Here is a 115,343-nt window from a genome sequence, read left to right on the forward strand (position 1 = left end):
GCGGGCCGAAGTGCTCCAGCGAAACGCCGGTATAGCGCGGCAGCCAGTTGGTGACGATTTCGTGTTTGGTCTTCATGGGAACTCTTGAGCAGAGCGCAGCGAGTGCTCGCTGCGTAAACCGGCGACGCCACGCCGGCAGGATGCCAGAACGAGCGCCGCCATCTTAGGGCCTGTCAGCGTCATTTTCGCGGCACGCGAACGCGGCCCTGGCGCGCGTCTGCGGGCTTGCTGTTGGCAACAAGGGGAAAACCCACTCGGCATTCACGCGTGCTATGGTCAGCATGCCATTGAGTTGAGGGGGTGGCGAGATGCGAATGGGCCTGGCTATCGATGCTTCCTGCGATTTGCCGCAGGACTTTCTGCTACAGAACAACATCGCCGTCATGCCGATTGCCGTACGGGTCGACAGCTCGACCTTCAAGGACAATCGCGACCCCGCCGAAATCGAGCGCTTCCTCGGCCTGAAGCTCGGCAGCCGCAGCCATTCGGCAGAGACCGAGCCGTGCTCGGTGGAAGACGTGCAGAAGCTGTTCCTGGAAAAGCTGGTGCTGGAGAACGATTGCGTGTTCTGCCTCACCATCACCGCCACGCGCAGTCCCATCTATGACAACGTGGTCAAGGCCAGTTTTGCCGTGCTCAAGCACTACCGTCAGGTACGCGAGCCGGCGGGCATCACCGGTCCGTTCCTGATGCGCGTGCTGGACACGCGCAGCCTGTTCACCGGCTCCGCCCCTTGCGTGGTGGAAGCGGTGCGCTTGATGCAGGCCAACGAGACGCCCGCGGCGATCCGCGAACGCCTCGCCTATATCGCCGAGAACTCCTACGGCTACATGCTGCCGCGCGATCTTTATTACTTGCGCGCGCGCGCGAAGAAGAAGGGCGATCGCAGTGTCGGCCTGTTCAGCGCCGTGCTCGGCTCCACGCTCGACATCAAGCCGCTGCTGCGCGGCTACCGCGGCGAAACCAGCCCTGTCGGCAAGGTGCGCGGTTGGGAACACGGCTGCGAAACGCTGTTCCACTACGCCGCCGATCGCGTGCGCGCCGGGTTGCTGGTGCCGGTGATGTGCACGGCCTACGGCGGCGATCTGGCCGAACTGCCCAAGCTGCCCGGCTTCGCCAAGCTGGCCCAGGCTTGCGATGAATGCGGCGTGACGCTGATGCAGGCGCCGATGAGCATTACCGGCATGGTCAACGTGGGCGAAGGCGCGGTCACGATCGGCTTCGCTGCCGAAGAGCACGCCGTCGACTTTTGACCGCGCGCCGCGTAGTCGCTGGGGCCTGTTAGCACTAGCTCAAAAGCCGTAGCTGAGGAATCCCCCATCCACCGCCAGGATCTGGCCGGTGACGTAGCTGGCCGCGGGCAGGCACAGGAAGGCGATGGCGGCGGCCACTTCTTCCGGCTCGCCGATGCGCCGCAGCGGCGTGTGGTCGAGCACTTCGTCGAGATAGTCCGCATCGGCGAGGGCAGGCTCGGAACGCTGGGTGCGGATGTACCAGGGCGCTACTGCGTTTACGCGGATGCCGTCGATCGCCCATTCCACGGCGAGGTTGCGGGTGAGCTGGTGCAGGGCGGCCTTGGTCATGCCATAGGGCGATCCGGTACGCACGTGCGTTTGGCCGGACACCGAACCGACGTTGACGATCGCCGCATTGGCGTGCTGCGCCAGATGCGGATGCGCAAGGCGGCACATTTCGTAGGCGGAAAAAAGATTGCGCTCGAAAATCTCGCGATACTCCGCTGCCTGATAATCGAGCGTCGCCATGGGGCGATTGCCGCCGGCATTGTTGATCAGGAGCGACAGCGGCGTTTGCAGATCGGCGATCCAGTCGAACACCGCCATGCGATCTTCCGCTTCGCTGACGTCGGCCGCGAACGACAAGACATCGATGCCGGGAAAGTCATCGGTGAGTTCCACGCAGACCTGGTCCAGATAATCCTCGTCGCGCGCCACCAGCAGCAGATTGGCGCCAAGGCCCGCCAGTTCGCGCGCAGTGGCGTAGCCGATGCCCTTGCTGGCGCCGGTGATCAAGGCGGAGTGGCCGTGCAGTTGCCAGGCGTCGATGCGGGTGTTCATGTACGAAGCTTACATTAATGAGTTATCCATCATGGGCAACTCGTGACTCAATGCCTTGTCTGTGCGCCCTTGCGGCGAGACACTGCCCGGGTCGCCATACGAGGCCATCATCATGAAAGCCATCCCTGCCCTGCTATGCCTGCTCAGCCTTGCCGCCTGCACCGGCAAGCCGCCGACGCCTCAATCAGACCCCAGCGCGGCCACATCCTCGTCCGCACCCTGGAGTGCCATGAAGCAGGACGAACAACGTGCCAAGGACGTGCAGAAGCAAGCCAATCAGCACGCGGCGGACGAGGCCAAGCAGATCGACCAGCAGACGCAATGATGCATCGGCAAGTGCGCCAACGTTTGGACGTCCGTACATTGACGCCTTGCCACGCTCGATCGATACGGGCATGGTTCGGGCATGAGCCCCGATACCACCCATCCGCAGAATGCCGACATCCCGCTGCTTGAAATCCGCGAAGCCAGCGTGTTGCGCGGCGATCGCCTGATTCTCGACCGCTTCAGCCTCAAGCTCGCCGTCGGCCAGCACGTCGCCATACTTGGCGCCAACGGTTCGGGCAAATCCACCTTGATTCGTCTGATCGCGCGCCAGCTCTATCCGCTGGCGCGCAACGACGGCGTGCCGACGATTCGCGTGTTCGGCCGCGATCGCTGGAGCGTGAGCGAATTGCGCAGCCTGATCGGCATCGTTTCGCCGGCGCTGCAACTGGACTACACCAGCGACACGCCGCTGGAAGTGTTCGACGCGGTGGTGTCGGGTTTCTTTGCCGCACGCGGACTGGGGTTGGATCATCAGGTCGCGCCATGGATGCGCGAACGCGCCAGCGAAGCGCTGCAACAGGTGGAAGCCACATCACTGATCGGCCGCGAGATGGCCAGCCTCTCCACCGGCGAGGCGCGCAGAGTGCTGATTGCCCGCGCGCTGGTGCATCGTCCGCGCGCCCTGTTGCTGGATGAACCCTGCGCCGGCCTGGATCCGGCCAGCCGGCGGCGCTTTTTACAGACGCTGCGCCAACTCGCCGGGCACGGCACGACCTTGCTGCTGGTGACGCATCACGTGGAAGAGATCCTGCCGGAGATCGATCACGTCGTGGTGCTGCGCGAAGGCCAGCTGCTGCGCGAAGGCGACAAGGCCAGCGTATTGACTGGTGCCGTGCTCAGCGCGGCGTTCGACATGCCCATGCGGGTGGAGCGCCAAGGCGAGTATTACGGCGCCGACGTAATGTAAAAGTGTTACGGCAACCACCCCATCGATGGATGGGGTGGTGAGCCGGCTCAATGCCGATCAGTGCGGCGAGCAGAAGCAATACGAATACACGTTCGGCTGCCCCGCCTGTGCCGAGCGCAGCATCTGCAGCTCCGGCGCCAGCGCCGGCAATTGCGCGAACCAGCTGGGCAGGCGAATGCCGTAGCTTTGCAGGCCCGACACCATCGCGCTCTGGTTGAGGCTGACGACGAAGCGCTCGAACGTGTTCAGCGGACGCTCCTGGTAGTGCACCGCGTAATCCTTGCCCAGGTGTGCCAGGTCTGCCGCTTCCTTGACGGCGCTTTGCAGGCCGCCGAGCTGATCGACCAGGCCGCGCTGCATCGCCTGGTCGCCGGTCCACACGCGCCCCTGCGCGATCGCATCGATCGTATCGAAACTCTTGCCGCGCGCCTTGGCCACGCCGCCGACGAAATCGCGATAGCCCTTGTCGATGACCGACTGGATCACCGCGCCGACCTTCGGATCCAGCGGCCGGCTGACGTTGAAGGCTCCGGCCAACGGCGTGGTGCCTACGCCGTCGCTGCTGATGCCGAGTTTGGCCAGCGTGTTGGGAATGGTGTAGTACATGCCGAAGATGCCGATCGAACCGGTGATGGTGTTCGGCTCGGCGTAGATCTTGTCGGCATTCATCGAGATCCAGTAGCCGCCGCTGGCGGCGACGTCGCCCATGGAAACCACGACCGGAATGCCCGCTTCGCGCGTCTGTTCCACTTCGCGCCGGATCTGCTCGGCGGCATACACTTCGCCGCCCGGCGAGTTGACGCGCAATACCAGCGCCTTGGTGCGCTTGTCTTCGCGCGCACTGCGAATCAGCGCGGCGGTGGAGTCGCCACCGATCGAACCCGGCGGCTGGTCGCCCGCGGTGATCTCGCCCTCGGCCACCACCACGGTCACGCCCGAACCGGCGAGGTTGTCGTTGACGTTAATCGTAGTGGTGTAGCGATCCAGGTCCACCCCGCGAAAACCGTGGCCGTCCTTGCCCGCTGGCACGCCTTGCGAATGCAGCATCTTGATCAGCTCCTCGCGCGTGGCGAGGCCGTCGATCAGGTGTTCGTTGAGTGCGAGCTGGGCCAGGTCGCCGTTGGTGCTGGCAATGCGGTCGGGCAATTGATCGATATCGTCGCGCACCTGCGCCGGATCCAGCTTGCGCAGCTTGGCAACGGTGTTGACGTAGCCGTCCCACAAGCCGCCCATCCAGTAGCTGTCGGCTTCCTTGGATTCCGGCGAGGCGTGGTTGAGCACGAACGGCTCGGCCGCGCTCTTGAACTGGCCGTGGCGGAACAGGTAGACGGTGACACCCAGCTTGTCGAGCAAGTCCTTGTAGAACAGCCGGTAGTTGGCCAGGCCGGTGATCATCAGGCTGCCTTGCGGATCGAGCAGGATGCGATCGGCATGCGCGGCCAGCAAATACTGGTATTGATCCAGGCTCGGCGCCCACACCAGCACCGGCTTGCCCGCCGCGCGGAAGCGGTCGAGCGCCGCACCGACTTCGGTCAGCGCGGCAAAGCCGCCGCTCTGCAGCTGGGCGGGGTCCAGCACGATGCGCGTGATGCGCGAGTCTTTCGCGGCGGCATCGATCGCACTGGTCAGGTCGCGCAGCTGCACTTCCTTGAGTCCGTTGCCGGAGAGTTTGGCAATGGCACGCTGCGCCGTGTTGATGCTGTATTGCTCTACCAGCCGCCCTTCCGGCTTGAGCACCAGCACGCTGCTGTCCTGGATGACGGTGCCGTGCTTGAGCGCACCGATACCGAAGATCAGCAGCACAAACAAAATAAAGAAGAAGAAGAACACTACGTTGATCAGGGTGAGCCTGACGATGTTGAGGCCGCGCCCGAATACGCGCAGGAAGATCCAGAATCCGTTCGGCTGCCGCAGGGGCGGTGGTGTGCTCATAAATCCATCGATTCCTTAAAGATGCGCTCAGGGTAACCGCTGGCACGTTTCAGGTCATGAGGGGATCGTGGCATCCGTCGTGGGCGACGCGACAGGGCCAAACGTACCGGGCCGGTGCCGGCGCGAGCTTCGCCAGAAACGCGCGAACAATAAGATGGCCGCCATGCTCAAGCCGGCGATCAGCCCCATCCAGATGCCGCGCGCGCCCAGGCCGAAGTGGAAGGCCAGCCACCAGCCCACCGGCATGCCGACAAGCCAATAGGCGAACAAGGTGATCGCCATCGGGATGCGGGTGTCTTTCAGGCCGCGCAGCGCGCCGTTGGAGGCCACCTGGATGCCATCGGAAAACTGGAACAGGCCGGCCAGCAGCAGCAATTGCGAGGCCAGCTTGATCACCGTGTCGTCGCGGGTATAGAGCGAGGCGATGAAATGCGGAAAGCCCAGCATCAGGCTGGCCGACAGCAACTGGGTGACCAGGGTCAGGCCGATGCCGCAGAAACCGGCGTAGCGCACGCCGGACGCATCGCCCCGCCCCACGGCGTTGCCCACCCGCACCGTGATGGCCATGGCCAACCCCAGCGGGATCATGAAAAACAGCGAGGCGATATTGAGCGCCACCTGATGGCTGGCGACGACGTCTTCGCCCATGGTGCCGATCAACAATGCGGCCGCCACGAACAGGCCACCCTCGGCCAGCAAGGTGATCGCCATGGGCAGGCCGACGTGCACCAGCGCGCCGATGCGCCGCGGACTGGGCCACTCGAAGTGATCGAAGATCCCCAGTCCGCGGTAGTTGCGGTGACTGGCGATATAGATGGCGAAGGCAATCATCTCGATCCACAGCACGGTCGCCGTGGCGATGCCGCAACCGCGCGCGCCTTGCGGCGGCAAGCCCAGCTTGCCGAACATGAAGGTGTAGCCCAGCGGCACCAGCAGCACCAGGCCGCCCAGGCTGAAGTACATCGAAGGACGGGTCATCGAGAGGCCTTCGGACAGGCCGCGCAGGGCGAAATAGCAGGTCAGCGCCGGCGCGCCCCAACTGATTGCCCGCAGAAATTCGCCCACGTCGGTATAAAGACCTGGCGTCACGCCGATCAGCTTGATCAGCGGTTCGGCATGGCGCACCGCGAACCACAGCAGCGCGCCCATGCCGAGCGCGAGCCAGATCGCCTGGCGAAATACCGCGCCGGCCTCGTGCCGACGGCCGGCGCCGTCCAACTGGGAGACGGACGGCGGCACCGACATCATCATGCCGATACCCAGCACGATCGCCAGCGACCAGATGCTGGCCCCGATCGCCACCGCACCCAGCACGTGCGCGCCCACGTGACCGGCCAGCACGGCATCGATCACGTTGCTGCCGATGGCAGCCAATTGAGCAAGGATCAGCGGCAGGGCGAGGCGCACGGTGGCGCCAATCTCCCGCGACACTCGAGCACGGTCGAGCTGGAACGAGGACATGAATGGATTCTCCGAAGGCCGCCATTGTACATCCCGCCTGTCTGCCTCTCTGGAAAGCGCACGGTTGTGTGCCAAGATCGCAGGCTGCACCGCAGGGGAACGGCCATGAAGGAATTGACCTCATTCGAGGGAGTCCAATGCACCAACTGCACGACGCCGTTGGAGGGCGAGTATTGCCACCATTGCGGCCAGTCGATGCACAGCGTGCTGCGGCCGGTACACGGGCTGGTGGAGGAATTCTTTGAGACCGTCCTGCACGTCGACGGGCGCATCCTGCACACGCTGCCGGCGCTGTTTCTCAAGCCGGGCTTTCTGACCCTGGAATATTTCAGCGGCCGCCGCGTGCGCTACATCGCGCCGTTCCGGCTGATGTTCGTGCTGTGCGTGCTGTCGTTCTTCACCTTGCACCTGGCGGCGGACACGATCGCCAATCGCGCCAACGAGCGCCATCAGCAGTCGCTGATTGCCGGATCCACGAGCGCCTTTGAGGACGACGACACCATCCAAGGCGTGCAAAAGGACCTGGACCGGAAACTGGGCGACCTGGAAGCCGCGCGCGCCGAGAACGCCAAGAACGGCGCCAACGCGGCCATCGCTGCGCAAATCGAGCACAGCGAAAAGCAGTACCGCGACGACGCCAGGCAGCGCCTGGGCAAACTGGGCTCGCCGGCAGCGGCCGCATCCACCGCCACCAGCCCCCAGGCACTGGCCGCGTCCACCGCGTCCGACGAAAGCAAGATGGACATGAACCCGGTGAACATCTCCTGGCTGCCGGCCTTTGCCAACGAGCGCCTGACCGTACTGGGCAAGTCGGCGCTAAAGAACATGCGCACCATGCTCCACGGCAACCCCGCCGAGCGCCAGGAAGCCCGCGAGCGGTTGATCACCAACATCTTCGGCACCCTGCCCGGAACCATGCTGGTGCTGATACCGACCTTCGCCTTGCTGCTGACGCTTTTCTATATCTTCAAGCGCCGGCTTTACATGGAACACCTGATCGTGGCCCTGCACAGCCACGCCTTCATCTTCCTCAGCCTGCTGCTGATCACCGTGGCAGGCATGCTGTCGGGATGGGTGCGGCCGCACGCGGCATGGGCGGGCAGCATCCTGGGAGCGGTCGAGTTCGGCCTGGCCCTTTGGGTGCCGATCTACCTGCTGGTGATGCAGAAGCGGATCTATCGCCAGGGCTGGGCGATGACCGCCGTGAAATTCTGGGTCATCGGGTGGTGCTATTTCTGGCTGCTGGTCAATGTACTGGCCATCGCAGCCATACTCGGCCTGGCTCGCTAGGGCTGACAAAGAGCGGTTTTACACAGCGTCAAGGTATTGACACGTGGCCGCGCCTGAGCGTCGATCAGAACTAGGACCAAATCGATACCATCTTTCAAACTATTGATATAGATGATATTTTTTTGCTGATCAAAAGTTGAACAGCGTGTCACAAGCTGCGTTCTGATGCGCGATTAGGCCTCCTCTCAACGGCACATCCACAGACTTATCCACAGCTCTTGTGGATAACAGAAAAACCGTGTTCCGCTGAGCCACTTAGCCCCGGTTCCTAGATGACAGAGCAGCTATCGCAGCCAAGCCCGCCCCGGCGCATTCTTCGCGGGTTTTGATCCGGACCGCTTGGCGCTCGCGATACACTCGAACCGGTACCGAGCCATCTCCTGCCCATGCCATCTGTCCTTCGTATCGCTCTGCCGGTACCTCTTCCCACCCTCTTCGACTATCTGCCGCCGACTGCCGGCGAGGCGGATGTCGGCAGCCGCGTGCTGGTGCCGTTCGGCCGCGGCAAGGCGGTGGGTGTGGTGGTGGAAACCGAGGCCGCGGCCAACGTCGACAGCAAGCGACTCAAGCGCGCTTTGCGGGTGCTCGATCCTTCGCCCTTGCTCGACGCCGAGCTGATGGCCACGCTGGCCTGGGCCGCCGACTACTGGCTTGGCGCACCGGGCGAGGCTTATGCCAACGCCTTGCCGCTGCTGTTGCGCGAAGACAAACCCTTGCCGGAAACCCAGGAGCCCGTCTGGCAGTTGACGCACGCCGGCCGCAGCGCACTGGATGCAGGCAGCCGCCGGGGTGGCAGTCGGGCGTTGCTGCAAACGCTATCGGAGGGGCCGTTGTCGGTCACCGATCTGGACACTGCGGCCTTAGGCGACTGGCGCGCGGCAGCGCGACGGTTGAGCGAAGCCGGCCTGATCGAACGCGGCGAGCAGGCACCGCCGACCGCAACGCATCCTTCCATGCCTGCGCCCGCACTGCATCCGGAGCAGCAAGCCGCCGTACACGCGGTAAGCGAAGCCTTCGACCGCTTTCAGGCGTTCCTGCTCGACGGCGTCACCGGCAGCGGCAAGACCGAGGTCTACCTCGCGCTGATCGAACGCGCGCTAGCGCAGGGCAAGCAGGCGCTGCTGCTGGTACCGGAAATCGGACTGGCACCGCAAACCGTGCGACGCCTGCGCGACCGGCTCGGTGTGCCGATCGAGGTGTTGCATTCCAATCTCGCCGAAGGTGAGCGCGCGCGCGCCTGGCTGCGCATGCGCTCAGGCGAGTCCAAGGTGGTGCTGGGCACGCGCTCGGCGGTGTTTACGCCGCTGCCCCAGGCTGGCGTGATCATCGTGGACGAAGAGCACGACAGTGCCTACAAGCAGCAAGAGGGCTTTCGTTATCACGCGCGCGACCTGGCACTGGTGCGCGCGCGCAGTTTGAACGTACCGGTGCTGCTGGGCTCGGCCACGCCATCCCTGGAAAGCCTGGCCAATGTCGAAGCCGGTCGCTACCAGGCGCTGCACCTGCGTTCGCGTCCGGCCGCGTCGCGTCCGCCGCAGGTGCAGATCATCGACATGCGTGCGCAACGGCTGGAACACGGACTGTCGCCCGCGCTGTTGCACACCGTGAGCGAAACGATTGCGCGCGGCGAACAGGTGCTGGTCTTCCGCAATCGCCGCGGCTATGCGCCGGTCCTGCTTTGTCACGGTTGCGGTTGGCACGCGGATTGCCCGCGCTGCGAGCGTCCGATGACCTTGCACGCCGCGTGGCGGCGGCTGATCTGCCATCACTGCGATCACACTTCTCCCTTGCCGGCCAGTTGTCCTGCCTGCGGCAGCCAGGAACTGAAACCCCAGGGCCAAGGCACCGAACGCCTGGAAGAGGCGCTGACGGCGCATTTTCCGCAAACACCCGTGCTGCGCATCGACCGCGAAACTACGCGCCGCCGCGACGCCTTCGAACAATTGCTGGGCCGCCTGCACGCCGACGCACCGGCGATCCTGGTGGGAACGCAGATGCTGGCCAAAGGGCACGACCTGCCCAACCTCACCCTGGTCGCCATCGTCGGCGTGGACGAAGGCTTGCTGAGCGTGGATTTCCGCGCGGGCGAGCGATTGGCGCAGTTGGTCGTGCAAGTGGCCGGCCGCGCCGGCCGCGCGCAGAAGCCGGGACGCGTTTTGCTGCAGACCCATCATCCCGATCATCCGCTCTTGCGCAGCTTGCTTTCGCAGGGTTATGCCGCCGCCGCGAAGGACCTGTTGAGCGAACGCCGCCAAGCCCTGTTGCCACCTTACGCCCATCAGGTGCTGCTGCGTTGCGACGCGCACCAGCGCGACACGGTTGATGCGTTCCTCGGCGAAGCACGCGCGGCGTTGCCGGATACGGACACGCTGCAGATCGCAGGCCCCATGCCGGCACCGATGCCGCTGCGTGCGGGACGCCACCGCGGCCAGCTCCTGATCGAATCCGACCACCGCCGTCACCTGCATGCCGCTGTACGCCCCTGGGCGATGCGGCTTGCACAGCTCCCCGGCGCGCGCAAAGTGCGCTGGTCGCTGGATGTGGATCCGATCGATCTGTATTGATGCCGCCGCGATCGCTCACGCGGCGCCAGGCAACCCGCTCTCCGGCGCCAGCTTGCCCACGTGCTGCTCGCGTCCGTGAACGATGCTGAAGACCACCGGCACGAACAACAACGTCGCGCAGGTGGCGAACAGCAGGCCGCCGATCACGGCTCGACCCAGCGGCGAGTTTTGTTCCTGGGTGATTGCCATCGGCAGCATGCCCAGGATCATCGCCAACGCCGTCATGCACACGGGACGGAAGCGCGTGAAGCCTGCTTCGAGCGCGGCCTTCATCGCGTCGCCGTGTTCTTCCAGGCGCTCGCGCGCAAAACTCACCACGAGAATCGAGTTGGCCGTCGCCACGCCCATGCACATGATGGCGCCGGTGAGTGCGGGCACCGACAAGGTCGTGTGCGTGATGAACAACATCCATACAATGCCCGCCAGCGCTGCCGGCAAAGCGGTGATGATCACAAACGGGTCCAGCCACGACTGGAAGTTCACCACGATCAGCATGTAAATCAGCACGATCGCGCCGAGCAGTCCGAACAGCAATCCGGAGAACGCGGTGTTCATCGCCGTCACCTGCCCCAGCAGGCGGATGATCGAACCCTTGGGACGGTCTTTTGCCGCGGCATCCAGCACGCGCTGGATGTCGTCCGACACGCCGCCCAGATCCCGCCCTTGCACCGCCGCGTAAATATCGAACGACGGTGCGATGTTGTAGTGAGTCACCACCGCCGGACTGGCCGTGCGCGTGATGGAGGCCAGTGCACCCAGGATCTGCTTCGCACCGGTGGCCGATGACGTGATCGGCAGGCTTTCCAGCTCTGCCAGGGTATCCATGCGATATTGCGGCGTCTGCGCGACCACGGCGTAGGAAACGCCATTGGCGTGATTGAGCCAGAACGTGGGAGCAACCTGCAGGCTTCCGGCCAGCGAAGCCACCATGCTGTTGGTGACATCGTGCTCGGTGATGCCCAGTTCGTCGGCCCTGACACGGTCGACGTCGACGTTGAGTTGCGGCGTGCCGGTCGATTGCTGCAGGCGTACGTCGGCAATGCCCGGTATGACACTCATCGCACGCAACAAGCGGATGGCGTAGGCCTGATTGGCCTGGTTGTTCTCACCCGATATTTTTACGTCCAGCGGCGCCGGCGCACCGAAATTGAGAATCTGGCTGACCATGTCCGCCGGAAGGAAGGCGAAGGTGGTGCCGGGAAATTCGCGCGGCAACTTGGTGCGCAAGGTTTTCACGTAAGCGGCGCTCGGGTCGTGATCCGGCCGCAGCAGGACCTGGATATCGCCATCCTGCGGCCCGATCGTGCCGCTGTTGTTGTAGACCATGTTGGTGCCGCTGAGCGGCAGACCGATATTGTCGATGATGCCTTCGAGCTGGTCCGGCGGTATCACCCGGCGGATGGCCGCTTCGATGCCGTCGAATTCAGCGGACGTGTCTTCGATGCGCGTGCCTACCGGAGCGCGTACGTGGATGGCGATGGCGCCTTCGTCGGTGGTGGGGAAAAAGTCGCGACCCAAAAAGGGCACGAGCGCAAATGACACGACTACAAAGCCGAGAAAACCCAGTACGAATCGACGCCGCGACCCCAGCGCCATCGACAATGTGCCGTAGTAGCTGTCGCGAACCTGCGTAAAGCGGCGCTCGAAGCCTTGCTGAAACGCCACCAGCGCGCGGCGAAGATTTCCGCGCCTCATCGGCGGATGCTGATCGCCTTCGTGATGATTGATGTACGCGTCTTCGGGATGATCGCCGCGACCGCCCTCGAGGTTGTGCGGCTTGAGCAGATACATGGCCATCGTCGGCACCAGGGTGCGCGACAGTACGAACGACGACATCATCGCGAAGATCACCGCCAACGCCATCGGCCGGAACAGGAAGCCGGCGATGCCGTCGAGCATGAACATCGGCACAAACACGATGCAGATGCACAGCAAGGAAACGAAGGCCGGCGTGACGATCTGCTTGGCGCCATCCATGATGGCGTCGCGCACGCCCTTGCCCTGCTCCAGATGCCAGTTGATGTTCTCGATGGTCACGGTGGCGTCGTCCACGAGAATGCCCACCGCCAACGCAAGACCTCCCAGCGTCATCACATTCAACGTCTGCTTGAACGCGGAAAGCAACGCGATCGCCGACAGTACGGCCAATGGAATGGAGATGGCGATGATGACCGTGGAACGCCAGCTGCCCAGAAAGATCAGGATCATCACCGAAGTCAGGCAGGCGGCAATGATGCCCTCGCGCGCCACCGAACCGATCGCGCTGCGCACGAAGATCGACTGGTCGCCCATCAAGGTCACTTTCAAGCTGCGCGGCAGGGTTTCTTTCGCCAGCGGCAGGAGTTTCTTGATGCCCGCCACCACGGCGAGCGTGGATACGTCGCCGCCTTTCAGCATCGGCATCAATACGGCACGGCGCCCATCCACACGCACGACGTTTTCCTGCGGCGGCGAACCATCGCGCACGTGGGCCACTTCGCCGATGGTGATGGTGGCGCCGTCGACGGTCTTGATCGGAAGGCGGTTGAGTTCGTCGATGGCGCGCGGGCTGTCGTTGAGTTCGACGGTGTATTCGTCGTGGCCGATCTTCATGGTGCCGACCGGCACGATCTGGTTTTGTGCGGCCAGCGCATTGCTCACGTCCTGCGCCGACAGGCCCTTGGCGGCCAGCGCCTGCGGATCCAGATCCATCATGATCTGCCGCTGCTTGCCGCCATAAGGCGTGGGAATGGCGACGCCGGCTACCGATACCAGCGTGGGGCGCAGGAAATTCTGCGCGACGTCGCGAATCTTCTGTTCCGACAGCGTGGGACTGGACAACGCCATCTGCAGGATCGGAACAGTGGATGCGTTGTAGTTGATGATCTGCGGCGGCGTGATGCCCGGAGGCATCTGCTTGAGCACCGTCTGCGAGATCGAGGTGACCTGTGCGGTGGCGGTGCGGATATCCACGCCGGGCTGGAAGAAAATCTTCACCACGCCGATACCCGGCAACGATTGCGACTCGATGTGCTCGATGTCGGTCACCGTGGATGTCAGTTGCCGCTCGTAGTAATAGACCACGCGACCGGACATGGCGCTGGGCGACAGGCCGTTATACGTCCACACCACGCTGATCACCGGAATGCCGATGTTCGGAAAAATGTCCGTAGGAGTCCGCAAGGCGGACAGCGGCCCGACCAGGAGGATGAACAGCGCCAACACGACGAAGGTGTAAGGCCGTGCCAGCGCGATGCGAACTAGACCCAACATGGGAAGGGTTCCAGCGACCACGGTTGTAATGGAGTATCACGCAATTGCAGACCGAGCGTCATGCTTGAAAGCCACGACGCTCAACCCGCGCTTGCACCCAACGCCCGCCTATCCGGTATCGACCGGCTCAGCGAGCGTTCTTGCTGCTCTTTGTTTCGTCGGCCTGCGCCGTGGAGGCGGCATCGATGCCCGCCGCATTGCGATCCCATCCGCCGCCGAGCGCGCGGACCAGGTCCACGCTGGCTTGCAAGCGGCGGGTGCGGATCGTTTCGGCACGCTGCTGGGCGGACAGTGCCGCCGTCTGCGCGGTCACCACGTCCAGGTAATTGACGATGCCTTCGCGGTAGCGATTGGTGGCGATGTTCATGGTCTGCTGGGCGGCGGCGAATGCCTGGTCTTCCTGCTCGGCCTCGGTACCCAGGTCGTTCAACAGCACCAGATCGTCTTCCACTTCGCGGAAGGCATCGAGCACGGTCTGCCGATAGTCCGCCGACGCTTCGGCGAATTCGGCATGCGCCTCGCGCAACTTCGCGCGGCGCAAGCCGCCATCGAAAATATCCAGGGTGGCAAGCGGCCCAAGCGCCCAGAAGCGGTTGCCCATGGACAGCAGGCTGCCCAGCCCGGTGTTCTGGAATCCGTAACTGCCGGACAGGCTCAGATCGGGAAAGAATGCCGCGCGCGCCACACCGATGCCCGCGTTCGCCGAATACACGCGGCGCTCGGCCGCGGCAATGTCGGGGCGACGCTCCAGCAAGGTGGACGGCACGCCGACCGGCGTCACCGGCACGTTGAGCTGTTCGCGCTCGGGCGCAATCGAGAAACTCGACGCGGGTACGCCCACCAGGGCGGCAATGGCATGTTCGGTAAGCGCACGTTGCGCCGTCACATCCATGACCTGGGCCTGCGCGTCGTGCAGCTGCGTTTGCGCACGCGAGACATCCAGGCCCGATGCCACGCCGCCGCTGTGGCGGTTTTCGGTAAGCACCAGCGCGCGCTGGTAGGCGTTGAGCGTGTCTTGCAGAATGCCGACCTGGATGTCGTAACCGCGCAAACGCGCATAGTCGTCGGCCAGCTTCGCTTCCAGGCTCAGCTTGGCCGAAGCAAGGTCTGCCTTCGACGCTTGCGCCTGCGCATGACCCTGGCTGACTTCGTTGCGGACGCGGCCCCACAGATCCAGATCGTAGTCGGCTTCCAGGCCCACCGTATTGCTGTCGTACTCATCGGGCTGGTTGTTGCCGCGCAGCGGACGGTTGTCGGACTGACGATCTCGTTGCGGGTTGGCAATGGCGCCCAACTGCGGAAACAGGCCTGAGCTGAGCTGGCTTTCGAACGCGCGCGCGGTGTCGTAGCGGGCCAGGGCTGCGGCGAGGCTGGGGTTGTTGGCATCCAGCCTGGTTTCAAGCTTGGACAAGGTGTCGTCGTGGTAGATCGACCACCAGTCGCCGCGCGAAAATTCATCGGCTGGCGCCGCCGCTTTCCACGCCGTGCCGCCTTCCTTGTAACTGGCAGGCATCGGCGGCAGATTCGGCGCGTGATACGTGGGCGCGAGCGAACAGCCGCCCAGCAGGAACGCGGCAGCCAGTGCGGCAAGACGCCACTCAGCGTGCCGAGTCACGACTTTTCTCCGAGGAGCCATCCTGCGCGGCCAGATTCTGGTCGGTGTTGTCGGCATCGACACGCACCTTGTCGCCGTCCATCAGCGAATCCGGCGGGTTCTCGATCACTTCATCGGTCGCCTTCAATCCCTGATCGATTTGCAGTGTCGTGCCAAGGTCCACCGCAATGTGCACCTCGTGCAAATGGGCGCGCCCATCCGGACCCAGCACGGCGACCTGCGCGCCACGTGAGCGGAAAATCAGCGCACTGGCCGGTACGCTCACCAGATTGGGATTCACCGGCAGATTGAGTTGCACATCGGCGTAATCGCCGGGCTTGAGCGCGCCGTCGTCGTTGGTCGCAACGAACTGCGCGAGCAGGCTGCCCGAGGTCTGGTTGATGGCATCGGAGCTGCCGACCAGGGTTGCCTGGAACGTACGGCCCGGCAATTCGGGCACGCTCAAGGTCACCTTCATGCCCGGCTTGATGCTGTCGGCATTGACCTCCGGTACCGACACGTACAGGCGCATGCGGTTGGTATCGGCCACGGTGAACAGCTCCGGCCCGCTTTCGCTGTTGGCGGTAATCAGGTCGCCCACGTCGGTGCGGCGTGCGGTAACGGTGCCGTCGAACGGCGCAACGATCTTCTTGAATGCTTCCAGTGCGTTCAACCGATCCACGTCGGCCTTGGCCGCCAGTACGGTGGCCTGGGCCGCTTCGGCCTCACCGCTTTTCTCGTCGGCTTCCTGCTTGGATACCGAATCGGAAGACAGCAGGTGCTGCCAGCGCCTGGAAGTAATGTTGGCGAGGTTCGCATCCGCCTGTGCCTTGGCGAGCACGGCCTTGGCCTGCTCCAGCTGCTGGTCCAGTTCCGGCGTGTCGATCGTGGCCAGCACGTCGCCGGCTTTGACCTTGTCGCCGATGTCCTTGTACCAGGCCTTGAGGTAGCCGCCCACGCGCGCGTGAATCGGGGCGCTATCCCAGGCTTCCAGATGGCCCGGCAAGGTGATGGCGTGATCCTTGGCCGGATCCATCGACGGAGCCAGGCGCACACTGGGAATCAATTGCGCGTCGGTCCATTGCACCAGCTCGTGGTGCTCGTGGTAGCGAAGCGCAAGGCCGAAGATGACGGCGAACACGGCGAGCACGCCGCCGCCGATACCGACGGCCTTCAGGTGTGCCGGCTTCTGCGCGACTTGCACGGTGACGGGATTATGCGACATGGGGAAGTCCTGCAAGAGAATCCAGATTCGTAGCCGGCTGCTCGCGGCCGTGGACCATGCTGAAGACCACCGGCACGAACAACAGCGTTGCGCAGGTGGCGAACAACAGGCCGCCGATCACCGCACGGCCCAGCGGCGAGTTTTGCTCGTGCGCCAGCGCCATCGGCAGCATGCCGATGATCATGGCCAGGGCCGTCATACATACCGGACGGAAGCGGGTGAAGCCGGCTTCCAGCGCCGCCTTTACCGCATCGCCGTGTTCTTCGAGGCGTTCGCGCGCAAAGCTCACGACGAGAATCGAGTTGGCCGTTGCCACGCCCATGCACATGATGGCGCCGGTGAGCGCTGGCACCGACAAGGTCGTGTGCGTGATGAACAAGATCCACACGATGCCGGCAAGCGCTGCCGGCAGCGCGGTGATGATCACGAACGGATCCAGCCACGACTGGAAGTTCACCACGATCAGCATGTAGATCAACACGATCGCGCCTAGCAAGCCGAACAGCAGGCCGGAGAACGCCGTATTCATCGCCGTCACCTGGCCGAACAAGCCCACGGTGGAACCCTTCGGGCGATCCTTGGCAGCCTGGTTGAGCACGTTCTGGATGGCGCTGGCCACCGAACCCAGGTCACGCCCCTGCACCGCCGCGTAAATATCGAACGAAGGCGCAATGTTGTAATGCGTAACCACCGCCGGCGTGGAGGTGCGCTTCACCCTGGCCACCGCGCCGAGGATCTGCTGTGCGCCGGTACCCGAGGAGGTGATCGGCATGCTGTCGAGGTCGGCCATGGTGTCGGAGCGATACTGCGGCGTCTGCGCCACGATCGGATACGACACGCCATTGGAAGGATTGAGCCAGAACGCCGGCGCAACCTGTGAACTGCCCGCGAGCGTGGATACCATGCTGTTGGTGACGTCGCGTTCGGTAATGCCCAGCTCGTCGGCACGCACGCGATCGACATTCACATTCAACTGAGGCGCGCCGTTCGATTGCTGCATGCGCACGTCCGCAATGCCGGGAATGCTGCGCATCTTGCGCATCAGTTCGATGGCGTAGGCTTCGTTGGCGGCGGCATTGCGACCGGACACCTTCACATCCAGCGGCGCCGGTGCGCCGAAATTGAGAATCTGGCTGGCCATGTCGGCCGGCAGGAAAGCAAACGTGGTACCCGGGAATTGGCGCGGCAACACCTCGCGCAGCTTCCTGACGTACCCATCGACCGAATCGTGATCGGGCTTGAGCAGCACCTGGATGTCGCCATCCTGCGGCCCGATCGTGCCGGTGTTGCTGTAGACCATGTTGGTACCGCTGAGCGGCAGGCCGATGTTGTCGATGATGTTGTCGAGCTGATCCGGCGGCACCACCTGGCGAATGGCCGCTTCGATGCGGTCGAACTGCGCCGCGGTGTCCTCGATGCGCGTACCTACCGGTGCACGCACGTGGATGGCAATGGCGCCGGCCTCGGTTTCCGGGAAGAAATCGCGTCCCAGGAACGGTACCAGCACGAAGGAAACGAGCACCACGGCGAGAAAGCCCAGCACGAAGCGGCGGCGATGATCCAGCGCCAGCGACAAAGTGCCGTAATACGCTTCGCGAATGCGCGAAAACCGATGCTCAAAGCCCTGCTGGAATGACACCAGCGCACCGCGCACGACACCGCGCTTCACGGACGGATGCTGGTCGCCGACGTGATGATTGATGTACGCGTCTTCCGGATGGTCACCCGGCTCGCCCTCCGCAAAGTGCGGCTTGAGCAGATACATCGCCATGGTCGGCACCAGGGTGCGCGACAGGATGAACGATGAAATCATGGCGAAGATCACCGCCAACGCCATCGGCCGGAACAGGAAGCCTGCGATGCCGTCGAGCAGGAACATCGGCACGAACACGATGCAGATGCACAGCAGCGATACGAAAGCCGGCGTGACGATCTGCTTGGCGCCGTCCATGATCGCCGTCTCCACGTCCTTGCGTTGCTCCAAGTGCCAGTTGATGTTTTCGATCGTGACCGTGGCATCGTCGACGAGGATGCCGACGGCCAGCGCGAGGCCGCCCAGCGTCATCACGTTGAGCGTCTGCCCGAATACCGACAGCAGCGCGATGGCCGACAGCACGGCGAGGGGAATGGAGACCGCAATGATCACGGTCGAGCGCCAGCTGCCCAGGAACACCAGGATCATCACCGAGGTCAGGCAGGCCGCGATGATGCCTTCGCGTGCCACCGAAGAGATGGCGCTGCGCACGAACACCGACTGGTCGCCCATCAGCTTCAGTTTCAGCGAGGGCGGCAAGGTTTCCTTGGCCAGGGGCAGCAGCTTCTTGATGCCGGCCACGATCGCCAGCGTCGATACGTCGCCACCCTTGAGCATGGACATCAACACGGCGCGATGGCCGTCCACGCGCACTTCATTGGTCTGCGGCGGCGAGCCGTCGCGCACGTGGGCCACTTCGCCGATGGTGATGGTGGCGCCGTTCACGGTCTTGATCGGCAGGTTGTTCAACGCTTCGACGGCGCTGGGGCTGTCGTTGAGATTGACCGTGTATTCGTCGTGCCCCATCTTGATGGTGCCGACCGGAATGATCTGGTTCTGCGCCGCCAGCGCATTGCCCACGTCCTGCGCGGACAAGCCTTTGGCCGCCAGCGCCTGCGGATCGAGATCGAGCATCACCTCACGGTTCTTGCCACCGTACGGAGTGGGAATGGCCACGCCCGCCACCGACACCAGCATGGGACGCAGGAAGTTCTGCGCCACGTCGAGAATCTTCTGTTCCGACAGCTTGGAGCTGGACAGCGCCATCTGCAGAATCGGCACCGTGGAGGCGTTGTAGTTGATGATCTGCGGCGGCGTGATGCCCGGGGGCATCTGCTTGAGCACCGTCTGGGAAATCGAGGTGACCTGCGCGGTGGCAGTGCGAATGTCCACGCCCGGCTGGAAGAAGATCTTCACCACGCCGATGCCGGGCAGCGACTGCGACTCGATGTGCTCGATGTCGCTGACGGTCGAGGTGAGCGAGCGCTCGTAGTAGTAAATCACGCGGCCGGACATGGCCGCCGGCGACAGACCGTTGTAGGTCCACACCACGCTGATCACCGGGATGCCGATATTCGGAAAGATATCGGTCGGCGTGCGCAAAGCCGCCAGCGGCCCCACGATCAGAATGAACAACGCGAGGACGATAAAGGTATAAGGGCGCGCAAGCGCAATTCGAACCAGACCCAACATGCAGCCGCTTCCAGCATATGTGGACAATGGCGCGATTATCCGGATTGCCGCACCGCAGCACCTTTCGCAGGCATGAAGATTGTTTAATGAAAGTCCGACGGTGTTCCCGCCAGACCTGCGCGGATGCCGTCAGCTGGCGGCCTGCAGCGGGCAATCCATGCCCATGCGGGTGCCGGTGCCACCGCCATCGATGCTCAGCTCAAAGTCATGCAGCTTGGCTATCGCGGCCACGATGCTCAGGCCCAGGCCGTGACCGGAGCCGTCCCGGCTGCTGTCCCCGCGATAAAACCGCTGCCAGACGGCGTGACGGAGCTCTTCCGGAATGCCCGGTCCGCTGTCGGCCACCTCGATGTGGGCTCGGCCGGCGTCGCCCAATGCTGCCGACAGGGTTACCGTTCCGCCCGCCGGGGTGAACTTGATCGCATTGCCGACCAGGTTGCCCAGCGCCTCGAACAGCAGGTCCGGGTCGGCCTGTACGACCAGGCCGGGCTCGGCGTGAAGGTCGAATTGCAGTTGCTGGTCTTCGGCGAGCGGCGCGTACAGCTCGTAGACGCGCTCCAGGGTTTCGCCGAGATCCACGGCGACGAAACCTTCGCGCCGGCGGCGATCCTCCAGTTCGGAAATACGCAGCAGCGCACGAAAGCGCGCCAGCACCTCGTCGACGTCGGACGCGCAGCGCTCGATCAGCGAGGCGTGCGGATTGTCCTCGCTCAACTCCTGCTGCACGCGATAAAGCTGGGAGCGCAGGCGGGTGAGCGGCGTGCGCAGATCGTGCGCGATGTTGTCGCAGACGCCTTTCACTTCGCCCATCAGCCGCTCGATCTGGTCGAGCATGTCGTTGACGATGGCGGCGAGCCGGTCCAGCTCGTCGCCGCGGTTGCTGACCGGAAGGCGCTGGCGCAGGTCGCCGCGCATGATCGGCTGGGTAGCCGACTCGATCTGCCGTATGCGCCGGCGCGGGCCGCGGTTGAGGATCAGGCCGCCGATGAGACCCGGCACCAGGGTGAAGGAGAAGCCCCACCACAAGGCATGCAAAATGATCCCGCCGACGCGCGCGGCGATGCGCGTGGTATGCGCCAGGACCAGGACTTCGCCATTGCCCAGGCGCGTGGCGATCACCGAGAGCATGGGCGTCGGCGGCGCAAACGGTCCGCTGATCACCTGCTCGGTAGGCATGCGCACCGAATCCGAATCGATGGCCAACCCCGAGGGAAACTGCAAGACGTCGCCATAGAGCCATTTCTTGTGGCTATCGAACAAGCCCCAGGCGTTGTAGTTGGTGCGCTCGAGAATCACGTAATCGTGCAGCGCGAGCAGCATGTGGTCTTCGTCCAGGCTGCGCAGGTAGGTAATCTGCTGCTTGAGCTGCAGGTCCGTGCGCGTTTCCAGGTAATGCCGCGTTTCCCAGTAGATATAGCCCAGCAGCACCATGCCCCAGATGACGAAGAACACGCCATAGGCCAGCAACAGACGCGAGGTCGTGGCGCGCCAATGGATCGACAGGTTTCTCGCGGCAGGACTAGCCAAGACGGTACCCCGATCCACGCATGGTGCGGATCAACGAGGCCTCGCCATCGTTATCCACTTTGCGGCGCAGGCGCGCGATGTGCACGTCGATCAGGTTGGTGCCGGGATCGAAACGCAGGCCCCACACGCTTTCGAAAATCATCGCGCGAGTCAGCACCTGTCCCGGATAGCGCATGAGGAATTCCAGCAGGCGATATTCGGTGGGCAGCAACGTGAGCTCGCGGTTGCCGCGGCGGGCCGTGCGGGAAATCATGTCTAGTTCGAGGTCGGCCACGCGAAGCTTGGTTTGCGCGGGCTGCTCCTGGCGGTGCCGGCGCAGCAGCACTTCGATGCGCGCCGCCATTTCGTCCGGCGCGAAAGGCTTGGTGAGGTAATCGTCGCCGCCGGCGCGCAGCCCACGCACGCGCTCGTCGACGTCGCCCAGCGCGCTGATCATCAGCACGGGCGTGGTCACGCCGCGTTCGCGCAGTTGCTTGACCAGGGTAAGCCCGTCCATCCCGGGCAGCATCAGGTCCAGGGTGATCGCGTCGAAGTGCGGCTCCAGCGCCCGCTCGAAACCCCGCTCGCCATCGTGCACGCGTTCGGCGCTGATGCCGTGCGCAGCCAGCTCCAGCACGATCTCGCGCGCGGTGATTTCGTCGTCTTCGATGACCAGGATGTGGGGCACGTTCCGTCCGGCTATGACTTCTCCAGCCGGGACTTAAACACAAAACGGCCTCCACGAGGGAGGCCGTTGCAAACGCTGCGTTGGAGCGACTTCAGGCGGCGAACAGGCCGCGCATCTTCTTCATGGCGTTGGCTTCGACCTGGCGAATGCGCTCGGCCGATACGCCGTACTCGTCGGCCAGATCCTGCAGCGTGGCCTTTTCTTCATTGAGCCAACGGCGCTGGATGATGTCGCGCGAACGCTGATCCAGCTTTTTCAACGCGCTGGAAAGCGTTTCCAGCTGGTTGTCGGTCTGGTCGGCATCGGCCACGTTCTCGTACGGGTCGGCACCTTCGTCGATCAGGAAGGCTTCCGGTGCGGGCTTGGCATCCTCGTCGGCATCGGCGGGAGCTTCGAAGCCGATGTCGCGGCCGGAGAGACGGGATTCCATCTCGCGCACCGTGGCTTCGGGCACGCCCAGATCCTGGGCAACCACGCGCACTTCCTCGGCGTTCATCCAGCCCAGGCGCTTCTTGCTCTTGCGCAGGTTGAAGAACAGCTTGCGCTGCGCCTTGGTGGTGGCCACCTTGACGATGCGCCAGTTGCGCAGGATGAACTCGTGCATTTCGGCACGGATCCAGTGCACGGCAAAACTGACCAGGCGAACGCCCTGGTCGGGATCGAAACGCTTTACCGCCTTCATCAGGCCGATGTTGCCTTCCTGGATGAGGTCGGACAGCTGCAGGCCATAACCGTTATAACCGCGCGCCACGTGGACCACGAAACGCAGATGCGACATAACCAGCCTGCGGGCGGAGGCAAGGTCTTCCTCCGACTGGTAGCGGCGGGAAAGATCTTGCTCTTCTTCCTGGCTCAACACCGGAATGCGGTGAACAGCCGAGATGTAGGCATCCAGACTGCCAACGACGCTGGGAACCGGCAGATTAGCCGTCGCCAAGGCTTGAGACATGTTGGAACCTCCTGATACTTGGGGTCAGCTTAGCACTCTGGTACTTGGAGTGCTAAAGGCGTCGAGAGTTCCGGCGCCTTTTGTGTACCGAATAGTACATGAATGCCCCGGCCTTGTCCATTCCCAGTGGTTGCCCAGGGGAAGGGTTTCAAGCATGACTTCGGGCAGGGAGGCCCTTGGGTTACACCCCAGGCTCAACCGGCGAGCTGCTCCCGGGGCGGCAGCGACCAGTCGATGGGCTGTTGCCGGTTCTGCTCCAGGTAACGGTTGGCCGCGGAAAAGTGCCCGCAGCCGATGAAACCGCGGTGGGCGGAAAGCGGCGAGGGATGGACGGATTTCAGCACGGCGTGGCGCCGGGTATCGATCAGCTGGCCTTTGCGCTGGGCATAGGAGCCCCAAAGCATGAAGACGATACCCTCGCGCTCACGGTTCAGGGCATCGATGGCCGCATCGGTGAAACCCTCCCAGCCTTTGCCTTGGTGCGAGGCAGCCTGGGCTTGCTCGACCGTGAGCACCGCATTGAGCAGCAGCACGCCCCGGTCCGCCCATGGCGTAAGACACCCGTGGCCGGGCGGCGAGATGCCGAGGTCGCGCTGGATCTCCTTGAAGATATTCACCAGCGAAGGCGGCGCCGGAACGCCCGGACGCACCGAAAAGCAAAGCCCGTGGGCCTGGCCCGGCCCGTGGTACGGATCCTGCCCCAGGATCACCACGCGCACCGACTCGAACGGCGTATGCGCAAAAGCGTTGAAGATCTCCGGCCCAGGCGGATAGATCACCTTGCCGTTGTGCTTCTCCGCACGCAGGAACTCCGACAGCGCCCGCATTTCGGGGCGTTGCAGGTAATCGCCGATGCGCTCCTTCCACGAGGATTCGAGCTTGATGCGTTCTTCGTCATTCATTCCGCCTGCCCTGCTTCTTCACGCGCACGCAGATGCTGCGCCACGCGCAATTGAAACAGAAGCTTGGTCACCAGCAAACGCTCCTCGACCGGCTTCTCGACCAGGTCGTTGGCCCCGGCGCGAATCAGCGCGGCCTGGTTGTCGGGGTTTTCGTCCCCCGTCATCACCAGCACCGGCAGCTTGCCCTTGCCGTAACGAAATTCGGTGCGGATGAACTTGAGCAGATCGCCACCCGTCAGCTCGCCTTTCAGGCTGACGTCGGTAAGCACGACGTCGGCGCCTACGGTGCCTTGCGCACGCTCCGCTTCCAGCATCGCCAGCGCATCTTCCACGCTGACCACGTGTCGCACGGTAAGGCCGATCTTTTCCAGCATGCGGCGGGTGGCCAGGGCCACCACGCGGCTGTCTTCCACGTAGAGCACCACGCCCTCGGCGGAGCTCTCCGGCCGCACGTAGCCGCGAATGAATTCGGCCAGAGCCTGGAACCCCAGCGACTTGTCGAAATAATCGGTAACGTGCTCGCCCAGGACGCGGCGATGCAGGCGATCGTCCACGTCGCCGGACACCACCACGATCGGCACATAGGCCTGCGAACCGGATTCGCGCACGTGGCGCGCCAGCTCAAGCCCGTCCACGTCGGGCAGGCGCAACGCCACGGTGATGAAGTCGAACACGCCTTCGCCGAGCAGTTGCTGCGCTTCGCTTCCCGTTCCGCATCCCACGACTTCGGCCTGCGGCAACTCAGTCTTCAGCACGCGCGTGATCAACTGGCGGACGACTTTGGAGCCGTCCACCACCAGCACGCGCGGCGCGGCGCTGAGGTCGCGGCTGCTGATGCTTGCACTCATCAAGAAAACCCCACCATCCCGGTCAAGCGTAGCTTCCGTGCCCACGCGTCGACGGGCACCCCCTGCGCCCGTTTGGCTCATCCATCATGCACCAGAGTAGCGGTGTTGGGTTGCGAACGACTTCACCACCCGCCGAATCCGCTCAAACGGCTTGCCGCAATTGCCAGGCACTGACCAGCCGCGCACCCAGCCAGCCCAGGCAGGCCGCGGCGAACGGCACCGCCAGCAGCAGCCACGGCGGCAATCCGCCCACCTGCAGCTTGCCGCCATAGGCCTGGCTGAGGCGCCCGACCGGTTCGGCCAGCGCGAACTCGATCGCCAGGGCCAGCCCCACCGCCAGCAGACCACTGAACAGGCCGTACCAGATACCCGCGTACAGATAAGGGCGGCGCACGAAGGCGCGACTGGCGCCAATCAACTTCAGCACCCCGATTTCATCGGCGCGACTGGTGATGTCCACGCGCACGGTGTTGCCGACCACCAGCAGCACCGCCAGCGCGAACAGTGTGGCCAGGATCAACACCGCGCGGTTGCCGACGCCCAGCAAGGCATCCAGGCGCTGCCGCCACGTGCCGCTGTCTTGCACCACGTCCACGCCCTGCATCGAACGCAGATCGTCGACGAGGTGACTGGCCGCATCGGCGGAGATGCCGTCCTGCGGCTGCACTTCCAATACATAAGGCAGCGGATTGTCGTCCAGCGCATGCAGCGAATCGGAGAAGCCCTGCATTTTGCTCAGCTCGTCCAGCCCCTGCTGCGGGGTCTTTACCGCGACACTCGCCACGCCGTCGTGTTGCTCCACCTGTTTGGCCAGCAATTGCGCATTGCCGGCGACCTGGTCGGACTTCAGAAACACGCTGATCACTTGGTTGCGACCCAGCGCATCGCCCAGCGATTGCACATTGGAAAGCAACAGATAGAAAGCCAGCGGCAAGGCCAGCGCCAAACCCATTACGGCGATGGTCAAGAGGCTGCCGACCGGCTTGACGGCAAGGCGGCGCAAACTTGCCGCGGCGCTCCAACCATGGTGCTCGCGCCAGCTCGACAACGGATGGCGATGGCTGCGCTCGCTGCGTACGGGAGCTTGAACTTCGTTGGGTGCGGTCACAGCACTTCCTCCGCTGACACATCCGCAACCAGGCGCCCGTGATCCAACACGACCACGCGTTTTCGCATGCGCTTGATCAACGGCAGGTCGTGGCTGGCGACCAGCACGGTGGTGCCAACCTGCTGGAACTCCGCGAACAACTCCATGATTTCCACTGCAAGCTGAGGATCGAGATTGCCGGTTGGTTCGTCGGCGATCAGCACGCTCGGCTTGGCGACGATGGCACGCGCAATGCCGACACGCTGCTGTTCGCCAGTGGAAAGGGACGCCGGCAACTGGCGCTCGTAATCGAGCAGGCCGACTTTCTCCAACGCGGCACGCACGCGCCGGCCGCGTTCCTGCGGCGCAATGCCACCGATCACCAGCGGCAACTCGACGTTGGCAAACACCGTGCGATCCATCAGCAGGCGATGATCCTGGAACACCATGCCGATACTGCGGCGCAACTTGGGGATGCCGGACTGGCCGATCTTGGCCAGGCTTTGCCCGTCCAGCGTGACGTGCCCGTGCGAAGGGCGTTCGATCAGCGCCAGCAACTTGAGCAAGGTGCTCTTGCCTGCGCCGGAGTGGCCGGTCACAAAAGCCATCTCGCCCTTGGCGACTTCGAACGTAAGCTGGGAGAGGGCTTCGTGCCCCCCTTCATAGCGCTTGCTGACTTGATCGAAGCGGATCACCGCGTCCCTCACCCTTGAACGTCAATGGCGGGAAGGATAAGGGATGGCTTGATGTTGTGCGCGCCTTTGCTCATCGCCTCGCCACTCGTTTCCGACGGCGAGGCGATCTCGATTCAGCGGCGGCTGAACAGTTTTACCAGGCGGCGGAAGAAACCCTGCTTTTTTGCCGCAGGCGACTCGCCGGAAGGCGATTGCGCCACAACCTGCCGCGACGGGCGGTTGCTGCCCGCGGCGGGAGTCGCTGCCTGGTTGGCGGCCACCTCCACACCGGGCGCTGCGTCCGGCCGGCGCCGGCCGCGTCCGCCGCGACGACGACGGCGCTTAGCCTCGCCGGCCACTTCGCCTTGCGGCTGTTCAGAAGGCGCAGGTGCGGACTGAGCCGGGCTGTTCACCGCATTTTGTTCGGCACGCGGCTTGCGCTGGCGATCCTCGCGGCGACGCTCTTGCGGTGCGCCGGAACGCTCCCCGCTACGACTGCGACTGCCACGGCCATTACGGTCACGCGAGCCACCCGACGGTTTGTCTCGCGACACGACCTTGTCGCCGAACGCAGCACTGTCGGCCGCCGCATCCGCCGCGAACTGCGCGTCGATCTGCTTGGGCTCCGGCATCGCCAGCAACTCCGGCCCGATGGCCGCAGTGGGAATCTTCTGCCCGATGTATTCCTCGATATCCGGCAGGGACATCGCATACAGGTCACAGGCGAAGCTGATCGCATCGCCTTCGGCGCCAAGGCGCGCGGTGCGACCGATGCGGTGCACGTAGTCTTCGGCATCCTGCGGCAGGTCGTAGTTGAAGACGTGGCTGACCGCGGGAATGTGCAGGCCGCGCGCGGCGACATCCGTGCAGACGAGGATATCCAGCTGACCGTCCTGGAAGCGCTGCAGCAGCTTCTGGCGCTTCAGCTGCGGCACGTCGCCGGACAGCGCGCCGACACGATAGCCCTGGCGCTTTACCCGGTCGGTGATCTTCTCGGCCGCCGCCTTGGTATTGACGAAGATGATGCTGCGCTCGGCCTTGGTTTGATCCAGCAGGTTGAGCAACAGCGGCATCTTCTCTTCCTTGGCCGGGAAGTAGACCAGCTGGCGCACGCGGTCGGCGGTGACGTTGTCGGTTTCCACCACCAGCTTCTCGGCGTTGTGCATGTGCTCGTAGGCCAGCTCGAGCACGCGGTGCGAAAGCGTGGCAGAGAACAGCAACACCTGGCGCTGCTCGCGCGCCGGCAGCCGACGGAAGATGAAGCGCACGTCCTTGATGAAACCCAGATCGAACATGCGGTCGGCTTCGTCGACCACCATTACCTCGACGCCGTTGAAGCCGAATACGTTCTGCTTGTGGTAGTCGAGCAACCGGCCCGGCGTGGCGATGATGATGTCGCAGCCGTCCTTGAGGAGTTGGCGCTGCTTGTCGTAATCGACGCCGCCGTAGATCAGCGCGGTGCGCAGCCCGGCATAGCGGCCGATGTTCTTGGCATCCTTTTCGATCTGGATGGCCAGCTCGCGAGTCGGCGCGATCACCAGCGCGCGCGGATCGGAATCTTTCCGCTCGGCCACCGCCGGCTGGCTCAGCAGGCGATTCATCAGCGCGACCAGGAAGGCGCAGGTCTTGCCGGTGCCGGTCTGTGCCTGGCCGGCGACGTCGCGGCCGGTCAGCGCAACCGGCAGAGTCAGTGCCTGGATCGGCGTGCAGCGTGCAAAGCCGGCTTCGTCGAGGCCTTTTTGCAGCAGCGGGTGCAAGTCGAATTGGGTGAAGAAGGTTTCTGTGAGGACGGTTTGGGACATGAATGGGAGTCTGGTGCGGGCTGGCGCGGAACGCCCTGCCCGGTCCCGCGGTCAGTCTGGCAACCTTGGGACGGGTGGATGGATGCGGTGCGCTCTACAGCTGCACCGAAAGGCGCCACGTCCCGCCGGCATAGGTGAATGGGCTCGCGGAGCCACCTCACCTATGCCAGCCGGACCTGCCGCCCTGCCCTTGAATCGCTTGAATCGCGTCCCGACTTACGCTGGAATGGAACCCTGCCGCAACGGCACCGCTTCCATTCCCGGACCGACCCGCGCCTCATGGGCATTTCTATAGTGTAGCTGATGATCGGCACGCGGTCCTAAATCCCCCCTACCCGCCTACCTCGGAGACCACGGTGAGCGAACTTATCAGTCACGTGAGCGACGACGCCTTCGACCAGGAAGTGCTGAAGTCCGATACCCCCGTTCTGCTGGATTTCTGGGCCGAATGGTGCGGCCCCTGCAAGGCCATCGCCCCGACCCTGGAAGACCTTGCCAAGCAGTACGAGGGCAAGTTGCGCGTGGTCAAGCTGAACATTGACCACAACCAGAAAACCCCCCGCACCTATGGCGTGCGCGGCATCCCGACCCTGATGGTGTTCAAGAACGGCAAGGTGGAAGCCACCCAGATCGGTGCCGTCAGCAAAGGTCAGCTGGTGCAGATGATCGACAAGGCGCTCTGAGCGCCATCGCAGTTCGCCTCGCTGCGCATGCCCTTTACGGAGCTGCGCGGCGAGTGCTAGATTCGTCAAGTCGGGGCTGTCCTGCCCCCTCGCGCGCTCCGCGCAACGCTCGTCCTCCCTCCTGTCATCAACGGCGCCCCGTGAGGTTTGCCCGTGTCCGATATCGAAAGCAAAGTTCCGTCCGACGCCAATAGCGCCGAAGCCAAACCCGTGAGTGAAGCACCTACCCGCACACGTTCACCGCGACGCTCTGCCGCCAATGCCGGTTCGGCCGCTGAAAAACAGCAGCCGCCGGCGGAAGTGTCGGCGCCGCCCGTAGATCGCCCGGCGCCCGAACGCACCGAGTCGGCGCTGCCTCCGTTGCCGCCGCCTCCTGCCCAGGAGTCGCTGCGCTACGGCAATGGCAATGGCAATGGCAATAACGGCAACAGCCAGAACACAGAGTCCCAGGAGCCACGCGAAAACGCGCAAGGCGGCCAGAATGGGCAAAACAATGGCGGCCAGAACCCCTATCAGGGTCAAGGCAACAACGGCCGCAACGATCGCAATGACCGCAACCGCCGCCGCCGCCACGAACGCGGCGGCCAGCGCCCGCAGGGTGGTCCGGGTGGCGGCGGCCAGCCGCGCAACCCGCACGGTTTGCCGGTGGACGACGAGAACGCGGATATCGGCAGCAACGACCGCGTCATCAATCTCACCGAGCTGAAGCGCAAGAACCCGGTTCAGCTGCTGGAGTTCGCCGAGTCGCTCGGCATCCAGGAAGGCGTCGCCCGCCAGCGTCGCCAGGATGTGATCTTCAATATCCTCAAGGCCCACGCCCGCTCCGGCGGCGGTATCTGGGCCGAGGGCGTGCTGGAAATCCTGCAGGACGGCTTCGGCTTCCTGCGTTCGGCCGACGAGTCCTACCTGGCCGGCCCGGACGACATCTACGTGTCGCCCAGCCAGATCCGCCGCTTCAACCTGCGCACCGGCGACTACATCACCGGACGCGTGCGTCACCCGAAGGAAGGCGAGCGCTACTTCGCGCTGCTGAAGGTCGACGACATCAATGGCGATCCGCCGGAAGCATCGAAGAACAAGATGCTGTTCGAAAACCTCACGCCGCTGTTCCCGCGCAAGGCTTTCAGGCTCGAACGCGGCAATGGTTCGAGCGAGGACATCACGGGACGTATCCTGGACCTGGTTGCGCCGATCGGCCGCGGCCAGCGTGGCCTGATCGTGTCGCAGCCGAAATCCGGTAAGACGATGATGCTGCAGAACATCGCGCAAGCCATCACGTACAACCATCCGGATGCGCATCTGATCATGCTGCTGATCGATGAACGTCCGGAAGAAGTGACGGAAATCGCCCGCACGGTTCGCGCCGAAGTGATCAGCTCCACCTTCGATGAACCCGCCGTGCGCCACGTGCAGGTGGCCGAAATGGTGATCGAGCGCGCCAAGCGCCTGGTCGAGCACAAGAAGGACGTGGTGATCCTGCTCGATTCGATCACCCGCCTGGCCCGTGCCTACAACACCGTGGTGCCCAGCTCCGGCAAGGTGCTTACCGGTGGTGTGGATGCGAACGCGCTGCAACGCCCGAAGCGTTTCTTCGGCGCCGCGCGCAACGTGGAAGAAGGCGGTTCTCTGACCATCATCGCCACCGCGCTGATCGATACCGGCAGCAAGATGGACGAGGTGATCTACGAAGAGTTCAAGGGCACCGGCAACATGGAAGTGCACCTGTCTCGCCGCATCTCCGAAAAGCGCGTGTATCCGGCCATCGACATCAACCGTTCCGGCACGCGCCGCGAGGATCTGCTGATCGAACCGGACTTGCTGGCGAAGATCTGGATCCTGCGCAAGCTGCTGCATCCGATGGACGAATTGGCAGCGATGGAATTCATGCTCGACAAGATGAAGAACACCAAGTCCAACGACGAGTTCTTCAATTCGATGAAGCGTTGATTTCCTGCAGCGCGTAAACGACAAAAGGCCGCCCGGCAGAATCGGGCGGCCTTTTTGCTAGGGCCTGTTAGCACTATTTTCGTAGCTCGCGTTGTCGTTGAGCGGCCGTCAGGTGGTAGTGCGCGGCACTGACTTGGCTGGCGCGCAAACAGCTCCCGGCGCGGGCCACGAAAATAGTGCTAACAGGCCCTAGTCGCATCACAATCGGGCGAGATAGGGGCCAGGATCCACGCGTTCGCCGCTGCGGTGAATTTCAAAATGCAGATGCGGCCCGGTGGAACGCCCGGTCGATCCGACCTTGGCAATCTGTTGCCCTGCCTTCACGTTCTGCCCTGCTTTTACCAGCAACTTTGAGTTGTGCGCATAGAGCGTTTCGAAGCCGTTGTGATGGTTGATCACCACGACGTTGCCATACGAGCGATCACCCGAGGATCGAACGACGGTACCCGCAGCGACCGCATACACCGGCGTACCCGCGGGAGCCGCCAGGTCGATGCCTCGATGAAAAACGTGTCCCTTGCCGAGCGGATTGCGGCGACGGCCGTATTCCGACGAGATGCGGGCCAGCGCCACCGGAACGTGGGTTTCCATCCGGTGAAACTTCGCCACTTCGTCCTCCGGCATCGGCTCTTCCGTATCCGAAGTGATCTGTTCGCCCTGGGCTGGTACGTGAAGGTCGGTCGATGCGCCGTAGAGGCGCGTGAGCGTACGGAAATAGCCTCCCGGCTCCATCGTCGCAGGATCGGCGTCGTGGGCTGCTGTCGCGTAGGTGCGCCTGGAAACATTGGCTTGCGAAAGCCACGACTTCTTCGGCACCTGCAGAAAATCGGGCTTGCCTTCCGCGCCGAGCGCGCCTGCGCCTGCCTGCGGTGCACTCGCTTGCGCCGCCAGAACGGTGCCCGCCGCGAGCCATACTGCCAATGCGCTGCCGGCCATGGCTGGCCATCGAAGCGTAGATAGGCCTTTTTGGATGGAAGAAAGACTGACCATCGACATCGGTTTCCAACGGCGCAAAAGCTCCGAACCCTTCGTTCAGGGGGAAAGCAACTGCGGGGGAGGTTTGAGCGAGGGCATCCGTCGTCTCGCCTGCGATGCACCGCCGTCCTTGCAAGGACGGCGGGTGCCGATCGCCATTGGGCCAAAATTCGCTCTCGACGAATATCGGACCGGCCCCAAAACGCGCCCAAAAAAAGCGTAAAAGCATTGATTTAGCTGAATAAACGCCCAATTTAATGCACTGGTGATGCCGCAATAACCCTCCGCTCACTTCATTCATCTAGGACATCGCTGTCAGCAAGTGTCACGAAACCACCAGGTCATCCGCCACTCTGTGTCGTCGGCGCGTCAACTGCTAGGATCTTGCGACCCCTCTTTCTGTTGGCCGTAATGCGCATCCTGCTAGTTGAAGATGATCCCCTGGTATCCGATGCCATCGTGCGGGGCTTGGCCACCGCCGGGTACGTAGTCGATGCCGTGACCGATGCCGAATCCGTCCAAGGCCGCCTGGACACCGCCCACTACGATCTCGCCATCGTGGACCTGGGGCTGCCCGGCGAAGACGGATTTTCCCTGGTTCGCCGGCTCCGGCGCGACGGCAGCCCGTTGCCGCTGTTGATCGTGACCGCCCGCGACGGGCTGGACGATCGCGTCAATGCGCTGGATCTTGGCGCCGACGATTACCTGGTCAAGCCGTTCGCCCTGCCTGAGCTTGCTGCACGCTGCCGCGCCCTGATTCGCCGCGCCACCGCAGCAGCAGCCAACGAGATGGTGGTCGGGCAGTTGCGCATCGACCTGGCCGGCCGCCGCGCCATCGACAACAACGGCCGCGTGCTGGAGCTGACTCGCCGCGAGTGGTCGATCCTCGAATGCCTCGCCCACCACAGCGGTCGCGTGGTAAGCAAGGAACGGCTGATCCAGGCGATCGTCAGCTGGGACGAGGAAATCTCGGGCAACGCGATCGAGGTCCACGTTTCCCGCCTGCGCGCGAAGCTTGGCGAAGCCGCCACCGTGCGCGGCATCCGCGGCCTCGGCTATCGCCTGGATGACGCCTGAGCAGCGTAAAACGGTTTGATACAGGCGGCACGATGTCCTCCAACCCAACTCGCGCACCAAGCATCCGCGGCCGCTTGCTCGGCTATTTGCTGCTGCCACTGGTACTGCTGCTGATCGCCAGCATCTGGGCGGACCATCGCACCTACGTCACGCCGATGTACGACATGTTCGACCGCGCGCTTTCGCATGCGGCCGTGTCGATCGCGTCGCACGTGCAAAAAGCCCCGGACGGACATCTTTACGTCGAACGGCAGGACCCCGGCCCGCCACTGCTGCACGGCCCCGGTCACGGGCCTCTGCCGCCGCCGCCCGGCGACGAACCTTTTGCCAAGGACAGGCCTCCGGAGCGATTCGATCCCGAATACCGTCCAATGTCCTGGATGCGGCTTTATTCGGGTGCGCGCGAGAGCTTCGTCTACCGGGTCAGCATGGCTGACGGCAGTACGCTGGCCGGTGATGAAAGCCTCCCGATCGCCGTGGGCGAGATCATCGACAACCTCACTTACGGCGACGTGCACCATCGCGGGCTGCTCTTCCGCACGGCCAGCTATCACACGATCGTGGCCGGCGCGCCCATCATCGTGACCGTCGGCGAAACCGTACACCGTCGCGACACCGTCGTGCGCCGGCTGGATACCGTCGTGGGTCTCAGCGATGGCATCCAGTTGCTGCTGGTCTTTGGCGTGTGCATGTTCGGTATCACGGTGGCGCTGCGCCCGATCAACCGTCTGCGCGATCAGATCACGCGCCGCGAGCCGTCCTCGCTGCAGCCGTTGCCGTTGGAACCGGTACCTGGCGAAGTGCGCCCGCTGGTGAAGTCGCTCAACACCTTGCTGGTCACCGTGCGGGATTCGACCCTGGCGCAACAGCACTTCCTCACCAATGCCGCCCACCAGTTGCGCACGCCGCTGACCGGCTTGAAGGCGCAACTGGAGGTCCTGGCGAGTGAAACGCGCGACAGTGCCCAGCAGGAGCGCATCAGCCGCCTGCAGGGCAGCGTGGACCGCCTGGCCCACACCGCGAACCAATTGCTGGCGCTGGCACGTGCCGAGCCTTCCGCGCATGGCCCTGGAGACTCCGTCGAGATCCAGCTCGGTACGCTGATCGAAGCCGTCGTCGGCTCCATGCTCGATCGCGCATTGGCGCACGACATCGATCTGGGCGCCGAGTGCGAGGCGGCACAGGTGCACGGCGTGTATTGGCTGCTGCACGAATTGCTGATCAACCTGGTCGACAACGCCATTCGCCACACGCCACGCGGCGGCAACATCACCCTGCGTTGCGGGCTGCACCAGAACGCACCTTATCTCGAAGTCGAAGACAGCGGCCCAGGCATCCCGCCCGCCGAACGCGAGCGCGTGCGGGAACGCTTCTATCGCGCCGCCGGCAGCGACGGCCAGAGCAGCGGCCTGGGTTTGGCCATCGTGGAGGAAATCGCCCGCAGCCACCGTGCGCGCTTCGAGATCCTGGACGCCCGCGAGGGCACCGGCGCGCGCATGCGCATCACGTTTCCGGGACCTTGACGCCCGCATCCCAGACCAGGCGAGCGCACGCCGGATAAAGGTTTCGCGAGCGCTGCGCCCCTGGAAGCCGGGGGAATCCCGTAGCTGTACTGTCACGTACAATTTTTTTCTTCGCCCCCCTTTTCACGGCCGTAGGCAGCCTCCATAGTCGGAAGCTCTCCCCGTGAGGCATGCCCCGTGTCCATACCCAGTGCCGTCAAGGGCACCCCCATCCACGGCCGCCAGCAGCTGATCGACTACCTGGCTGCCGGCGAAAAACCGCGCGACGCCTGGCGCATCGGAACCGAACACGAAAAATTCGGCTTCCACGTGGACGACCTGCGTCCGCCCACGTTCGAGGGCGACCGCGGCATTCGTGCACTGCTGGAGGGCATCGCGTCGCGCTACGGGTGGGACATCGCCCGGGAAGGCGACACACCGGTCGCGCTGACCCAGGGCAAGGCCAACATCACGTTGGAGCCGGCCGGCCAACTGGAGCTCTCCGGCGCACCGCTGGAGACCATTCACCAGACCTGTCGAGAGGTGAATACGCATCTGGAGGAAGTGCGCTCGGTGGCCGATGGGCTCGGCCTGGGTTTCCTGGGCATGGGTTTCCAACCGAAGTGGCGCCGCGACGAAATGCCGTGGATGCCCAAGGGCCGCTACAAGATCATGCGCGAATACATGCCCAAGGTCGGCTCGCTCGGCCTGGACATGATGACGCGCACCTGCACCGTGCAGGTGAATCTCGACTTCGGAAACGAAGCCGACATGGTGCGCAAATTCCGCACCAGCCTCGCGCTGCAGCCGATCGCTACCGCCTTGTTCGCCGACTCGCCGTTTACCGATGGCAAGCCGAACGGCTATCTGTCGTACCGCTCGCACGTGTGGACGGACACCGATCCGCACCGCACCGGCATGCTCGACTTCGTGTTCGAAGACGGTTTCGGCTACGAACGCTACGTGGATTACATCCTCGACGTGCCGATGTATTTCAGCTACCAGGATGGCCGCTACATCGATTTGGCAGGACAGGACTTCAAGCGCTTCATGGCCGGTACGCTCGATGCGCTGCCCGGCACGCGCGCCACGATGAAGGACTGGGCCGATCACCTCACCACGGCTTTTCCGGAAGTGCGCCTCAAGCAATATCTGGAAATGCGCGGCGCCGACGGCGGTCCGTGGAACCGTTTGTGCGCACTGCCCGCGTTCTGGGTCGGGCTGCTCTATGACGACGATGCGTTGTACGCAGCCTGGGAGCTGGTAAAAGACTTCACCCGCGAAGAACGTCACGCCTTGCGCGACGGCGTACCCAAGCACGGCCTGAAGCTGCCCTTCCGCAACGGCACCGTGCGCGACCTGGCACGCGAGACCCTGCAGATTGCTGCCCATGGCTTGAAGCGCCGCAACCGGCTCAATCAGCATGGCGCCGACGAAAGCATCTTCCTGGAGCCGCTGATCGAAATCGTCGACGCCAACCAGACACCGGCCGAGCGCAAACTCGAACTCTTCCACGGCGAATGGAACGGCAGCGTGGACCCGGTATTCAAGGAGTTCGCGTATTGATCTCCGCCGGATCGGTGCACGCTCCCTATGTCGCCGGGCTGCTGCTCGGCGCATCGCTGATCGTGGCGATCGGTGCGCAGAACGCGTTCGTGCTGCGCCAAGGCTTGCTGCGGTCGCATCGATTTGCAGTCGCGCTGTTTTGCGCACTGTCGGATGCGTTGCTGATCGGTGCCGGCGTGGGCGGGCTTGGCGTAGCGGTAGGGAAGCATCCGCACCTGCTCGCGCTCATTGCCTGCGTGGGCGCCACCGTGTTGATGTGGTACGGCGTGCAGGCGCTTCGTCGCGCGTTTCATCCGCAAGTGCTGAAGGCCGATTCGCACGCTAACACCGCCAGCGCGTGGCGGGTGATCGCGACCTGCGCCGGCTTCACCTGGCTCAATCCGCACGTCTATCTTGATACGGTCTTGCTGATCGGCAGTCTCGCCTCGGCGTGGCCCGCACCCGGGCCACGCACCCTGTTCGCCATCGGAGCCGCCAGCGCATCGTTCATCTGGTTCTTTGCACTGTCCTATGGCGCACGACTGTTGGCACCTTTGTTCAACAAACCGGCCGCCTGGCGCGTACTGGACGTGCTGATCGCGCTGGTGATGTGGAGCATCGCGATCAAGCTGCTGTGGTCCTTCCTCGCGCACTGATCAGCCGCGGCTTCGAATACCCAACCAGCGTGCCACCAAGGTATCGAGACTGGCCTTGCCCGGCCCGGCGATCAGGAACCAGAAGAAGATCAGCGAGTAGACGATCTCGTCCGCTTCGACGTAGTCGTCCAATCCCATCAGATTGCTCGACACCACCAGCGTGACTGCCACGATCATGTTGATGATCATCGGAATGCTCACCAGGCGCGTAAAGAGACCCAGCATCAGCAGCAGTCCGCCGAGCAACTCCGTCCACGCGGACAGCCCCGCGCTGAATGCCGGAAACGGTATGCCCCAGCCGATGAAGCGCTGGGTAAATCCGTCCAGGTTGTGCACTTTGGCAATGCCCGTCTCCAGCCAGAAGTACCCGAACACCACTCGCACCACCAAAGGGCCCAGCCATTGGATGCCATGCAGGAAATCCAGCGCGCGCGACGCCTTTTCCGCGATAAATTGACGCATTGCACATATTCCTTTGAATGAAGTGGGCGCATGATGCGCGAGCCCCGTGCTCACCCACCATGTCCAGACGTCCAGGCTTTCTTGCCGAGCATCCGGCAATGGCGTTCGCCGGGACAGCCCGGACGATCGGGCATAAAAGCGGGATGTTCGGGAGCAGTCGTCGGTAGCACGCAACCGCACAATGACCTCGTCGAAACCCGCAGCAGCTTCCATGCGAAGGTCGAGACATTCCCACGAGCCGCAACGCGGCGAACAAAACATTCAGGAGCCATAGATATGAACATCAAGACAGTCAATGCCAGCGCCATGGCCGTGATGGTGGCGGGTCTGTTCGCCGCCGCTGCCGTGCATGCAGCCCCGGTCGGCGCCGCATCCGGCGACCAGGCCCCGGTGAAGTGCATGAACTCGTCGTCCTGTAAGGGTCACGGCGCGTGCAAGCAGGCTACCAATGCATGCAAAGGCCAGAACGCATGCAAGGGTCAGGGTTTCACCGAGCAGAAGACTCAGGCCGACTGTGCAGCCGCACAGGCCGCAGCGAAGAAGTAATGCCCAGGCGGGGCGGCGTAACGATCACGCGCGCCCCGCCTCCTTTCAGCTCGTCGACGGTGTGATGGCCATGACCTCCAACGAACGTCCCCATTCATTGCCTTACCTCGGTTACGGACTGGGCTTGCGCGTTGAGCATTACGAGGCGCTGCTGGCCGATCCAGGTCGCGTCGAATGGCTGGAGATCGTGTCGGAAAACTACATGGTCCAGGGCGGCCTGCCGCTGATTTGGCTGGATCGCTTCCGCGAGCGCTTTCCGCTGGTGATGCATGGCGTTTCGCTGTCGATCGGCAGCACCGATCCGCTGGACGAAGACTATCTCTCGCGATTGCAGGCCCTGGCTCAAAGAGTCGAACCGGCCTGGGTATCGGATCACCTGTGCTGGACCGGCGTGCAGGGTGTCAACCTGCATGACCTGATGCCATTGCCGTATACCGAAGAAGCACTCGAGCACGTCGTAAGCCGGGTCAAGCGGGTGCAGGACACGCTCAAGCGCCGCATCCTGCTGGAAAATGTCTCCAGCTACGTGACCTTCGCCGACTCGCAATTGACCGAATGGGAATTCCTGGGCGCCGTGGCGGAGCGCGCCGACTGCCTGATCTTGCTGGACATCAACAATGTGCACGTCAGTGCGATGAACCACGGGTTCTCATCGATGGATTACCTGCGCGGCATTCCGGCGGAACGCGTGCAGCAATTCCATCTCGCCGGCTATGAGCAAGGCGAACAGTTGATCATCGATACCCACGACGCCCCGGTTTCCAACGCGGTGTGGGATTTGTATGTAGAAGCGGTGCGCCATTTCGGCCGCGTCTCGACCATGATCGAACGCGACGACAATTTCCCGCCACTGGCCGAACTCAGGGCCGAATTGGAACACGCCCGCGCATTGGCCGAGCCGCTGCTGCAGGCCGCCGCATGAGTTCCCTGCAGGCCATCCAGCAGCAACTTCTCCACGCCGTGTTGGCCGCAGACTCCATTCCGCCGCCCGTCATCAGCGGCAACGCCATCGCCAGCGCCGGCGATCGATTGGCGATCTACCAGCATGGCTATCGGGTTCGGTTGCGCGATGCGCTGAAGATCGAGTTCGGCGGTTTGCAGTGCATGGCCGGAAAGGCATTCGAAAACCTGCTGGACAAATACGTCGCGGCGCATCCCTCGGAGCACTACAACATCCGCTGGTATGGAGCTGGCCTGGCGGCATTTCTCGATTACGCGCATCCCTGGCGCAACAAGCCGCAGCTGGCGGAGATGGCGCGCCTGGATTGGGCCATCTCCACCGCTTTCGATGCTGCCGACGAATCCAGCAAAGACATCGCCGAGCTGTCCGCCGTACCGCCCGAAGCATGGGCCGGGCTGCGGCTCTCCTTGCAAAAGAATCTGCAGATCGTGACCTGCCTGTTCAATGCGGCGGCTTATCGGCGTGCCGCGGACCGCGGCGATACACGGCCGCATCTTCGCCGCTTTGACACCCCGCGCCAGATCCTGGTGTGGCGCGACGCCACGACCGTTCATTACCGGACACTGGAAAACGACGAGTGGCAAGTGCTCGTGGCGGCCCTCAGGGGCGAGACCTTCGCCGCCCTCTGCGAACTTCTGGCCGCTCATCGCGGTGAAGCCGCTGCCATGCCGCGGATGGTGGCCCTGCTGCAGCACTGGCTTGCGGCTGGCATGGTCCAAGGCTGGACCCTGTAGGAACCCCCCGATTGTTTCGTGCGCGGGCTATCCCGCGTAACCGTGGCTGATTCCCGGCGAATACCAGACATAGCGCCAAGCCACGGAAGCCCAGCCCATGTATGCCGAACCCTCATCAAGTGCCGCAGGAATGCCGCGCTCGCAGCCGGTCCAACCGGCCCTGGAGTCGCTGCTCAATCAATCGATGCTTCGGGTCGACGTGATTGCCGAACAGCAGCACTGCGGCGAATGGTTCATGGACGAGCCTCGTTACGATTGCGGTTTGTTTCACCTGGTAGGCGCCGGCGAATGCCTTATCGAAAGCGCCGCACTCAGCGAAACCTTGCATCTGCAAGCGGGCGACCTGGTGGTGCTGCCCCACGGCGATCCCCATCGCCTTTGCGCGAGGAGCAGCCTGGCACAAATTCCCACCAGCCTGATCTGCGGCGAACTCCATTTCTCCAGCCACGGATCGCACCCACTCAGCCGCGCCCTGCCCGCTTGCTTCGTCGTGCGTGCGGAACATGCGACCGCGGTATTCCGGCACCTGTCGACGATGATGGTGGATGTTGCCAACTCGGAACTGCCAGGCCGCCAGGTATTGCTGAACAAACTCGCCGACACGCTCTTTACCCTGGCCGTCTGCGACTACGCCAACCGTCACGCCGATCATCAAGGCCTGTTCGCCGCGCTCGCCGATGGCCGCATCTGCAAGGTACTGCAGGCCGTGCACGAAGAGCCCGGGCGAGCCTGGACGATGCAATCGATGGCGACGCTTGCATGCATGTCGCGCTCCACCTTCGCCGAACGCTTTGCGCAACTCATGAAGGTGCCACCCATGCAGTATGTGACGCAATGGCGCGTCAGCGTGGCAGAGCGGATGTTGCGCGACCGAAGACTGTCCGTCGCATTGATTGCAGAACAACTGGGCTACAGCAGCGAAGCGGCGTTCCGGCGCCTGTTCAAGCGCATCAGCGGCGTCAGCCCGGGCCGGATCCGCCAGGGGCTTGCCCAACAGACGTTGAACTAGGGCCTGTTAGCACTATTTTCGTAGCCCGCGCCAATCTGCAGCAGCTCAAAAAAAACGGGCCAACATCGCTGTTGGCCCGTTTCCTTTTAACCGTTGCCTGAAGCTTATTTCGTACCGCCCTGTTTGAGACCGCGATCGATCAGCATGGGCTCGATGCTCGGATCCTGGCCGCGCCAATCCTTGTAAAGCTTGGACAGCTCCACCGTATTGCCGCGCGACAGAATCATGCTGCGGAAGCGATCGCCGTTTTCACGGGTAAGCCCGCCGTGTTGCTTGAAGCCTTCGAACGCATCGTCAGCCAGCATCTGCGTCCACAGGTAGGCGTAGTAGCCGGCCGAATAGCCGTTGCTCCAGATGTGCAGGAAGTAGCTGGACCGGTAGCGTGGCGGCACATAGGAAAGATCCACGCCGTCCTTCTTCAAGGCAGCCGCTTCAAAAGTATCCGCATCCTGCTTGGGCTGATCGGCGCTCAGCATGTGCCAGTTCATGTCGAGCATTGCCGCGGCAACCAGCTCGGTCATGTCATAGCCCTTGTTGAACATACCCGCCTTCTTGAGCTTGTCGACCAGCTCCTGCGGCATCGGCTTGCCGTCTTTGTAGTTCTTCGCGTAGTTGGCAAAGACCTTCGGATCGGTCGCCCAGTGCTCGTTGAACTGCGAGGGGAATTCGACGAAATCGCGCGCCGTGGATGTGCCCGACAAGGTCGGGTATTCCACGTCGGAGAACAAGCCGTGCAGGCCATGGCCGAATTCGTGGAACATGGTGACCACGTCGTCCATCGACAGCAGCGCAGGCTGGCCGTCGGCGGGCTTGGTGAAGTTCGCCACGTTGTAGATCACCGGCTTGGTGCCGAGCAACTTCGACTGGCCCACGAAGTTGTCCATCCACGCGCCGCCGTTCTTGTTGTCGCGCTTGAAGTAATCGAAATAGAACAGCGCCAGCGACTTGCCGTCCTTGTCGAACACTTCGAACACGCGCACATCCGGGTTGTAGACCGGAATGTCCTTGCGCTCTTTGAAGGTCAGGCCATAGAGCTGATTGGCAGCGTAAAACACGCCGTTCTGCAGCACGTTGTTCAACTCGAAGTACGGCTTGATCTGCGAATCGTCCAGATCGTACTTGGCCTTGCGCACTTCTTCGGCGTAATGCTCCCAATCCCACGGTTCGAGCTTGAAGGTGGGCTGGTGCAGCGCTGCCTGATCCTTGTCGATCTGCTTCTGGATGTCGGCGGCTTCAACCTTGGCGCGCGCCACCGCGGCCGGTGCGAGCTTGCCCATGAAGCTCATCACCGTATCGGGGTTCTCCGCCATCTGGTCTTCCAGCGTCCACGCGGCGTAGTTCGGGAAGCCGAGCAGCTTGGCTTCCTGCGCACGCAGCTGGGCAAGGCGCTCGATGATGTCCCGCGTATCGTTGGCGTCGCCCTTTTCGGCGCGCGTCCAGGAGGCTTCAAACAATGCCTGGCGCGTGGCGCGATCGGTCAGGTCCTGCAGCAGCGGCTGCTGCGTGGTGTTCTGCAGGGTCAGCACCCATTTGCCGTCGAGGTGGCGGTCTTTGGCGGCCTGGGCGGCCGCGGCGATGTCTTCGTCGGAAAGGCCGGCAAGCTTGCTCTTGTCGTCGACGACCAGTGCACCGTTCTTCGCGGCGGCAAGCAGCTTGTTGTTGAACTGCGCTTCGAGGCCGGCTTCTTCCTTGTTGTAGTCCTTGAGCTTGGACTTGTCGGCGTCCGAAAGCTTGGCACCGGCCATCACAAACTGGCGATAGACCACCTCAACCAGGCGCTGCGATTCCGGATCGAGCTTGAGCGAATCGCGCTGGTCGTAAACGGTCTGGATGCGCTGGAACAGCTTGTCATTGAGGTGGATCGCGTCGGCGTGCGCGGCCAGCTTCGGCGCTTCGTCTTCCTGCACCTTTTGCAGCGCATCGTCGGTGTTGGCGGCGGTCACGCCGTTGAACACCGCCATCACGCGGTTGAGCAGCAAGCCGGTTTTCTCCAGCGCGACATACGTGTTCTCGAACGTCGGCGCATCCGGGTTGTTGGCGATCTTGTCGACTTCGGCCAACTGCTGCTTCATGCCTTCTTCGATCGCCGGCTCGTAGTCGCCGTCCTTGATCTTGTCGAACGGCGGGGCCTGGTACGGCAAGGTGCTGGCGGTAAAGAACGGATTGCTGGCCGGTGCCTCGGCTGTCGCCGTCGTGGATGCCTTGGCTGGCGCGCTACCGGCAGACGCCGGTGCCGAGTTGCCGGCGGTGTTGGGCGACTGCGAACAGGCGGCTAACGCGATCGACGTTGCAATCGCAAGAATACGAAGACGAGGCATGAAAGCTCCCCAAGGTGGCGGCCCGGCCGGAAGCCGGGCGTGAATAGTCAGCCACTGACTGTAGCCACAGCGTCCCGATCTTCCAAGCCTGCCGGACGGCATGGGCTGAAAAACCCTACGTCAAGTGCTGTAGGTACGATCCTTCCAGCGCGAGCGCACCCCGCGCCAGTAGCGGATGGCCGAACTCCAGGTCATGCCCAGATAAAGCACGGCGCCAAAAGGCAGCAACAACGCCCAGGCCAGCCGCATCTGGTAGTAGCGCAGCATGGGGAGGTAGCTGAGCATCATCGCCACCAGCGCCAGCAAGCCCAGTCGCCAGGTAGCCGCGCCGGCCAGAAGCAGGAACGGCAGACCGTAGGCCAGCACGAACAAAACCGTCACCACCAGCAGCAGCACCGTGGAATAACCCAGCTGGGTGAAGGCCGAGCGCGCCACCATGTCGTGGATCGACCCCAGCGTGCCGTAAGGGCGCAGGCTCACCACACCGCGGCTCAGGCCCAGCCAGGTGCTATAACCGGCATTCTTCACCTGCCGTGCCAGCGTGCAATCGTCGATCAGCGCGTTGCGCAGACTGGCAAAGGCGCCAGCCCGCTGCAAAGCCTCGGTGTCGACCAGGATGCAGCCGCCCGCGGCGGCGGCAACCAGGCGCGAGGAGGAGTTGGAGACGGCGAAGGGATAGAGCAACTTGAAGTAGTAGACGAACGCCGGCAGCAGCAGGCGATCCCAAAAGCTGGTGCGGCGCAAGTCGGCCATCAGCGAAACGAACTGGCGGTTCTCGCGCCGCTTGTGCATCAGCAACGCGGCAAGCAGGCCCGGCTGCAGCTGGATGTCGGCATCCAGCAGCAAAGTGATCGGCGTGCGCACGTGCGACTTGCCCTGCTCCAGCGCCCACAGCTTTCCGGCCCAACCTTCCGGCAAAGGCTGGCCGCTGACGACCTGGGCATGGGGAAAAGATGCGGCGATTTGTGCGGTTCCGTCGCTGGACTGGTCGTCGACGACGATGACTTGCAAACCGCTGCCCTGCGACTGCAGGCCGGCCAGCGTGAGGCCGATGACATCGGCCTCATTACGTGCGGGGATCAGTACGGTGATCTCGCTGAGATCGACCGGCCCGACGTGCGGGCCGGCCTCAATGCGCTCGCGGGTACTCCAGGGCCGCCACGGTGCCAGCAGCAGCCCCACCCACATCACTACCGGCAGCAACGCGGCCACCCATCCCAACGTACTCATAGGTGGCCGTGTGCGAGGTCAGTGGTTTGCGTCGGCGCCAGTCGACGAATCGCGACGCTGGATCGAGCTGATCGGGATGTGGATGGCCGTGGCATCCGCGCGATTGCCGTACTTCACCGGCAGATCCGGTGCCATCGGGCCATCGGTACGGGGGCCGAACATCGATACCTTCAGCGCCTTCAGCGGGTGAGCGAACATGTCGTTCACGGCGGTGCCTTCGAAGCCGCAGTGCGCCATGCAGTTGTCGCACTTCGGATTGATGCCTACGCCGTACTTCTCCCACTCGGTGTCTTCCATCAACTCCTTGTAGGTCTTGGCGTAGCCTTCATCGACCAGCAGGTAGCACGGCTTCTGCCAACCGAAGATGTTGTAGGTCGGGTTGGACCACGGCGTGCACTGATAGGACTGGTTGCCCGCGATGAAGTCCACGAACATCGCCGACTGGTTGAACGCCCACTTGCGCTTGCGTTCCTTGCCGATCTTGAAGATGTCGCGGAACAGCTGCTTGCTCTCGGTGCGGCCCAGGAACACATCCTGGCGCGGCGCGTGCTGGTAGCTGTAGCCGGGCGACACGGTAATGCCTTCCACGCCCAGTTCCATCGCGTAGTCGAAGAAGTCGGCGACTTCTTCCGGCGGCTCGCTGTTGAACAGCGTGCAGTTCACCGTCACGCGGAAGCCCTTGGACAGCGCCAGCTTGATCGCTGCCACCGCCTTGTCGAACACGCCGTCCATGCACACGGACTTGTCGTGCTGCTTCTCCAGGCCGTCCAGATGCACCGACCAGGTGAAGTACGGCGACGGCTTGTATTCGTCGATGTGCTTGGGCATCAGGATGGCATTCGTGCACAAGTACACGAATTTCTTGCGTGCCACGATGCCTTCGACGATCTTGGGCAGATCCTTGTGGATCAGCGGCTCGCCGCCCGGAATGGACACCACCGGTGCATCGCATTCGTCCACGGCGGCCAGCGCCTGCTCCACGCTCATGCGCTTCTGCAGGATTTCCTTGGGCTGATCGATCTTGCCGCAGCCTGCACATGCCAGATTGCACTGGAACAGCGGCTCCAACATCATCGCCAACGGGTAACGCTTTTGACCGCTCAGCTTCTTGCTGACAATGTAACGCGCGATCGTGGTCTGCTGAATAAGTGGAATACCCAAAGGATTCTCCAGTACGTCAATGCCGCGAATGCCTTTCGATCACCATCTTGGTGATGCGCCGGCATCCTCCAGCTGTAAGTTCTTACACGAGTTTCAGTATAAGCCACCTGGGTGGCCGCCGTTATTACTGCCCTGCCTAACCCTTGGATACGGGGGCGAAGACGTGCGCGTGCTCGCGACGGATCCGCTCCCATTCGATCTTGAACCACGGGGTGAAGGCCTCCGGCTTGGCCGCCATCTCCGCATCGAGTGCGTCGGGCGAGATATAGCGCAAGCCGGAAATTTCGTTCACGTTGACCGTCGGCGCATCGTCGCTGCGACCGGCATAGACCCGGCACAGTTCGTGTTCGGCACCGTCGGCATCGAATTGCGCGTGGTATTCGAACTTGAACAGATACTCCAGCGGGCAAGCCAAGCCGAGTTCTTCTTTCAGCCGGCGATGAATCGCATTGTCCAAGGTCTCGCCGCGGCGCGGGTGGCTGCAACACGTGTTGGACCAGTAGCCCGGCCACAACCGCTTGCCCGGCGCGCGCTGCTGCAAGAGCAACTCACCGTTGGCATTGAACACGAAAATCGAAAAGGCGCGATGCAACGTACCTTTGCCTTCGTGCGCCGAAGCCTTGTCGAGAAAACCGACTTCCTGGTCATTGGAATCGACCAGCACCAGCGGCTCGTCGTCGAAAGAGACGATTTCGTTCGAGTCACGCCAGTTCTGGCGCTCGAGTTCTTGATTATCCAATGTCTACCTCCATCGCCTGGTAGCCGGCGTCACGTATCGCGGCCGCTACCTTTTCACGATTCTGCGGGCACAGCGCAACGATCGAACCGCCGCCGCCGCCGCCGGTGAGCTTGGCGCCGAGCGCGCCGTGTTCGCGCGCGATCTGCACCAGCTCTTCCACTTCCCAGCTCGACACGCGCAGTGCGTTGAGCAGGCCGTGGCAGATGTTCATCAGGTCGCCCAGGCGCTCCAGATCGTACTGCTGCATCGCCTCCATGCCCTGCAGGGTCAGACCGTCAATCTGCTGGAAGATGCCGTCATACAGCGCCGGATTGCGCTGCCACGCGGTACGTACCTTGCCAACCGTCACCGCGGTGAGGCTTTCCTTGCCGCTGATGCCGATCACGATCGGAATGCGCTTGGGCAGTTGCAGCTCGCGCACCATCGGCGCATCGCCCTTCTTGCTGGCACGCTTGTATAGCAGCGGCTTGCCGTAGGTGGCTACCGTATTGTCGATACCCGAAGCGGAGCCGTGCGCAACCTCTTCGCAGCGGAAAGCCAGCGCGTTGATTTCTTCATCGCTGAGGCCCAGCTCGTAATGCTGGTCGAGTGCGCGGATCACCGCCACCGCCATCGCGGCCGAGCCGCCAAGGCCCATGGCGCGAGGCACGTTCGGGAACACTTCGATGCGCATCGAGCGCTCGGTCAGTTCCAGCGTGTCGAAGATGATGCCGAGCGAACGCTGGAAGGAATCGCGATGCGCCGGATCGCGGTGCAGGCGATATTCCACGCCCCAGCGCGGGATGAACATGTCCACGCCGCCGGACTTGGTGTCCTGCGCCACGGCGCGCACGGCAAGCGGCACCGGCGCGGCAATCGCGTGACTGCCGTAAACCACCGCATGCTCGCCCAGCAGAATGATCTTGCCGTGGCCGCAAGCGCGATGATCAACGGCCGACTGGTCGGTGATATCCGGTACGCCGCGCGACTCCTTGCGCACCTGCTCGACGATTTCCTGGGCTTTCCATATCTTGATCTCGCCGCTTTCCACCAAACGCTCCACCACGGTGTCGAAGATCTCCGCCGTGGCACCGGCGGCAACGGCGACACTGCGCGCATGCAGCGTCATGTGACCTTGCTGGATGCCTTCGGTCACCAGCGCACGCAGCGCCGAGAAGTTCTGCGCCAGGCCGACCGCACCCATGATTTCCGCCAGTTCGCGCGCCGTTTTCACGCCGAGCAGGCGCAGGTTGAGCGCCACGGTGGCATTGGATTGCAGCGGACCGCCGACGGTACCGACTTTCATCGGGATATCGAGCTCGCCGATCAGCTCGCCCTTTTCACCCTTGTACCAGCGCGTGAGCGAGGTATAGCGGCCGCCGCGTGCAGCGTAGGCGTGCGCAGCCGATTCGATCGCGCGCCAGTCGTTGCCGGTAGCCAGCGCGACGGCGTCGACGCCGTTCATGATGCCCTTGTTGTGCGTTGCTGCACGGTAGGGATCGATGCTGGCGAATTCGTTCGCGAGCACGATGCCGTCGCGCACTTCTTCGCCCGTGAAACCCTTGCCGGTGAGGTTCTCGGCCGGAATCACGCAACGTGCGCGCACCATCGAGCGATCGGTAAGGTTGGAGAGAATGCGCAGGAAGACGCGTCCGCCGGTCATCGTCTCCACCAGCGAGGCAATGCCTTCGCACATGGTGTTGACCAGGTTGGCACCCATCGCATCGCGCGTATCCACCAGAAGGTGCACCACCAGCATGTCACCGCCTTCCGGCCGCGGATGCACGTGCACTTCCAGATCCTGCGCGCCGCCGCCGCGCGCCACCATCTGCGGATGCAGGCTGTTGGCGAGGTTGAGCAGTTCGTCCTTACGCTGCAGCAGCGCGGCCTTGGCGTGCGCCAAATGCGGCACGTCCACCACCTGCACCTGGCCGATCAGCACCGGCTCGGTGCTTTCGACGGTAAACCCGCCGTTTCCGCGCACGACCTTGGCCGCCGAGGACAGCGCCGCGACGATCGAGGGCTCTTCCACCACCAGCGGCACGATGTAGTCGCGGCCATTGACCAGGAAGTTCAAGCCCAGACCGACCGGCAGACCCATCACGCCGACGACGTTCTCGATCATCTTGTCGGCCTTGTGGATCTTCAGCGTGTGCTCGCCGGAGACCAGGGCCTGATAGTCCTCGGCCGACAACCAGCCGCGCTCGTGAATCACGCGAACACGGTCGGAAACCGAGAGTTTGTAGAAAGCGGGGAATCGGGACCGTTCGGCACTCGATGATTCGGCGCTCATACCGTAAGCACTCCGTATAGGTCGTAAGTCACATACCCCAACGTCTGGACGCGTTGCGAAACACGTCGGCCAGGACGCTCAAGAACATTTGCGATCACGTCAAAATCCTTGAGGGGGGAATATCTCGCGTCTGGCGCATATGGCTGCTGATCCCTTCGGAATCAAGTCCCAGGGGGACAACGTGCATGCCGGCCGAAACAATGGCGCCTTCAAATGTCGCCAACCTTTCTGCATCGTCGGCAAAAACCACGCCGAAGTCGCCGCCGGCACCGCAGGGCTTATAGCTGACGCCAGCTGCGGAAGCCATTTCCGCCAGTGCTTTTTGCGCCGGCGAATAGATATCCAGACCGCATGCATGGCCAAATTGCTGCAAAGCCGATGCATATTGTTTTGTAAGTCCAATGAAAGATTGGCCGTCGTGGCGCTGCAAGGCTTCGAGCGCCGCTTCGGCCAACGCACCCAGCTCGTGCATGTGCCCGGCGTAATCGGACGCACGCGTCGTTCGCCAGTGCGCAAGCCGCTGCAGGAAGTCGTTGGTGGATACCGACTGCCCCGACCAGACGAACAGGCAATGCACGCCTGCCATCGGCCACCCGAGCGACGTGAATGCGGGCTCGCGCGCCGACCCGACCAATTGATAGCGGATCAAGCCGCCCGCCACGCTGGCGCCGAGATCGACGCCACTGCCGCGCCCGCCCTGCCAGCGCCCATGCATGCGCAACAAGCGGCGCAGCCATTGCGTACGGTCGTCCAGCACGTCCGCGCGGCCGGCCATGGTCGCCAGGGCCGACGCCAACGCCACCGTCAGCGCCGCACTGGAGCCCAACCCGAGCTTGGCGCGGGTATCGCCTTCCACGTGGAAAAAACCCGCGGTATCCAGATGCAAGGTAAAACCTTCGCCAGCAATCGGCGCAAGCCCCTCCTGCATCAGGCCCTGCCAGATGTGTTCCACCAGCGACAATTTGGCGGCGACGGCCTGGTCGCACTGCCAGCGCAAGCTTCCTGCCTGGACCGTCACGGCCGCGCCGCTTACGCCCAGATCCGGTGCATTCACTTCGCATACACCGTCATCGCGTTGCTCGATGCGCACGTTTGCGCGCCGATCCACCGCCAGCACCAGTGCCGGCGCGCCTTCCAGCACGGCGTACTCACCCAGCAACACCAGCTTGCCGGGCGCGCTTGCGCTGAGCTGCATCATGTCTGGAGTGCACCTGCCGGCATGGCGCGAGCACCTTCGCCGAGGCCCGTGTCCAGCACGTCGAGCACGCCCGGAATGTCGCGCAATGCGTCTTTCACCTGCTCGATCGCCGCAGGCGCGCATACAGCTTTCAACTGAGGGCCGGCATCCACGGTGAAGAACACCGGCACGCCTTGCTGGCGCAGCGCACGCACGCGATGCATGCATTCCACCGTCGCGCCGTTCCAATACAGCAGGCCCGGCTGTGCCGCCATGGCGAGCGCATGCATTTTCAGGCAGCTGTATTCGGAAATCTGCGCCAGTGCATCGAAATCACGCGCAAGGATGGCGGCGCGCGCGGTATCCAGATCGGCTTCCTGGGTGTCGACCCAGGCCGACTGGTAAGGCGACGTCTGCGCCGTGCGGCGCATGCCTTCGCTGGATCCCACCTGCTTGGCGGCCTTCGACGTGATGGCCACCGCTACGCGCAGCGGCCATGCCTGTGCATCCAGCAGCGGGCTGGCCACGGAGTCGGTGCCGTCCGCCAGTTTGCCGTGCGCCCATTCCACATAGCCGCCAAAAATGGAGCGTGCGGCGGAACCGGAGCAACGGCGCGCCAGCACCGACTGCTCGGCAAGGCTCAATGTCAGGCCCAGGGCCTGCGCGCCGGCGTGCACCAGCGCTGCGAAGCCCGAAGCCGAGGAAGCCAAGCCGGCAGCGGTGGGAAAATTGTTCTGGCTGGACACTTCGGCGCCGTAGTCGACACCCGCCCGTTGGCGCAGCAGATCCAGGCATGCGGTGATGCGCCGCGATTCGGCTTCATCGCTACGCCCGTTGAGACTGACCTGGTCGTGCTTCTGCCCGGGTACGAAACGCACCTCGGTGCGGGTCCAGAGGCTGTCCAGGGTGATGGAGATCGAGCCGACGGCCGGCAGATTCAGCACCGTGTCGCGCTTGCCCCAATATTTGACCAGCGCGATGTTCGGCTGGGCTTGCGAGGCCGCATGGAGTGCTCCGGGTGCATCGGCGCGTCGTTCGAGGTTCATACGTCTCGCAGGGGAAGGGAAATAAAAAACACATGCCGGACAAAGGGTTACTTGTCTGGCGCAGCCATCACAAAGGGTAGGCCGCCATGGATGGGGACTCGCATGGTGACCCGGCTCCACACCGTATTTCCGCCAAACAGGCTGATACCGATGTAGCCACGCAATTGCAGTCGGTTCGGACCTAGCAACCTGACCTGGCAATTATACGTGCGTCCGTTCTCGGAATTATAAACGCGACCGCCGACCCACTTCCTGTTACCGACGTCATAGTGCAGCCCTTTGAGCAGACGCAATCCGGTCAAGGGCTGCGAACGCAAGGCAGGATCGGGGTTATTGCGGTCGACGACCACCTTGCCATTGAGGTCGGGGCCGTCCTCCGGCCCATAGGTATCGTGCAACTGCCAGAGGATGTAGCCCTGATACTCGCCATCGACTTGCTCGATGCGAATCACCGCATCGCGGCTTTCCACCAGCCAGTCGCCAGCGATCGCGGACGGGTCGCTAGGCACATAGCCATCGTCGGCCAGGGCGCGAGGAGCGCCAACCGACAGCGAAACGAAGGCAAGCAAACACCAGAGGAACCCGCGGGACAACGCGGCGTGCAGCATGATCTTCATCGCGCCCCCTTGCATGAGCGGCAATCGGACCCTATGTCCCGGCCCTTTGGAGCACAGCGTGTCGGTAGCATAAGCACCCATGTCTTTGAACGGGATCATCGCCATCATTATCCATGGACTCGGCATCGGGCTCGCCTTTGCCGCTGCCGGTTATGCATGCGTGGCGCTCTGGGCTACCCGCAAAGGCACCCGCGCGCGCCACGAGGCAGTCGCCGCAAAGCCCCAGCCGGCAACGATCCTCAAGCCGCTGCATGGCGCAGAACCGCGCCTGTTCGAAAATTTGCGCACGTTCTGCCTGCAGACGCATTCGGACTATCAACTGGTCTTCGGCGTACGCGAGGCAAACGATCCTGCCATCGCCGTGGTCCAGCGGCTTCGCGAAGCCTTTCCGCAGCGCTCGATCGACCTGGTGATCGATCCGCGCATCCACGGCGCGAATTTCAAAGTCAGCAACCTCATCAACATGCTGGCGAAGGCGCGACACGACTTGCTGGTGCTGGCCGATGCCGACATCAGCGTTCCCACCGATTACCTGGCGCGCGTCGTCGCCCCGCTGGCCGATCCGGGCGTGGGCATTGTCACCTGCCTGTATTACGGCGTTCCCGGGTCGTCGCTCTGGTCGCGCCTGGGCCGGCTATTCATCGATGACTGGTTTGCGCCTTCGGTGCGGCTCTCGCACGCCTTCGGCTCGACCCGCTTTGCCTTCGGCTCCACCATTGCCCTGCGGCGCGATGTCCTGCAGGCGATCGGCGGCTTCGAAGCCTTGCGCGATCTGCTCGCCGACGACTTCTGGCTGGGCGAACTCACGCGTCGCGCGGGACTGCGCACCGTTTTGTCGGAGGTCGTGGTGGGCACGGATGTAAACGAAAGCCAGCTGAAAGAATTGTGGGCGCATGAACTGCGTTGGCTGCGTACCATCCGCTCGATTGCCCCGGCGGGCTTTGCCATGACCTTCGTGTGCTTTACCTCACCGTTATTGCTGCTGGGACTGTGTGCAGCACCCGGCTTGGCCACCGCCGGTCTGGCGGCACTCGGTGGCGGGGCGCGGGTTTTGCTACACTTTTTGCAGCGGCGCAGCGGTGACCGAGCCTTTGCCTGGCACGAAGTCCTGCTGATCCCCCTCCGCGACACCTTATTGCTGATGGAATGGGCAGCAGCCCTCGCCGGTTGGCAGGTAAGATGGCGCGGTCAGGTCATGCATGCTCGAGGCGGCGGTTCAGCGCCCTAGACCTAAGCTTTTTGAAATATTCCTGAACTATCTGCTGTCCCTGGGCAGGGTAACTGCCTCCGCAGGAGTCACACGTAATGAAAACGCTTTTTCTGCAAGCTCCCTCCTTCGACGGCTTTGACGGCGGCGCCGGTTCGCGCTACCAGGCCAAACGCGAAATCAAGAGCTTCTGGTATCCCACCTGGCTGGCGCAACCTGCTGCGATGGTGCCCGATTCGCGCGTGCTCGATGCTCCCGCCGACGAAGTCTCGGTGGAAGACAGCCTGCGCATCGCCGAGGGCTACGAGCTGGTGATCATCCACACCAGCACGCCGTCGTTCCCCACCGACGCGAAGTTCGCGGAGCTGCTGAAAGAGCGCAACCCGAACGTGCTGATCGGCCTGGTGGGCGCGAAGGTCGCGGTAGACCCGACCAGCTCGCTCACCGCCTCGTCGGCGATCGATTTCGTCGCGCGCGAAGAATTCGACTACACCTGCAAGGAAGTCGCCGAAGGGCGTCCGTTCGAAAGCATCACCGGCATCAGCTATCGCCTGGCCGACGGCACCGTGCAGCACAATCCGCCGCGCGCGATGATCGAGAACATGGACGACCTGCCGTTCGTCGCTCCGATCTACAAGCGCGACCTGAAGATCAGCAACTACTTCATCGGCTACCTCAACTACCCGTATGTGTCGATCTACACGGGTCGCGGCTGCCGCTCCAAGTGCACCTTCTGCCTGTGGCCGCAGACCGTCGGTGGCCATCGCTATCGCACCCGTTCGGCCGCCAACGTGCTCGCCGAAGCGAAGTGGATCAAGGAGAACATGCCGGAAGTGAAGGAGCTGATGTTCGACGACGACACCTTCACCGACAGCTCCAACATGGATCGCGTGCACGAGATCGCACGCGGCCTGGGCGCGATGGGCTGGACCTGGTCCTGCAACGCCAAGGCAAACGTGCCGTACGAATCGCTGAAGATCATGAAGGAAAACGGCCTGCGCCTGCTGCTGGTCGGCTATGAATCGGGCGACGACCAGATCCTGCACAACATCAAGAAGGGCCTGCGTACCGACATCGCGCGCCGCTTCACCGAAGACTGCCGCAAGCTGGGCATCACCATCCACGGCACCTTCATCCTCGGCCTGCCGGGCGAAACCAAGGAAACGATCGACAAGACGATCCAGTTCGCCAAGGAAATCAACCCGCACACCATCCAGGTGTCGCTGGCTGCTCCTTACCCGGGCACCGCGCTGTACAAGCAGGCGGTCGAGAACAATTGGCTGAAGGAAAACGAAGCGGTCAACTTGGTCAACGACAAGGGCGTGCAGCTGGCCCTGATCGAGTACCCGCACCTGTCCAAGCAGGATATCTTCCACGGCGTCGAGAAGTTCTATAAGGCCTTCTATTTCCGCCCGTCGAAGATCTGGGAAATCGTCAAGGAAATGCTGACGAGCTGGGACATGATGAAGCGTCGTCTGCGCGAAGGTGTGGAGTTCTTCCGCTTCCTGCGCGCGCACGAGGCGTGAGCGAGCCAGCGCATGCGTTCCCTGCACGGTCGACTACCGTTTCTTGAGGTTTAGCGACCGTGCAGACCTCGCCCAACCCGACGATCCGTCCGCGCCTGATCGTCACCGCCGATGATTTCGGCCTCCACCAGGCTGTCAACGAAGCGGTCGAGCGCGGCTATCGCGACGGCGTGCTGCGCGCTGCCAGCCTGATGGTGGCAGCGCCCGCCGTGGCGGATGCCGTGGCCCGCGCCAAACAGAATCCCGGCCTAGCCGTGGGTCTGCACCTGGTGCTCGCCGACGGCCGCGCGATGCTGCCGCCGGCACGCATTCCCGACCTGGTCGACGCGCAGGGCATGTTCAATTCGGACATGGTGGGCAACGGCTTTCGCTTCTTCTTCCTGCCACACGTGCGTCGTCAGCTGGCGGATGAAATCCGTGCGCAGTTCGAGGCCTTCGCCGCGACCGGGCTGTCGCTCGATCACGTCAACGCCCACAAGCATTTCCATCTGCATCCCACCATCCTGTCGATGATGCTGAGCATCGGCCGCCAATACGGCATGCGCGCAATCCGCCTGCCGATCGAACCCGGCATGGGTCCGTGGCTCAAGCCCTGGCTGGCGCTGATGCGTTGGCGCATGGACAAGGCCGGCATCGCTCACAACGATCACGTGTTTGGACTGCGCCACAGCGGCGGCATGGATGAAGCGGTAATGCTGAACATCCTGCAGCAACTGCCGGAGGGTCTTTCGGAGGTGTATCTGCACCCCGCGTCGCACGGCCATCTCACTGAAAGCATGACTGATTACCGGCATGCCGACGAACTTGCGGCATTGCTGTCGACACGCGTACGCGAGGCCATCGCCCAGCGTTATCACCTGTGCAACGGCTTCTCCGATCCGGCGGCTGCATGAACATGAAGCTCTTCAGTTATATCGCCGGCTTCCTCGGCCTGGCCGTCGCCATCGCACTGGTGGCGCACCAGGGATGGGGCGAGATCGCCAGCGCCATCGATCACGCCGGCTGGGCGCTGTTGTGGCTGCTGCCCTTCCACGTGCTGCCCTTGCTGCTGGATGTGATTGGCTGGCGCGTACTGATCGCGCCGCGCGACCCGCATCGCCAGGCCACGCTGCCTTTCCTGTTCTGGGTGGCATCGGTACGCGAAGCGAGCAACCGCTTGTTGCCGGTGGCAAACATTGGTGGCGAGATCATCGGCATCCGCCTGGTGAAATGGCGCGGCATCGGCGGCGCCGCCGCCGCGGCCAGCATCATCATGGAAGTGCTGCTGACGCTGGTGAACCAGTATCTGTTCACCGCGCTCGGCATCATCCTGCTGATCGAGCTGACCAGCAACATCAGCGCCTTCAGCACGGTCATTTCCGCGCTGGCCGCGAGCCTGCCGCTGCCGATCTTCCTGATCATCATCCTGCGTCACGGCAAGGTGTTTGCGCGCCTGGAAACCTTTGCCGAAAAGTTGCTCGGCGGTCGCTCCAAGCTGACCGAACTTATCGATGGCGCTAACCTCGACCTGGAAATCCGCGCGCAATATTCGCGTCCGCTGCGCCTGATCGCCGCCTGCGGCTGGCAGTTCATCGGCTACATCGTGGGCAGTTTCGAAACCTGGCTGGCCCTGCACCTGCTCGGCTATCCGATCAGCGTATGGGATGCCATCGCAATCGAAGCGGTCACCCAGGCGCTGCGCCACATCATTTTCGTAGTGCCCGCCGGCCTTGGCGTACAGGAAGGCGGCCTGGTGCTGTTCGGCCACGTGATCGGCCTGCCACCCGAAGCCAGTGTTGCGCTGTCGCTGGTCAAGCGCATGCGTGAAGTGGGCTTTGGCGTGCCGGCCCTGATTTCCTGGCAGTGGGCCGAAGCGCGGCGGCTGTATGCGGATTCCTCCACACGCGCCGGCTCCAGCCAACCGCCTACCTGAAGAGAATTCGAGTATGACGCTCCAACACGAAGCCTTCGATACCGAAACCCTGGTACCCGGCTTTCACGAACCCGTGCTGCCGACCGACGAACCGGATGCGGCCACCATCTCGGCGTCCGAAGCGCGCACGCGGCATTGGTCGAGCGACAACCCGCAGCAACGCCTCAAGTACGGCTCGGACGCGCACAAGCAGATGATGTGCCGGATGTTCGCGGAAACCTTCAATCCCTATCGCCCGTCGGTGCTGAAATGGCCGACGCTGGATGAAGCAGCCCTGCATCGCATCACGTCGCTGCCGATCTGGGATATCGCAGTGCAGACCGAAGGCAAGGCGCGCCTGCGCATGGCCGCTTACGCACGCACGATTGCCGATCCGGAGATGCGCAATACCCTTGCGCAGAATGCGTGGGAAGAAAATCGCCACAAGCAAGTGCTGTCCAAGATGGTGCAGCACTACAACATCCCGCTGGTGCCGGAACCGGAGTACGAATACCCCAAGGATCCCGAGTGGGCGTACCTGGTCACCGGTTACAGCGAGTGCATCGACAGCTTCTTCGCCTTCGGTCTGTTCAAGGTCGCGCACGATTCGGGCCTGTTCCCGGCCGAACTGATCGATACCTTCGAACCGGTGATGCAGGAAGAATGCCGACACATCCTGCTGTTCGCCAACTGGGTAGCCTGGCATCGCAGGAAGCTCAATCCGTTCCAGCGCATCGCCTTCGAATGGAAGGTGTTCCGCGTGTGGTGCTTCCTGGGCCTGGAACGCATGGACCTGGCCAAGAGCCTGGATGCCGACGGCAACGAACACGCGCAGGACAATAACTTCACCGTCAACGGCGCGCAATCCATGACGGAGCAGGACCTGAGCGTGGCCGAACTGATGGCCACCTGCCTGCGCGAAAACGACCGCCGCTTCTCCGGCTACGATCTGCGCTTGCTGCGCCCGACCACGATGCCTTCGATGGTCAAGTTCGCATTGCCGGTGCTGCGGTTTTTCGAGCGGCGCAAAAAGGCCAGGAAATAGTAGAGAGAGATGAGAAATTAGAGCGCAGCCGATTTTCCCTCGCGTCTCGCTTCTATTTACTCACTTCTGCAATTGAAACCAGCGCACCGCATCTTCCAGCGCCTGGCGCGCCGGACGTGCGGTGTAACCCAACTCACGCTCGGCCTTCGCGCTGGTAAAGAACATGCGCTTCTTCGACATGCGCACTTCTTCCACGGTGGCGATCGGGTTCATGCCGGTAAGGCGCGCCCAGGCCTCGGACAGGTAGGCGATCGGCATCACCACGCCGTGCGGCAAGCGCACCTTGGGAGGCGAGCGGCCCGCGATATCGGCGATCTCGGTGAGCACTTCACGCAGGCTCATGTTGAAGCCGCCGAGAATGTAGCGCTCACCGATCATTCCACGCTCGAAAGCCAGCCAATGCCCATGAGCCACATCTTCCACGTGCACGATATTCAGCCCCGTGTCGACATAGGCCGGCAGTTTGCCGGCCATCGCATCGCGCACCACGCGCCCGGTCGGCGTGGGCTTGATGTCGTGCGGCCCGATCGGCGTGGAAGGGTTCACGATGACGATAGGCGCGCCCTCCGCCGCGAACTGCCTGGCCACTTCCTCGGCCAGGAACTTGGAGCGCTTGTAGTGGCCGATCATGTCGTTCACGGACACCGGCGTGCTTTCGCTGCCAGGGCTGCCGTCCTTGGGAATGCCCAGGGTGGCCACGCTGCTGGTGTAGACGATCCGGGGGACGCCAACCTTTCGCGCAGCTTCCAAAATGGAACGAGTGCCCTCGACATTGGCACGATACAACTCGCCTGGATCGGGGGCCCACAGGCGATAATCCGCCGCCACGTGGAACAGCGCGTCGCAGCCGTCGCAAGCCGGCAGCAGGGAGGCAGGCACGGTCAGGTCGCCTTCGACCACCTTCACCTCCAGCCCCTGCAGATTGCGCCGGTCGGACCCCGGCCGCGCCAGCACCCGCACCTCGTGCCCATCGCGCAGCAGGTGGCGCGCCACGGCCGAACCCACGAAACCGGTGGCACCGGTAACCAGCGCCCTCACCGTGAAACCGCCGCGAATGCCAGCGATGGCACAGTGATCGCGATGGCGCGCGAGTTCGAAGAAATGAGAATTGTCATCACACAATTATGGACGAAAACCGCCTGCTGCTTCAGCATATCGGGATGCCAACCCCACCCCGCCAGCCCCCAGCGAGCATGCGTGAGCGTTCGCCAAACCGGTCCTCGTCAGATCCGGGAACTTCAATCAGTGCCGATCTTCCAAATTCGCACCCGTACTGGTGTGTCATAATTCCGGCGATTGAGGCATGCCAATGATCGAACTCCACAATGCCGTTCCCCATGCCGGAAGCGAAGAGGCCAACACCTACCAGGACGCGATCCTGCCCAAGGTGTCCCGGACCTTTGCGCTGACCATTCCGCAGCTCCCCCCGGAGCTGCGTCGCGCCGTGGCGAACGCTTACCTCCTTTGTCGCATCGCCGACACCATCGAAGACGAACCGGCGCTTTCGGCCGAACAGAAGCGCTCGTTCGAAAATGCCTTCGTCGACGCCGTCACCGGCGATGCCGATGCGCGGCAGGTCGCCGATGAAGTCGCCCCCCTGCTTTCGAACGAAACGCTGGAGGCCGAGCGCGACCTGATGCGCCAGCTGCCGCTGGTGCTGCAAGTCACGCGCAGCCTGCAACCGCCGCAGCAGGCGTCGATCGTGAAGTGCCTGAAGATCATGTCCCACGGCATGCACGAGTTCCAGCGCAAGGCAGGCCTGCAAGGACTTGCCACCCTGCACGACCTGGACCGCTACTGCTACTGCGTGGCCGGCGTGGTCGGTGAAATGCTTACGGAACTGTTCGTCGATTTCGAGCCGGCGCTCGCCGTCCATCGCAACACCATGCTGCGCCTGGCCGTTTCCTTCGGGCAGGGCTTGCAGATGACCAACATCCTCAAGGACCAGTGGGAAGATCGCACCCGCGGCGTCTGCTGGCTGCCGCAGGACATGTTTGCGCGCCACGGCATCAAGCTCGGCGAGCTGAAGTCCGGCAAGCAGAATGCAGGCTACGCAGCGACCATGTCCGAGCTGGTAGGCATTGCCCACGCGCACCTGCGCCAGGCGCTCGATTACACCCTGCTGATTCCCGGCAAGCACGCCGGCGTTCGCCGGTTCTGCCTGTGGGCGATCGGCATGGCCGTGCTCACCTTGCGCAACCTGCAGAACAATCTCGACTTCTCCGCCGGCACGCAGATCAAGATTTCCCGCAAGGCCGTGGCGCGCACCATTCTTTTCACGCGCATCTTCGGCAAGTCGAACGCAGCCTTGCGCTGGCTGTTCAACTCCACCGCACGCGGCCTGCCGCTCACCCCTCTCACCGCCGAGTGGAGCGAACCCTCGACGCCTGCACGTACCTGGCCCAAGCGCTCCATTCCTCACATTGCCGATGTCACCTGGCGTGAAACGGCCGATGCACAGGAAGTGCGCCACCGATGAATTCAACGACGCCCAACACCGCTAGCGCTGCCGCCAACGACTTCTTCGAGACCGCTGAAACCGGCGGACTGGATGCAGCCATCGAACGCGGACGCGCCGCCCTGCTGGCGCGCCAACACCAGGATGGGCACTGGTGCTTCGAACTGGAGTCCGACTGCACGATCACCGCCGAATACATCCTGATGATGCATTTCATGGATGAAATCGACGACGTGCTGCAGGAAAAAATGGCGCGCTACCTGCGCGACACCCAGGTAAAGGATGCGCACGGCGGGTGGCCGCAGTATTACGACGGCGACATCGATCTGTCGTGTACGGTGAAGGCTTACTTCGCACTCAAGGCCGCCGGCGACGACCCGGAAGCCGAGCACATGCGCATGGCGCGCAAAGCCATTCTGGCTCAGGGCGGCGCCGCGAAGGCCAACGTGTTCACGCGCATCCTGCTGGCCTTGTTCGAACAGGTGCCGTGGCGCGCGACGCCGTACGTACCGGTAGAGATCATGCTGCTGCCGCGCTGGTTCCCGTTCCACATCGAGAAAATCTCGTATTGGGCGCGCACCACCACGATACCGCTGACCATCCTGTGCTCGCTCAAGGCGAAGGCCGCCAATCCGCGCAAGATCCACATCCGCGAGCTGTTCGTCACGCCGCCGGAACAGGAGCGCGATTACTTCATTCGCGGCGGCCTGCTCAATCGCACTTTTCTCGTGCTGGACAAGATCGGCCGCTTTGTCGACCGCTTCATTCCCAAGGGCGTGCGACAGCATGCGATCAAGAAGGCCGAAGACTGGTTCCTTCCGCGCATGAATGGCGAGGACGGCATCGGCGCGATCTTTCCGCCGATGGTCAACTGCCTGGAAGTGATGAAGCTGCTGGGTTATCCCAAGGATCATCCGGCTCGCCAGACCTGCCTGCGCTCGATCCAGAAACTGGTCGTTCAGCGCGCCGACGGCACGGCCTACTGCCAGCCCTGCGTGTCTCCGATCTGGGATACGGTCTGGAGCGCGCTGGCACTGATGCACACCAGCGACGACGACGCCACGCAAGAAGCGATCGCCAAGTCGACCGACTGGCTGACCTCCAAGCAGGAACTGGAACTCAAGGGCGACTGGGCGGTAAAGGCGCCGGACCTGGCTCCGGGCGGCTGGGCTTTCCAATACAACAATGCGTATTACCCGGATATCGACGACACCGCCGTGGTCGCCGCCCTGTTGCACATACAGGATCGCCGTCGCGGCGAATCGGGACGCCACCGCGTCAATACCGATCGCGCCATGGACTGGATGATCGGGCTGCAATCGAAGAATGGTGGTTTTGCCGCGTTCGATGCCGACAACACGCACTATCACCTCAATGCGATTCCGTTCGCCGACCACGGGGCGCTGCTCGATCCGCCGACCGAAGACGTGTCCGGCCGCGTGGCCGCCGCACTGGCCGTGCTGGCGCGTCCGCAGGATCAGGAAAGCCTGCGCCGCTGCATCGACTACCTGCGCTCCACCCAGCTCGAAGATGGCAGCTGGTGGGGCCGCTGGGGCAGCAATTACATCTACGGCACCTGGAGCGTGTTGGCCGGTCTTGCACTGGCTGGCGAGGATCTGCGCCAGCCGTATATCCGCAAGGCCGTCGAATGGCTCCGCTCGCGCCAGAACGCCGATGGCGGCTGGGGCGAGACCAACGACAGCTATATCGACGCTGGGCTGCGCGGCACCAATCGCAGTGTCAGCACGCCGCAGACGACGGCATGGGCCCTGCTCGCACAGCTCGCGCTGAACGAAGCCTCATCCGATTCGGTGAAGCGCGGCATCGCCTTCCTGCTGGCCAACCAGCAAAGCAGCGGCGCGCTGGAAGGCCTGTGGTATCACCCCACGCACAACGCACCGGGGTTCCCTCGTGTGTACTACCTCAAGTACCACGGCTACACCGCGTACTTTCCGTTGTGGGCATTGTCCCGCTACCGGCAGTTGACTCAATCGGCAGCGGCTTGAGCCCGCACACGGCCATCGGCGCAACCGGTGTCGTCGTGGCCTTGGCGTCGGAAGCCAAGGCACTGACTGCTGAGCGCGTGCAACCCGATCGCCTCATACCGCTCGCGCACCAATCCGCGCTGTGGCTCAGTGGCATGGGGCCGGCCGCCGCGCGCCGTGCGGCACTAGGCCTGGCGGAAGCAGGCGCCACCGCGCTGGCCGTATTCGGCGTGGCCGGCTCGCTGGATCGATGCCTGGGCAACGGTTCGCTGTTCTGTCCGCAGCGCGTCCTCGACGAGAAGGGCTGCGTGCACCAGGCCGATGCTTCGTGGCGCGCACAACTGCAACGACAATTGGCAGCAGGCGCCTTGCCGCTGCGAACGGAGGGTTCGCTGCTCAGCGTGCAGCATCCGTTGCTTACAGCGACCGACAAGGTTGCCGCGCACGAGCGCTTCGCCGCCCTGGCCGTCGACATGGAAAGTGCAGCGGTGGCCGAGGTCGCCAAAGAACGCGGGCTGCCGTTCGTCGTGCTGCGCGCCATCGTCGACGAAGTGGACGATGCCATCCCGTCGGCGCTGAGCGACAGCGTGGACACGTGGGGACGCCCCCGCACCTTTGGCCTGATTGCCGCGCTGTGCCGCCATCCGTCGGTACTGGCCGATCTGCCGCGACTATACTCGCGCATGCAACGCGCCACCCTGGCGCTGCGTGCCGCCGCCGAGGCGACCGGAAGCGCGTTGGCCCGGCCATCCTGAATCACGTTTTTCGCATCGCCGTCGTTACGACCATGCCCTACTGGAGAACCGCCTGATGTCCCTGCGTCGTCATTTTGGAACCTTCCTGGTTGCTGCCGCCTGCACCCTGGCCAGCATGTCCGCTTCGGCCCACGCCATCCTCACCGACAGCACGCCCAAGCTCAACGGCACGCTGGTCGCCGGCCACGTCGACATGATGTTCAAGTACAACAGCAAGATCGACCAGCACCGCTCGCGCATCGTGCTGGTGAAGGCCGACAAGAGCGAAACCGTGTTGAGCATCGCGGCCAACGGCAGCAAGCCGAACGAGCTGGATACCAGCGCAGACCTGACGCCGGGCAACTACACGATCCGTTGGCAGGCGCTGGCGCTCGATGGCCACATCACACGCGGCGACGTGCCGTTTACGGTCGTGGCCAAGCAGTAATCCCGACTGGCAAGCCGGGCTTTTCGCGAGCACTACTTGTCGTACTGTCATCCCGGCGCAGGCCGGGATGACCACCCCCAAGCATCCAGCCTCAACTGACTGAGCCATTCCCGTGGAACTTCTCGTCGATATCTTCGGCTACCTCAGCATCATCCTGCACGGCATCACCATCGTTGCGCAGTCGATGACGCTGGGCGGCATCCTGTTCCTGGTATTCCTACTGCGCCCATTTGCGCACCTGCTTGCGCAGGGCGAGGATCTGAAGCGGCGCATCACCCGCCTTACCGTCTATAGCGCCATCGGCCTGATCTTTGCCGAAATCGCCGGGGTCGGGCTGCAAGTCGCCGTGGTCATGTCCACGGTCGACCTTGGTTTCTTCGACGTCATGCAGGCACCGTTCGCGATCGCCGGCACGATCAAGATTCTTTGCGCCCTGCTGCTGATCCCTTGCCTGGGCAAGCGCGTCGCTTCCAGCCCGCTTTCCGCCGTATTGCCGTTGCTGCTCGGCGCCGCGGAGTTGGTCGCAGCCACCTTCACCACGCACGCCTATGCGCGCCTGGACAACAATGTGCCGCTGCTGTTCGTCGAAGGCTTGCACCAGTTCGGCGCAGCCATCTGGGTCGGTGCGATCCCGTGTTTCGTGCTGGCGCTGGGCCGCCTGCACGATGCCAACGGTTGGCGCCTGGTCGGTGCGCGGTTCTCGCGCATGTCGATGATCGGCGTGGCCAGCATCGTGATCTCCGGCGCGGTCATGAGCTATTTCTACATCGGCAGCATGCAGGGTTTCTACGGCACCGCCTACGGCGTCATGGTGGGCGCAAAGATCGCCATGTTCCTCGCGCTGCTGGCGCTGGGCGCCGGCAACCTGATGGTCACCGAGCGGCTGCGCAAGAACCAGGATGCTTCGGTCATCCGCATGCGCCGCTTCGCCGAAGTGGAAATCGGCATCGGCTTCACCATTTTCTTCGCCGCCGCATCGCTCACCTCGGTGCCGCCTGCCGTCGACCTCACCGCCGATCGCGTCACTCTGCACGAAATCGCCGTGCGCAATGCGCCGGCATGGCCCCGCCTGACTTCGCCCGACCACGACAAGCTGGCCATTTCGGAAATGCAGGCGAATTTGGATCAGCAAGCCGAGCAGCGCGGCCAGGTTGCCTCGCAGGCCAACGTGCCGGGCTCGGGCATCCTGCCGCCACGCAATGCCGACGACATCGCCTGGTCGGAATACAACCACCACTGGGCCGGCATCTTCGTCCTGCTGATCGGTTTTCTTGCCCTGCTCAATCGCGCCGGCGTGGGATGGCTCAAACATTGGCCGCTGCTGTTCCTGCTGATGGCGGGGTTCCTGCTGGTGCGTTCGGATCCCGAGGTGTGGCCGATGGGCCACGAAGGGTTCTGGGTGGCGTGGCGCGACGTGGAGGTAGCGCAGCATCGCTTCTTCGTCGCCTTGATCATCCTGTTCGGCGTCTTCGAATGGGCGGTACGGACCGGACGGCTGCACAGCCCGAAGGCCGCATTGGTATTTCCGCTGCTGGTGTCGGTGGGCGGTGCGATGCTGCTGACCCACAGTCACCAGATTTCCAATGTGAAGGACCAGCTACTGATCGAACTGACCCATACGCCGCTGGCGTTGGCCGGCGTTTCGGCAGGCTGGGCACGCTGGCTGGAATTGCGCTTGCCCGGGCGCGGCGGGCGCATTGCCGGCTGGGTCTGGCCGATCTGCTTCATGCTGGTGGGCGTGATCCTGCTTTGGTATCGCGAAGCCTGAGCGAGGCGTCAGCTGTCGAAGGGCGGGGAACAGCGCAAGCTTCCCCGCCCTTCCTTTTTTTGCTGACGTAACCCTCCAAAAAGAGACGGCCACGGGCAGCATCCTAGCCGCGATGTTAAAATCGCCCGATTACTGAGCGCTGCCCGGATCTTGCATGAGTCAGACTTCCTCCAAGGCCTCCGCCTTCGATACCCGCGTACCGGCCTACCTGCAACGGCTGGAGCGCACCACGGACGCCGTTCTTCCTTCGGCATCCACCGATCCGGAGCGCTTGCATCAAGCGATTCGCTACGCCTGCGAAGGCGGCAAGCACCTGCGCGCGCTGATGGTCTATGCCGCCGGCGAAGCCCTGGGCGTCGCCGTGGAAAATTTGGATGCCGCCGCCTGCGCCGTGGAACTGATCCACGCCTACTCGCTGGTGCACGACGACCTGCCGGGCATGGACAACGATGACTTGCGCCGCGGCCGTCCCACCGTGCACAAGGCCTACGATGTCGCCACCGGCATCCTGGTCGGCGATGCCCTGCAGACTTCCGCTTTCGAAGCGCTCGCCACGACGAACGCGCTCGACGCAGAGCAGAAGGTAAAGATGATCACCGCACTGGCGCATGCCGCCGGCTCGCTGGGCATGGTGGGAGGCCAGGCGGTCGATATGGCTTCGGAAAATCTCACCCTGACGCTCACCCAACTCGAATCGCTGCACGCACGCAAGACCGGCGCACTGATCCTCGTCACCTGCCAGCTTGCCGCGATCGCCGCCAACGCGCCGGAAAACGTGTGCAGCGCACTCGATCGCTACGGTCGCTGCATCGGCCTGGCCTTCCAGATCCAGGACGATGTGCTGGACCAGATTGCCGATACCGCCACGCTCGGCAAAACCGCCGGCAAAGATCTGGCGCAGCACAAATCGACCTTCCCTTCGCTGCTCGGCCTGGAGCAGGCGCAGCAACGCGCCAACGCGCTGTTCGACGAAGCACGCGATGCGGCACGCAGCATTTCGGCGGAAGCCGAACCGCTACTGTGGCTGGCCGACTTCATCCAACAACGCAATCACTGATCCGGTTGCCGGCAACGGCAAAACAAAAAAGCACCTGCACGTTGCGCAGGTGCCTTTTTTGTTTTTCTCAAAAAGCGCGGTTACTAGGCCGGACGCACGTCGTGCAATTGCCAGTTGGCGCCAATCAGCCAATTGAGGCGTTGGCGCACGATGCTCATCGACAAATCGGTAATCACTTCCACGTCGGTGCAAAGATCCACCAGCTTTGCGCTTACCTTGGCCAGCTGATCGGTAACGCCCAGACGCTCATCGATCTCCTCCGGTTCCGGCTGCATGGCACGCCAGCGCTGGAACAACAGCGGACTGCGCAGGGCCTCCTGCAACGCCGCGGCAAAATCGTTCGGACCGGCTCCGTCATAGCTCAGCTGGGGCTCGGCACCGCGAGCGTGCAACAGATCCTTGATCTGCAGGTAGTAGTGACTGCGGTTGGTCATGAAGGCTCCGTTTTTGGCTGACCGTATGTGCCAGGAACCGGCAAGCCGGCCCTCGCTCCCTTTTCAAAGCGCCATCACGCCTTGGTCCAACAGATTCGACACCCGCTCGGGCGCCATTCCGTACGGCAAGATGCCCAGCCGTGGCGCCGGCAGCAGCTCGCATAGCGTGCCGATATTTTCCTCTATCGCGTCCATCTGCGGATCGATCTGGTTCCCAATCCAGCCAACCAGTCGACAGCCGTCCGCCACAATCGCCTCCGCTGTCAACAAGGCGTGACTGAGGCACCCCAGGCGCAAGCCCACCACCAGCACCACCGGCAACGCCCAGTCTTTGGCGATAGCCGACGCGAGCAATCCCGGCGCCAGCGGCACGCGCCAACCGCCGACGCCCTCGACCACCACCGTGTCGTAGCGCTCGCACAGCGCATCGAAAGCGGTGCGTAGCGGCGGCATGGCAATCACCACGCCTTCGCGGGCCGCGGCCAGATGCGGCGACAGCGGCTCGCGCAAGGACATCGGATTGATTGTTTCGTACGCGGGCACTGGGGCACTGGAAGCTGCCAGCAAGGCCAATGCATCGTCGTTGCGCAGGCCGTGCACGGTATCGATACATCCGCTGGCGACCGGCTTCATGCCGCAAACGGTGCGGCCGGTTGCACGCAATGCGTGGATCAGCGTGCACGCGGAATGGGTTTTGCCAATACCGGTATCGGTACCGGCAACAAACAGCGCGGGACTCATGTCAGTTGTGCCGAAGCTCGTCGAGACCAGTTGCCGGCTACGCGATAGACGACCGTCAGCAAGGCGTAAACCATACCCGGCAGCGAATCCAACCACGGATTCTGGCTGTTGGGAATGAGCAGAGCGGCGAGCATCGACAGCACGGCCACTCCGATCGACCCACACTGGACGTAATAAGTCTCGCTCGCTTCGATGCGTTGTGCAGGAGAAAGCGCCGGCGACTTCCGCAAGCTGTGGCGATAAAGCAGCGCCAGGCAGCCAGCCATGCAGGCGTAGGCCGCCGCGTAGCAGATGAAGATCGCCTTCAGCCCGTGCACGCTGCTGATCACCGGTTCGTTGGGCAACGCTACGTGCGTGTAGCCTTCGTAGAGGGAGCTGAACATCGCCTGGAACAGAAAGTCGAGCGGATAGACGAAGATCAGCGCGAAGAAAACCAGCATCAGGCTCATACGAATCGTGGCGGCATCGTGCAGGCGGAAGCGGTCGCGCCAACGCACGTGTCGATGCCAGAAAATCATCAGCGTGGCAAAACTGCACGCAAATCCCGGTATGCGATCGAGCGCCAGCAGCAGGCCGTCAACGCTGTGCGGGACCTCGGTCCCTGCGATCACCATGACGCTTACGGCGAAGGCAAATGCCGCGTCGATGAAACCGTCCAATCGATGCGCTTCGACGTGCCCGATACGTGCCGCCTCAAAGTGCTCGCTCATGCTGTTCAGGCTCCCCTTGTGCCCAGACGTGATGCGTCCCATCTTAGGGCATTGCCTTTCAGAAATCGGATCGACCCGCCATGTTCGAGATCAAGTCCAGCAGCGCCGGCAGCAAGCGCGAACTTTATGCGGAGCTGGCCGAACAGGCCCGCGGCATGCTGGCCGGAGAGCCCAGCCTGATCGCCAACGCGGCTAACTTCTCCGCGCTCGTATTCAACAGCCTGCCCGACCTCAACTGGGCCGGCTTCTATCTTTACGACGGCACCGAACTGGTGGTGGGTCCGTTCCAGGGCAAACCGGCCTGCATCCGCATCGCTTTGGGTAGAGGTGTTTGCGGCACCGCAGCACAGACCCGCCAGACCCAGCTCGTGCGCGACGTACACAGTTTCGACGGTCACATTGCCTGCGACGCGGCGTCGCAGTCCGAGATCGTCGTGCCCCTGGTCAAGGCCGATGGCAGCCTGCTTGGCGTATGGGACGTGGACAGTCCTTCGATCGCCCGTTTCGACGACGAAGATCGCGCCGGCATGGAAGCGCTGTGCGAGGTGTTCATGCAGGAACTCGCTCGCCACAGCTGATTTTTGCGCCTCAAATGAAGGTGCTTCTCTTCCCGCCATTGCCTACCAGCAATTGCCTCACCGCACTGCGCGCCTCTTCCACGCCGGTGCCGGCGGACGAGGAAAAAATCTGCACCGTGACCGGCGCACCCGTATCCAGCTCCTTGCGCAGGCTGGCCAGCGCCTGGCTGGCCTGGCTCCGCGACAATTTGTCCGCTTTCGTCAGCAGCACGTGGCAGGCAAGCTCGGTGTCCAAGCAGAAATTGAGCATCATCCGATCGAATTCCTTCAGGGGATGACGAATGTCGACGATCAGCACCACGCCACGCAGGCTGTGTCGCTGGTGCAAATAGCGATCGATCTCGTGCCGCCAGTGCTCGCGCAGGGCATCTGGCACCTTGGCGTAACCGTAGCCGGGCAAATCGATCAGGCGAGCCTCCAGGAGCGGCAGCGCTTCGCCGAGCACGATGGGCGGCAGCGAAAAGGCCACCATCTGCTGCGTACGCCCGGGTGTCTTGGACGTGCGCGCCAACCCTTTCTGGCCGGTCAGCGCATTCAAGGCGCTGGACTTGCCCGCATTGGAGCGTCCGGCAAATGCCACTTCCGCCCCTTCGTCTTTGGGCAACTGGTTGATACGGTGGGCGGCGAGCACGAATTGTGCGCCTTGCAACGGGTTCGAACTCATGGGGCGTCGTTTGACCGGCTAAAGTGACGTGGTAATAATTTCGAGGTTCTGCCAGTCACGGCACGCGGAGGGTGCGTGCCGTACATTCGATAGCAGTATTTCCTGGGAGGCAAGTGTATGAGTTTTCGGCTCGCCGGTTTTCGGCCCGCTGTAGTGAATGCAGTAGCCCTGGTTCTTGCTCTCTCTGCCGGCGTCGCGTTTGCGCAGAACACCAAAGCCCCGACGAAGGCGCCGGCCACGGCCGCCTCCAGCGAGGCCAAGCCGGCGGCGGCCAGCAGCGCTCCGGCCACCGCCACGGCAGCACCCGCCCCCGCGGCCTCCGATGACCAGGCCATGGCTTCGGCCAAGCCCGGCGACGCCACGGCCGGCCAGGCCAAGGCGGCCGCTTGCGGCGCCTGCCACGGGGCGGACGGCAATTCCAGCGACCCGCAGTACCCGAAACTGGCCGGCCAGCACGAGATGTACATCGCGCACCAGCTGCACAACTTCAAGACGGGTGCGCGCCAGAACGCGATCATGCTGGGCATGGCTTCTCCGCTTTCGGCCCAGGACATGCACGACATCGGCGCCTACTTCGCCAGCAAGCGTTCGCTGCCCGGCGTGGCCGACGAGGCCGTGGTCGAGCAGGGACAAAAGCTCTACCGCTCGGGTGATCCCGCCCGCGGCATCCCGGCCTGCATGGCTTGCCACAGCATCGACGGTCGCGGCAATCCGGGTGCGATGTATCCGCAGCTCACCAGCCAGCATGCGCAATACATCGAAGCCAAGCTCAAGGATTTTCACGACGGCGTCACCTGGGGCACTGAGGCGCATGCGCAGATCATGCCGACGATCGCCAAGAAACTCGATCCCCAGGACATCACCGCGCTGGCCAGCTATATCGAGGGCCTGCACGTCGCCGACAATCACGCCCCCGCGTCCGCATCGCCGTAACTTCCGACCGGCCGCGTTGTCCAAGGCTCTCCCGCTTTCCCCATTCTGAGACTAGCCATGCTGAAGCGTTCGACTTTCCTCTGTGTAGCACTGCTGGCCTTGGCGGCATGCAGCCACAACGGCTCCGACAACGGCGCCGCGGCTCCACAGCCCCAACCCGCCCCTGCGCAGACGGCGCCCGCCGCGCCGGCATCGGCGGCCAAGCCCGCGACGGCTTCGACGGCAGCAGCTCCGGCCGCGGCATCCACCGCCGCCAGCACGGCCCCGGCAACTGCCGGCACCGCGGCTGCGACGCAGACCCCGGCGGCACCGGCCACGCCGTTCGTGGACGACGGCAAATGGGTGGAAGGAAAGAACTACTACACCATCGAGCCTGCTCAACCGACCGGCAACCCGGACAAGATCGTGGTGACCGAAGTGTTCTCCTACGCCTGCCCGGCCTGTAACGCTTTCCACACCACCGCCGACCAGATTGCCAAGAGCCTGCCGGCGAATGCGACGATGGCCTATCTGCCGGTCGCGTTTCGCCCGGACGAAAACTTCCCGCTGTTCCAGCGCGCTTATTACGCCGCCAAGGCATTGGGCGTGGCCGACAAGACCTACGACGCCATGTTCGATGCCATCTGGAAGACCGGCGAGCTGGCTTCCGACGACCTGACCACCGGCCGCCCGAAGCCGAAGTCTGCCTGGCCGACGCTGGATGACGTGGCGAAGTTCTACGCCAAGTACGGCGTCGATCCCAAGGAATTCGTCGCCGTAGCCAACTCCTTCAGCATCAATACGCAGATGAAGCAGGCCGACGATTTGCAGAAGGCCTATGGTGTCGAGGGCACGCCCACCATGGTCGTGAACGGCAAATACCGCTTCACCCCCGGCGATGCGGGCGGCTACGCGCAATCGATCGAGCTGACCAAGTGGCTGGTGGCCAAGGAAGCCGCCGGTAAATAATTCGCTACGCCCAAGCGCCCGGTCCGCCGGGCGCTTTCCCATTTGGATCGACCGATGACGGCACGACACCGTCACCACGCAGGAACCGCCATGTTCAACACCGCCCGATTCCGCCTGACCACGCTGCTCTGCGGCCTATTGCTGACCAGTGCCTGCAGCGCTGCAAGCTCCAGTTCATCCGCCGCCGCTCCCTACACGGACGGCACCGAATACGTCACGTTGCCGGCGCCCCATCAGCGCTACAGCAACAGCGGCAAGGTCGAAGTGGTGGAAGTGTTCTCGTACGCATGCATCCATTGCGCCGAGTTTTCGCCTTATGCCGACGAACTGCGCAAGTCGCTGCCGCCGGGCGTGGAATTCAAGCTCGTCCCCGCGCCCTTCAACGACAGTTGGGTACCCTTCGCCCGCGCCTATTACGCGGCCAAGAAACTGGGCGTGGCCGACAAAACGCACGATTTGTTCTTCGACAAGAAATTCAAAGAGCAGTACCCGATCAATTCGATGAGCGAAATCGCCGATTTTTATGCCTCGCAGGGCGTGAATCGCGAGCAGTTCGTCAGCATCGCCAACTCGCCCGAAACGGATGCGCAGATCAAGAAGGACCTGGCCCTGATCCAGACCTGGGGCGTGGACGGCACACCGACCATCGTGGTGGACGGCAAGTACCGCAGCGCCAATATCAAGGACTTCCCCCAACTGGTCGACCTGACCAAGTGGCTCGTGCAGCAGGAGCTGAACGCGAAGGGCAAGTGAACACCCACGGCGTCGTTCGCGCGAACGACGCCTGAGAGCCTGCCCTCGGGCTAGACGCGGCCAACGCGGACTATGAGGGCAGGCGCCGAGCATGTAACGTTGGACCAATGACCCGCGCCACCGCCAAGCAAAGGCTGCGCCTGCTGAGCTGTAACATCCTGGCCGGCGCCAGCGTGCAGCGTTATCGCCAATACGTCACGCGCAGCATCAATGCCGTGCTGCCTGCGCGCAGCAAGCTCGACAACCTCGACCGGCTCGCCGAACTGCTGCCGCAATTCGACGTCATCGGCCTGCAGGAAGCCGACGCCGGCAGCCTGCGCTCGGGCTTTCTCAACCAGACGCGCTACCTGGCCGAAACCGCCGGCATGCCGTTCTGGAGCCACCAGCCGAATCGCCCGGTGGCGCAGCTTTCGCATACCGCCAACGGCCTGATCAGCCGGCTCGAACCGCAAGTCGTCATCGACTACCCCTTGCCCAGTCGCATTCCGGGTCGCGGCGCCTTGCTCGCGCGCTTTGGCGACGATGCCGGCGGGTTGGCGGTGATGATTGCGCATCTGTCGCTCAGCGCGCAGGCGCGCGCGCGGCAATTGGGTTTCATCGGCGAAGTGCTGCAGGACTACCCCCACGCCGTGTTGATGGGCGATCTCAACACCGAAGCGGACAGCCGCGAAATGCGCCATCTGTTCGAACGTTGCGATCTGCAGCCACCCACGCAGCCCGTGCCGACCTTTCCCAGTTGGAAACCAAAGCGCGCACTCGACCACATTCTGGCTTCGCCGGAAGTGCGTATCGAAAAAGTCTGGACGCTACCGCAGGCTTTCTCCGATCATCTCGCGCTGGCCGCTGAGATCCAGTTGCCCACGCCTTCCGTCAAAGCACACCGATGACCACCAAACGTCTGATTTCCATCGTCCTGCCATGGCTGCTCATCGTGGTGGTCGGCCTGCTCTCTTCATGGTTGCGCTACGACTTCATCGAACCGGCAGGGCTCGCTCATTTGTGCGACGAGGGCCTCAGCAACAGGCCGGCTTCGTGCGGATTCCGCCACTTCGTCGTGCTCGGCTTCAACAGCTACGGCTTCGGCATAGCCGCGCTGATCGCCACCGCGCTTGCGCTCATGCTCAAAAAGCCGGCCGTGGCGTGGCTGGCGGCGGCGATCGGCCTGTTCGCACTGACGCTGTATTGCTATTACGCAGGCGCCATCGCGCTATTGGTGGGTTGCCTGCGCCTCGTTCGCCTTCAAGCGAATCGTATGCCAGCGCCACGCAACCAGTACGGGCACGGCAATCGCCAGGTTAAGGCCTAGCCACAACCAGGTGACCTTGTTCATGCCCAGCTCCATCACCACCGGCGCGATGGCGAGCAAGGGACCGACGCAAGCCATGAAGCGCTGCTCCGCGGACGGCATGGATTGCTCGTGCGTAAGCAATCCGAACACGCCATAAGCCACACCCGGCAGCAGGAACAAGCCCATCGGGAAATCCAGATAGCGCCCGTCGAATGCCATCAGGATGTCGTAAAGCACGAGCGCAAACAGCGAACTGAAACGCCACCACGGCGCCGGCTCGGAATGATCGTGGTGATCAGCCAGATGTGCGGCGATGCGCCGTGCCAGCGCCGCGGCCACGCACAACGCCCCAAGCAGGCACGCCGAAGAGAGCAGCCATTCCCACCATGCGGCGCATGCAAAGATCATTTGCCGCACCTGCCATGCCGCCGAAGTTCCGGCGGCAAAGCCGGCCAGCAACAAGGCCAGCCAACCTCTCGCGCCATGCCATGCACGGCGCCGGGTTCCCACGATGACAAAAGCCATTGCGCCTACCGCGCCGGCCAGCCAGCCAAGCCACCAGCGCGGCTCTTCGGTCACCGGTCCGCGCATCGGAAATTTGGGGCGTTCGTTCGAGTCGAAAATGCCCCAATAGCCGCCCACCGTGCCCTCAAGCGAACGCTTCCAGGGCTGATCGAAGGTTTCGATCACGTTGTAGGGCATGTCCACGGTCGCGGCATAACGCAGAAAATCGCGGATATAAAGCGCCTCATCCACGACGCTGGGCTCGGCAGAGCGGCGCAGGCGCCCGGCACTTGGCCAGCCGGTTTCGCCGACCATCAAGGTCTTGTCGGGGAACACGCTTTTCATCTGCGCGTAGACATCTTTCAGGTGCTGCACGGCATCCACCGCCTGCACCGGGTCGTCCTCCCAATAAGGCAGGATGTGGATGGTGACGAAGTCCACGTATTTCGCCATCTGCGGATATTTCAGCCAGCGCTGCCACACATCGGCATAGGTCACCGGAATGGATTTCGGCGTCGCCGCCCGCACTTGCTCGATGTATCCGGCCAGGCGCGCGGGCGAGAGGTCCCCGCGCAACAGCACCTCATTGCCGACGATGATGCCGCGGATCGACTTGGGATAAGCGTTGGCCGTGGCAATCCCGGTTGCCACTTCCTTTTCATTGAGCTTTTCCACGCCGCCAAGCCAGATGCCCATCAACACCTGCATGTGATAACGCGCGGCGATCGCGGGCACGGCGCTGAGGCCGTTGCTCTGCGAATAGGTCCTCACGCAATCAAAGCGTTGCGATAGTGCACGCAGATCCTCGTCGATGCGCTCCGGCGTAATCACGTAATTCTGATTGAAAGGCGTTTCGCCCGGCTTGCGGAACGGTGCGTAGGACACACAGGAAATGCGATCGGACGGGGCGTCCGGCAGCGAAACGGGCCGCCCGATGTTCCACCACCAAGCCGTGCCGGCCAGCGTAGCCAGCACCAGCGCCAACCAGGCCAATCCATAATGGGCGACGTTCTTGGACGGTGACAGCATGCGATTCCTGCCATGACAACGTGGTGGAAACGTACAAGCTTAGCAGCCCGCCCGTCGGCATATTCTCACCCGTTGTCGACGCCGCAACAGGGAAACTGACGGGCTGTTCAGGGCACCCGTCAACCTTACTATTAAACTTCGCCCGGATTGTTCGCAGGAGTTTCCATGGCCCCGCATGCCGCATCGCGCTTCGGCCGTCGTCTGTTGACCGTGCTCGCCAGCTGGATGCTGGTTGCCACGGCTATCGCGCAGACCGACGCCTCCCTTTCATCGCAACGCGCCGCGTTCAAGCGAGCCTATGCGGCGGCCAGCCAGGGCGGCGACAGCTGGCGTGCATTGGCGACCAGCCTGAAGAGCTATCCGCTCTACCCTTATCTTGAAGCCGCCTCGCTGGAGCACGACATCCAGCTGATCGATCGTCCTGCGGTCGAAGCCTACCTGGGCCACTACCCCGACCTGATCCCGGCGGCAGACCTGCGCCGCCATTTCCTGCAGGAACTCGCACGCCGGCAGGACTGGAACGATTTCCAGGCGATGTACCAACCCGGCCTCGGCGACGCGCTGACTTGCGACGCGCTGCAGGCCAAAGTGGAGGCCGGCGCGCCGCTGGATTTCAACAAAGACCTGGCGGCGCTCTGGAGCGAAGCGACGCTGCCTTCCGCCTGCGATCCGGTGCTGCAAGCGGCCCACGACCAGGGCTTGCTGACCACGCCGCGACTGTGGGCGCGCATCGACATCGCTGCCGATGCCGGCAAGGGCGGCACCATTGCCAACCTGGCGAAATGGCTGCAGGGTGACGATGTTCAAGCGGCGCAACGCCTTGCGCTGGCGCTCAACGATCCGTCCTCGGCCGTGACCGCCGCGGCGAATTGGCCCGATACCGCACGCTCCCGCCAGGCCGCAACACTGGCCCTGGTTCGCCTTGCCCGCCGCCAGTCCACCACCGCCGACACGGCGTGGCAGACATTGCAGGCGAGCCTTCATTTCACTCCCACGCAACGCGATAGCATCCTTTATGCCCTTGCGCTGTTTCACGCCACGGATTACGACAGCAATTCGCTGACCCGGCTGATCAATCTCCCGGCTTCGGTACAGACCGACGTCAGCCGCGAATGGCGTGTGCGCGTGGCACTGGCTGCGCAAAACTGGAACGCCGTGCTGGCGGCGATCGAGGCTATGCCGCCCGAGCAGCAGCAAAACGACGAATGGCTGTATTTCCGCGCACGCGCATTGAGCGAACTGGGCCGCACCGCCGAAGCGCAGAGCGCCTACGCGACGGCCGCCGCGCAATCGAGCTATTTCGGCTACCTTGCGGCCGACCATCAGAACACCCCCTACACCTTGTGCGTGCAGCAGCCCGTGGTGGATGCGCAAGGCGAGCGCGCCGTGCTGGACATACCCGGCATGCAGCGCGCCTTCGAACTGTTCGCGGTGGGATTGCTCAAGGACGCCCGCCGCGAATGGAACCAGGCGATGGCCAACGCCGACCCGCAGACCTTGCGCCAGGCAGTCAACATCGCCGATCAACGCGGCTGGTATGACCGCGCCATCTTTACCTTCAACAAGGGCCAGGGCCTCAGCTACTACACGCTGCGCTTTCCGCTCGCCCGCCAGGACGGGGTGGTGGCGCAGGCCGAGCAGGCCGGCATCGATCCTTCCTGGGCCTACGGCATCCTGCGCCAGGAAAGCGCCTGGGTAAGCGATGCCCAATCCGGCGCCGATGCACGCGGACTGATGCAGTTGCTGCCAAGCACCGCTGCCGAGGTAGCTCGCCGCAATGGCTTGCCCTGGGCTGGCGGAGACAGCCTGTACGACCCCGTCGTCAACATCGAACTGGGAACGCGCTACCTCGCGCAGATGGGCAACCGCTTCGACGGCTCGCCATGGCTCACCAGCGCGGCCTACAACGCCGGCGCCGCGCGCGTGGGCCAATGGCTGGATGCGCGCGGTACCCTGCCACCCGACCTGTTCGTGGCGACCATGCCGTTCAAGGAGACCCGCGAATACGTCGCGCGCGTGATGTACTACAGCGTGATCTATGATTGGCGCCTACACGGCAGTGCCGCTCCGATGTCCACCCGGATGACGGCGATCGGGCAGCCGCCCAGCCGTCCAGATGGGCAAGGTCCGCGCAAAGGCATCACTTGCGCCGCTGCACCGGCGGCTTCGCCGGCGCCGAGGATACCGGCGCCGCCGAAGCCGATCTCCGCAGCCTCGGCCGCACCGGCCAGCAGCACTACCGCCACGGACCAGGCACACTGAATCAAGGACTTTCGCCATGACAACTCAGCGCATCGTCGTACTCGGCGGAACCGGTTTCGTCGGCAGCTACCTCGTGCCCCGGCTGGTTGCAGACGGACATCGGCTCACCCTGCTTTCGCGCAATCGCGAATCGCACCGGGCCATGGCCGTGTTGCCCGGCGTTGCCATTCGCAGTGCAGACATCTACGACAACGACACCTTGCGCCGTCATCTTGAAGGCGCCGACGCGGTCATCAACCTGATCGGCATCCTCAATCCGCAGGGGCCGCATACGTTTCAACGCGTATATGTCGATCTGGCGAAGCGGTTGATCGACGCGTGCAAGGCAACCGGCACGAAGCGGCTGCATCAGATGAGTTCGCTCAAGGCGGGCCAGGGCCTTTCGCAATATCTGAAAATGCGCGGCGAAGCAGAATCCGTAGTGAAGGCGGCACCGCTGGAGTGGACGATCTACCAGCCCAGCGTCATTTTCGGCGACGGCGACGGGCTCGTCACCCGCTTCGCCGCCTTGCTGCGCAAGATGCCCGTGCTCCCGCTGGCGCGCGCCACGTCGCGCCTGGCGCCCACTTACGCGGGCGACGTCGCCGAAGCCATCGCGCGTTGTGTCGGCAACGACAAGCAGAGTGTTCGTCGCAGCTTCGAACTGTATGGCCCGGAGGTACTGACGCTCGGCGAAATCGTGCGTGCGATCCGCGATGCCGCCGGCCTGCGCACAGCCATCGTGCCCCTGCCGGACAGCCTCGGGCGCTTGCAGGCCCAGGTTGCCGGTCTGTTGCCGGGCAAGCCGTTTTCGCCCGACAACTTCCTCTCGCTGCGCACCGATTCGGTCGGCAAAGTGGACGGTTACACAGCCCTTGGCATCGAACCGCAGCCGTTTACGCCCTGGCTGCCCAGGCTGATCCAAGGCATGCCACGCCAGCGCCGACTGGATGCCGCACGGCAGGCCTATCGCCATCGCTGAGCGTCCCTGCCGGTTCGGCGTGGCAAACTATCTTCATGCGCATCTATCTGGTTGGCGGCGCCGTCCGCGACAAATGGCTCGGACGTCCCGTGGTCGATCGCGACCACGTGGTGGTCGGTGCGCGACCGGATGACCTGCTCGCCCTCGGCTACAAACCGGTAGGCAAAGACTTCCCGGTTTTCCTGCATCCGCAAACCAGCGAGGAATACGCGCTGGCGCGTACCGAACGCAAAACCGGGCGCGGTTATCACGGCTTTGCCTTTCACGCCGATCAGGATGTCACGCTGGAGCAGGACCTGGCTCGGCGCGACCTCACCATCAATGCCATCGCCGAAGACGAGCACGGCAACCTGGTGGACCCTTACGGCGGCGTACGCGATCTGGAGCGGCGCCTGCTGCGGCACGTTTCGCCGGCCTTCGTGGAGGACCCCGTGCGCTTGCTGCGCGTGGCTCGATTTGCCGCGCGCTTCGCTCCACTTGGTTTTACCGTAGCCGACGAAACCGCAGCGCTACTGCAACGGATGGTGCTCGAGGGCGAAGTCGATCACCTGGTGCCGGAACGCGTGTGGGCAGAAACACGCAAGGCGCTCACCGAAGCGCAACCTTCGGCATTTCTGCGCGTGCTGCGCGAATCGGGGGCATTGGCGGTGTTGTTCCCCGAGGTCGACGCCCTGTACGGCGTTCCCCAGCGTGCGGAATACCACCCCGAAATCGACACCGGCGTGCACCTGGAGATGACCCTGGATGCTGCTGCACGCCTGGCACCTGGCGACGACCTGGTCGGCTTCTGCGCCTTCACCCACGATCTGGGCAAGGCCTTGACCCCGGCCGACGAACTGCCACGCCATCACGGGCACGAACAACGCGGCCTGGCTCCGCTGCGCGCGCTTGCCGCCCGGCTCAAGGTGCCCAACGAGCATGCCGAACTGGCCGAACTCGTTTGCCGCGAGCATCTGAATGCCCATCGCGCCTTGGAGTTGAAGCCGGCCACGGTACTCAAGCTGCTTCTTTCATTGGATGCGCTGCGCAGGCCGGAACGCTTACAAACCTTCCTCGCCGCCTGCACGGCCGACAAGCGCGGGCGGCTCGGCCACGAGCAGAGCGAGTACCCGCAAGCCGACTGGCTGCAGGCCGCAAGAAGTGCCGCGGCGGCCATCACCTCCGCGCCCTTTGTTGCGCAGGGGCTGCAAGGTCCCGCCGTGGGTGCAGCGATGGAAAAGGCCCGCATCCAGGCCATCGCCGAAATGAAACCATGTAACACCTGACACCATCGGCGTATAAAGCACCCATTGTTTGCCCCATTCCCCTGAGCATCCCGTGTCGTTGACCTTCTCCTCTCATTCCTCGTTGCGCGAACGCTTCCGCCCCTTGTGGTGGCTGGGCATCGTCTATGTCATTCTCGGCGCCATCACACGCGTGGCGCTGCTGCTGATGACCGGCAAAGGCGTTCCGCACGATCCCGCGGATTGGCTGTATGCCTTCGGCGTGGGATTTTGCTCGGACCTGATCACCCTGCTGTATGTCGCGTGGCCGCTGCTGCTGTTCTTGTGGATCGTGCCTTCCCGTCGCCCACTGATTTCCACCGCCAAGCAATGGCTGCTCTATGTGCTGGTGCTTGCAGCGCTTTATGCGCTTGCCTTGTATGCACTGCATCTGGCCATTCACGCCGCGGTGCGCGACGTATGGCCGGTGATCGTGGTCTTTCTATTCTTCCTGCCGCTTCCCACGCTTTGCTATGACGCACGCAGCGGGCAGCGCGCGCTCTACATCCTGTGCTTGCTGACGCTGTTCGGGCTGCTGTTCGTGGCGGCTTCCGAATTGGTGTTCTGGAACGAATTCGGCGTGCGCTTCAATTTCATTGCCGTGGATTACCTGGTGTACACCACGGAGGTGGTGGACAACATTCGCGAGTCGTACCCGATAGGCCTCTGGCTCGGCATGCTGGCGGCAACCGCGATCGTCATTCTGTTGCTTTCCCGGCGTGCGCTGCGTACGCGCGACCACGGCACACGCTTCGCCCAACGCAGCAAGGTCGTCGCGGTGTGGGCCGCGTTGACGGCGATTTCGCTGATCGTCGTGGACAGCTCGAGCAAAGACCGCACGGAAAACACCTATGTGAACGAACTGGCCGGCAACGGCATCTACCAGTTCTTTGCCGCCTTCCGCAGCAGCCACCTGGATTACGACCGCTTCTATCGCACCCTGCCGCTCGACCAGGCCTTTGCGCGGGTACGCGCGCAGCTGAAGACGCCGGATGCCACCTATGTCAGCGACAATCCGCGCGACCTCACCCGCGAGATCCGCCATCCGGGTCCGGAACAACATCTCAACGTCGTCTTGATCAGCGTGGAAAGCCTGTCGGCCGACTTTCTCAAGACCTTTGGCGCCAGCCACGGCGACGTCACGCCCCATCTCGACGCCTTGGTAAGGCAGAGCCTGTTCTTCGACCATCTCTACGCCAACGGCACACGTACCGTGCGCGGCCTGGAAGCGCTGTCGATGTCGATTCCGCCGACGCCGGGCGATTCCATCCTCAAACAGGCCAATAACGAAGACATGCTCTCGCTGGGCCGGATCTTCGACCAGCATGGCTACGTATCGCAGTTCGTATACGGCGGATACGGCTATTTCGACAACATGAACTACTTCTTCGGGCACAACGGCTACCAGATCGTGGATCGGAGCTCGATTCCCAAGGAAATGCCGATCCACGGCCAGAACGTGTGGGGCGTCGCCGACGAAGACCTGTATACGCTAGCGCTCACCCAGATGGATGCGATTCACGCGCAGGGCAAGCCGTTCTTCCTGCACATCATGACCACCTCCAACCATCGTCCCTTCACCTTCCCAGCCGGGCGAGTGAGCGAACGCAACGGCACGCGCGAAGGCGCCATCGCCTACACCGACTGGTCGATTGCCGACTTCATCCAGCGCGCACGCAGCAAGCCCTATTTCGACGATACGGTGTTCGTGATCACGGCCGATCATTGCGCATCGAGCGCCGGTCGCAGCAGCATCCCGATCGACCGCTACCACATCCCGTTGTGGATCTATGCGCCCAAGCACTTCGCCCCGCGGCGCATCTCGACGGAAATGGCACAGATCGACATCCCCACCACCCTGCTCGGCCTGCTCAACTTCAGCTACCGCAGCCGTTTCTTCGGCTATGACGTTTTCCAGCTGACACCCGGGCAGGAACGCGCCTTTCCGGCCACCTATGAAAAACTGGGCTACCTGCACGGCAAGCTGTTGAGCATCCTCGAACCCCAACGCAAGGTCGAACAGGTATTCCCGGATTTCGAGACCGGCGACGCCACGCCCGTGTCGACCATCGACCAGGATGACCTGGACAACGCCACGGCGGACTATCAGGTTGCCAGCTACCTGTTCAAACACCGACTGCTGGCCAGGCAAGCTTCGGATGCCACAACCGTGGCTCCTGTGCCGGCCCCCGCCGGCTCCGCACCTGCCCCAGCGAGCAGCTCCTCGACGCTGCACTGAAGCAACCGCCAGGAAATGGCAGGCCGGCAGGGTTTTCACACCCTGTCGGCGCATGTCACCATTTCCCAAACCTCGATGGCCGGATCACCATGCCCCGTGTCGCAGTAATCATCCCTTGCTTCAACGAGGCTGTTGCCGTCCCCACGGTCATTCGCGATTTCGCGGCTGCCCTGCCCGAGGCAAGCATTTACGTCTACGACAACAACTCCACGGACAATACCGCCCAGGTCGCCACGCGATCGTGCGCAAGCAGGAATTGCAGGGCAAGGGACACGTCATTCGACGCATGTTCGCCGACGTGGACGCAGACGTGTACGTGATGGTGGACGGGGACGCCACCTACGATGCTGCCGCAGCACGGCCGATGATTGAGAAACTGCTCGACGAAAAGCTCGACATGGTCGTCGGCACGCGCGTGAGCACGGAACTGGAGGCGTACCGTCAGGGCCACCGCTTTGGCAACTGGCTGCTGACCGAGCTCACCGGCCGCATCTTTGGCCGCACCTTCAATGACATGCTATCCGGCTACCGGATACTTTCACGGCGATTCGTCAAATCGTATCCCGCGCACGCAGGCGGCTTCGAAGTGGAGACGGAACTGACCGTCCACGCATTGGAACTGAACATGCCCGTCGCCGAGCAAGCAACCCGCTACATCAGTCGCATGGATGGTTCCCACAGCAAACTCAGCACCTGGCGCGACGGCTGGCGCATTCTCATGACCATTCTGAAATTGACCAAGAATGGCAAGCCGCTGTTCTTCTTCGGTGCCGGCGCGGCAGGCCGCTCGTTGATCGCGATCGTGCTTGCACTGCCTTTGCTCAGCACGTACCTGCATACCGGATTGGTGCCCCGCTTTCCCACTGCCATCCTGTGCGCCGCACTGATGGTGCTCGCGGGCATTTTTGTCGTATGCGGCTTGGTGCTTGATACCGTAACGCTCGGTCGACGCGAGCAAAAACATCTCACCTACCTATCCTACCCTTCGCCCGAAAGAAACGACGACGGAACGTAACGTGCCGCGCAACCGACGCACTTCCCGCACATCCAGCCACCAACCCGCGCGACCATTGACGCTTGATCAGACGCCATGAATCAGGATGAACGCATCGACCGGAAGACCCACGCGATCCTGATCGCATTCTGCCTCGCCTTCGGCGTAGCACTATCGATCCTGCTAGGGCCGGATATTTTGTGGGATACGCGCAATTACCACCTCTACAACGCATGGGCTTTCCTGCACGATCGTTATGCAAAGGACATCGCCGCAGCGGGCATGCAGAGTTACTTCAATCCGCTGCCTGACCTGCCGTATTTCCTGCTTGGCAATGGTCCACTGAATCATTGGCCGCGCCTCCTCGCCGGCCTGCAGGGCCTTTGGTTCAGCGCTCTGGTCTATGTGCTGTTTCGTATTGGCGCACGACTGGCTGCGCTACAGCAAAGACGCTTCAATCTGGCCGATATTTGCGCCGTACTCATCGGCGCCACCGGCACCATGGCCGTATCGCAAGCGGGCAGCACCACCAACGAGCTGCCTCTCGCCGTTTTGGTATTGATCGCCTTGTACAAATTGATGGCGTTATTCCGCCCGGCCGAGCGCTCGCCCGACTGGCATCCGAGTGCCTGGGCAGGCCTGTGCTGCGGATTGGCAGCCGGACTCAAACCGACGGCGATGATTTATGTCCCTGCGCTGGCTCTGGCACTCACCGCCGCGCCGCTTTCCCTGAAACAAATTCTCCGACATCTGGCGATCTTTGCGGCAACGGCATCGGCGGGCTTCCTTGTCGGCTACGGTGGATGGGCATGGCATCTGTTCCACCTTACCGGCAATCCCGTCTTCCCTCTTTTCAATCAGATTTTCCATTCGAACTGGATTGCGTCAGTCAGCGGTACCGACGATCAGTTCAAGCCGCACAATCTCGCGCAATGGCTGTTCTATCCATTTTTCTGGCTTCGTCCAAGCCGGAGGATCGTCACCGAAGCATTATTTGCCGATCCTCGCTACGCACTTGCGATGGTATCCGCTGCCATACTCAGCGTAGCTTGCCTGGTACGCCGCCGTAGCGAGCAATGGAACAGTCCCATTACGCGATGCCTCGTCATTTTCTTCGTATGCGCCTATGCATGCTGGCTGGTGCTCTTTTCCATCTTGCGCTACGCCATTCCGATGGAGGCGCTGAGCGGCCTGCTTCTGCTTCTTACCTTCAGGGGCTTTCAACCGAACTGGTGGGGAAGCACTCCGCGCAAAGCACTCCGCAATACCGTTTTCATCGTGCTGAGCATCGCCGTCATCGCTGCCTCGCGCTACCCCAATTGGTGGCGCGGCCGCTATGGAAAGCAGGTTTTCGCAGTCGAAACCGGCCAGATCGAACCGGGCAGCCTGGTATTGCTTGCAGGCAGCCCAGCCGCCTACGTCGCCCCGTTCTTTCCCGGCGCCGACGACGTGGACTTCATCGGGCTCACCTGGTTTCTGCAAGACGCAAAAGGCTTCCACCTGTGGGATGCGACGACCAACCGGATCGCCTCGCATCACGGCCCGATCTACGCCGTTGTCCGCGACGGCATAGAGCCGGACAACGCGTTGCTGCACGAACTCCTGCCTGATCGGCATTGGATTGACTGCCGCCCCATCCAATCCAATCTGGAAATCTCTCGCCGGGGCGGAACACAACTGCCTGAGTTGAAGCTGTGCCGTGCAACTCCCGCACAAGGTGAGTCTTTGTGACACGGCGGGCCGCCACGGCACTTTCGTCTACCTCACCGCTGGGCCCCGGGAAGCTCGATTCGCAGCACGCGCCACTTCATCCAATCCTGCTGCTGTCGAGCATCTCGTCGGGCTTGCGCTGGCGCTATTGCCCTCGGGCAAAACGGACGATCAAAGGCGTCCACCCTGGTCGCCCGCTAACAACTCGGCTGGCAGAGGCAGCGCAGAAAGGCCCTTGGCGAACAGCATCGCCTGAAAACTCTCGCCCATCTGATCCGGAAGAGTGAGTTTCCTCACCTGCTGGGCAAGACGAAGGCGGCTGGCGTCGTCTGCCTGCTCGTAGGCGTGTTCGAACACCTGCTGCAAACCTGCCGCGATCAGGAACTGCGCCTGCGGGAGATAGGCCGCTACGCCGAAACCGGCACTGTTGCCGGCTTCGGCCAGCGCGGTGAAATCGACAGAAGCGGTAAGGTCGTTCAAGCCCGGCAAATGGAACGGATCGCCGTGGGCGCGGTGGCGATAGTGCGCCATCAACGTGCCATCCTGGCGCTCTGGCAAATAAAACTCGCGACGCACGTAGCCGTAATCGATAAACAGCATCAGTCCCGCTTCGAGCGAACCGGCAACGGCCTGAATCCAATACGGCAATTGCGGCAGAATTTCCGAGCGATAGCCATCTTCGAATTCACGCCCCAGGTCGCGCTCGACGTGACGCACCGCGCCGGAAACCAATACGTCTGCCGGGCGATCGACGCGCAGCAGATGCCCCTCGCCATCGAGTGCCACGTACTCTTCGTAGACTTCGCCGTGACGGGTGGTGAAGCGCGTCGCCGGCAGCGCATCGATCACCTCATTGGCGAACAGCACGCCGCGCCAGCTTTCTTCCGGCGGCCGATCGATCCACGCGACGCGCTCCGCCACTTCCGGCGGGAACGCCGCTGCGATCCGCTCGCGCTGCCGCTCGCGCAGATCGGCGCTGGGCTCCAGAATCAGATAACGGCGAGGCAAGGCGCCCGCGTCGGCAAAGGCGCGCAACGCGGCATCGGCAAACGCACCGCTGCCGCCGCCAAGCTCCAGGAAATCCGCCTCGTCGCCAAGCATGACCATGACCGGCTGCACCGTCTGCACGACGCAACGTGCGAACAGATCGCCCAGTTCCGGCGCGGTGACAAAGTCACCCGCCTCACCGAATTTCGTCTTGCCCGCACTGTAGTAGCCCAGGCCCGGCGCATAGAGGCAACGCTCCATGTATTGGGAAAAAGGCATGGGACCGTGGCCGGCGATGTGCTCGCGCAAATGCTGCAGCAGGCGCTCGGAATGCGCGCGCTCGTCTGCGCTGGGTTCGGGCAGGCGGGAGGTCTTCAATGGATTCATTGGATCAAGAAGTTGCCGCTTCAGTGCCCGGCTTGAGCAGCCAGCGCACGGCGAGCACGCCAAGTTCATAGAGCAGGCACATCGGAATGGCCAGCATGATCATCGAGGTGATGTCCGGCGGCGTCACCACCGCCGCGACGGCGAACGCGCCCACCATGGCGTAACGCCGGCCCTTGCGCAGCTTGTCCAGATCGACAATACCCACAGCAGCAAGAATGACCACCGCGACCGGTACTTCGAAGCACAGGCCAAACGCAAAGAACATCAGCATCACGAAATCGAGATAGTGCGTGATGTCGGTCATCATCTCCACGCCTTGCGGCGTCACCGCCGTCAGGAAGCGGAATGCCGCGGGCAGCACCAGGAAATAGGCGAAGGCGCAACCGATGTAGAACAGCACCAGTGCAGCGATTAGCAACGGCCGCGCCAGGCGTTTTTCGTGCTTGTACAGGCCGGGACTCACGAAGGCCCACAACTGGTACAGCACCACCGGCATGCTGATGAACAGCGCCGTGTAGAACGCCAGCTTCAAGGGCGTAATGAACGGGCTGGCAACCTCGGTGGCGATCAGGTGCGCGCCTTGCGGCAAGCGCGCCACCAACGGCTCGGCCAGCAACGCGTAAAGATGATTGGCGAACGGCACCAGCGCGACCAGCACCACTACCACGGCCAGGATGGCCTTGATCAACCGCGAGCGCAGTTCGATCAGATGCGAGAACAGGCCCTGTTCCAGATCCAGGTCGGACTCAGGCGCTGCCACGTTCGGATTCCTTGGATGCGTCGACCTGGGTGATTTCTTTTTGCACGTCCGCCACGTTGCTGCGCACTTCCGTGGCAGCCGTTGCGACCTGTTCGCGAGTCGTGCGGGCCGCCTCGTTCATCTGGTTTTGCATGGCCTCGGCCTTCGCGGCCGCCTCGCGCGCGTTGCGCTTGAGCTCTTCGATTTCCAGTTCGCGCTCCACTTCGGCGCGCACGCTATCCCAGCCGGAGCGCAGGCGGCGCACCAGCGCGCCTGCCGTCCGTGCGGCATGGGGCAATTTTTCCGGGCCAAGCACGATCAGGGCGACCAGTGCCAGCAACACCAGCTTGCCGAGGCTGATCTCGATCACGGGGGTCTCTTATTTCGATTCGCTGGAATCGCGCTGATTCTGGTTGGCCTGGGTACCGCTGTTGGCGTTGGACGGGTCGGCCTGCAGTTTTTCCTGCGCCTTGCGCTTTTCCTCGTCCTCGTCGCCCTGCATGGCCTTCTTGAAGCCACGCACGGCATTGCCCAGGTCAGGGCCGATCTTGGTCAATTTGCCGGTGCCGAATATCACCAGAACGACGACCAACAGGATCGCCCAATGCCAAATGCTGTCCAAACCCATGAGAACCTCTTTGCGGACTTTGCCGTTTGCGGCCGCGGATGCAGCCGCCGGCCTTCCGTATCAGTGTGAAGTGTACTCCTCCAGCGCGTCGCGGAAGGCGACGACCGACGCAGGAACGTTGCTTACGCCCCCTTCGAAAATGCGCCGCGGGGTGATACCCGGTCCGTAAACCGCCTTATTGGCGTCATAATCGATCTTCATCACCGATCCATCCAGCGCGACGCCCGCAAACAGCCCGCGCGCACGGGAATAGGAATAGATCTCGGCCTTCAGCTGCTGGTCGGTTGCGGCCGCGGCCGTGCGCCCTACCGGGCCGGCAGCCGCGGAGGCGTCCGCGCCGATCGTAAATTTGCCGTTGACGATGGAATCGACGCCGCGCTCGGTGCGGAACACCAGGATCACGTCGGTCTTGGAGACGCCGATCTGGAAGCCCACGCTGCCGCCACCGAAGGAAATGAAGCTGGGGTTGGACCAGGTGCCATCCGGATTCTTCATCGAGATGAGCCCTTCGCCGCGACGGCCGCCGAAGACGAAGCCGACCTTCAGCACGTCCGGTACCACGGCAATCGCCTTGGCGTCCCTGAGCAAGTCGCCGGGAATGGATTTGTCGGGCGCCTGCTCGATTTCATTGAGCACGCGCACGGCATTCTGGGCACGTGCCTGAGGGGTGTCGTCATCGGCATGCACGGCGGCGACCGGCAGCAAAAGCGCCAGGGCCAGAAACGAAAAACGACGCAGCGATGCTTTGAACATGGACGGCTCCGGGTGAGTCGGGGTGGGATCGTGATCGACCGATTGTGCATGGTACCGGTGCGATGCGGAGCGCTTGTGGCAGACTTTGTCTGCTATCCAGCCGCTCTCGACACGATGCCACGCAGCCACTATACCGGCCTTGCCGGCCAATCCTACGACCAGCCTGCACAGGCTGGCGTACTGCTCGTGAACCTTGGCACACCGGATGCCCCCACGGCACCGGCACTGCGTCGCTACCTGGGAGAATTCCTGGCCGATCCGCGCGTCATTGAATACCCGCGCTGGTTGTGGCGGCTGATCCTGCACGGGGTGATCCTGCGCATCCGGCCGGCCCGCTCCGCGCGTGCTTATGCACACATTTGGACGGCCGAAGGGTCGCCCTTGCGCGTCGGCTCCGAAAAGCTGGCCACCGCCCTGCAGACCGAACTACGTCGCCATCCATCGGGACCGGTCCGGGTGGCGCTGGCCATGCGCTACGGAGCGCCTTCGGTGCGTGCAAGCATCGAGCAGATGCAGCGCGAAGGCGTACGGCGCCTGCTGGTATTGCCTTTGTATCCGCAATATTCCGGCACCTCGACCGGCTCGGTGATCGACGCCGTCGCCGCTACGTTCAAGCAATTGCGTTGGCCTCCGGAGCTGCGCATCGTCAACGACTACCACGACGACCCCGGCCACATCGAAGCCCTGGCGAGTTCCATCGAGCGCTGGTGGGCTGCGCGCGGACGCGGCGAAAAACTGCTTCTGTCGTTCCACGGCATCCCGCAGCGCTACGTGGATGCCGGCGACCCTTATTTCCGCCAGTGCCAGGTTACCGCCCGGAAGCTCCAGGCGCGGCTTGGCCTGGACGACGAACAACTGATGGTGAGTTTCCAGTCGCGCGTAGGACGCGAGCCCTGGCTGCAACCCTATACCGATGCGACGGTCAGGCAACTGGCCGCCGACGGGGTCAAGCAACTGGACGTGGCCTGCCCCGGCTTTGCCGTGGATTGCCTGGAGACCCTGGAAGAAATCGCCATGCAGAACCGCGATTTCTTCATCGCCGCAGGCGGCGAAACCTTGCGCTACATCCCGGCGCTCAACCACGGCGAAGAACAGCTTGCCAGCCTTGCGGCGCTGATCCTGCGGCACACCCAAGGCTGGCCGGAATTCGCCAGGCATCCGGCGAGCGTGGGATGAGCGCGCCGAGCGAGCTGCGCATCGCGTTGTCCTCTCACCTTTTGCTGACCGCGCAGGTCTGGGGCGCGCCGGATGCTCCGCCCCTGCTGGCCCTGCACGGCTGGCTGGACAACGCCGGCAGCTACGCGATGCTCGCGCCGCTGCTGGCGGAACGTTGGCGGGTCATTGCACTGGAGCTGCCCGGCCATGGCCACTCCAGCCATCTTCCGGCAGGCATCAACTATCACTATGTCGATTACGTCAGCGCCGTGATCGCCGCAGCCGATGCCTTGCAACTGGAACGCTACACACTGCTTGGGCATTCGCTGGGCGCAGGCATCGCCTCGCTGCTCGCGGCCGCCAAACCGCAAAGCATCGAGCGCCTGTATCTGATCGAAGGCCTGGGACCGCTGGGTGACGACGGCAGCCACACACTGCAGCGCTTCCGCGACGCATTCGCTGCGCCGGCCAGCGCGGGCAAATCGCTGCGCGTGTTTCGCGACATCGACCAGGCGGTCAGCGCACGCACCCTGGCCAGCGGCCTGCGTGCCGACTTGGCGCGGCCTATCGTGGAGCGTGGACTGACCCAGACCGAGGGCGGCTATCGCTGGCGCAGCGATCCGCGACTGACCCGCCCCAGCGCGGTGCGCCTGGCCGAAAGCCAAATCCGCGCACTGCTCGCGGGCATCGGAGCACCCACCGCCTTGCTGCTGTCACAGCCCGCAACGCCGTATCTGCCTTCCGCGATGATGCAGGAGCGCGCCAACCTGCTGCAGAGCATCGCCGTCACCGGCCTGCAAGGCGGCCATCACCTGCATCTGGAGCATCCTCGGACCGTGGCGGACTGGATCAGCGCGTCGCGCTGATCCGCCGACGGCCGGGGACGGATCACACGGAAATCGCCAACCTTTCCGAGCGATAGACGTGCGCCGTGATCAGGGCAACGACGATCGCCAGGACCAGCCCGGATGCGAAGCACATCGCTATCTGCTGCATGCCCAGCTCGCCGCCGCGCAGCAATTGGGTAATGCCCACCTGCTGGCCCAGCAAGGGCACGGCGTACATCCAGTTGGCCACTTTGATCGGCATGGCGCTGAGCAGGATCGAAGGCAGGGCCGGCACCAGCATCAGCACCGAAAGGTAGGTCTGTGCTTCGCGATAGCTTTTGGCAAACGCCGCCACCAGGGTCTGCAGCGAGGCCAGCAGAATGATCAGCGGCAGCATCATCAGCAATACGCGCACGGCAAAGGAAGGACCCAGGTCGAGCACCATGCCCATCCGTTCGGCGGGAATGAAGCGACCGCAAATGCCAAAACCGATCACGCTGATCACCAGGCTCACCAGCGAGAACACGCAGATCGCGCTGAGCTTGCCCAGGAACACTTTCCATCGCGGCACCGGATTGGCAAACAGCGGCTCCAGCGACTGGCGCTCGCGTTCGCCGGCGGTGAGGTCGATGGCCAGATACATGCCGCCCATGAAAATGGTCAGCACGAAGAAATACGGCATCATCGCGAACAACTGCCCGGCACGCGACTGGGGTGTGGCTTGGTCGCGCTCATCGATCGATACCGGCACCATCATGGCCGGCGAGAGGCCGCGCGCCACCAGGCGCATCGCCCCCTGGTGGCGGACATAGGCATCCAGCATCCGCTTCACGCGATCGACCGAACCGTCCGTATCGCGCTGCGAAGAATCGTAAATGAGTTCCACCTGCGAGGTTTCGCCCTGGCGCCAAGCCTTACCGAAATCCTCGGGAATACGCAGCACGATATCGGCATCCTGGTTCCGCACGGCAGCTTCGGGATCGGCGACGGGCGGTTGCGGCACGAATCCTTGCTGCCTGAGTGCATCGATCAGATTGGGAGCATATTGGGCGCCGATTACCGGCACCTTGATCGGCTGATCGGCCTTGTCCAGCTCGCGCGTAAGCACGGTGTGCATGATCATCACGAAGATCACCGGCCCCAGCAGCGGGCCGTACAGCAACGCGCTCATCACCGTCCGCTTGTCGCGCAGATTTTCGCGGACTTCCTTCAAGAAAACAGTCAGTGTCGTTTTCATGCGGCCAATCCTTCTTCGCTGCCGATGATTTTCACGAAGGCATCCTCCAGATTGGCCTCGCCGGTTTGCTCGCGCAATGCATCCGGGGTTTCGTCGGCCACCACGCGGCCGTGCGCGATCACCACGATGCGATCGCAAAGCGCCGCCACCTCCTGCATGATGTGGCTGGAAAACAGCACGCAGCGCCCTTCGTCTTTCAGCCGGCGCATGAACTGGCGCAGGCCGCGCGTCGCCATCACGTCGAGGCCGTTGGTCGGCTCGTCCAGAATCACGTTCTTCGGATCGTGCACCAAGGCTCTTGCGATGGCGGTCTTCACGCGTTGTCCTTGCGAAAAGCCCTCAGTGCGGCGATCCGCGATATCGGCCATCTCGAGCGCTTCGATCAACTGCCGGCTGCGCTGGCGCGCGAGGGCATCATCCATCCCTTGCAGCTTTGCAAAATAGTCGATGTTCTCGCGTGCGGTCAGGCGCTTGTACAGGCCGCGCGCATCTGGCAGCACGCCGAGCCTCCGGCGTACCGCCAAGGCATCGCGCCCTGCGTCGATGCCATCCACCAACACTTGTCCCTGGTCGGGATTCATCAGCGTATAGAGCATGCGCAGCGTGGTGGTCTTGCCTGCGCCGTTCGGGCCCAGCAGACCGGTGATTTCACCATCGCGCGCCTGGAAGCTGACGCCGTCGACGGCCTTCACCGCGCCGAAATGCTTGTGCAGATCCTTGACCTCGATCATGGCGAAGCTCCGTTGAAGTCGATGAAGGCCGGGGTCGGGCCCAGCTTGTCCAGGCACTTGGCGTCGAGCTGCGTCGGGTCGGGTTTGTCGATGAAGGTGCCGAGCAGCTTCGGCATGCAGCCCCGACCCAGCAGGGAATGCCCCTGCCCCTTGAAGACCAGCAATCGTCCGTTGCCCAGGCCGGCCAAAATCTGTTCGCCGTAGCGCGGCGGCGTCACCGGATCGAGTTCGCCGGCAAGAATCAAAATCGGCTTGTCGCTCTTCAACGGTTCGTGGAAATTGGCCGGCCGCGTGCCGTGCGGCCACACGTCGCACTGGGCCTTGATCGCGTCGATCAGATGGTTGCCGAGCATGGTGTTCTGATCTTGCGGGCGAGGCTGCAACAGGTCGGCGTCTTCGCTGCAGATCACGCTCATCGACATGCCGTTGTTCATGTCGCCGGCCAGATCGCTGTTGAGCAATTTGGATTGACCGAGCAGCGGCCCGACATCGCCGTGTGCGGCTTCGTTGATGGTCAACGGCAGCAAGGCCGCCGTTTCCGGTTGATAGGCAAACATGCGCACCACACTGGCCAGCGAGAATTCGGTCAACGGACGCTCGACAGTCTGGAAGGTTTGCGGGTCGCGAAAACTGACCGTGTGCGGATTGGCGCGCAACGCATCGCGCAGCTGGTACAGCGTCTGCATGGAATCGCCCAGGCGCTGCTTGCAAGCCGGTACGGCCAGGCAGCCGGCAAAATCTTTCTTCAGGGCGTCATCCAGATTCGCCGCAAAATCTTCGCCCAGAACCACCTGGTTCGGCGCGGCCGAATCCAGCACCACGCTGCGCACGCTGTTCGGATAATGCATCAGATATTGCTGGGCCATGCGGGTGCCGTACGACACGCCGACCAGATCCAGCATCGGAGCACCGAGCGCCTTGCGCACATCCTCCAGATCCTGGGTGGCGATCGTGGTGGTGTAATAGCGCGGATCGGCCTTTTGCTTCACCTCATCAAGGCAGACTGCCACCGCCTTGCGCATCTGGTCGGGATTGAGCGTGGTCGAATCGTCCTCCGAATCGGCCGTGTCGCCCTTGCAGCTGAGCGGATTGGAACCGCCGGTGCCGCGCTGATCCAACAGCAGCACGTCGTGGTGCTTGCGCACTTCGTCGAAAGCCGGCGCCTCGGCCACCCACGATTCGGTCGCCGCCTCGCCCGGACCGCCGGCCAGCAATACGGCAACATCCGGAGCGGGCGCCTGGGCATCGCTGCGCGCGATGGCAAGTTTCAAGCCGATGCGCCGGCTGTGCGGGTCATCGCGGTTTTCCGGCACCTCGAAGGTCGTGCACCAGGCCTCGGCCCTGGCTCCGCTGCCCGGACGCCCCAGCTCGCAGGAGTGGAAAATCAGCGACCCGCGCCGCCAGGTACGCACGACATCCGGCACGGCCTTGCTCTGCGCAGCCGCCGCTGCCGGCGCCGGACTTTGCTCCGCCTCGCCGCGGTCGCCGACGCGGAGATATTGATAAGCCATGGCCCCCAACACAGCGACCGCTATCGCGATGCGCACTACGGTTCTGGTTTGCATCCCTACTGTTCTCCGGGTACGAAGATCATTTCGATCGACAGGCCGAACAGGCGCGCGATCTTGAAAGCCAACGGCAGGCTCGGATCGTATTTTCCGGTCTCGATGGCGTTGACGGTCTGGCGCGATACGTCCAGTTTCTGGGCAAGGTCCGCTTGCGACCAGCCCCGCTCGCTACGGAGTTCGCGTATGACGTTGTTCATGGCATCGGGCACCGCGCCGTCGCGCTATTCATCGGGGGATCTCTTCCGATACGCACGCAGCAGCGCCAGGACGAGCCCCGATCCGGCAAAGGCGAATCCCGTGCCGTATATGAAACCCAGGGAGTAATCCGCCAGGTGATGGCGGCCCAGTACCGCCACGGCAAGCAATGCCAGACCCAGCAGCGCGAAGCGCACATAGAACCAGACGCTCTTTTGGTCGTCGCAGCTTGCCATGCTGGCGCCATAGCCCCGGAGTACCCGCCAGCGCGCCACCGCGTAGCTGCCCATCATCACGGGGAACACCCAGATCAGGATCGAGCCGTCCAGGCTCACGACGCCTGCGATGCAGAGGAATCCACCGGCCAGGCTCAAGGCACTGGTCACGGCAGTCGCCGCCGCCAGGGCCACCAGATGGGTCCGCTGCTCGAGCTCGTCGCAGGACTCGATGCGACGCGCCAGCAGGCCGATCACGTAGACCACCGGGACGACCGGCGCGAGCGCCAGCAGCCACTTCAGCGGCACGCTGGTCATCGTGCGCAGCAGCGGCCAGACAAACAGCAGCAGGCCGGCGTAGATGATCATGGCCAGTACGACCCTGGATTCGTATTGCTTCTGTGAAAGGCGCGTCATGGGCGGCCTCCCAGCAAGCAAGGTAAGCAACGACTGCACATATCCCCTCCCTCAAGCACGCATGTAAAGCACACTTGACAAAAGGCTAGATCGGCAACCGGTGCGTGTCAAGCACCCTTTACAATATTTTTTTGGCGCGGACTGAAGAAAGGCAAAACACCGACCTTTCGCGTCACTTTTTGACCGGGAAAACGCCCTCTTTTGTGACGGGAATCACGGAATTTTCTGATGGTGCATCGGCTAATTCCGATGGCTCTGTAGGGGGAATGTAGGAATTTTGGCCGTTCCAGATGAAAATGTGATCGGGATCACCCTTTGGCCCGTTTGTTGCTGAGCAGAGCAAGCAAGGCGTGGGCCTGCCCGTGAGGGGGCGGGAAACGCCCGGCCCACGTAAGCGATTCACCGAAACGCTGCACCTTACCTACACACGTAACTTAAGGAACACGCAATGAAAAAGACCATCATCACCGCCGCGCTCCTGGCCGCCTTCGGCGTCGCGGCCGTGGCTCCGCAGGCTGCCACTGCCGCCACTACCAGCAGCTCCGGCACGCTGACGATCAACGGCCTGGTCACCGGCTCGACCTGCTCCGTCGCCATCAACGGCGGCACCGCCAACGCCACCATCACCCTGCCGACCGTTGCGACCAGCGAGCTGTCCGCTGCCGGCAACACGGCTGGCTGGACCGCCGTCACGTTCGCGTTCAGCGGCTGCACGCTGACCGGCAACAACAGCACCGGTACGGCCATCACCTCCGTGCTGCCGTACTTCCAGCAGGGTGCAACCACCGCATCCGACGGCAACCTGACCAACGCGACGGGCAGCGCCGGCAATGTGGAAGTGGCCTTCTCCAACACCAACTCCGGCGCCACCGCCAGCCTGGTCAAGATGAACCAGCCGGTCGGTTCGCAGAATGTCACCGCCGCAACCGTTACCGGTGGCGCTGCCACTGAAAAGCTCTATGCCGGCTACTACGCCACCGGCGCCTCCACGGCCGGTACGGTTGCCACCACCGTGCAGTACGACATCGCTTACCAATAAGAACAACGCGGTAACCCATGGCTGCGGCTGAATCTTCAGCCGCAGCATTTCGCCGGTCTCTCACCGGCCTATCGAGGCGCAATCATGAACGGACCGATCCGCTCGCTACTGGTAGCGACGTTGCTCGTGTTTGGCTCCACGTTGTTCCCGGGCCAGGCACACGCCAATGTCATCATCGCCGGCACCCGCGTGGTGTTTCCCGCGCAGGATGGCGAGGTAACGGTGCGCCTGACCAACGACAACACCGTGCCTGCACTGGTCGAAGCATGGATCGACAATGGAGATCCGCATTCCACCCCGGACAAGGTGCATACGCCTTTCCTGATTACCCCGCCGCTGTTCCGCATCGATCCGCACCAGGATCAGGACCTGCGCATCCTCGCCGCATCGCCGAACCTGCCCGCCGACCGCGAGTCGATTTTCTGGCTCAACGTATTGGAAGTTCCGCCCAAGCCGACCGGCGAGCAGTACAAAGGCAAGAATCTTCTGCAAGTTGCGCTGCGTTCGCGGCTCAAGCTGTTTTATCGCCCGGCCGGCCTGCCGGGAGATGCCAACAAAGCACCCGGCTCGCTCACCTGGAAGGTCGTGAGCGACGGCAAAGGCTACGCGCTGGAGGCGCACAACCCAACGCCGTACCACATCACCGTCACGCAAACGACGGTTCAAGTTGGCGGCAAGCCCTATAACACGGAAGCCGGCATGGTCGATCCGTTCGGCACCCTGCGCCTTGCCTTCAAGCAAGCGCCGGCTCAGTTGCCGGCCGGCACCGCCATCAACTTCGACATCATCAACGACTACGGCGCCGTCGCCGTATTCAAAGGCACCGTGTCGCCGTGAGCTTCCGCCGCGGCCCGCGTCCGCTCGAATCCAGCCAACGGCTGGCTTCCCGGCGCCTCCTGCTCTGCGTCAGCATCGCCACCTGTCTGGCGGGCTGGCACGGTGCATTGGAGGCGACGCCGGTTGCGGCTGCGGCAACCGATGCCGCAGCCACGGACGCATCGGCCGCCAGCAACGGCACCGACGCGCAATTCGATCGCAGCCTACTGCCCGACGCAGGCCAGAACACCACCGACCTGTCGCGCTTCGAGCACGGCAACGTGGTGGAGGCCGGCACCTACAACGCCGACATCTTTCTCAACAACACCTGGGTCGCACGCAGCAACGTGCGCCTGGCCGCCGCCAAGCCCAACGCCAACGCAACGGCTTGCGTGACGCGGACCCTGCTCGACCAGCTCGGCCTGCATCCGACCAAGCTCAGCCCGGAACAGATCGCACAACTGAGCGACCCGAAAGCCTGCGTGAGCATCGGCAGCCTGATTCCGGGTGCCACGATGTCGTTCGACCAGTCGCGCCTGCGCCTGGACACCTCCGTGCCGCAGGCGTTCCTGCAGGGGATGCCGCGCGGCTACGTCAGCCCGGAATACTGGGATCGCGGCGTAACGGCAGGCCTGCTCAACTACAACGCCAACACCTTTCATACGGCTTCGCAGGGCGTAAGCCAGACCAGCACCTATCTGGGCCTGAATGACGGCATCAACCTGGCGGGCTGGCAATTTCGCAATAGCCTCGCCTTCACTGCGCAAACCGGTACGTCCGACACACCGACGCAGCATCGTTGGCAGAACATCCAGACCTATGTGCAGCGCCCGCTGCCGAGCATGCACGCGCAGCTGACGATCGGCGACTCCTACACCGACGGCAGCGTATTCGACAGCATCGGCATCCGCGGCGTGCAGCTGGCCACCGACGACCGCATGCTGCCCGATTCCTTGCGCGGTTATGCCCCGGTGGTGCGCGGCGTGGCCGACACCAACGCCCTGGTGACGATCCGCCAGAACAACGTGCTGATCTACCAGTCCACGGTCTCGCCCGGTCCGTTCGAAATCCACGATCTTTATCCCACCGGTTACGGCGGCAACCTGGTGGTTACCGTCACCGAGGCCGATGGCCGCGTGCACAGCTTTTCGGTGCCGTACGCGTCGGTCACGCAGTTGATGCGCCCGGGCATTACGCGCTTCGACATTGCCGTGGGCCAGCTGCGCAACATCGCCAGCGTATCGAGCCAGCCCGACGTCGCGCTGGCCGCGGTGCAGCACGGCTTTACGAACATTCTCACCGGCTACGGCGGCGTCCTCGGCTCGCAGGGCTACGCGTCGGCGCTGGTCGGCACGGCGCTGAACACGCGTTATGGCGCGTTGGCACTCGACGTTACGCAAGCCTGGACCAAGATTCCGCGCTACGGCTCCAAGTCCGGGCAAAGCATGCGGATCAGCTACAGCAAGCTGGTGCCAGAGACCCAGACCACGTTCGCCGTGGCGGCCTATCGCTATTCGACCAGCGGTTTCCTCAACGTGACGGACGCCGCGCTTGCGCGCAGCGATGCACGCGCCGGCGTCAACCCCTTCGTCTACGTGCCGCCATCGGCCGCGGCGCTGGCCGGCAGCTACACCGACCCGTTTGCGCTTCCGCAGATCACCGGCACGCCGGTGGCCGGCTCCGGCCTGCAGCAGCAGCGCGACAATTTTACGTTGTCGATGTCGCAGCGCATCGGCCAGAACGGCGGCTCGTTCTTCGCCAACGTCATCACCAGCAGCTACTGGAACCAGCGCAGCGCCACTCGCCAATACCAGGTTGGCTACAACAATTCGTTCCATCACATCGGCTACAACGCCTCGGTGATCCGCACCGTCGACCCGACGGGACGTTACGACAACGAAGTGATGCTGAGCTTCAACGTGCCGCTGGGCAGCGGTGCGCACGTACCGACGCTCTCGATGAATTTCACCCACGACCAGACCAGCGGCTCGCAGGAACAAGGCGTGCTGAGCGGCACCGCCGGCAGCGACAACCAGTACTACTACGGCGCCACCGCATCGCACGCCAGCGATGGCGGCGGCAATGACGAGAGCATCAACGGCGGTTATCGCAGCCCGTATACCGTCATCGATGCGACCTACGGTCGCGGCAGCGGTTACTCGCAAGGTTCGCTGGGATTGAGCGGCTCCATCGTCGCGCATCCGGGCGGCGTCACCTTCGGGCAGCCGACCGGCGATACGATCGCCATCCTGCAAATTCCCGGCGCGGCCGGCGCGCATCTCAATACGTCCGGCGGCGTGGAAGTGGACCGTTCCGGCTATGCGCTGGTCACCTCCCTGACCCCGTACAGCATGAACACCATCGACGTCGACCCCAAAGGCTTGCCGCTCGATGTGCAGTTGGACACTACCAGCGCGCACGTGGCGCCTTATGCGGGCGCGGTGGTGTTGCTCAAATTCAAGACCAAGACCGGGCGTACCATCATCGTGCACGCGCATCTCGTCAACGGCGAATCCCTGCCGTTCGGCGCGGAGGTTTTCGATGAGAAGGGCGTGTCGCTCGGCGTGGTCGGCCAGGGCGGCAACATCCTGGTGCGCGGCGTCCATCAAGCCGGCTCATTGACCGCACGGTGGCAGGACGAAGCCGGCACGGCGCATAGCTGCTCGTTCCATTATCAATTGCCCGCGCAGCAGAAGCACGAGCATCAGAAGACATACCAGACCTTTGACGAAACCTGCACGCCCACCGCAGAACCTCTTGCGCAGGTGACGGATGCAGGCCACTAACTGAGGGTCGATCATGCGTCAGCACACCGCCCCGATCTTTTCATTGATTTTCTGTCCAGTACCCTTGCTGCCACGTTGCAACGCTCGTAGCAGCATTGCGAGAGCCATCCCATGAAACGATGCGTCACGATGCGGCACCCTCAGGGCCTGGCTTCGCTGAACCAGGTATGCAGATATGCACTGTGCCTGTTGCTCGTCGTGCTGGGACTGATGCCAGGGCGTTCACGTGCCCAGTGCGTGTGGGACACCGGCGGCACGGAAAGCGTAAACGTAAGCATCAATGCATCGCCGGCAGGAACGTTCAACGGCACTACCAATACGGTGACGCTCACCGGGGAGCCGGCCGTGGGCACGGTATTGGCGACTTCTAATTTCACGACGCCCACCCCTGCCACGGGAGAATCGGATTGCAATAACGACGTGGCCTCTGGCTTGAGTGGTCTCACCCCGGTGCTCGGCGGTACCACCAATTCGAACCCTGGGACCAACGCTTATGTTTTTCCGACCGGGACACCGGGCATCGGATTTGAAATTCTGCACGGCACCTCATCCAGCTACTACAGCATTGGCCCCCTCTCGGGTTGCAGCGGCAACCACTGCACGATCGGCTCCGGCGTATATAGCGTCCAGTCGGCCGTCTACCTCGTGGCTACCGGCCCGATCGCTCCAGGCGCCGAAGTCACCACCGCGCAACTGGGACAGTGGTACAACGGCACGCTTGACGTCGAGAATTTCGCTCTTAACAACACCGTGCGCTTCGTGCTGCCGGCGTGCTCCATCAATACCTCGCCACAGGTGGTGACGCTGCCGACGGTAGCCGCCAAGGAGTTCGGCGGAAAAGGCAGCACCGCCGGTACGACGGCATTCTCCATTGCGCTCACTTGCCTGGCGGCTGGGCAGGCTCCTGAAACCCTGAGCATCACCTTCACCGCCGCGGGGACGGCATCCGGCATCCCCGGCGTACTTACCCCCACGTCAGGTAGCGCCAGCGGTGTCGGAGTACGCTTGCTGCAGTCGGACTACACGACTCCGGTTACGTTCGGCACGGCCATCTCCGAAGGCGTTGCGCCGGGCGGAACCATGAATCTGCCGTTCGTCGCGCAGTATTACCAGACCGCAGCGGCGATCGTTGCGGGGCCGCTGACCGCATCGGCCACCTTTACCCTGACGTATCAGTAACAGCGCTTTTTGAAGGAGCACATCATGAAGACGACCACCGCCCTGCTCGCCCTGATGAGCCTCGCACTCGCCATTCCCATGCAAGCCATGGCGGCACCGCCCGCAAAAGCCGCTCCCGTGCAGCAAACCGCTGCCCAGGCAGCCGCGCAAGCGAAAGTGAAAGCCGAACAGCAGGGAACCCAGTCGAGCGGTAGCGCCCAGAAAGCCACGGGCGACATGCAATGCAGGACCAGAAAAGGTAAACCCGCGCACTGCAACTGACGCCACGTCGACGACTCTTTCCCAGTGCCGCCATCGGGTGACGAGGCGGCACCTTTTATTTCACGTGCACGTGTAACTTCATCGCGCAAACAACCGTGCAAAGCCGATGTGAGAACTGGCTCAAGTTATTCCAGTCACGAGCCGATACATCCCTGTCGTCATTCGAAGCTTTGCGTCACCAGCACCGGATCGGCGGGGCCAGTCTGCGCAGCACGAACGTAGCTGGCGAAATAATTGAGTACCTGGTCGGGCTCGGACCGGGTGAGATGATCCACGTCGACTGCGTAGATCCGCGACGGATCCGCAGTGCTCGCTTCAGCACCGGCAGCCGGATTGGAACAATTGAACGACTGCGACGGATGCAATCCGGACGTGCCGATGAGCGCGCTCAGCGATTGCTGATCTGTCGCGACGCTGCACGTCGGCGCCACCACGGCGCCGATGAAGGAGATGGTTCCACCACCTTCGATCGAACCGCCGCCCCCTGCTTGCACAGCAGGTGCGCCCAATACTGAGAATAAAAAACAACCACCTAAGACCCACCACCGCGGACCATGCATACTGCTGCCCTCCACCGGTGCCCGCGCACATCGCGAGCACCTGTGAAGGCACATCGGCGGCGTGTACCCAGTGCTTGAGAGCCTCCGCCGAACCTTTTGGTTAAATTGCGAACCAGGTCACATAAATAGTGGAGGTCGCCCGACGGGACGTCGTAGCGGCGCCAATGGTTCGTCTTTTGTAGAAAGTGGGTGAATGCTCAGTGAAACAATTGCTTGGAATGCATTCCAAACAGAACGCTCAAGAACTGAACATCGCCGCGAAAAAAAGCGGTCCGGCATCTGGCACGAGCTGTCCAAGGGCAGTTGGATGCTTATGCAAAAACCGTGTGGCCGCTTTCAGTGCCATGATCGTGACGCTTGCGCGGGGTGCGCTGACCCGTGCAGTTATTTATCGGCAAGATTCCGACGCACTTTAGGGTGTCCTACACATTTCTTTCACGGGGCGACGTAAGCTCGCCAGCGTTCTCGCGCACGAGCATCCCCGTGCGCGAGAACCTTATCGGCATCAACGCGAGGAAATGTATTTCTCGCGCCGGATCTGCGGGATCGGCAAACCGAAGTCTTTCAACGCGTTGAAGGCCGCATCGACCATGTTGGGATTGCCGCAGAGATAGGCGATATCCCGGTCCGCCGACGGAGCAAGCTCCGCCAATACCGTTTGTACGTGGCCGAGGCGATCGTTCGGCCGCGGCACCGCGCGCGGCTGTCGGCTCAGGCACCCATGGAAAGTGAAACCGGGATGGGTTTGCGCAAACGCTTCGAATTCCTCGCCGTACAGCAACTCGGTTTCGTTGCGGGCGCCATACAGCAGCACGACTTCGCGCCCGCCGTTGGCCAACAGCTTTTCGAACTGCGGCAGCATGGCGCGATACGGCGTGACGCCGGTACCGGTGGCCAGCAGCAAGTAGCGCGGATGGGTATCGGCGTCCTGCAGGCAGAAGCGCCCGTACGGGCCGCTGGCCTCGATCGTGCCGCCCAACGGCAACTCGCTCAGCAACTTGGTGGCCGCGCCGCCTTCCACGTAGCTCACCGCGATCTCGATGCGCTGCACCGGCGAGCTGCCATCCCCCACCGTGCCGACCGAATAGCTGCGCTTGGTCGCCGTGCCATCGTCGTAATGGAAGTGGATCTGCAGGAACTGGCCCGGAATGAACGCCAGCGGCTGGCCGTCGGCGCGCTCGAAGGCCAGGTGGCGCACGGAGGGGGCCAGCATGTAGCTGTCGGCGAGACGCAAAGTGAAGTGATCAGCCACGTAAATTTCCCAGGGAAACAGTGAGTACGCCCGGCCGAACGGGTCGTCGGGACAAGGCCCGCTATAATAAAGGGCTGAAACCCATGGTGCAGCCTATGTCCCCCACCCCCGCACTGGTCGTCAAAGCGCTCCGCAAGACCTATGGCAACGGCGTCCAGGCCCTCAAAGGCATCGATCTGACGGTCCAGCCCGGCGATTTCTTCGCCCTGCTCGGCCCCAACGGCGCCGGCAAGTCCACCCTGATCGGCATCCTGTCCTCGCTGGTGAACTCCACCGACGGCGACGCCGCGATTTTCGGCGTATCAGTCAACCGCCGGCGTAACGAGGCGATGAAGCTGATCGGCCTAGTGCCGCAGGAAATCAACTTCAACCAGTTCGAGAAGCCGTTCGACATCTGCGTCAACGAAGCCGGCTTCTACGGCATTCCGCGAAAGATCGCCGCCGAACGCGCCGAGAAATACCTGAAGGAACTGCGCCTGTGGGAAAAGGCGCAGGACCAGGCCCGCATGCTGTCGGGCGGCATGAAGCGCCGCCTGATGATCGCCCGCGCGATGATGAACGAGCCGCGCCTGCTGATCCTGGATGAACCGACCGCCGGCGTGGACATCGAGATCCGCCGCTCCATGTGGCAGTTCATTAGCGGCATCAACGCGGCCGGCACCACGGTGATCCTCACCACGCACTATCTGGAGGAAGCCGAGCAGTTGTGCCGCAACATCGCCATCATCGACCACGGCACCATCGTGGAAAACACCTCGATGAAACAGCTGCTCTCGAAACTGGACGTGGAAACCTTCGTGTTCGACGTCGACAAGCTGCCTGAACACGTACCCTCGCTGCCGGGCATCACGCTCCGCCGCGTCGACGAGCACACGCTGGAAGCGGAAATGCCGCGCACCCAAGCCATGAATGCGCTGTTCGATGCGTTCAGCACGCACGGCATCACCGTTACCTCGATGCGCAACAAGACCAATCGCCTGGAGGAGCTGTTCGTGCGGCTCGTCGAAAACGGCCGGCAAGAATCGGGCAAGCAAGCGCCCGGCAAGGAGAAAGTGGCGTGAGCAACGTGTCCGGCAATCTGATCGCGCTCTACACCATCGTGCGCCGCGAAATCGTGCGCATCATGCGTATCTGGACACAGACGCTGATTCCGCCTGCGATCACCATGACGCTGTACTTCGTGATCTTCGGCAAGCTGATCGGCAGTCGCATCGGCAACATCCAGGGTGAATTCACCTATATGCAGTACATCGTGCCCGGCCTGGTCATGATGAGCATCATCACCAACAGCTACGGCAACATCTCCAGCTCCTTCTTTGGCGCCAAATTCCAGCGCTCGGTGGAGGAGATGCTGGTGTCGCCCATGTCGAACTGGGTGATTTTGCTGGGCTATGTGACGGGTGCCGTAACGCGCGGCATCGTAGTCGGCCTGCTGGTATTGCTGATCGCACTGTTCTTCACCAACCTGCACGTCGTGCATCCGCTGGTTACCATCCTGTCCGTGCTGTTCGGCGCCACGATCTTTTCGCTGGCCGGCTTCGTGAACGCGGTCTACGCCAAGAAATTCGACGACATCGCCCTCGTACCCACCTTTGTACTCACTCCGCTTACCTATCTTGGCGGTGTGTTCTACTCGGTAAACATGCTCAGCGAACCTTGGCAGGCCATCTCGCGGGTCAATCCGATCCTCTACATGGTCAACGCGTTTCGTTTCGGCGTGCTTGGCATCAGCGACGTGCAAATCGGCGTCGCTTTTGGCGTCATGTTGATCTTCGTGATCGGACTTTCCGCATTGGCATTGAATCTGCTCAAGCGCGGCGTCGGCCTGCGTTCCTGACGACACTCCATGCGCGTCAACAAATATATCAGTGAAGCGGGCCTGTGCTCGCGCCGCGAAGCGGACGAGTGGCTACTGGCCGGCCGCGTCACCATCAATGGCGAAGTGGTCGGCACCGGCGCCAAAGCGCTGGAAGGCGATGAAGTGCGCGTGGACGGCGAGATCGTCAAGGCGCGCGTGCTTGCCGCCACGCCCGCGCGCAAGACCGCCGTATACATCGCACTGAACAAGCCGGTCGGCATTACCTGCACTACCGATCACGGAGTCGAAGGCAACATCATCGATTTCGTCGATCACCAGGAGCGCATCTTCCCCATCGGGCGCCTGGACAAGGATTCCGAAGGGCTGATCCTGTTGACCAGCAACGGCGACATCGTCAACGAGATCCTGCGCGCGGAAAACCACCACGAGAAGGAATACCTGGTGGCGGTGAACAAGCCCGTCACCGACGAGTTCCTTGCCGGCATGGCGCGCGGCGTGCGCGTCCACGGCCAGATGACCAGGCCGTGCAAGACCCGCAAGATCGCCAAGTACGGCTTCGGCATCGTGCTGACGCAGGGGCTGAACAGGCAAATCCGCCTGATGGCCACGGCGTTCGGCTATCGCGTCACCCAGCTGCGCCGCGTGCGCATCATCAACGTCAAGCTGGGCCATCTGAAGCCCGGCCAATGGCGCAACCTTACCGATGCCGAGCTGAAAGGCCTGCTGCCCAACCGCACGCAGTGGTGATTCGCAGGTTGGGTTGCTCCGGCAACCCAACCTCGCCCCGCCTCAATGTTTCTTGCGCAGAGGCACATCCTGCAACAGCCAGGCCAGCAGAAAGGCCAGCACGATCACGGATGCGGCCGTGGCATACACCACGTGCAGAGCGCCGCCGAAGGCATGCAGATAGAGCTGGCGTACCGCTTCGGGGAGATGATGCACGCCGTCCGGCCCCATGGAGTGTGGCAGCACGGTTCCCGGCGGAATGCTGCGCGTCAGGCGCGCGTGCAATCCACTGCTGAACGCCGCACCAAACGCCGCCACGCCGATCGAACCGCCGATGGAGCGGAACAGGGTCGTGCCGGATGTCGCCACGCCGATGTGCTTGAAGTGCACGCTGTTCTGCACCGCCAGCACCAGCACCTGCATCACCATGCCCAGCCCCAGGCCAAGCAGGCCGATATAGACGTAGAGATGCGTCACCGGCGTGTCGTTGTCGAGCGTGCTGAGCAAGGTCATCGCGATCGATGCGAGCAGCGTGCCGAGGATCGGAAACACGCGATAGCGGCCGATACGACTGATGATGCGGCCGCTGACGATCGAGCTGATCGTCAAGCCGCACATCATCGGCAGCAACTGCATGCCCGCCTGCGACGGCGTGGAGTTTTTCACCACCTGCAGATACAGCGGCAGGAAGGTCATCGAGCCGAACAGGGAAGTACCGATGATGAAGCCGATGAGGCAGCTCAGCAGAAAGGTGCGTTCCTTGAACAGATGCAGGGGAATGATCGGCTCGGCCGCTTTCCCCTCTTCGTAGATGAAGCCGGCCAGCGCCACCAGGCCGAAGGCGAGCGTGAACCACAATTGCGGCGAGGACCAGGGCAAGGTGACCCCGCCCTGCGTGGTGAACAGCACGATACACGTGAGCGTGGTCGCCAGGAACGCCGCGCCCGCGTAATCGATCTGGTGCTTGATGTGCGCCGCACGCGGCTTGAACACCGCGCTGATCACCGACAGGGCGAGGATGCCCAGCGGCAGATTGATGTAGAAGATCCAGCGCCAGGAAAGATGCTCCACCAGGAATCCGCCGATCAGCGGCCCGATCACCGTGGCCAGCCCGAAGATGGCGCCGAACATGCCTTGGAAACGACCGCGATCCGCTGGCGGAATCACGTCGCCGATGACCGCCATCGTCACCACCATCAATCCGCCGCCGCCCATGCCTTGCAGCGCGCGCATCAGGATCAGCTGGGTCATGTTCTGGGCGAGCCCGCATAGCGCCGAACCAAGCAGGAACACCACGACCGCCGCCTGCAGCACGACCTTCCGGCCAAACAGGTCGCCGAACTTGCCGTAGAGCGGCACCACGATGGTGGAGGTAAGCAGGTAGGCGGTGACCACCCAGGAAAGGTCCTCCAGCCCGCCCAGTTCGCCCACGATGGTGGGCAAGGCGGTGGATACGATGGTCTGGTCCAGTGCGGCCAGCAGCATCACCAGCAACAGCGCGGAGAACAGCAGGCGCACCGGCGGGTGTTCGCGCGCGTCGACAGACGCGCCGGGGGAACCGGCCGCAGTGCTGGGTTGCTGGATAGCCAAGGAAGCGTCGGCGCTCATGGGGCAGCCTGATTGAAATTAATTGATGATTTAATTAATATATACTGCACTCGCCAGTACAGTCAATCAGGCATCCCCGACGATGGCCAAAGCCAGCACCGACAAGCCGGTTTCGCGCAAATCCAGGAAAGCCGTGGACGTCGACCTCCCGCGCGGCCCCGGCCGCCCTTCCGGATCGATCAACGGCCCCGAGCAACGCGTGCGGCTGCTGGATACGGCACTGCAGCTGTTCGCCCGCCAGGGCATCGTGGAAACCCCGCTCGCCGCCATTGCACGCGAAGCCGGCGTCACGCCCGCCATGCTCCACTACTACTTCAAGTCACGCGACCAACTGCTGGATGTGTTGATCGAGGAGCGCATCCAGCCGCGCCGCGAAGAAATCGGCAAAACCTTCAGTGCAGATGCTGGCGATCCCGTCACCGTCATCACGCAATTGGCCGAGCGCCTGATGCGCACCGCCACCGAGCACCCGTGGTTTCCCTCGCTGTGGATGCGCGAGGTATTCAGCGACAACGGCCTATTGCGCCAGCGCATCCAGCAACGTTACGGCACGCTGCACATGCAATCGGCGATCGATTGCATCACGCGCTGGCAGCGGGAAGGCCGGCTCAATCCGGATTTCGAACCATCCCTACTGTTCATCACGATTTTCGGCCTCACGATACTGCCGCTGATCGCCACCAAAGCCTGGCAGCAGGATCGCCTACGCAGAACGTTGGGACCGGCGGACATCGCGCGACACGCCGTGGCCATACTCTCTCACGGCGTCAGTCCCCTTCCCTGAAATCGTCGGCACGACGCACGCCTCGACATTCGAGCTGGCAGCGGCGCTGAAGCTTCATGGCGCACCGACTTCGATCCGGTTCGCCGCCGCACGTCGCTGCGAAACAGGCGTGCCGATCATGGAGCTTCACTCGTGGAAAATATCCTGCAAGGATGCCGCAGCTGGATCGCGTGCCTGGTCCTGTCATGCGCTGCGTGCGCAGCCCTTCCCGCACGTGCCACCGACAACAGTACATACTTGTTCGGCGGCTGGAACGGCGAGCGCACCCGCCTCGCCGAGCGCGGCATCCGCTTCGATGCCGGCTACACCAGCGAAGTCGCGCATAATTTTTCCGGCGGCGACAAGCATCTCACGCGCTATACCGACCAATGGAACGCGGGCGCCACCTTCGACCTGCAAAAATTGTGGGGCTGGAACGGCAGTCGCTTGCAGATCGTGCTCAGCGATCGAAATGGCCGCAATCTCACGGCCGATGCGCATCTGCCGGGCTATCAGCAGGTGCAGGAGGTCTATGGCCGCGGGCAGACGTTGCACTTGACGATCTTCGCGTTCCAACAAGATTTCTTCGACGACAAGCTGCAGTGGAGCATCGGACGATTGCCGGTCGGCACCGATTTCGATGCATTCGCCTGCGATTTCCAAAACCTTACCTTCTGTGGTTCGCAGCCTGGCAATATCGCAGGCGACTATTGGATCAACTGGCCGACCAGCCAGTGGGCTACGTGGCTGCTGTGGCATACCACCGGCGAGACCTACGTGAAAGTCGGCGCGTATCAGCTCAATCCCAAATACATCGACGACGATTGGGCGCGCGCAAATGGCTGGAAAGCAAACTTTCCCGGCGGCACCACCGGCGCACTGATTCCTTTGGAATTCGGCTGGACACCCAGCGTCAACGGCCTGCCCGGCAGCTATAAATTCGGTGGCTGGTACAACAATGCCGGCGGCGAGGATCTCTACTACGACATCCACCGCCAACCCATCGCGCTGACCGGCGAGGCGCCCCTGCAGAACAACTCGCGCTACGGCGGTTACCTGGGTTTCCAGCAACAACTAAGCGGGCACGCGAACGGCGACGGCGTCACCGTGTTCTTGAACGCCACCATGACCGATACCCGAACCTCTCCGACGGATCGCCAGTTTGCGCTCGGTGCCGAATACCACGCGCCCTTCGATCGCCCCGACGATGCGATCGGCTTCGCCTTCGGTGCTACTCACGGCAGCCATCGCCTGGCGTCCTACCAGCGGCTTTACAACCAGCTCCATCCTGGCAACACCGTGCCGGTGCAAAGCGGCTACGAGTACGCCACAGAGCTGTTCTACAACTGGTCGCCGCTGCCATCGATCAACCTGCGGCCCAACCTGCAATACGTGATTCATCCCGGCAGCAGCCACAACGGCAACGTATTCGTGCTCGGCCTGAAAACCATCGTCGCGTTCTGAAGAAAGGGCCCGGCCGAATGGCCGGGCCCAGCGCTCGATGACAACGAGCCAGTCAGGGGATGGGGCGCTTCCTGCGCCCCGTACATCATCAGAACGTGAGGCTCCAGTTGTTCAAGGTGCCGGCACGCGAGCTGGGGTTGTAGATCTCCAGCGACCAGGTGCCATTGGCGCCCACGGAAGAGGCGTTCACGGTCCAGGTGTTGTTGCCGTTTTGTGCCGTCAGCTCCGCGTAGTCACCGTTCGGTGCCACCAGATAGACATACAGGCCGCTGGCGCGGGTGTCGGAGATGTTGGCGGTCACCTTCAGGTTCGACGGTGCGCTGCTGCCCTCGCCGGACACGGAGATGTTGCTGATACTCCAGTTGTCGCCAACGATGGATACCGGCGTGTTGTTGGAGAACACACCCGTGCCACCACTGCTGGCCACCGTGACCGACTGGCTGGTGCTGTTGCTCGCACCGGTGTTGTCGGTCACCTGCAGCGACACGGTGTAGGTACCCGCGGCGGTGTAGGTGTGGCTCGGGCTGGCCGAGGTGGAGGTGCTGCCGTCACCGAAGTTCCACGAGTACGAGCTGATCGTGCCGCCCGTGTCGGTGGAGGTATTGGTGAAGGTCGCCGTCAGGCCGCTCACCGCATCGGTGAAGCTGGCCACCGGCTTGCCGGTCGCACCCGACGATACCGTCACCGAACCGGTCTTGGTGTTGGTCGCGCCGGTGCTGTCGGTCACCTCCAGCGAGACGGTATAGGTACCGGCCGCGGTGTAGGTGTGGCTCGGGCTGGCCGAGGTGGAGGTGCTGCCGTCACCGAAGTTCCATGCATACGAGGTGATGGTGCCGCCCGTATCGGTGGAGGTGTTGGTGAAGGTCGCCGTCAGACCGCTCACCGTATCGGTGAAGTTGGCCACCGGACTGCCGCCCGAGGAGCTGCCGCCGCCAGCCAGGCTGCTGAAGTTGCTGACCTGCACGCTGCCCCAGCCGGTGGTGTAGTCCCAACCGGTACCGGCGGTTTCACCGCTGTTGTTGCCCGAGGTGATGTCGTGGAAGGCGTTGGCGTAATTGGTCGACGACGATTGCGCCACCTTGTAGATCACCGGTGCGGCAAAGCCCAGGCTGGCGCCATTGGCTTGCAGCACGTGTGCCCAGAAGCCCACCGCCAACGGCGCGGCGAGGCTGGTGCCGCCGATCTGCTGGCCGGATGCACCGTCCACCGTCACCAAGGCACCGCTGTTGGGGCTGGCATCGAACGCGATGTCCGGCACGCCGCGATAGGTCTGGTTGGTGATGCCGGCTACGCCTTTCTGCCAGCTCGGGATCGGCTCGAACGTGCTCGGGCTGCCGCCGGTAGCACCTTCACTGGAGCTGAGGTCGTTCCACACGACTTCGCTGGACCAGGTGGAAGTACCGCTGGTGTAGAGCTCGGTGCCGCCCACGGAGGTCACGTACTGCGAGCTCGCCGGCCAACTCGGCGTCACGCCGCCGTTGCCGCATTCATCTGCACCGGAGTCGCCAGCCGACACGAAGAAGGTCTGGCCCTGCGCAACGGCCTGCTTGAACGTGGTGTCGTTCGACGCTGCTGCACCCGAAGATTGCGCGTCGGTTTCGCACTCGCCGAGCGAAACGTCGATGGCCTTCAGCAGGTTGTCCGACACGATGGAGCTGTAATCGGTCTGCAGATCCGCATCGCTCAACGAAGCGGCTACGTAAAAGTAATACTGCGACACGCCGGTGAAGGGAATGATGTCCTGGCTGTCCAGATCCCATTCGCCGTCGCCGGTGTTGCTGCCGCTGCCGCTGCCGACGCTGGTGTCACCCTTCAGTGTGATGGTGGTGCTGGGGTTGGTCGACTTCAGGTCGCTCAGCACGTTGGCCATCGGGCCCGAAGAAACCGAACCCACCGCGATCGAGGTGGTGTTCGCCATGCCGCTGGCGCCGTAGATCGACGGGAAGTCGGAAGGTGCATGGCCTTCGTCCGTGCCGGTGGCATTGGGATGCACGGCCATGGCATGCGCAGCGATCGGATCGCGGTAAACGGCGAACACGTGCGAGGTATGCACATTCTGCATGCCGAGCACCGCGTGCACTACGCCTTGCAGGCTGGCAGGAATCTGCACGGCGCTGCTGTTGGCGAACGCGTCGCGTCCATCGTGCGTCTTGACGTGCACGAAGTTGGTATGAAAAGCCGCCTGCGCCGTATCGGCGTGACCGTCGGCCTCAACCAGCTCATTGTTGGCAGCGATCTTGACGTTGGAGAAGCCCGCCTGCGTCAGATAATCGGCTACCGACTTTGCCTGCGCCGCCGTCGGCGCATATTGCGCATTGAACTGGGCCGTGGTCAGTGGCTTGAAACCCGGCTTGGCAATGTATTGATCGAGCTGGCTTTCGTTGCGCAGCTTCAGTGTCATCACTACGTGCATCGGCTGCGAAAAGGCCAAAGGCCCTACCACTTTGTCGCCATTGCTCAGCGCCACGGCCGGATGCAGTGCGACCAACGCGGAGCTGGCGGCGACGGCAGAAACCGCATCGCTCGCCGACGGTTGTGCGGACACGCCCATGGCACTGCCCAATGCGGCCAGACCCATTGCTACAACCAGGGTTTTCATACGGAGATTGCTTGGCATTTCTAACTCCCCAGGAATCGAGGGCGAACGAACCCGATGAGGTCGCACGCGCCCCATAACAGTTAAGTCGCGTAAGGACGCGACGCCATTGTTTCGATAGAGATTGCCCCGCGATTCCCCGAGCCTCGGTGTGCTGCCGCTCCCCCTGCGCTCCCTTTGCGGGCAGTGCCGACGTAGCGCTCGAACGACGTCATCCCCTAACCCGTGACATCGCCGCGGAATCATTCGCCGCCTGCATCCCGCAGCGAATACCATCGAAAGTATCTGCCGAATAATTCTGCGTCAAGCTGCAAAGATAGAACTGATTCGCAGATTCTCATGACGTAATCGAGCGCTTGAAACGCCGCCATTCTCTTCACGAAAATTAATGCAGAAACGCCTTGCGCAAGCTTCCGGGCTGATATCGATAGCAGTTTCGGCGCGCCACGAAGCAACATTTTGTCGCTACGGCGTGAAGCCCCTTATTCGTCAATATTTACGCCGTCTAGGCTGCGTGAAAGTGAAAAAGTTTTTCACGCAAAATATTTCGATACGCCGTCGTTGATATGCATAACAATCGCGAATGCGAATCCTGCTTCAAAGACGCTTGCAGGTATTTTTTTGTCGCAACGACTGCGCGTGACGCGCCGCGGCTTCACGTTTGCACGATCCAAATAGTGTGATCAATGACGATTGACATCGTCGTCATTGACGCAGACAAAATGAATGAATGCTGACAGCTGTTGAAAATCAGCTATCGAGGCGCACGCCGAGTTCGGCCAATCGACGCAAACCGTCGGGCGTCGGCAATAGCGCGCGGTTGCGTTGCGCACGCCGCAACCATCCTGCATCGAGCATGGCACCGGTAATGGCCACGCCAAGCGGGCCGCCCAGATGCAGGCGGCGCTCGGTCCAATCCAGGCAATGGCGCCCGCGCAAACGCAGCAACTGCTGGGTGGAAGCTTCCTGGCAGCCGGCCTGTACCAGAGCATCCGCGCCGTCGGACAACAGACTGATGCCATCGCTGCCAACGTGCAGCCAGCCTCGCTCCAGCCAGGCTTCGCACAGCACCACACCCAGTTGTCCGGCAAGATGGCGATAGCAGGTACGTGCGCGGCACAACGCCGGATCGCGCGCGGCAACGACGGTGGCGGTGCGTGCTGCCTGCGGCAGCGCCATCGCCTCCAGCCAGGCCGCCACGTCGTCATTGGCAAGTCGGAAATAGCGATGCCGCCCTTGCTCATGCAGACCCAGCAGACCGCCTTCCAGCAGCCGCTTGAGGTGCGCGCTGGCGGTGGCCGCACTGACGCCCGCAATGTGTGCCAGCTCGCCCGCCGGGCGGGTGGTGCCATCCATCAGCGCCAGCAGGATGGCCGCGCGCGCCGGCTCGGCCAGCATGGCTCCCAGCTCGGCAAGTTGATAACGGTTGAGCGGGCTAGCGTCTGTCATGCGTGCAGTCTAGCCCTCGGGCGACACGGACGTTTCGCTGAAAACCGAAATGTCTCCCGACTGGATCGCGCACACTCGAAAACGTGAAAGCCCAACACCTGCCCGACACCCTGGTCATCAACCCCCCGAACCTTTATTTCGGCGCGCCGGTGGTGCTCATCACCACGCGCAACGAGGACGGCTCCATTCACATCACGCCGATGTCTTCGGCGTGGTCGCTGGCCGACCGCGCGGTGATCGGCCTGGACGGCGGCGACCGCGGCCTCGCCAACTTGTTGCGCGAGGGCGAATGCGTGCTCAACCTGGCAAGCGATTCCATGCACGCAGCGATCGAGCACGTCGCGTCCGGCAGCGAACGCTCCGCCCGGAAACGCGGGGCAGGCTATCGCAACGAGGGCGACAAACTGGCGCTTGGCGGTCTGCATGCAAGCCCATCGATGCAGGTGCGTGCCGCGCGCATCGCGGAATGTCCGCTGCAGTTGGAAGCGCGTCTCGTCCACCAGGTGTTTCGCCCGGCGGAAGCATGGCGCGCCGACGCGGGAGGCTTTGCCATCATCGAACTGGAAGTGCTGCACGTGCATGCCCACGCGGACATCGTGGTGCCCGGTACGCAACACCTGAACCTGGCTGGCTATTCACCGCTGTTCCAAGGACTCCGCCACCACGCAAGATGTTGAACGAGCGTCGTTGCGTACGTTCGCGCGCGACGCCGGCTCACCTCGTGCGGGTCGCCACGATCGGCGGCACCGCCGCTGCACGCAACGCGGGGCCGAGCGCCGCGAGTTGCCCGACCAGCACCATCGCCGCTGCACCCAACGGCAGCCACGCCCACGGCAGATGCGGCAACTCGTAATAGCGCATCAGCCAGCTATTGCCGAAGTAGGCCAAGGCCATGCCAAGCGCCACGCCGGTACCCACGATCAGCGTGTTCTCGGCCAGGAAGTAACGCAGGATGTCGCTGCGCCGCGCACCCAGGGCTCGACGGATGCCGATCTGCGGCGTGCGCTTCTGCACCCAGAAGCCGGTGAGACCCATGATGCCGATCACCGTCACCGCCATCACCGTCAAGGCCACGCCGGCGAACAGCACCAGGGCCGCGCGGCGGCTCTTGAAGACCTCCGCGCGACGCGTCGCGTAGAACTCCGACTTGGGCGTCGAACCGGTCGGCAGCAAGGGGCCGAACTGCTTTTTGACGGCCTTGCGCACACCACGCAACGCGGCGGCGCGCATCTGCGGATCAACGCGCACCGCATAAGACAGTAGCCAGGAATCGGCCACGCGGTCGGGCAGCAACACGGTGTCATCCGCGCGGCCATTGGTAGCCATGCCCACCTGGTTGCGCAACAGGTGGCGCACCACGCCCACCACGACCGAACCGGGATCCGTTCCGTCACCGGGAGAATGCAGCAGTTGCCCCAGCGGCACGCTATCGCCGAACATTTGCCGCGCCAGCGATTGCGTGATGATGACCGGCTCCGGCACACCTTTGCCCTGGTCGCTGCCGATATCGCGATATTCGCTGGACAGAAAGTTGCGGCCGCTCACCAACTGCAGCCCGAGGGTGTCGAGCAGGTCGTCGCCTTCATAGGCGTTCGCACCCACCTTGACGCCGGTCGGGCCCGAATACGCCCGCACGCTCAGGACGCTGACGACCATCGGCAAGCCCATGGCAGCGCTCACGGCGCGCACGCCGGGCACTTCCCGCAGCGCCTCGGTGCCGGCCTGCACTTCGGCCTTCGTCCACGAGCGGTTGGGAGCGTCCAGTCCGTCGACCAGGATCAGGTTCTCCGTGTCCACGCCGCTGGGAGCGAGCATGGGCTCCATCTGCTGCCAGGCAAGAAACGACACGTTGCTCAGAATGGCGCAAGCCAATGCCACCTGCAGCATGACCAGCGTAGGCATGAAACTGCGCCGGCGCAGGGTGGAAAAAAGTATCCGGACAGACATGGCAAACTCCTTATTCGCCCTTGACCTGCAGGCCCGGCTCGACCCGCGACACCCGCCATGCCGGCAGCAACCCGACCAGCGCACCCACCATCAGCGCCGTCGCGAACAACGCCGCGAACATCGCCGGATCCAGGCGCGCAAGCCCGGAGAAGTCGTCGCTCTGCTGGCGAAGTATCCACAAGCCCAACAGAGTGAGCGGCAAGGCCAGCACGCCGCCGACAAGACACGCCAGGCCCGACTCCAGCACGTGCTGCAGGAACACCGCGCGGCGCGGCGCGCCCAGTGCGCGACGAATGCCCACGTCGCCGCTACGGTGCAGGAAACGCGCCGACAACAAGCCAATCACATTGACCATGCAAAGCAACAGGAACGAACCGGCCAGCCACACATTCAGGCGCGCGCTGTCGGGCACTACGTCGTTCTGCTTCAACCAGTCGGCCACGCCGGTCAGCTGCGAGCGCGGCGTCTTGCCGAAGCCGGCGAGGTTTGCCTGCTGCGCTACGTAGCCTTGCAGAAACTCCCGGTACGTCGCCACCTGCTGCGCCGTATCGAGCTGTACCCACACGCTCAGCGAAGCGCAGTGCGCCGCATCGACATCGGCTATGGTCGACATCTTGTACGAAGCGTCGCAGGCATCGGAGCTGTTGGGTGTCAGCCCCGCATCCAGGGCAGCCTGATACGGCACATAAAGGTTTTCGCCGCCATCGCTGCTGTAGGCGCCGAGGCTCAAGGCATAGAAGTGCGGCTGCGGCGCATAAGGTTGGATCACTCCCACCACGCGAAACAGCGTGTGCTTCAGCCGTACGGCGCGCCCCACCGCATTGGGCGTGCCAAACAGCGTTTGCGCCAGGTCGGAATCAATCATCACGACCGGCACGCGCGCGGCGTCCTCGGCCGGCGTCCAGTCCCTCCCGTAACGCAAGGCCACGCCGAACATCGGCACGAAGTCCGAGGTCGTCGCCAGCACGACCTGCTGAGGTTGCGTATGTCGACCGTCGTCGGAAACCTCGTCGGCCACCATGTCGGCCACCACGGCCTGACGCTCCGCGCGATGTGCCGACAGCAACGCCTGCGCATCGGCCAACTTGATGTTGTGAAAATCGTTGACCTTGATACCGTTCGCGGCCATGAGATCGGCGCTGGCATGGGATGGCTTCGCCAGCACCGTGTCCACCCATGCCAGGTACAAATGCTGGCTGCGCCCCGGCAACGGATCGGCCGACAGCACGTGCAGCAACGTCATCGTGGTCATGCATGCCGCCAGACCCAGTGCCACCGTCAGCACCACCAAAAGGGTGCTCTTGGGAAACCGCCGCAGCCCCCGTGCCGCCAGCTCGAAGTTATAACGAAGCACGCCCCCTCCCTGATTGCGAGTCGCTCCGATCGAAGCGCCGGCTGAAAATATTACGAATGTAATCTAAATGTCCATAGGCCACTGAAAACCGCGCGCAGCTATGGTTTGCGCCTTGCCCGCGGCGCGCTGGCTTGCTTCACGTAGTCGATCATGGCGTCGCAGAGATGGTCGTAGAGCGTGTGCACGCGCACGCTGCGGCGCAGGTCTTCGTGCATGACCACCCAGGTATCCATGTTCAAGGCAAAGGCGTCCGGCAATAGCTGCACCAGCGCCGGATCGCGTCGCGCGATGCCGACCTGGCATATGCCGATGCCATAACCGGCACGAATGGCCGCCACCGCCGCCAGGTCGTTATCCGTGCGCAAGGCAAAGTTTTCCCGCGCGTAGGGCATGCCGGCCGGACGCATGCTGCGGATAAACGGGGTTTCCTTATCGAAGCCGATCAAGGCGTGACTGACCAGGTCTGCGACGGTCTTCGGTCGCCCGTTCGCTTGCAGGTATTGCCGGTGTGCAAAGAAGCCCAGCGCTATCTTGCCGACGTGGCGCGCCACCAGCGCCTCCTGCGTGGGGCGGGCCATGCGGATGGCGATGTCGGCATCGCGCCGCAACAGGTCTTCCTGCTGATTGGATAGCGACAGCTCGATCACGATGCCCGGGTGCTGTTGCCGGAACGCCGCCAGGATCGGCGGCAGCACCTCGGCGCCGACCATCACGCTCGCGGCAATCCTCACTACGCCCGCAATGGCATCCTGCCGCGTGGTGGCGGCACGGCGCAGCGCCGCCGAGGCCG

101 protein-coding genes and 1 pseudogene (2 of these 102 cut by a window edge) are annotated in these 115,343 nt (G+C 63.2%); 52 read left to right on the forward strand and 50 right to left on the reverse strand.

Going from position 1 to position 115,343, the window contains the following annotated elements:
• Positions 1-76, reverse strand: the beginning of a protein-coding gene (locus ISS99_RS03195; RefSeq protein WP_204630142.1) for an AMP nucleosidase. The gene continues 713 nt to the left of window position 1, outside the view; the window shows 76 of its 789 coding nt (coding positions 1-76); the start codon lies at positions 74-76; its stop codon lies off the left edge, out of view.
• A gap of 232 nt (positions 77-308) precedes the next feature.
• On the opposite strand from ISS99_RS03195, the gene ISS99_RS03200 reads away from it, so the two are divergent.
• On the forward strand, positions 309-1,253 hold the full coding sequence (locus ISS99_RS03200) for a DegV family protein (protein WP_204630143.1): 945 nt from the start codon (positions 309-311) through the stop codon (positions 1,251-1,253).
• A 39-nt stretch (positions 1,254-1,292) separates the two neighbouring features.
• Here ISS99_RS03200 and ISS99_RS03205 read toward each other — a convergent pair whose 3' ends face one another.
• The gene (locus tag ISS99_RS03205) at positions 1,293-2,075 is read right to left on the reverse strand and encodes an SDR family oxidoreductase (protein WP_204630144.1); all 783 of its coding nucleotides are present in this window, start codon (positions 2,073-2,075) and stop codon (positions 1,293-1,295) included.
• Positions 2,076-2,187: 112 nt separating this feature from the next.
• Here ISS99_RS03205 and ISS99_RS03210 point away from each other — a divergent pair, with 112 nt between their 5' ends.
• Both ISS99_RS03210 and ISS99_RS03215 read left to right on the forward strand, forming a co-directional pair.
• Positions 2,188-2,400 carry a hypothetical protein gene (locus ISS99_RS03210; RefSeq protein WP_204630145.1) on the forward strand — a complete coding sequence of 71 codons (213 nt, stop codon included), beginning with the start codon at positions 2,188-2,190 and terminating at the stop codon, positions 2,398-2,400.
• 81 nt (positions 2,401-2,481) lie between these two features.
• Positions 2,482-3,309, forward strand: a complete 828-nt coding sequence (locus ISS99_RS03215; protein ID WP_204630146.1) for an ABC transporter ATP-binding protein — start codon at positions 2,482-2,484, stop codon at positions 3,307-3,309.
• A gap of 57 nt (positions 3,310-3,366) precedes the next feature.
• On the opposite strand, the gene sppA is transcribed toward ISS99_RS03215, so the two are convergent.
• Positions 3,367-5,241, reverse strand: a complete 1,875-nt coding sequence (sppA, locus tag ISS99_RS03220) for a signal peptide peptidase SppA (protein ID WP_204630147.1) — start codon at positions 5,239-5,241, stop codon at positions 3,367-3,369.
• Positions 5,242-5,295: 54 nt separating this feature from the next.
• The gene (locus ISS99_RS03225) at positions 5,296-6,702 is read right to left on the reverse strand and encodes an MATE family efflux transporter (protein ID WP_204630148.1); all 1,407 of its coding nucleotides are present in this window, start codon (positions 6,700-6,702) and stop codon (positions 5,296-5,298) included.
• Between the two features lie 105 nt (positions 6,703-6,807).
• Here ISS99_RS03225 and ISS99_RS03230 point away from each other — a divergent pair, with 105 nt between their 5' ends.
• A complete protein-coding gene (locus ISS99_RS03230; RefSeq protein ID WP_204630149.1) occupies positions 6,808-7,992 on the forward strand; it encodes a DUF3667 domain-containing protein in 1,185 nt (394 codons plus the stop codon).
• A 386-nt stretch (positions 7,993-8,378) separates the two neighbouring features.
• Entirely contained in the window at positions 8,379-10,556 is a 2,178-nt protein-coding gene (locus ISS99_RS03235; RefSeq protein ID WP_204630150.1) for a primosomal protein N', read from the forward strand.
• Positions 10,557-10,571: 15 nt separating this feature from the next.
• Here the strand turns inward: ISS99_RS03235 and ISS99_RS03240 are convergent, their stop codons facing one another.
• The 12 genes from ISS99_RS03240 to ISS99_RS03295 form a co-directional block, all read right to left on the reverse strand.
• Positions 10,572-13,808 carry an efflux RND transporter permease subunit gene (locus tag ISS99_RS03240; RefSeq protein ID WP_204630151.1) on the reverse strand — a complete coding sequence of 1,079 codons (3,237 nt, stop codon included), beginning with the start codon at positions 13,806-13,808 and terminating at the stop codon, positions 10,572-10,574.
• A 127-nt stretch (positions 13,809-13,935) separates the two neighbouring features.
• Positions 13,936-15,423, reverse strand: a complete 1,488-nt coding sequence (locus ISS99_RS03245; RefSeq protein WP_284343844.1) for an efflux transporter outer membrane subunit — start codon at positions 15,421-15,423, stop codon at positions 13,936-13,938.
• Positions 15,407-16,627, reverse strand: coding sequence for an efflux RND transporter periplasmic adaptor subunit (locus ISS99_RS03250; RefSeq protein WP_204630153.1), 1,221 nt, complete (start codon positions 16,625-16,627; stop codon positions 15,407-15,409). The genes ISS99_RS03245 and ISS99_RS03250 overlap by 17 nt, the downstream gene beginning before the upstream one ends.
• Positions 16,617-19,853 carry an efflux RND transporter permease subunit gene (locus tag ISS99_RS03255; protein WP_204630154.1) on the reverse strand — a complete coding sequence of 1,079 codons (3,237 nt, stop codon included), beginning with the start codon at positions 19,851-19,853 and terminating at the stop codon, positions 16,617-16,619. Before ISS99_RS03255 ends, ISS99_RS03250 begins: the two co-directional genes overlap by 11 nt.
• Positions 19,854-19,982: 129 nt before the next feature.
• The gene (locus tag ISS99_RS03260) at positions 19,983-21,380 is read right to left on the reverse strand and encodes a sensor histidine kinase (RefSeq protein ID WP_239537618.1); all 1,398 of its coding nucleotides are present in this window, start codon (positions 21,378-21,380) and stop codon (positions 19,983-19,985) included.
• Complete coding sequence (locus ISS99_RS03265; RefSeq protein WP_204630156.1) at positions 21,373-22,047, reverse strand: response regulator transcription factor; 675 nt, start codon at positions 22,045-22,047, stop codon at positions 21,373-21,375. Before ISS99_RS03265 ends, ISS99_RS03260 begins: the two co-directional genes overlap by 8 nt.
• A gap of 91 nt (positions 22,048-22,138) precedes the next feature.
• On the reverse strand, positions 22,139-22,996 hold the full coding sequence (gene rpoH, locus ISS99_RS03270) for an RNA polymerase sigma factor RpoH (RefSeq protein ID WP_204630157.1): 858 nt from the start codon (positions 22,994-22,996) through the stop codon (positions 22,139-22,141).
• 194 nt (positions 22,997-23,190) lie between these two features.
• On the reverse strand, positions 23,191-23,898 hold the full coding sequence (gene ung / locus ISS99_RS03275; protein ID WP_204630158.1) for a uracil-DNA glycosylase: 708 nt from the start codon (positions 23,896-23,898) through the stop codon (positions 23,191-23,193).
• Positions 23,895-24,746 (reverse strand): response regulator, encoded by an 852-nt coding sequence (locus ISS99_RS03280; RefSeq protein ID WP_204630159.1) that lies wholly within the window; start codon positions 24,744-24,746, stop codon positions 23,895-23,897. Before ISS99_RS03280 ends, ung begins: the two co-directional genes overlap by 4 nt.
• A 142-nt stretch (positions 24,747-24,888) precedes the next feature.
• Entirely contained in the window at positions 24,889-25,854 is a 966-nt protein-coding gene (gene ftsX, locus ISS99_RS03285; RefSeq protein ID WP_204630160.1) for a permease-like cell division protein FtsX, read from the reverse strand.
• Positions 25,851-26,528, reverse strand: coding sequence for a cell division ATP-binding protein FtsE (gene ftsE, locus ISS99_RS03290; protein ID WP_204630161.1), 678 nt, complete (start codon positions 26,526-26,528; stop codon positions 25,851-25,853). Before ftsE ends, ftsX begins: the two co-directional genes overlap by 4 nt.
• A gap of 113 nt (positions 26,529-26,641) precedes the next feature.
• A complete protein-coding gene (locus ISS99_RS03295) occupies positions 26,642-28,309 on the reverse strand; it encodes a DEAD/DEAH box helicase (protein WP_204630162.1) in 1,668 nt (555 codons plus the stop codon).
• A 356-nt stretch (positions 28,310-28,665) separates the two neighbouring features.
• Here ISS99_RS03295 and trxA point away from each other — a divergent pair, with 356 nt between their 5' ends.
• Together trxA and rho are read left to right on the forward strand one after the other, a co-directional pair.
• Positions 28,666-28,992, forward strand: a complete 327-nt coding sequence (gene trxA / locus ISS99_RS03300; RefSeq protein ID WP_204630163.1) for a thioredoxin TrxA — start codon at positions 28,666-28,668, stop codon at positions 28,990-28,992.
• A gap of 153 nt (positions 28,993-29,145) precedes the next feature.
• On the forward strand, positions 29,146-30,939 hold the full coding sequence (rho, locus tag ISS99_RS03305) for a transcription termination factor Rho (protein WP_204630164.1): 1,794 nt from the start codon (positions 29,146-29,148) through the stop codon (positions 30,937-30,939).
• Positions 30,940-31,137: 198 nt separating this feature from the next.
• Here the strand turns inward: rho and ISS99_RS03310 are convergent, their stop codons facing one another.
• The gene (locus ISS99_RS03310) at positions 31,138-31,875 is read right to left on the reverse strand and encodes a M23 family metallopeptidase (RefSeq protein ID WP_204630165.1); all 738 of its coding nucleotides are present in this window, start codon (positions 31,873-31,875) and stop codon (positions 31,138-31,140) included.
• Positions 31,876-31,909: 34 nt separating this feature from the next.
• On the opposite strand from ISS99_RS03310, the gene ISS99_RS03315 reads away from it, so the two are divergent.
• The 5 genes from ISS99_RS03315 to ISS99_RS03335 all read left to right on the forward strand — a co-directional run bounded on the left by ISS99_RS03315 (position 31,910) and on the right by ISS99_RS03335 (position 36,694).
• Positions 31,910-32,137 carry a hypothetical protein gene (locus ISS99_RS03315; protein ID WP_204630166.1) on the forward strand — a complete coding sequence of 76 codons (228 nt, stop codon included), beginning with the start codon at positions 31,910-31,912 and terminating at the stop codon, positions 32,135-32,137.
• A gap of 188 nt (positions 32,138-32,325) precedes the next feature.
• Positions 32,326-32,991, forward strand: coding sequence for a response regulator (locus tag ISS99_RS03320; RefSeq protein ID WP_204630167.1), 666 nt, complete (start codon positions 32,326-32,328; stop codon positions 32,989-32,991).
• A 32-nt stretch (positions 32,992-33,023) separates the two neighbouring features.
• On the forward strand, positions 33,024-34,514 hold the full coding sequence (locus ISS99_RS03325; protein WP_204630168.1) for a sensor histidine kinase: 1,491 nt from the start codon (positions 33,024-33,026) through the stop codon (positions 34,512-34,514).
• 177 nt (positions 34,515-34,691) lie between these two features.
• Positions 34,692-36,059: a glutamate--cysteine ligase gene (locus tag ISS99_RS03330; protein ID WP_204630169.1), complete on the forward strand. Its 1,368-nt coding sequence runs from the start codon at positions 34,692-34,694 to the stop codon at positions 36,057-36,059.
• Entirely contained in the window at positions 36,056-36,694 is a 639-nt protein-coding gene (locus ISS99_RS03335) for a LysE/ArgO family amino acid transporter (protein ID WP_239537621.1), read from the forward strand. The genes ISS99_RS03330 and ISS99_RS03335 overlap by 4 nt, the downstream gene beginning before the upstream one ends.
• On the opposite strand, the gene ISS99_RS03340 is transcribed toward ISS99_RS03335, so the two are convergent.
• A complete protein-coding gene (locus tag ISS99_RS03340; RefSeq protein WP_239537622.1) occupies positions 36,695-37,156 on the reverse strand; it encodes a DoxX family protein in 462 nt (153 codons plus the stop codon).
• A 276-nt stretch (positions 37,157-37,432) separates the two neighbouring features.
• Here ISS99_RS03340 and bufA2 point away from each other — a divergent pair, with 276 nt between their 5' ends.
• The 4 genes from bufA2 (at position 37,433) to ISS99_RS03360 (ending at position 40,406) form a co-directional block, all read left to right on the forward strand.
• Entirely contained in the window at positions 37,433-37,702 is a 270-nt protein-coding gene (gene bufA2 / locus ISS99_RS03345; protein ID WP_204630171.1) for a BufA2 family periplasmic bufferin-type metallophore, read from the forward strand.
• A gap of 70 nt (positions 37,703-37,772) precedes the next feature.
• Complete coding sequence (gene bufB / locus ISS99_RS03350) at positions 37,773-38,624, forward strand: MNIO family bufferin maturase (RefSeq protein WP_204630172.1); 852 nt, start codon at positions 37,773-37,775, stop codon at positions 38,622-38,624.
• Positions 38,621-39,397: an HvfC/BufC N-terminal domain-containing protein gene (locus ISS99_RS03355; protein ID WP_204630173.1), complete on the forward strand. Its 777-nt coding sequence runs from the start codon at positions 38,621-38,623 to the stop codon at positions 39,395-39,397. Before bufB ends, ISS99_RS03355 begins: the two co-directional genes overlap by 4 nt.
• A gap of 97 nt (positions 39,398-39,494) precedes the next feature.
• Entirely contained in the window at positions 39,495-40,406 is a 912-nt protein-coding gene (locus ISS99_RS03360) for an AraC family transcriptional regulator (protein WP_204630174.1), read from the forward strand.
• Between the two features lie 104 nt (positions 40,407-40,510).
• Here ISS99_RS03360 and dcp read toward each other — a convergent pair whose 3' ends face one another.
• The 8 genes from dcp to ISS99_RS03400 form a co-directional block, all read right to left on the reverse strand.
• A complete protein-coding gene (gene dcp / locus ISS99_RS03365) occupies positions 40,511-42,724 on the reverse strand; it encodes a peptidyl-dipeptidase Dcp (RefSeq protein ID WP_204630175.1) in 2,214 nt (737 codons plus the stop codon).
• A 120-nt stretch (positions 42,725-42,844) separates the two neighbouring features.
• The gene (locus ISS99_RS03370; RefSeq protein ID WP_204630176.1) at positions 42,845-43,954 is read right to left on the reverse strand and encodes a glycosyltransferase; all 1,110 of its coding nucleotides are present in this window, start codon (positions 43,952-43,954) and stop codon (positions 42,845-42,847) included.
• An 18-nt stretch (positions 43,955-43,972) separates the two neighbouring features.
• Positions 43,973-45,115, reverse strand: a complete 1,143-nt coding sequence (hpnH, locus tag ISS99_RS03375; protein WP_204630177.1) for an adenosyl-hopene transferase HpnH — start codon at positions 45,113-45,115, stop codon at positions 43,973-43,975.
• Positions 45,116-45,251: 136 nt separating this feature from the next.
• Positions 45,252-45,854, reverse strand: coding sequence for an isopentenyl-diphosphate Delta-isomerase (idi, locus tag ISS99_RS03380; RefSeq protein WP_239537623.1), 603 nt, complete (start codon positions 45,852-45,854; stop codon positions 45,252-45,254).
• Positions 45,847-48,126, reverse strand: coding sequence for a hydroxymethylglutaryl-CoA reductase, degradative (locus ISS99_RS03385; RefSeq protein ID WP_204630178.1), 2,280 nt, complete (start codon positions 48,124-48,126; stop codon positions 45,847-45,849). The genes idi and ISS99_RS03385 overlap by 8 nt, the downstream gene beginning before the upstream one ends.
• Positions 48,127-48,220: 94 nt before the next feature.
• A complete protein-coding gene (locus ISS99_RS03390) occupies positions 48,221-49,324 on the reverse strand; it encodes a mevalonate kinase family protein (RefSeq protein ID WP_204630179.1) in 1,104 nt (367 codons plus the stop codon).
• Entirely contained in the window at positions 49,321-50,349 is a 1,029-nt protein-coding gene (gene mvaD / locus ISS99_RS03395) for a diphosphomevalonate decarboxylase (protein ID WP_204630180.1), read from the reverse strand. Before mvaD ends, ISS99_RS03390 begins: the two co-directional genes overlap by 4 nt.
• 47 nt (positions 50,350-50,396) lie before the next feature.
• The gene (locus ISS99_RS03400) at positions 50,397-50,966 is read right to left on the reverse strand and encodes a DUF2147 domain-containing protein (protein WP_204630181.1); all 570 of its coding nucleotides are present in this window, start codon (positions 50,964-50,966) and stop codon (positions 50,397-50,399) included.
• Between the two features lie 79 nt (positions 50,967-51,045).
• Here ISS99_RS03400 and hpnI point away from each other — a divergent pair, with 79 nt between their 5' ends.
• From hpnI to ISS99_RS03425, 5 genes are all read left to right on the forward strand, one after another.
• Complete coding sequence (gene hpnI / locus ISS99_RS03405; RefSeq protein WP_204630182.1) at positions 51,046-52,194, forward strand: bacteriohopanetetrol glucosamine biosynthesis glycosyltransferase HpnI; 1,149 nt, start codon at positions 51,046-51,048, stop codon at positions 52,192-52,194.
• A 77-nt stretch (positions 52,195-52,271) separates the two neighbouring features.
• Entirely contained in the window at positions 52,272-53,699 is a 1,428-nt protein-coding gene (hpnJ, locus tag ISS99_RS03410) for a hopanoid biosynthesis associated radical SAM protein HpnJ (protein WP_204630183.1), read from the forward strand.
• Between the two features lie 59 nt (positions 53,700-53,758).
• Positions 53,759-54,592, forward strand: coding sequence for a hopanoid biosynthesis-associated protein HpnK (hpnK, locus tag ISS99_RS03415; RefSeq protein WP_204630184.1), 834 nt, complete (start codon positions 53,759-53,761; stop codon positions 54,590-54,592).
• Positions 54,589-55,611 carry a flippase-like domain-containing protein gene (locus ISS99_RS03420; RefSeq protein ID WP_239537624.1) on the forward strand — a complete coding sequence of 341 codons (1,023 nt, stop codon included), beginning with the start codon at positions 54,589-54,591 and terminating at the stop codon, positions 55,609-55,611. Before hpnK ends, ISS99_RS03420 begins: the two co-directional genes overlap by 4 nt.
• 13 nt (positions 55,612-55,624) lie before the next feature.
• Entirely contained in the window at positions 55,625-56,635 is a 1,011-nt protein-coding gene (locus ISS99_RS03425; protein ID WP_204630185.1) for a ferritin-like domain-containing protein, read from the forward strand.
• Between the two features lie 60 nt (positions 56,636-56,695).
• On the opposite strand, the gene hpnA is transcribed toward ISS99_RS03425, so the two are convergent.
• Positions 56,696-57,757, reverse strand: coding sequence for a hopanoid-associated sugar epimerase (hpnA, locus tag ISS99_RS03430; RefSeq protein WP_239537626.1), 1,062 nt, complete (start codon positions 57,755-57,757; stop codon positions 56,696-56,698).
• Positions 57,758-57,944: 187 nt separating this feature from the next.
• Here hpnA and ISS99_RS03435 point away from each other — a divergent pair, with 187 nt between their 5' ends.
• The 6 genes from ISS99_RS03435 to ISS99_RS03460 all read left to right on the forward strand — a co-directional run bounded on the left by ISS99_RS03435 (position 57,945) and on the right by ISS99_RS03460 (position 65,085).
• Positions 57,945-59,114, forward strand: a complete 1,170-nt coding sequence (locus ISS99_RS03435) for a phytoene/squalene synthase family protein (protein WP_204630186.1) — start codon at positions 57,945-57,947, stop codon at positions 59,112-59,114.
• Entirely contained in the window at positions 59,111-61,099 is a 1,989-nt protein-coding gene (gene shc / locus ISS99_RS03440) for a squalene--hopene cyclase (RefSeq protein ID WP_204630187.1), read from the forward strand. Before ISS99_RS03435 ends, shc begins: the two co-directional genes overlap by 4 nt.
• Positions 61,096-61,833 (forward strand): phosphorylase family protein, encoded by a 738-nt coding sequence (locus tag ISS99_RS03445; protein WP_239537628.1) that lies wholly within the window; start codon positions 61,096-61,098, stop codon positions 61,831-61,833. The genes shc and ISS99_RS03445 overlap by 4 nt, the downstream gene beginning before the upstream one ends.
• Before the next feature lie 55 nt (positions 61,834-61,888).
• The gene (locus ISS99_RS03450) at positions 61,889-62,260 is read left to right on the forward strand and encodes a copper resistance CopC family protein (RefSeq protein ID WP_204630188.1); all 372 of its coding nucleotides are present in this window, start codon (positions 61,889-61,891) and stop codon (positions 62,258-62,260) included.
• Between the two features lie 112 nt (positions 62,261-62,372).
• The gene (locus ISS99_RS03455) at positions 62,373-64,028 is read left to right on the forward strand and encodes a copper resistance D family protein (RefSeq protein ID WP_204630189.1); all 1,656 of its coding nucleotides are present in this window, start codon (positions 62,373-62,375) and stop codon (positions 64,026-64,028) included.
• A 154-nt stretch (positions 64,029-64,182) separates the two neighbouring features.
• Positions 64,183-65,085, forward strand: a complete 903-nt coding sequence (locus ISS99_RS03460) for a polyprenyl synthetase family protein (protein ID WP_204630190.1) — start codon at positions 64,183-64,185, stop codon at positions 65,083-65,085.
• 83 nt (positions 65,086-65,168) lie between these two features.
• Here the strand turns inward: ISS99_RS03460 and ISS99_RS03465 are convergent, their stop codons facing one another.
• From ISS99_RS03465 to ISS99_RS03475, 3 genes are all read right to left on the reverse strand, one after another.
• Positions 65,169-65,519, reverse strand: coding sequence for a hypothetical protein (locus tag ISS99_RS03465; RefSeq protein ID WP_204630191.1), 351 nt, complete (start codon positions 65,517-65,519; stop codon positions 65,169-65,171).
• Between the two features lie 63 nt (positions 65,520-65,582).
• Entirely contained in the window at positions 65,583-66,260 is a 678-nt protein-coding gene (bioD, locus tag ISS99_RS03470; RefSeq protein ID WP_204630192.1) for a dethiobiotin synthase, read from the reverse strand.
• Entirely contained in the window at positions 66,257-66,970 is a 714-nt protein-coding gene (locus ISS99_RS03475) for a TMEM175 family protein (protein ID WP_204630193.1), read from the reverse strand. Before ISS99_RS03475 ends, bioD begins: the two co-directional genes overlap by 4 nt.
• 80 nt (positions 66,971-67,050) lie before the next feature.
• On the opposite strand from ISS99_RS03475, the gene ISS99_RS03480 reads away from it, so the two are divergent.
• Complete coding sequence (locus ISS99_RS03480; RefSeq protein ID WP_204630194.1) at positions 67,051-67,548, forward strand: GAF domain-containing protein; 498 nt, start codon at positions 67,051-67,053, stop codon at positions 67,546-67,548.
• 10 nt (positions 67,549-67,558) lie between these two features.
• Here the strand turns inward: ISS99_RS03480 and yihA are convergent, their stop codons facing one another.
• Positions 67,559-68,212, reverse strand: coding sequence for a ribosome biogenesis GTP-binding protein YihA/YsxC (gene yihA / locus ISS99_RS03485; protein WP_204630195.1), 654 nt, complete (start codon positions 68,210-68,212; stop codon positions 67,559-67,561).
• A gap of 117 nt (positions 68,213-68,329) precedes the next feature.
• Between yihA and ISS99_RS03490 the strand changes: the two genes are divergently transcribed.
• The 5 genes from ISS99_RS03490 (at position 68,330) to ISS99_RS03510 (ending at position 72,152) form a co-directional block, all read left to right on the forward strand.
• Positions 68,330-69,145 (forward strand): c-type cytochrome, encoded by an 816-nt coding sequence (locus ISS99_RS03490; RefSeq protein WP_204630196.1) that lies wholly within the window; start codon positions 68,330-68,332, stop codon positions 69,143-69,145.
• 57 nt (positions 69,146-69,202) lie between these two features.
• Positions 69,203-70,093 (forward strand): thiol:disulfide interchange protein DsbA/DsbL, encoded by an 891-nt coding sequence (locus tag ISS99_RS03495; RefSeq protein ID WP_204630197.1) that lies wholly within the window; start codon positions 69,203-69,205, stop codon positions 70,091-70,093.
• Positions 70,094-70,183: 90 nt separating this feature from the next.
• Positions 70,184-70,846 carry a thiol:disulfide interchange protein DsbA/DsbL gene (locus tag ISS99_RS03500; protein WP_204630198.1) on the forward strand — a complete coding sequence of 221 codons (663 nt, stop codon included), beginning with the start codon at positions 70,184-70,186 and terminating at the stop codon, positions 70,844-70,846.
• Positions 70,847-70,953: 107 nt separating this feature from the next.
• Positions 70,954-71,733, forward strand: coding sequence for an endonuclease/exonuclease/phosphatase family protein (locus ISS99_RS03505; RefSeq protein ID WP_204630199.1), 780 nt, complete (start codon positions 70,954-70,956; stop codon positions 71,731-71,733).
• On the forward strand, positions 71,730-72,152 hold the full coding sequence (locus tag ISS99_RS03510; RefSeq protein ID WP_204630200.1) for a hypothetical protein: 423 nt from the start codon (positions 71,730-71,732) through the stop codon (positions 72,150-72,152). Before ISS99_RS03505 ends, ISS99_RS03510 begins: the two co-directional genes overlap by 4 nt.
• Here ISS99_RS03510 and ISS99_RS03515 read toward each other — a convergent pair.
• The gene (locus tag ISS99_RS03515; protein WP_204630201.1) at positions 72,054-73,667 is read right to left on the reverse strand and encodes a glycoside hydrolase family 17 protein; all 1,614 of its coding nucleotides are present in this window, start codon (positions 73,665-73,667) and stop codon (positions 72,054-72,056) included. The genes ISS99_RS03510 and ISS99_RS03515 overlap by 99 nt on opposite strands.
• Positions 73,668-73,832: 165 nt before the next feature.
• On the opposite strand from ISS99_RS03515, the gene ISS99_RS03520 reads away from it, so the two are divergent.
• From ISS99_RS03520 to ISS99_RS03545, 6 genes and pseudogenes are all read left to right on the forward strand, one after another.
• Complete coding sequence (locus ISS99_RS03520) at positions 73,833-75,929, forward strand: transglycosylase SLT domain-containing protein (protein WP_204630202.1); 2,097 nt, start codon at positions 73,833-73,835, stop codon at positions 75,927-75,929.
• Between the two features lie 16 nt (positions 75,930-75,945).
• Positions 75,946-76,890: a complex I NDUFA9 subunit family protein gene (locus ISS99_RS03525; RefSeq protein WP_204630203.1), complete on the forward strand. Its 945-nt coding sequence runs from the start codon at positions 75,946-75,948 to the stop codon at positions 76,888-76,890.
• Positions 76,891-76,925: 35 nt separating this feature from the next.
• Positions 76,926-78,155 carry a multifunctional CCA addition/repair protein gene (locus ISS99_RS03530; RefSeq protein WP_204630204.1) on the forward strand — a complete coding sequence of 410 codons (1,230 nt, stop codon included), beginning with the start codon at positions 76,926-76,928 and terminating at the stop codon, positions 78,153-78,155.
• 52 nt (positions 78,156-78,207) lie between these two features.
• Positions 78,208-80,391, forward strand: coding sequence for an LTA synthase family protein (locus ISS99_RS03535; RefSeq protein WP_204630205.1), 2,184 nt, complete (start codon positions 78,208-78,210; stop codon positions 80,389-80,391).
• 89 nt (positions 80,392-80,480) lie between these two features.
• A pseudogene (locus tag ISS99_RS03540) lies at positions 80,481-81,406 on the forward strand (glycosyltransferase family 2 protein).
• 75 nt (positions 81,407-81,481) lie between these two features.
• Positions 81,482-83,116 carry a hypothetical protein gene (locus tag ISS99_RS03545; protein ID WP_204630206.1) on the forward strand — a complete coding sequence of 545 codons (1,635 nt, stop codon included), beginning with the start codon at positions 81,482-81,484 and terminating at the stop codon, positions 83,114-83,116.
• 150 nt (positions 83,117-83,266) lie between these two features.
• Here ISS99_RS03545 and ISS99_RS03550 read toward each other — a convergent pair whose 3' ends face one another.
• The 5 genes from ISS99_RS03550 to ISS99_RS03570 are packed head-to-tail and all read right to left on the reverse strand — an operon-like array spanning position 83,267 to position 86,589.
• A complete protein-coding gene (locus tag ISS99_RS03550; RefSeq protein WP_204630207.1) occupies positions 83,267-84,469 on the reverse strand; it encodes a class I SAM-dependent methyltransferase in 1,203 nt (400 codons plus the stop codon).
• Positions 84,470-84,473: 4 nt separating this feature from the next.
• Positions 84,474-85,229 (reverse strand): twin-arginine translocase subunit TatC, encoded by a 756-nt coding sequence (gene tatC, locus ISS99_RS03555; RefSeq protein WP_204630208.1) that lies wholly within the window; start codon positions 85,227-85,229, stop codon positions 84,474-84,476.
• Positions 85,216-85,578 carry a Sec-independent protein translocase protein TatB gene (gene tatB, locus ISS99_RS03560; RefSeq protein ID WP_204630209.1) on the reverse strand — a complete coding sequence of 121 codons (363 nt, stop codon included), beginning with the start codon at positions 85,576-85,578 and terminating at the stop codon, positions 85,216-85,218. The genes tatC and tatB overlap by 14 nt, the downstream gene beginning before the upstream one ends.
• A gap of 9 nt (positions 85,579-85,587) precedes the next feature.
• On the reverse strand, positions 85,588-85,836 hold the full coding sequence (gene tatA, locus ISS99_RS03565; RefSeq protein WP_204630210.1) for a Sec-independent protein translocase subunit TatA: 249 nt from the start codon (positions 85,834-85,836) through the stop codon (positions 85,588-85,590).
• A 60-nt stretch (positions 85,837-85,896) separates the two neighbouring features.
• Positions 85,897-86,589: a lipid-binding SYLF domain-containing protein gene (locus tag ISS99_RS03570; RefSeq protein WP_204630211.1), complete on the reverse strand. Its 693-nt coding sequence runs from the start codon at positions 86,587-86,589 to the stop codon at positions 85,897-85,899.
• A gap of 114 nt (positions 86,590-86,703) precedes the next feature.
• Between ISS99_RS03570 and hemH the strand changes: the two genes are divergently transcribed.
• Both hemH and ISS99_RS03580 read left to right on the forward strand, forming a co-directional pair.
• Positions 86,704-87,765, forward strand: coding sequence for a ferrochelatase (hemH, locus tag ISS99_RS03575; RefSeq protein WP_204630279.1), 1,062 nt, complete (start codon positions 86,704-86,706; stop codon positions 87,763-87,765).
• Positions 87,762-88,610: an alpha/beta fold hydrolase gene (locus ISS99_RS03580; protein ID WP_204630212.1), complete on the forward strand. Its 849-nt coding sequence runs from the start codon at positions 87,762-87,764 to the stop codon at positions 88,608-88,610. The genes hemH and ISS99_RS03580 overlap by 4 nt, the downstream gene beginning before the upstream one ends.
• A gap of 22 nt (positions 88,611-88,632) precedes the next feature.
• On the opposite strand, the gene ISS99_RS03585 is transcribed toward ISS99_RS03580, so the two are convergent.
• Genes ISS99_RS03585 through ISS99_RS03605 form a run of 5 tightly spaced genes read right to left on the reverse strand, consistent with a single transcriptional unit; the run spans position 88,633 to position 92,934 of the window.
• Positions 88,633-89,808: an ABC transporter permease gene (locus tag ISS99_RS03585; RefSeq protein ID WP_204630213.1), complete on the reverse strand. Its 1,176-nt coding sequence runs from the start codon at positions 89,806-89,808 to the stop codon at positions 88,633-88,635.
• Positions 89,805-90,539, reverse strand: coding sequence for an ABC transporter ATP-binding protein (locus tag ISS99_RS03590; RefSeq protein ID WP_204630214.1), 735 nt, complete (start codon positions 90,537-90,539; stop codon positions 89,805-89,807). The genes ISS99_RS03585 and ISS99_RS03590 overlap by 4 nt, the downstream gene beginning before the upstream one ends.
• A complete protein-coding gene (locus ISS99_RS03595; protein ID WP_204630215.1) occupies positions 90,536-92,104 on the reverse strand; it encodes an alpha/beta hydrolase in 1,569 nt (522 codons plus the stop codon). The genes ISS99_RS03590 and ISS99_RS03595 overlap by 4 nt, the downstream gene beginning before the upstream one ends.
• A gap of 2 nt (positions 92,105-92,106) precedes the next feature.
• Entirely contained in the window at positions 92,107-92,304 is a 198-nt protein-coding gene (locus tag ISS99_RS03600; protein WP_204630216.1) for a helix-turn-helix transcriptional regulator, read from the reverse strand.
• A 24-nt stretch (positions 92,305-92,328) separates the two neighbouring features.
• A complete protein-coding gene (locus ISS99_RS03605; RefSeq protein ID WP_204630217.1) occupies positions 92,329-92,934 on the reverse strand; it encodes a hypothetical protein in 606 nt (201 codons plus the stop codon).
• A gap of 448 nt (positions 92,935-93,382) precedes the next feature.
• Here ISS99_RS03605 and ISS99_RS03610 point away from each other — a divergent pair, with 448 nt between their 5' ends.
• The 5 genes from ISS99_RS03610 to ISS99_RS03630 all read left to right on the forward strand — a co-directional run bounded on the left by ISS99_RS03610 (position 93,383) and on the right by ISS99_RS03630 (position 99,015).
• Positions 93,383-93,973 carry a fimbrial protein gene (locus tag ISS99_RS03610; protein ID WP_204630218.1) on the forward strand — a complete coding sequence of 197 codons (591 nt, stop codon included), beginning with the start codon at positions 93,383-93,385 and terminating at the stop codon, positions 93,971-93,973.
• A gap of 84 nt (positions 93,974-94,057) precedes the next feature.
• Complete coding sequence (locus tag ISS99_RS03615; RefSeq protein ID WP_204630219.1) at positions 94,058-94,810, forward strand: fimbrial biogenesis chaperone; 753 nt, start codon at positions 94,058-94,060, stop codon at positions 94,808-94,810.
• A complete protein-coding gene (locus ISS99_RS03620; protein ID WP_204630220.1) occupies positions 94,807-97,575 on the forward strand; it encodes a fimbria/pilus outer membrane usher protein in 2,769 nt (922 codons plus the stop codon). The genes ISS99_RS03615 and ISS99_RS03620 overlap by 4 nt, the downstream gene beginning before the upstream one ends.
• A gap of 111 nt (positions 97,576-97,686) precedes the next feature.
• A complete protein-coding gene (locus ISS99_RS03625) occupies positions 97,687-98,754 on the forward strand; it encodes a fimbrial protein (RefSeq protein WP_204630221.1) in 1,068 nt (355 codons plus the stop codon).
• A gap of 24 nt (positions 98,755-98,778) precedes the next feature.
• Positions 98,779-99,015, forward strand: a complete 237-nt coding sequence (locus ISS99_RS03630) for a hypothetical protein (RefSeq protein ID WP_204630222.1) — start codon at positions 98,779-98,781, stop codon at positions 99,013-99,015.
• A 158-nt stretch (positions 99,016-99,173) separates the two neighbouring features.
• Here ISS99_RS03630 and ISS99_RS03635 read toward each other — a convergent pair whose 3' ends face one another.
• Complete coding sequence (locus ISS99_RS03635; protein WP_204630223.1) at positions 99,174-99,509, reverse strand: hypothetical protein; 336 nt, start codon at positions 99,507-99,509, stop codon at positions 99,174-99,176.
• A 571-nt stretch (positions 99,510-100,080) separates the two neighbouring features.
• A complete protein-coding gene (locus tag ISS99_RS03640) occupies positions 100,081-100,827 on the reverse strand; it encodes an FAD-binding oxidoreductase (RefSeq protein WP_204630224.1) in 747 nt (248 codons plus the stop codon).
• Between the two features lie 95 nt (positions 100,828-100,922).
• Here ISS99_RS03640 and ISS99_RS03645 point away from each other — a divergent pair, with 95 nt between their 5' ends.
• From ISS99_RS03645 to ISS99_RS03655, 3 genes are read left to right on the forward strand one after another with little or no spacing between them, the layout of a single operon-like run.
• Positions 100,923-101,888, forward strand: a complete 966-nt coding sequence (locus ISS99_RS03645; RefSeq protein ID WP_204630225.1) for an ABC transporter ATP-binding protein — start codon at positions 100,923-100,925, stop codon at positions 101,886-101,888.
• Positions 101,885-102,664, forward strand: a complete 780-nt coding sequence (locus ISS99_RS03650) for an ABC transporter permease (RefSeq protein ID WP_204630226.1) — start codon at positions 101,885-101,887, stop codon at positions 102,662-102,664. Before ISS99_RS03645 ends, ISS99_RS03650 begins: the two co-directional genes overlap by 4 nt.
• A gap of 9 nt (positions 102,665-102,673) precedes the next feature.
• Complete coding sequence (locus ISS99_RS03655; protein WP_204630227.1) at positions 102,674-103,393, forward strand: pseudouridine synthase; 720 nt, start codon at positions 102,674-102,676, stop codon at positions 103,391-103,393.
• A 42-nt stretch (positions 103,394-103,435) separates the two neighbouring features.
• On the opposite strand, the gene ISS99_RS03660 is transcribed toward ISS99_RS03655, so the two are convergent.
• A complete protein-coding gene (locus ISS99_RS03660) occupies positions 103,436-104,980 on the reverse strand; it encodes an MDR family MFS transporter (protein WP_204630228.1) in 1,545 nt (514 codons plus the stop codon).
• 82 nt (positions 104,981-105,062) lie between these two features.
• On the opposite strand from ISS99_RS03660, the gene ISS99_RS03665 reads away from it, so the two are divergent.
• Positions 105,063-105,764 carry a TetR/AcrR family transcriptional regulator gene (locus ISS99_RS03665; RefSeq protein ID WP_204630229.1) on the forward strand — a complete coding sequence of 234 codons (702 nt, stop codon included), beginning with the start codon at positions 105,063-105,065 and terminating at the stop codon, positions 105,762-105,764.
• A gap of 132 nt (positions 105,765-105,896) precedes the next feature.
• On the forward strand, positions 105,897-107,207 hold the full coding sequence (locus ISS99_RS03670; RefSeq protein WP_204630230.1) for a carbohydrate porin: 1,311 nt from the start codon (positions 105,897-105,899) through the stop codon (positions 107,205-107,207).
• An 88-nt stretch (positions 107,208-107,295) separates the two neighbouring features.
• On the opposite strand, the gene ISS99_RS23450 is transcribed toward ISS99_RS03670, so the two are convergent.
• Both ISS99_RS23450 and ISS99_RS03680 read right to left on the reverse strand, forming a co-directional pair.
• A complete protein-coding gene (locus tag ISS99_RS23450) occupies positions 107,296-109,806 on the reverse strand; it encodes a PKD domain-containing protein (protein WP_204630231.1) in 2,511 nt (836 codons plus the stop codon).
• Positions 109,807-110,553: 747 nt separating this feature from the next.
• Positions 110,554-111,252, reverse strand: coding sequence for an ArsR/SmtB family transcription factor (locus ISS99_RS03680; RefSeq protein WP_204630232.1), 699 nt, complete (start codon positions 111,250-111,252; stop codon positions 110,554-110,556).
• Between the two features lie 83 nt (positions 111,253-111,335).
• Here ISS99_RS03680 and ISS99_RS03685 point away from each other — a divergent pair, with 83 nt between their 5' ends.
• Complete coding sequence (locus tag ISS99_RS03685) at positions 111,336-111,929, forward strand: flavin reductase family protein (protein ID WP_204630233.1); 594 nt, start codon at positions 111,336-111,338, stop codon at positions 111,927-111,929.
• Positions 111,930-111,966: 37 nt separating this feature from the next.
• Here ISS99_RS03685 and ISS99_RS03690 read toward each other — a convergent pair whose 3' ends face one another.
• From ISS99_RS03690 to ISS99_RS03700, 3 genes are all read right to left on the reverse strand, one after another.
• Positions 111,967-113,199: an ABC transporter permease gene (locus ISS99_RS03690; protein WP_204630234.1), complete on the reverse strand. Its 1,233-nt coding sequence runs from the start codon at positions 113,197-113,199 to the stop codon at positions 111,967-111,969.
• A gap of 10 nt (positions 113,200-113,209) precedes the next feature.
• Positions 113,210-114,553, reverse strand: coding sequence for an ABC transporter permease (locus ISS99_RS03695; RefSeq protein WP_204630235.1), 1,344 nt, complete (start codon positions 114,551-114,553; stop codon positions 113,210-113,212).
• A 98-nt stretch (positions 114,554-114,651) separates the two neighbouring features.
• Positions 114,652-115,343, reverse strand: the 3' portion of a protein-coding gene (locus ISS99_RS03700; RefSeq protein ID WP_204630236.1) for a LysR family transcriptional regulator. Its footprint extends 232 nt past the window's final position; only the last 692 of its 924 coding nucleotides appear in the window; the start codon falls outside the window, past its right edge — the gene reads right to left on this strand; the stop codon is at positions 114,652-114,654.

The sequence above is a fragment of the Dyella mobilis genome, assembly GCF_016904945.1.
In the GTDB taxonomy this organism is placed as follows: domain Bacteria; phylum Pseudomonadota; class Gammaproteobacteria; order Xanthomonadales; family Rhodanobacteraceae; genus Dyella_B; species Dyella_B mobilis.

What these genes read in the sequence shown, in the direction of transcription:
- ISS99_RS03200 (WP_204630143.1), top strand. Translation starts at nt 309, where the DNA reads ATGCGAATGGGCCTGGCTATCGATGCTTCCTGCGATTTGCCGCAGGAC.
- ISS99_RS03205 (WP_204630144.1), bottom strand. Translation starts at nt 2,075, where the DNA reads ATGAACACCCGCATCGACGCCTGGCAACTGCACGGCCACTCCGCCTTG.
- ISS99_RS03210 (WP_204630145.1), top strand. Translation starts at nt 2,188, where the DNA reads ATGAAAGCCATCCCTGCCCTGCTATGCCTGCTCAGCCTTGCCGCCTGC.
- ISS99_RS03215 (WP_204630146.1), top strand. Translation starts at nt 2,482, where the DNA reads ATGAGCCCCGATACCACCCATCCGCAGAATGCCGACATCCCGCTGCTT.
- sppA (WP_204630147.1), bottom strand. Translation starts at nt 5,241, where the DNA reads ATGAGCACACCACCGCCCCTGCGGCAGCCGAACGGATTCTGGATCTTC.
- ISS99_RS03225 (WP_204630148.1), bottom strand. Translation starts at nt 6,702, where the DNA reads ATGTCCTCGTTCCAGCTCGACCGTGCTCGAGTGTCGCGGGAGATTGGC.
- ISS99_RS03230 (WP_204630149.1), top strand. Translation starts at nt 6,808, where the DNA reads ATGAAGGAATTGACCTCATTCGAGGGAGTCCAATGCACCAACTGCACG.
- ISS99_RS03235 (WP_204630150.1), top strand. Translation starts at nt 8,379, where the DNA reads ATGCCATCTGTCCTTCGTATCGCTCTGCCGGTACCTCTTCCCACCCTC.
- ISS99_RS03240 (WP_204630151.1), bottom strand. Translation starts at nt 13,808, where the DNA reads ATGTTGGGTCTAGTTCGCATCGCGCTGGCACGGCCTTACACCTTCGTC.
- ISS99_RS03250 (WP_204630153.1), bottom strand. Translation starts at nt 16,627, where the DNA reads ATGTCGCATAATCCCGTCACCGTGCAAGTCGCGCAGAAGCCGGCACAC.
- ISS99_RS03255 (WP_204630154.1), bottom strand. Translation starts at nt 19,853, where the DNA reads ATGTTGGGTCTGGTTCGAATTGCGCTTGCGCGCCCTTATACCTTTATC.
- rpoH (WP_204630157.1), bottom strand. Translation starts at nt 22,996, where the DNA reads ATGTCTCAAGCCTTGGCGACGGCTAATCTGCCGGTTCCCAGCGTCGTT.
- ung (WP_204630158.1), bottom strand. Translation starts at nt 23,898, where the DNA reads ATGAATGACGAAGAACGCATCAAGCTCGAATCCTCGTGGAAGGAGCGC.
- ISS99_RS03280 (WP_204630159.1), bottom strand. Translation starts at nt 24,746, where the DNA reads ATGAGTGCAAGCATCAGCAGCCGCGACCTCAGCGCCGCGCCGCGCGTG.
- ISS99_RS03295 (WP_204630162.1), bottom strand. Translation starts at nt 28,309, where the DNA reads ATGTCCCAAACCGTCCTCACAGAAACCTTCTTCACCCAATTCGACTTG.
- ISS99_RS03310 (WP_204630165.1), bottom strand. Translation starts at nt 31,875, where the DNA reads ATGGCCGGCAGCGCATTGGCAGTATGGCTCGCGGCGGGCACCGTTCTG.
- ISS99_RS03315 (WP_204630166.1), top strand. Translation starts at nt 31,910, where the DNA reads ATGGAAGAAAGACTGACCATCGACATCGGTTTCCAACGGCGCAAAAGC.
- ISS99_RS03320 (WP_204630167.1), top strand. Translation starts at nt 32,326, where the DNA reads ATGCGCATCCTGCTAGTTGAAGATGATCCCCTGGTATCCGATGCCATC.
- ISS99_RS03325 (WP_204630168.1), top strand. Translation starts at nt 33,024, where the DNA reads ATGTCCTCCAACCCAACTCGCGCACCAAGCATCCGCGGCCGCTTGCTC.
- ISS99_RS03340 (WP_239537622.1), bottom strand. Translation starts at nt 37,156, where the DNA reads ATGCGTCAATTTATCGCGGAAAAGGCGTCGCGCGCGCTGGATTTCCTG.
- bufA2 (WP_204630171.1), top strand. Translation starts at nt 37,433, where the DNA reads ATGAACATCAAGACAGTCAATGCCAGCGCCATGGCCGTGATGGTGGCG.
- bufB (WP_204630172.1), top strand. Translation starts at nt 37,773, where the DNA reads ATGACCTCCAACGAACGTCCCCATTCATTGCCTTACCTCGGTTACGGA.
- ISS99_RS03355 (WP_204630173.1), top strand. Translation starts at nt 38,621, where the DNA reads ATGAGTTCCCTGCAGGCCATCCAGCAGCAACTTCTCCACGCCGTGTTG.
- ISS99_RS03360 (WP_204630174.1), top strand. Translation starts at nt 39,495, where the DNA reads ATGTATGCCGAACCCTCATCAAGTGCCGCAGGAATGCCGCGCTCGCAG.
- dcp (WP_204630175.1), bottom strand. Translation starts at nt 42,724, where the DNA reads ATGCCTCGTCTTCGTATTCTTGCGATTGCAACGTCGATCGCGTTAGCC.
- ISS99_RS03370 (WP_204630176.1), bottom strand. Translation starts at nt 43,954, where the DNA reads ATGAGTACGTTGGGATGGGTGGCCGCGTTGCTGCCGGTAGTGATGTGG.
- ISS99_RS03385 (WP_204630178.1), bottom strand. Translation starts at nt 48,126, where the DNA reads ATGAGCGCCGAATCATCGAGTGCCGAACGGTCCCGATTCCCCGCTTTC.
- ISS99_RS03390 (WP_204630179.1), bottom strand. Translation starts at nt 49,324, where the DNA reads ATGATGCAGCTCAGCGCAAGCGCGCCCGGCAAGCTGGTGTTGCTGGGT.
- mvaD (WP_204630180.1), bottom strand. Translation starts at nt 50,349, where the DNA reads ATGAACCTCGAACGACGCGCCGATGCACCCGGAGCACTCCATGCGGCC.
- ISS99_RS03400 (WP_204630181.1), bottom strand. Translation starts at nt 50,966, where the DNA reads ATGAAGATCATGCTGCACGCCGCGTTGTCCCGCGGGTTCCTCTGGTGT.
- hpnI (WP_204630182.1), top strand. Translation starts at nt 51,046, where the DNA reads ATGTCTTTGAACGGGATCATCGCCATCATTATCCATGGACTCGGCATC.
- hpnJ (WP_204630183.1), top strand. Translation starts at nt 52,272, where the DNA reads ATGAAAACGCTTTTTCTGCAAGCTCCCTCCTTCGACGGCTTTGACGGC.
- ISS99_RS03420 (WP_239537624.1), top strand. Translation starts at nt 54,589, where the DNA reads ATGAACATGAAGCTCTTCAGTTATATCGCCGGCTTCCTCGGCCTGGCC.
- ISS99_RS03425 (WP_204630185.1), top strand. Translation starts at nt 55,625, where the DNA reads ATGACGCTCCAACACGAAGCCTTCGATACCGAAACCCTGGTACCCGGC.
- ISS99_RS03435 (WP_204630186.1), top strand. Translation starts at nt 57,945, where the DNA reads ATGATCGAACTCCACAATGCCGTTCCCCATGCCGGAAGCGAAGAGGCC.
- shc (WP_204630187.1), top strand. Translation starts at nt 59,111, where the DNA reads ATGAATTCAACGACGCCCAACACCGCTAGCGCTGCCGCCAACGACTTC.
- ISS99_RS03450 (WP_204630188.1), top strand. Translation starts at nt 61,889, where the DNA reads ATGTCCCTGCGTCGTCATTTTGGAACCTTCCTGGTTGCTGCCGCCTGC.
- ISS99_RS03460 (WP_204630190.1), top strand. Translation starts at nt 64,183, where the DNA reads ATGAGTCAGACTTCCTCCAAGGCCTCCGCCTTCGATACCCGCGTACCG.
- ISS99_RS03465 (WP_204630191.1), bottom strand. Translation starts at nt 65,519, where the DNA reads ATGACCAACCGCAGTCACTACTACCTGCAGATCAAGGATCTGTTGCAC.
- bioD (WP_204630192.1), bottom strand. Translation starts at nt 66,260, where the DNA reads ATGAGTCCCGCGCTGTTTGTTGCCGGTACCGATACCGGTATTGGCAAA.
- ISS99_RS03475 (WP_204630193.1), bottom strand. Translation starts at nt 66,970, where the DNA reads ATGAGCGAGCACTTTGAGGCGGCACGTATCGGGCACGTCGAAGCGCAT.
- ISS99_RS03480 (WP_204630194.1), top strand. Translation starts at nt 67,051, where the DNA reads ATGTTCGAGATCAAGTCCAGCAGCGCCGGCAGCAAGCGCGAACTTTAT.
- yihA (WP_204630195.1), bottom strand. Translation starts at nt 68,212, where the DNA reads ATGAGTTCGAACCCGTTGCAAGGCGCACAATTCGTGCTCGCCGCCCAC.
- ISS99_RS03490 (WP_204630196.1), top strand. Translation starts at nt 68,330, where the DNA reads ATGAGTTTTCGGCTCGCCGGTTTTCGGCCCGCTGTAGTGAATGCAGTA.
- ISS99_RS03495 (WP_204630197.1), top strand. Translation starts at nt 69,203, where the DNA reads ATGCTGAAGCGTTCGACTTTCCTCTGTGTAGCACTGCTGGCCTTGGCG.
- ISS99_RS03500 (WP_204630198.1), top strand. Translation starts at nt 70,184, where the DNA reads ATGTTCAACACCGCCCGATTCCGCCTGACCACGCTGCTCTGCGGCCTA.
- ISS99_RS03505 (WP_204630199.1), top strand. Translation starts at nt 70,954, where the DNA reads ATGACCCGCGCCACCGCCAAGCAAAGGCTGCGCCTGCTGAGCTGTAAC.
- ISS99_RS03510 (WP_204630200.1), top strand. Translation starts at nt 71,730, where the DNA reads ATGACCACCAAACGTCTGATTTCCATCGTCCTGCCATGGCTGCTCATC.
- ISS99_RS03515 (WP_204630201.1), bottom strand. Translation starts at nt 73,667, where the DNA reads ATGCTGTCACCGTCCAAGAACGTCGCCCATTATGGATTGGCCTGGTTG.
- ISS99_RS03520 (WP_204630202.1), top strand. Translation starts at nt 73,833, where the DNA reads ATGGCCCCGCATGCCGCATCGCGCTTCGGCCGTCGTCTGTTGACCGTG.
- ISS99_RS03525 (WP_204630203.1), top strand. Translation starts at nt 75,946, where the DNA reads ATGACAACTCAGCGCATCGTCGTACTCGGCGGAACCGGTTTCGTCGGC.
- ISS99_RS03530 (WP_204630204.1), top strand. Translation starts at nt 76,926, where the DNA reads ATGCGCATCTATCTGGTTGGCGGCGCCGTCCGCGACAAATGGCTCGGA.
- ISS99_RS03545 (WP_204630206.1), top strand. Translation starts at nt 81,482, where the DNA reads ATGAATCAGGATGAACGCATCGACCGGAAGACCCACGCGATCCTGATC.
- ISS99_RS03550 (WP_204630207.1), bottom strand. Translation starts at nt 84,469, where the DNA reads ATGAATCCATTGAAGACCTCCCGCCTGCCCGAACCCAGCGCAGACGAG.
- tatA (WP_204630210.1), bottom strand. Translation starts at nt 85,836, where the DNA reads ATGGGTTTGGACAGCATTTGGCATTGGGCGATCCTGTTGGTCGTCGTT.
- ISS99_RS03570 (WP_204630211.1), bottom strand. Translation starts at nt 86,589, where the DNA reads ATGTTCAAAGCATCGCTGCGTCGTTTTTCGTTTCTGGCCCTGGCGCTT.
- hemH (WP_204630279.1), top strand. Translation starts at nt 86,704, where the DNA reads ATGCCACGCAGCCACTATACCGGCCTTGCCGGCCAATCCTACGACCAG.
- ISS99_RS03580 (WP_204630212.1), top strand. Translation starts at nt 87,762, where the DNA reads ATGAGCGCGCCGAGCGAGCTGCGCATCGCGTTGTCCTCTCACCTTTTG.
- ISS99_RS03585 (WP_204630213.1), bottom strand. Translation starts at nt 89,808, where the DNA reads ATGAAAACGACACTGACTGTTTTCTTGAAGGAAGTCCGCGAAAATCTG.
- ISS99_RS03590 (WP_204630214.1), bottom strand. Translation starts at nt 90,539, where the DNA reads ATGATCGAGGTCAAGGATCTGCACAAGCATTTCGGCGCGGTGAAGGCC.
- ISS99_RS03595 (WP_204630215.1), bottom strand. Translation starts at nt 92,104, where the DNA reads ATGCAAACCAGAACCGTAGTGCGCATCGCGATAGCGGTCGCTGTGTTG.
- ISS99_RS03600 (WP_204630216.1), bottom strand. Translation starts at nt 92,304, where the DNA reads ATGAACAACGTCATACGCGAACTCCGTAGCGAGCGGGGCTGGTCGCAA.
- ISS99_RS03605 (WP_204630217.1), bottom strand. Translation starts at nt 92,934, where the DNA reads ATGACGCGCCTTTCACAGAAGCAATACGAATCCAGGGTCGTACTGGCC.
- ISS99_RS03610 (WP_204630218.1), top strand. Translation starts at nt 93,383, where the DNA reads ATGAAAAAGACCATCATCACCGCCGCGCTCCTGGCCGCCTTCGGCGTC.
- ISS99_RS03615 (WP_204630219.1), top strand. Translation starts at nt 94,058, where the DNA reads ATGAACGGACCGATCCGCTCGCTACTGGTAGCGACGTTGCTCGTGTTT.
- ISS99_RS03625 (WP_204630221.1), top strand. Translation starts at nt 97,687, where the DNA reads ATGAAACGATGCGTCACGATGCGGCACCCTCAGGGCCTGGCTTCGCTG.
- ISS99_RS03630 (WP_204630222.1), top strand. Translation starts at nt 98,779, where the DNA reads ATGAAGACGACCACCGCCCTGCTCGCCCTGATGAGCCTCGCACTCGCC.
- ISS99_RS03645 (WP_204630225.1), top strand. Translation starts at nt 100,923, where the DNA reads ATGTCCCCCACCCCCGCACTGGTCGTCAAAGCGCTCCGCAAGACCTAT.
- ISS99_RS03655 (WP_204630227.1), top strand. Translation starts at nt 102,674, where the DNA reads ATGCGCGTCAACAAATATATCAGTGAAGCGGGCCTGTGCTCGCGCCGC.
- ISS99_RS03660 (WP_204630228.1), bottom strand. Translation starts at nt 104,980, where the DNA reads ATGAGCGCCGACGCTTCCTTGGCTATCCAGCAACCCAGCACTGCGGCC.
- ISS99_RS03665 (WP_204630229.1), top strand. Translation starts at nt 105,063, where the DNA reads ATGGCCAAAGCCAGCACCGACAAGCCGGTTTCGCGCAAATCCAGGAAA.
- ISS99_RS23450 (WP_204630231.1), bottom strand. Translation starts at nt 109,806, where the DNA reads ATGAAAACCCTGGTTGTAGCAATGGGTCTGGCCGCATTGGGCAGTGCC.
- ISS99_RS03680 (WP_204630232.1), bottom strand. Translation starts at nt 111,252, where the DNA reads ATGACAGACGCTAGCCCGCTCAACCGTTATCAACTTGCCGAGCTGGGA.
- ISS99_RS03690 (WP_204630234.1), bottom strand. Translation starts at nt 113,199, where the DNA reads ATGTCTGTCCGGATACTTTTTTCCACCCTGCGCCGGCGCAGTTTCATG.